The sequence below is a fragment of the Halosolutus sp. YCN4 genome, from assembly GCF_059736495.1.
Genome location: NZ_JCASSM010000004.1, coordinates 510,676 through 615,027 on the forward strand (window position 1 = coordinate 510,676; position 104,352 = coordinate 615,027).

95 protein-coding genes and 8 pseudogenes (1 of these 103 only partly in view) are annotated in these 104,352 nt (G+C 62.6%); 49 read left to right on the forward strand and 54 right to left on the reverse strand.

The genetic code is table 11. The features are described 5' to 3' along the window. Nucleotides 1-528, reverse strand: the 5' portion of a protein-coding gene (locus AC6I6X_RS17190; protein ID WP_497931749.1) for a 3-hydroxyacyl-CoA dehydrogenase family protein. Its footprint begins 327 nt before the window's first position; only the first 528 of its 855 coding nucleotides appear in the window; it begins with the start codon at nucleotides 526-528; its stop codon lies beyond the left edge, outside the window. Nucleotides 529-641: 113 nt separating this feature from the next. On the opposite strand from AC6I6X_RS17190, the gene AC6I6X_RS17195 reads away from it, so the two are divergent. Continuing rightward, complete coding sequence (locus AC6I6X_RS17195) at nucleotides 642-1,625, forward strand: ornithine cyclodeaminase family protein (RefSeq protein ID WP_497931750.1); 984 nt, start codon at nucleotides 642-644, stop codon at nucleotides 1,623-1,625. A gap of 21 nt (nucleotides 1,626-1,646) precedes the next feature. On the opposite strand, the gene AC6I6X_RS17200 is transcribed toward AC6I6X_RS17195, so the two are convergent. Next, nucleotides 1,647-2,369, reverse strand: a complete 723-nt coding sequence (locus tag AC6I6X_RS17200; protein WP_497931751.1) for a helix-turn-helix domain-containing protein — start codon at nucleotides 2,367-2,369, stop codon at nucleotides 1,647-1,649. 181 nt (nucleotides 2,370-2,550) lie between these two features. Between AC6I6X_RS17200 and AC6I6X_RS17205 the strand changes: the two genes are divergently transcribed. From AC6I6X_RS17205 to AC6I6X_RS17225, 5 genes are all read left to right on the forward strand, one after another. Continuing rightward, the gene (locus tag AC6I6X_RS17205; protein WP_497931752.1) at nucleotides 2,551-2,688 is read left to right on the forward strand and encodes a hypothetical protein; all 138 of its coding nucleotides are present in this window, start codon (nucleotides 2,551-2,553) and stop codon (nucleotides 2,686-2,688) included. Beyond that, entirely contained in the window at nucleotides 2,688-4,133 is a 1,446-nt protein-coding gene (locus AC6I6X_RS17210) for a sodium/proline symporter (RefSeq protein ID WP_497931753.1), read from the forward strand. The genes AC6I6X_RS17205 and AC6I6X_RS17210 overlap by 1 nt, the downstream gene beginning before the upstream one ends. Nucleotides 4,134-4,242: 109 nt before the next feature. Beyond that, entirely contained in the window at nucleotides 4,243-4,974 is a 732-nt protein-coding gene (locus tag AC6I6X_RS17215; protein WP_497931754.1) for a DUF7409 domain-containing protein, read from the forward strand. Nucleotides 4,975-5,113: 139 nt separating this feature from the next. Beyond that, nucleotides 5,114-5,908, forward strand: coding sequence for a class I fructose-bisphosphate aldolase (locus tag AC6I6X_RS17220; RefSeq protein WP_497931755.1), 795 nt, complete (start codon nucleotides 5,114-5,116; stop codon nucleotides 5,906-5,908). Between the two features lie 2 nt (nucleotides 5,909-5,910). Then, a complete protein-coding gene (locus tag AC6I6X_RS17225; RefSeq protein WP_497931756.1) occupies nucleotides 5,911-6,768 on the forward strand; it encodes a class 1 fructose-bisphosphatase in 858 nt (285 codons plus the stop codon). Between the two features lie 22 nt (nucleotides 6,769-6,790). On the opposite strand, the gene AC6I6X_RS17230 is transcribed toward AC6I6X_RS17225, so the two are convergent. Together AC6I6X_RS17230 and AC6I6X_RS17235 are read right to left on the reverse strand one after the other, a co-directional pair. Beyond that, the gene (locus AC6I6X_RS17230) at nucleotides 6,791-7,006 is read right to left on the reverse strand and encodes a DUF8119 family protein (RefSeq protein WP_497931757.1); all 216 of its coding nucleotides are present in this window, start codon (nucleotides 7,004-7,006) and stop codon (nucleotides 6,791-6,793) included. A gap of 60 nt (nucleotides 7,007-7,066) precedes the next feature. Further along, on the reverse strand, nucleotides 7,067-8,233 hold the full coding sequence (locus tag AC6I6X_RS17235; RefSeq protein WP_497931758.1) for a hypothetical protein: 1,167 nt from the start codon (nucleotides 8,231-8,233) through the stop codon (nucleotides 7,067-7,069). Nucleotides 8,234-8,855: 622 nt separating this feature from the next. Between AC6I6X_RS17235 and AC6I6X_RS17240 the strand changes: the two genes are divergently transcribed. After that, the gene (locus AC6I6X_RS17240; RefSeq protein WP_497931759.1) at nucleotides 8,856-10,658 is read left to right on the forward strand and encodes an acyl-CoA carboxylase subunit beta; all 1,803 of its coding nucleotides are present in this window, start codon (nucleotides 8,856-8,858) and stop codon (nucleotides 10,656-10,658) included. A 298-nt stretch (nucleotides 10,659-10,956) separates the two neighbouring features. After that, nucleotides 10,957-11,307, forward strand: a complete 351-nt coding sequence (locus AC6I6X_RS17245) for a DUF5658 family protein (RefSeq protein ID WP_497931760.1) — start codon at nucleotides 10,957-10,959, stop codon at nucleotides 11,305-11,307. 98 nt (nucleotides 11,308-11,405) lie between these two features. Here the strand turns inward: AC6I6X_RS17245 and AC6I6X_RS17250 are convergent. The 5 genes and pseudogenes from AC6I6X_RS17250 to AC6I6X_RS17270 all read right to left on the reverse strand — a co-directional run. After that, a pseudogene (locus AC6I6X_RS17250) lies at nucleotides 11,406-11,597 on the reverse strand (GNAT family N-acetyltransferase); the annotation flags it as partial. Between the two features lie 144 nt (nucleotides 11,598-11,741). Next, nucleotides 11,742-12,356: a PH domain-containing protein gene (locus tag AC6I6X_RS17255; RefSeq protein ID WP_497931761.1), complete on the reverse strand. Its 615-nt coding sequence runs from the start codon at nucleotides 12,354-12,356 to the stop codon at nucleotides 11,742-11,744. Beyond that, complete coding sequence (locus AC6I6X_RS17260; RefSeq protein ID WP_497931762.1) at nucleotides 12,353-12,946, reverse strand: PH domain-containing protein; 594 nt, start codon at nucleotides 12,944-12,946, stop codon at nucleotides 12,353-12,355. The genes AC6I6X_RS17255 and AC6I6X_RS17260 overlap by 4 nt, the downstream gene beginning before the upstream one ends. Then, a complete protein-coding gene (locus tag AC6I6X_RS17265; protein WP_497931763.1) occupies nucleotides 12,946-13,425 on the reverse strand; it encodes a MaoC family dehydratase in 480 nt (159 codons plus the stop codon). The genes AC6I6X_RS17260 and AC6I6X_RS17265 overlap by 1 nt, the downstream gene beginning before the upstream one ends. A 230-nt stretch (nucleotides 13,426-13,655) precedes the next feature. Beyond that, a complete protein-coding gene (locus AC6I6X_RS17270) occupies nucleotides 13,656-15,056 on the reverse strand; it encodes an NAD-dependent succinate-semialdehyde dehydrogenase (RefSeq protein ID WP_497931764.1) in 1,401 nt (466 codons plus the stop codon). A gap of 225 nt (nucleotides 15,057-15,281) precedes the next feature. On the opposite strand from AC6I6X_RS17270, the gene gdhB reads away from it, so the two are divergent. The 4 genes from gdhB to AC6I6X_RS17290 all read left to right on the forward strand — a co-directional run bounded on the left by gdhB (nucleotide 15,282) and on the right by AC6I6X_RS17290 (nucleotide 19,790). Beyond that, entirely contained in the window at nucleotides 15,282-16,556 is a 1,275-nt protein-coding gene (gene gdhB, locus AC6I6X_RS17275; RefSeq protein ID WP_497931765.1) for a glutamate dehydrogenase GdhB, read from the forward strand. A gap of 301 nt (nucleotides 16,557-16,857) precedes the next feature. Then, nucleotides 16,858-17,718, forward strand: a complete 861-nt coding sequence (locus AC6I6X_RS17280; RefSeq protein ID WP_497931766.1) for an HpcH/HpaI aldolase/citrate lyase family protein — start codon at nucleotides 16,858-16,860, stop codon at nucleotides 17,716-17,718. 220 nt (nucleotides 17,719-17,938) lie between these two features. Continuing rightward, nucleotides 17,939-19,195: a Glu/Leu/Phe/Val family dehydrogenase gene (locus AC6I6X_RS17285; protein WP_497931767.1), complete on the forward strand. Its 1,257-nt coding sequence runs from the start codon at nucleotides 17,939-17,941 to the stop codon at nucleotides 19,193-19,195. Between the two features lie 94 nt (nucleotides 19,196-19,289). Continuing rightward, the gene (locus AC6I6X_RS17290) at nucleotides 19,290-19,790 is read left to right on the forward strand and encodes a DUF2062 domain-containing protein (protein WP_497931768.1); all 501 of its coding nucleotides are present in this window, start codon (nucleotides 19,290-19,292) and stop codon (nucleotides 19,788-19,790) included. Between the two features lie 40 nt (nucleotides 19,791-19,830). Here AC6I6X_RS17290 and AC6I6X_RS17295 read toward each other — a convergent pair whose 3' ends face one another. Together AC6I6X_RS17295 and AC6I6X_RS17300 are read right to left on the reverse strand one after the other, a co-directional pair. After that, on the reverse strand, nucleotides 19,831-20,973 hold the full coding sequence (locus AC6I6X_RS17295) for an acyl-CoA dehydrogenase family protein (protein ID WP_497931769.1): 1,143 nt from the start codon (nucleotides 20,971-20,973) through the stop codon (nucleotides 19,831-19,833). A 200-nt stretch (nucleotides 20,974-21,173) separates the two neighbouring features. Then, nucleotides 21,174-22,379 carry a DUF7544 domain-containing protein gene (locus tag AC6I6X_RS17300; protein ID WP_497931770.1) on the reverse strand — a complete coding sequence of 402 codons (1,206 nt, stop codon included), beginning with the start codon at nucleotides 22,377-22,379 and terminating at the stop codon, nucleotides 21,174-21,176. A gap of 178 nt (nucleotides 22,380-22,557) precedes the next feature. Here AC6I6X_RS17300 and AC6I6X_RS17305 point away from each other — a divergent pair, with 178 nt between their 5' ends. Next, on the forward strand, nucleotides 22,558-23,367 hold the full coding sequence (locus tag AC6I6X_RS17305; protein WP_497931771.1) for an RIO1 family regulatory kinase/ATPase domain-containing protein: 810 nt from the start codon (nucleotides 22,558-22,560) through the stop codon (nucleotides 23,365-23,367). 285 nt (nucleotides 23,368-23,652) lie between these two features. Next, nucleotides 23,653-25,188: an aldehyde dehydrogenase family protein gene (locus AC6I6X_RS17310; protein ID WP_497931772.1), complete on the forward strand. Its 1,536-nt coding sequence runs from the start codon at nucleotides 23,653-23,655 to the stop codon at nucleotides 25,186-25,188. Nucleotides 25,189-25,278: 90 nt separating this feature from the next. Here AC6I6X_RS17310 and AC6I6X_RS17315 read toward each other — a convergent pair whose 3' ends face one another. The 4 genes from AC6I6X_RS17315 to AC6I6X_RS17330 all read right to left on the reverse strand — a co-directional run bounded on the left by AC6I6X_RS17315 (nucleotide 25,279) and on the right by AC6I6X_RS17330 (nucleotide 27,999). Further along, a complete protein-coding gene (locus AC6I6X_RS17315; RefSeq protein WP_497931773.1) occupies nucleotides 25,279-26,280 on the reverse strand; it encodes a patatin-like phospholipase family protein in 1,002 nt (333 codons plus the stop codon). Between the two features lie 314 nt (nucleotides 26,281-26,594). Next, nucleotides 26,595-27,104, reverse strand: a complete 510-nt coding sequence (locus AC6I6X_RS17320; RefSeq protein ID WP_497931774.1) for a hypothetical protein — start codon at nucleotides 27,102-27,104, stop codon at nucleotides 26,595-26,597. A 198-nt stretch (nucleotides 27,105-27,302) separates the two neighbouring features. Next, nucleotides 27,303-27,719 carry a hypothetical protein gene (locus AC6I6X_RS17325; RefSeq protein WP_497931775.1) on the reverse strand — a complete coding sequence of 139 codons (417 nt, stop codon included), beginning with the start codon at nucleotides 27,717-27,719 and terminating at the stop codon, nucleotides 27,303-27,305. 97 nt (nucleotides 27,720-27,816) lie between these two features. Further along, nucleotides 27,817-27,999 (reverse strand): HVO_0649 family zinc finger protein, encoded by a 183-nt coding sequence (locus tag AC6I6X_RS17330; protein ID WP_497931776.1) that lies wholly within the window; start codon nucleotides 27,997-27,999, stop codon nucleotides 27,817-27,819. Between the two features lie 458 nt (nucleotides 28,000-28,457). Between AC6I6X_RS17330 and AC6I6X_RS17335 the strand changes: the two genes are divergently transcribed. The 5 genes and pseudogenes from AC6I6X_RS17335 to AC6I6X_RS17355 all read left to right on the forward strand — a co-directional run bounded on the left by AC6I6X_RS17335 (nucleotide 28,458) and on the right by AC6I6X_RS17355 (nucleotide 34,243). Then, nucleotides 28,458-28,730, forward strand: a complete 273-nt coding sequence (locus tag AC6I6X_RS17335) for a DUF8103 family protein (RefSeq protein ID WP_497931777.1) — start codon at nucleotides 28,458-28,460, stop codon at nucleotides 28,728-28,730. A 105-nt stretch (nucleotides 28,731-28,835) separates the two neighbouring features. Further along, nucleotides 28,836-29,123: an ArsR family transcriptional regulator gene (locus AC6I6X_RS17340; protein ID WP_497931778.1), complete on the forward strand. Its 288-nt coding sequence runs from the start codon at nucleotides 28,836-28,838 to the stop codon at nucleotides 29,121-29,123. Between the two features lie 343 nt (nucleotides 29,124-29,466). Continuing rightward, a pseudogene (locus tag AC6I6X_RS17345) lies at nucleotides 29,467-29,559 on the forward strand (surface glycoprotein); the annotation flags it as partial. 225 nt (nucleotides 29,560-29,784) lie between these two features. Then, nucleotides 29,785-33,303: a midas domain-containing protein gene (locus AC6I6X_RS17350; RefSeq protein WP_497931878.1), complete on the forward strand. Its 3,519-nt coding sequence runs from the start codon at nucleotides 29,785-29,787 to the stop codon at nucleotides 33,301-33,303. A 31-nt stretch (nucleotides 33,304-33,334) separates the two neighbouring features. Continuing rightward, nucleotides 33,335-34,243, forward strand: coding sequence for a PKD domain-containing protein (locus AC6I6X_RS17355; protein ID WP_497931779.1), 909 nt, complete (start codon nucleotides 33,335-33,337; stop codon nucleotides 34,241-34,243). A gap of 266 nt (nucleotides 34,244-34,509) precedes the next feature. Here the strand turns inward: AC6I6X_RS17355 and AC6I6X_RS17360 are convergent, their stop codons facing one another. Genes AC6I6X_RS17360 through AC6I6X_RS17370 form a run of 3 tightly spaced genes read right to left on the reverse strand, consistent with a single transcriptional unit; the run spans nucleotide 34,510 to nucleotide 37,762 of the window. Continuing rightward, nucleotides 34,510-35,772 (reverse strand): ABC transporter permease, encoded by a 1,263-nt coding sequence (locus tag AC6I6X_RS17360; protein ID WP_497931780.1) that lies wholly within the window; start codon nucleotides 35,770-35,772, stop codon nucleotides 34,510-34,512. Further along, nucleotides 35,769-36,944, reverse strand: coding sequence for an FtsX-like permease family protein (locus AC6I6X_RS17365; protein WP_497931781.1), 1,176 nt, complete (start codon nucleotides 36,942-36,944; stop codon nucleotides 35,769-35,771). Before AC6I6X_RS17365 ends, AC6I6X_RS17360 begins: the two co-directional genes overlap by 4 nt. 35 nt (nucleotides 36,945-36,979) lie before the next feature. After that, nucleotides 36,980-37,762 carry an ABC transporter ATP-binding protein gene (locus tag AC6I6X_RS17370; RefSeq protein WP_497931782.1) on the reverse strand — a complete coding sequence of 261 codons (783 nt, stop codon included), beginning with the start codon at nucleotides 37,760-37,762 and terminating at the stop codon, nucleotides 36,980-36,982. 137 nt (nucleotides 37,763-37,899) lie between these two features. Between AC6I6X_RS17370 and glmU the strand changes: the two genes are divergently transcribed. From glmU to AC6I6X_RS17400, 6 genes are all read left to right on the forward strand, one after another. After that, nucleotides 37,900-39,087 (forward strand): bifunctional sugar-1-phosphate nucleotidylyltransferase/acetyltransferase, encoded by a 1,188-nt coding sequence (gene glmU, locus AC6I6X_RS17375; protein ID WP_497931783.1) that lies wholly within the window; start codon nucleotides 37,900-37,902, stop codon nucleotides 39,085-39,087. Between the two features lie 82 nt (nucleotides 39,088-39,169). Further along, complete coding sequence (gene glmM, locus AC6I6X_RS17380; RefSeq protein WP_497931784.1) at nucleotides 39,170-40,486, forward strand: phosphoglucosamine mutase; 1,317 nt, start codon at nucleotides 39,170-39,172, stop codon at nucleotides 40,484-40,486. A gap of 199 nt (nucleotides 40,487-40,685) precedes the next feature. Beyond that, nucleotides 40,686-41,405 carry a histidine kinase N-terminal 7TM domain-containing protein gene (locus AC6I6X_RS17385; protein WP_497931785.1) on the forward strand — a complete coding sequence of 240 codons (720 nt, stop codon included), beginning with the start codon at nucleotides 40,686-40,688 and terminating at the stop codon, nucleotides 41,403-41,405. 198 nt (nucleotides 41,406-41,603) lie between these two features. Next, nucleotides 41,604-41,837 (forward strand): hypothetical protein, encoded by a 234-nt coding sequence (locus AC6I6X_RS17390; RefSeq protein WP_497931786.1) that lies wholly within the window; start codon nucleotides 41,604-41,606, stop codon nucleotides 41,835-41,837. Nucleotides 41,838-42,154: 317 nt separating this feature from the next. Beyond that, nucleotides 42,155-43,339 carry a hypothetical protein gene (locus AC6I6X_RS17395; protein WP_497931787.1) on the forward strand — a complete coding sequence of 395 codons (1,185 nt, stop codon included), beginning with the start codon at nucleotides 42,155-42,157 and terminating at the stop codon, nucleotides 43,337-43,339. A gap of 101 nt (nucleotides 43,340-43,440) precedes the next feature. After that, nucleotides 43,441-43,590, forward strand: a complete 150-nt coding sequence (locus tag AC6I6X_RS17400) for a zinc-ribbon domain-containing protein (protein ID WP_497931788.1) — start codon at nucleotides 43,441-43,443, stop codon at nucleotides 43,588-43,590. A gap of 256 nt (nucleotides 43,591-43,846) precedes the next feature. On the opposite strand, the gene AC6I6X_RS17405 is transcribed toward AC6I6X_RS17400, so the two are convergent. The 4 genes from AC6I6X_RS17405 to AC6I6X_RS17420 all read right to left on the reverse strand — a co-directional run bounded on the left by AC6I6X_RS17405 (nucleotide 43,847) and on the right by AC6I6X_RS17420 (nucleotide 49,583). After that, nucleotides 43,847-44,362: a hypothetical protein gene (locus AC6I6X_RS17405; protein WP_497931789.1), complete on the reverse strand. Its 516-nt coding sequence runs from the start codon at nucleotides 44,360-44,362 to the stop codon at nucleotides 43,847-43,849. A gap of 601 nt (nucleotides 44,363-44,963) precedes the next feature. Continuing rightward, the gene (locus AC6I6X_RS17410) at nucleotides 44,964-46,160 is read right to left on the reverse strand and encodes an MFS transporter (RefSeq protein WP_497931791.1); all 1,197 of its coding nucleotides are present in this window, start codon (nucleotides 46,158-46,160) and stop codon (nucleotides 44,964-44,966) included. 148 nt (nucleotides 46,161-46,308) lie between these two features. Further along, nucleotides 46,309-47,409: a DUF8471 domain-containing protein gene (locus AC6I6X_RS17415; RefSeq protein ID WP_497931793.1), complete on the reverse strand. Its 1,101-nt coding sequence runs from the start codon at nucleotides 47,407-47,409 to the stop codon at nucleotides 46,309-46,311. 74 nt (nucleotides 47,410-47,483) lie between these two features. Then, nucleotides 47,484-49,583 (reverse strand): DUF4129 domain-containing protein, encoded by a 2,100-nt coding sequence (locus tag AC6I6X_RS17420; RefSeq protein WP_497931794.1) that lies wholly within the window; start codon nucleotides 49,581-49,583, stop codon nucleotides 47,484-47,486. A gap of 114 nt (nucleotides 49,584-49,697) precedes the next feature. Here AC6I6X_RS17420 and AC6I6X_RS17425 point away from each other — a divergent pair, with 114 nt between their 5' ends. From AC6I6X_RS17425 to AC6I6X_RS17440, 4 genes are all read left to right on the forward strand, one after another. Continuing rightward, nucleotides 49,698-51,176 (forward strand): DUF58 domain-containing protein, encoded by a 1,479-nt coding sequence (locus AC6I6X_RS17425; protein ID WP_497931795.1) that lies wholly within the window; start codon nucleotides 49,698-49,700, stop codon nucleotides 51,174-51,176. Next, nucleotides 51,173-51,715: a DUF8163 family membrane protein gene (locus AC6I6X_RS17430; RefSeq protein WP_497931796.1), complete on the forward strand. Its 543-nt coding sequence runs from the start codon at nucleotides 51,173-51,175 to the stop codon at nucleotides 51,713-51,715. Before AC6I6X_RS17425 ends, AC6I6X_RS17430 begins: the two co-directional genes overlap by 4 nt. Further along, nucleotides 51,712-52,602: a DUF7982 domain-containing protein gene (locus AC6I6X_RS17435; protein ID WP_497931798.1), complete on the forward strand. Its 891-nt coding sequence runs from the start codon at nucleotides 51,712-51,714 to the stop codon at nucleotides 52,600-52,602. The genes AC6I6X_RS17430 and AC6I6X_RS17435 overlap by 4 nt, the downstream gene beginning before the upstream one ends. A gap of 176 nt (nucleotides 52,603-52,778) precedes the next feature. Further along, complete coding sequence (locus tag AC6I6X_RS17440) at nucleotides 52,779-53,189, forward strand: Ig-like domain-containing protein (RefSeq protein ID WP_497931799.1); 411 nt, start codon at nucleotides 52,779-52,781, stop codon at nucleotides 53,187-53,189. A gap of 173 nt (nucleotides 53,190-53,362) precedes the next feature. Here AC6I6X_RS17440 and AC6I6X_RS17445 read toward each other — a convergent pair whose 3' ends face one another. The 3 genes from AC6I6X_RS17445 to AC6I6X_RS17455 are packed head-to-tail and all read right to left on the reverse strand — an operon-like array spanning nucleotide 53,363 to nucleotide 55,745. Continuing rightward, nucleotides 53,363-54,361: an AAA family ATPase gene (locus AC6I6X_RS17445; protein ID WP_497931801.1), complete on the reverse strand. Its 999-nt coding sequence runs from the start codon at nucleotides 54,359-54,361 to the stop codon at nucleotides 53,363-53,365. Then, nucleotides 54,358-55,467, reverse strand: coding sequence for a DUF4350 domain-containing protein (locus AC6I6X_RS17450; RefSeq protein ID WP_497931803.1), 1,110 nt, complete (start codon nucleotides 55,465-55,467; stop codon nucleotides 54,358-54,360). Before AC6I6X_RS17450 ends, AC6I6X_RS17445 begins: the two co-directional genes overlap by 4 nt. Then, on the reverse strand, nucleotides 55,464-55,745 hold the full coding sequence (locus tag AC6I6X_RS17455) for a DUF8044 family membrane protein (RefSeq protein WP_497931804.1): 282 nt from the start codon (nucleotides 55,743-55,745) through the stop codon (nucleotides 55,464-55,466). The genes AC6I6X_RS17450 and AC6I6X_RS17455 overlap by 4 nt, the downstream gene beginning before the upstream one ends. 105 nt (nucleotides 55,746-55,850) lie before the next feature. Between AC6I6X_RS17455 and AC6I6X_RS17460 the strand changes: the two genes are divergently transcribed. The 3 genes from AC6I6X_RS17460 to AC6I6X_RS17470 all read left to right on the forward strand — a co-directional run bounded on the left by AC6I6X_RS17460 (nucleotide 55,851) and on the right by AC6I6X_RS17470 (nucleotide 57,683). Further along, complete coding sequence (locus AC6I6X_RS17460; protein ID WP_497931805.1) at nucleotides 55,851-56,486, forward strand: IS6 family transposase; 636 nt, start codon at nucleotides 55,851-55,853, stop codon at nucleotides 56,484-56,486. A 90-nt stretch (nucleotides 56,487-56,576) separates the two neighbouring features. After that, entirely contained in the window at nucleotides 56,577-57,125 is a 549-nt protein-coding gene (locus AC6I6X_RS17465; protein WP_497931806.1) for an HVO_A0114 family putative DNA-binding protein, read from the forward strand. A gap of 324 nt (nucleotides 57,126-57,449) precedes the next feature. Next, nucleotides 57,450-57,683, forward strand: coding sequence for a hypothetical protein (locus AC6I6X_RS17470; RefSeq protein WP_497931807.1), 234 nt, complete (start codon nucleotides 57,450-57,452; stop codon nucleotides 57,681-57,683). A 117-nt stretch (nucleotides 57,684-57,800) separates the two neighbouring features. Here the strand turns inward: AC6I6X_RS17470 and aglM are convergent, their stop codons facing one another. The 8 genes and pseudogenes from aglM to AC6I6X_RS17510 form a co-directional block, all read right to left on the reverse strand. Next, nucleotides 57,801-59,087, reverse strand: coding sequence for a UDP-glucose 6-dehydrogenase AglM (gene aglM, locus AC6I6X_RS17475; RefSeq protein ID WP_497931808.1), 1,287 nt, complete (start codon nucleotides 59,085-59,087; stop codon nucleotides 57,801-57,803). A gap of 759 nt (nucleotides 59,088-59,846) precedes the next feature. Further along, nucleotides 59,847-60,263 carry a DUF8036 family membrane protein gene (locus AC6I6X_RS17480; protein WP_497931810.1) on the reverse strand — a complete coding sequence of 139 codons (417 nt, stop codon included), beginning with the start codon at nucleotides 60,261-60,263 and terminating at the stop codon, nucleotides 59,847-59,849. Further along, nucleotides 60,256-60,555 (reverse strand): ArsR/SmtB family transcription factor, encoded by a 300-nt coding sequence (locus AC6I6X_RS17485; protein ID WP_497931811.1) that lies wholly within the window; start codon nucleotides 60,553-60,555, stop codon nucleotides 60,256-60,258. Before AC6I6X_RS17485 ends, AC6I6X_RS17480 begins: the two co-directional genes overlap by 8 nt. A 116-nt stretch (nucleotides 60,556-60,671) precedes the next feature. After that, a complete protein-coding gene (locus AC6I6X_RS17490; RefSeq protein WP_497931813.1) occupies nucleotides 60,672-60,953 on the reverse strand; it encodes an SHOCT domain-containing protein in 282 nt (93 codons plus the stop codon). A 135-nt stretch (nucleotides 60,954-61,088) separates the two neighbouring features. Then, a complete protein-coding gene (locus AC6I6X_RS17495; protein ID WP_497931814.1) occupies nucleotides 61,089-61,817 on the reverse strand; it encodes an ABC transporter permease in 729 nt (242 codons plus the stop codon). After that, nucleotides 61,814-62,722 (reverse strand): ABC transporter ATP-binding protein, encoded by a 909-nt coding sequence (locus AC6I6X_RS17500; RefSeq protein WP_497931815.1) that lies wholly within the window; start codon nucleotides 62,720-62,722, stop codon nucleotides 61,814-61,816. Before AC6I6X_RS17500 ends, AC6I6X_RS17495 begins: the two co-directional genes overlap by 4 nt. Before the next feature lie 106 nt (nucleotides 62,723-62,828). After that, nucleotides 62,829-63,086: pseudogene (locus AC6I6X_RS17505) on the reverse strand (cupin domain-containing protein); the annotation flags it as partial. Next, nucleotides 63,083-63,430, reverse strand: coding sequence for a DUF7475 family protein (locus AC6I6X_RS17510; RefSeq protein ID WP_497931816.1), 348 nt, complete (start codon nucleotides 63,428-63,430; stop codon nucleotides 63,083-63,085). The pseudogene AC6I6X_RS17505 and the gene AC6I6X_RS17510, both read right to left, overlap by 4 nt. 424 nt (nucleotides 63,431-63,854) lie before the next feature. Here AC6I6X_RS17510 and AC6I6X_RS17515 point away from each other — a divergent pair, with 424 nt between their 5' ends. Beyond that, nucleotides 63,855-64,148, forward strand: a complete 294-nt coding sequence (locus AC6I6X_RS17515) for a putative sulfate/molybdate transporter (protein ID WP_497931817.1) — start codon at nucleotides 63,855-63,857, stop codon at nucleotides 64,146-64,148. Between the two features lie 113 nt (nucleotides 64,149-64,261). Here AC6I6X_RS17515 and AC6I6X_RS17520 read toward each other — a convergent pair whose 3' ends face one another. Beyond that, entirely contained in the window at nucleotides 64,262-64,918 is a 657-nt protein-coding gene (locus AC6I6X_RS17520) for a lactate utilization protein (protein WP_497931818.1), read from the reverse strand. 446 nt (nucleotides 64,919-65,364) lie between these two features. Between AC6I6X_RS17520 and AC6I6X_RS17525 the strand changes: the two genes are divergently transcribed. The 3 genes from AC6I6X_RS17525 to AC6I6X_RS17535 all read left to right on the forward strand — a co-directional run bounded on the left by AC6I6X_RS17525 (nucleotide 65,365) and on the right by AC6I6X_RS17535 (nucleotide 66,757). Further along, a complete protein-coding gene (locus AC6I6X_RS17525; RefSeq protein ID WP_497931819.1) occupies nucleotides 65,365-66,042 on the forward strand; it encodes a helix-turn-helix domain-containing protein in 678 nt (225 codons plus the stop codon). Between the two features lie 104 nt (nucleotides 66,043-66,146). Beyond that, the gene (locus tag AC6I6X_RS17530) at nucleotides 66,147-66,434 is read left to right on the forward strand and encodes a HalOD1 output domain-containing protein (RefSeq protein WP_497931820.1); all 288 of its coding nucleotides are present in this window, start codon (nucleotides 66,147-66,149) and stop codon (nucleotides 66,432-66,434) included. A gap of 74 nt (nucleotides 66,435-66,508) precedes the next feature. Beyond that, entirely contained in the window at nucleotides 66,509-66,757 is a 249-nt protein-coding gene (locus tag AC6I6X_RS17535; protein ID WP_497931821.1) for a hypothetical protein, read from the forward strand. A 379-nt stretch (nucleotides 66,758-67,136) separates the two neighbouring features. Here AC6I6X_RS17535 and AC6I6X_RS17540 read toward each other — a convergent pair whose 3' ends face one another. Continuing rightward, nucleotides 67,137-67,550, reverse strand: coding sequence for an EamA family transporter (locus AC6I6X_RS17540; protein WP_497931823.1), 414 nt, complete (start codon nucleotides 67,548-67,550; stop codon nucleotides 67,137-67,139). Nucleotides 67,551-67,943: 393 nt separating this feature from the next. Here AC6I6X_RS17540 and AC6I6X_RS17545 point away from each other — a divergent pair, with 393 nt between their 5' ends. Further along, nucleotides 67,944-68,381, forward strand: coding sequence for a hypothetical protein (locus tag AC6I6X_RS17545; protein WP_497931824.1), 438 nt, complete (start codon nucleotides 67,944-67,946; stop codon nucleotides 68,379-68,381). Nucleotides 68,382-68,720: 339 nt separating this feature from the next. On the opposite strand, the gene AC6I6X_RS17550 is transcribed toward AC6I6X_RS17545, so the two are convergent. From AC6I6X_RS17550 to AC6I6X_RS17560, 3 genes are all read right to left on the reverse strand, one after another. Then, nucleotides 68,721-69,659, reverse strand: coding sequence for a hypothetical protein (locus tag AC6I6X_RS17550; protein ID WP_497931826.1), 939 nt, complete (start codon nucleotides 69,657-69,659; stop codon nucleotides 68,721-68,723). A 203-nt stretch (nucleotides 69,660-69,862) separates the two neighbouring features. Then, nucleotides 69,863-70,693 carry an IS5 family transposase gene (locus AC6I6X_RS17555; RefSeq protein ID WP_497931876.1) on the reverse strand — a complete coding sequence of 277 codons (831 nt, stop codon included), beginning with the start codon at nucleotides 70,691-70,693 and terminating at the stop codon, nucleotides 69,863-69,865. 293 nt (nucleotides 70,694-70,986) lie between these two features. Next, nucleotides 70,987-71,397, reverse strand: a complete 411-nt coding sequence (locus AC6I6X_RS17560; RefSeq protein WP_497931827.1) for a hypothetical protein — start codon at nucleotides 71,395-71,397, stop codon at nucleotides 70,987-70,989. A gap of 305 nt (nucleotides 71,398-71,702) precedes the next feature. On the opposite strand from AC6I6X_RS17560, the pseudogene AC6I6X_RS17565 reads away from it, so the two are divergent. Then, a pseudogene (locus AC6I6X_RS17565) lies at nucleotides 71,703-71,990 on the forward strand (PIN domain-containing protein); the annotation flags it as partial. Between the two features lie 177 nt (nucleotides 71,991-72,167). Here AC6I6X_RS17565 and AC6I6X_RS17570 read toward each other — a convergent pair. Continuing rightward, entirely contained in the window at nucleotides 72,168-73,385 is a 1,218-nt protein-coding gene (locus tag AC6I6X_RS17570; protein WP_497931829.1) for an MFS transporter, read from the reverse strand. A 934-nt stretch (nucleotides 73,386-74,319) separates the two neighbouring features. Further along, nucleotides 74,320-74,985: pseudogene (locus AC6I6X_RS17575) on the reverse strand (IS6 family transposase); the annotation flags it as partial. 183 nt (nucleotides 74,986-75,168) lie between these two features. Here AC6I6X_RS17575 and AC6I6X_RS17580 point away from each other — a divergent pair. Both AC6I6X_RS17580 and AC6I6X_RS17585 read left to right on the forward strand, forming a co-directional pair. Beyond that, nucleotides 75,169-75,993, forward strand: a complete 825-nt coding sequence (locus tag AC6I6X_RS17580; RefSeq protein ID WP_497931830.1) for an IS5 family transposase — start codon at nucleotides 75,169-75,171, stop codon at nucleotides 75,991-75,993. Between the two features lie 145 nt (nucleotides 75,994-76,138). Further along, nucleotides 76,139-77,335: an MFS transporter gene (locus AC6I6X_RS17585; protein ID WP_497931831.1), complete on the forward strand. Its 1,197-nt coding sequence runs from the start codon at nucleotides 76,139-76,141 to the stop codon at nucleotides 77,333-77,335. Nucleotides 77,336-77,817: 482 nt separating this feature from the next. Here the strand turns inward: AC6I6X_RS17585 and AC6I6X_RS17590 are convergent, their stop codons facing one another. The 6 genes from AC6I6X_RS17590 to AC6I6X_RS17615 all read right to left on the reverse strand — a co-directional run bounded on the left by AC6I6X_RS17590 (nucleotide 77,818) and on the right by AC6I6X_RS17615 (nucleotide 88,442). Beyond that, nucleotides 77,818-78,786 (reverse strand): C-terminal binding protein, encoded by a 969-nt coding sequence (locus AC6I6X_RS17590; protein WP_497931832.1) that lies wholly within the window; start codon nucleotides 78,784-78,786, stop codon nucleotides 77,818-77,820. Between the two features lie 206 nt (nucleotides 78,787-78,992). Further along, on the reverse strand, nucleotides 78,993-80,198 hold the full coding sequence (locus AC6I6X_RS17595) for an inorganic phosphate transporter (protein WP_497931833.1): 1,206 nt from the start codon (nucleotides 80,196-80,198) through the stop codon (nucleotides 78,993-78,995). 686 nt (nucleotides 80,199-80,884) lie between these two features. Further along, nucleotides 80,885-81,655: a TSUP family transporter gene (locus tag AC6I6X_RS17600; RefSeq protein WP_497931834.1), complete on the reverse strand. Its 771-nt coding sequence runs from the start codon at nucleotides 81,653-81,655 to the stop codon at nucleotides 80,885-80,887. Nucleotides 81,656-82,459: 804 nt separating this feature from the next. Continuing rightward, on the reverse strand, nucleotides 82,460-83,650 hold the full coding sequence (locus tag AC6I6X_RS17605; RefSeq protein ID WP_497931835.1) for an Mrp/NBP35 family ATP-binding protein: 1,191 nt from the start codon (nucleotides 83,648-83,650) through the stop codon (nucleotides 82,460-82,462). Continuing rightward, the gene (locus tag AC6I6X_RS17610; protein ID WP_497931836.1) at nucleotides 83,643-86,660 is read right to left on the reverse strand and encodes a molybdopterin-dependent oxidoreductase; all 3,018 of its coding nucleotides are present in this window, start codon (nucleotides 86,658-86,660) and stop codon (nucleotides 83,643-83,645) included. The genes AC6I6X_RS17605 and AC6I6X_RS17610 overlap by 8 nt, the downstream gene beginning before the upstream one ends. A gap of 3 nt (nucleotides 86,661-86,663) precedes the next feature. Beyond that, the gene (locus tag AC6I6X_RS17615; protein WP_497931837.1) at nucleotides 86,664-88,442 is read right to left on the reverse strand and encodes a 4Fe-4S dicluster domain-containing protein; all 1,779 of its coding nucleotides are present in this window, start codon (nucleotides 88,440-88,442) and stop codon (nucleotides 86,664-86,666) included. 333 nt (nucleotides 88,443-88,775) lie between these two features. On the opposite strand from AC6I6X_RS17615, the gene AC6I6X_RS17620 reads away from it, so the two are divergent. From AC6I6X_RS17620 to AC6I6X_RS17630, 3 genes are read left to right on the forward strand one after another with little or no spacing between them, the layout of a single operon-like run. Then, a complete protein-coding gene (locus AC6I6X_RS17620) occupies nucleotides 88,776-90,008 on the forward strand; it encodes a Re/Si-specific NAD(P)(+) transhydrogenase subunit alpha (protein WP_497931877.1) in 1,233 nt (410 codons plus the stop codon). Continuing rightward, on the forward strand, nucleotides 90,001-90,285 hold the full coding sequence (locus AC6I6X_RS17625; protein WP_497919169.1) for an NAD(P) transhydrogenase subunit alpha part 2: 285 nt from the start codon (nucleotides 90,001-90,003) through the stop codon (nucleotides 90,283-90,285). Before AC6I6X_RS17620 ends, AC6I6X_RS17625 begins: the two co-directional genes overlap by 8 nt. Nucleotides 90,286-90,287: 2 nt before the next feature. Further along, entirely contained in the window at nucleotides 90,288-91,724 is a 1,437-nt protein-coding gene (locus AC6I6X_RS17630) for an NAD(P)(+) transhydrogenase (Re/Si-specific) subunit beta (RefSeq protein WP_497931838.1), read from the forward strand. Nucleotides 91,725-91,968: 244 nt separating this feature from the next. On the opposite strand, the gene AC6I6X_RS17635 is transcribed toward AC6I6X_RS17630, so the two are convergent. Beyond that, on the reverse strand, nucleotides 91,969-93,201 hold the full coding sequence (locus AC6I6X_RS17635) for a sulfite oxidase (protein ID WP_497931839.1): 1,233 nt from the start codon (nucleotides 93,199-93,201) through the stop codon (nucleotides 91,969-91,971). Nucleotides 93,202-93,410: 209 nt separating this feature from the next. Here AC6I6X_RS17635 and AC6I6X_RS17640 point away from each other — a divergent pair, with 209 nt between their 5' ends. Next, nucleotides 93,411-93,836 carry a universal stress protein gene (locus AC6I6X_RS17640; protein WP_497931840.1) on the forward strand — a complete coding sequence of 142 codons (426 nt, stop codon included), beginning with the start codon at nucleotides 93,411-93,413 and terminating at the stop codon, nucleotides 93,834-93,836. A gap of 145 nt (nucleotides 93,837-93,981) precedes the next feature. On the opposite strand, the gene AC6I6X_RS17645 is transcribed toward AC6I6X_RS17640, so the two are convergent. From AC6I6X_RS17645 to AC6I6X_RS17665, 5 genes and pseudogenes are all read right to left on the reverse strand, one after another. Continuing rightward, the gene (locus AC6I6X_RS17645) at nucleotides 93,982-94,179 is read right to left on the reverse strand and encodes a SymE family type I addiction module toxin (protein ID WP_497919173.1); all 198 of its coding nucleotides are present in this window, start codon (nucleotides 94,177-94,179) and stop codon (nucleotides 93,982-93,984) included. Between the two features lie 93 nt (nucleotides 94,180-94,272). Then, the gene (locus AC6I6X_RS17650; RefSeq protein ID WP_497931842.1) at nucleotides 94,273-95,412 is read right to left on the reverse strand and encodes an MFS transporter; all 1,140 of its coding nucleotides are present in this window, start codon (nucleotides 95,410-95,412) and stop codon (nucleotides 94,273-94,275) included. A gap of 194 nt (nucleotides 95,413-95,606) precedes the next feature. Beyond that, nucleotides 95,607-95,831 carry a hypothetical protein gene (locus AC6I6X_RS17655; RefSeq protein WP_497931843.1) on the reverse strand — a complete coding sequence of 75 codons (225 nt, stop codon included), beginning with the start codon at nucleotides 95,829-95,831 and terminating at the stop codon, nucleotides 95,607-95,609. A 46-nt stretch (nucleotides 95,832-95,877) separates the two neighbouring features. Continuing rightward, the gene (locus AC6I6X_RS17660; RefSeq protein WP_497931845.1) at nucleotides 95,878-97,800 is read right to left on the reverse strand and encodes a TRAP transporter permease; all 1,923 of its coding nucleotides are present in this window, start codon (nucleotides 97,798-97,800) and stop codon (nucleotides 95,878-95,880) included. Nucleotides 97,801-97,941: 141 nt separating this feature from the next. Further along, nucleotides 97,942-98,462: pseudogene (locus AC6I6X_RS17665) on the reverse strand (IS5 family transposase); the annotation flags it as partial. A 111-nt stretch (nucleotides 98,463-98,573) separates the two neighbouring features. On the opposite strand from AC6I6X_RS17665, the pseudogene AC6I6X_RS17670 reads away from it, so the two are divergent. From AC6I6X_RS17670 to AC6I6X_RS17680, 3 genes and pseudogenes are all read left to right on the forward strand, one after another. Next, nucleotides 98,574-99,395 (forward strand): annotated as a pseudogene (locus AC6I6X_RS17670) (IS5 family transposase). Nucleotides 99,396-99,870: 475 nt separating this feature from the next. Next, nucleotides 99,871-100,950 (forward strand): TAXI family TRAP transporter solute-binding subunit, encoded by a 1,080-nt coding sequence (locus AC6I6X_RS17675; protein ID WP_497931847.1) that lies wholly within the window; start codon nucleotides 99,871-99,873, stop codon nucleotides 100,948-100,950. 63 nt (nucleotides 100,951-101,013) lie between these two features. Next, nucleotides 101,014-101,250 (forward strand): hypothetical protein, encoded by a 237-nt coding sequence (locus AC6I6X_RS17680; RefSeq protein WP_497931848.1) that lies wholly within the window; start codon nucleotides 101,014-101,016, stop codon nucleotides 101,248-101,250. A 148-nt stretch (nucleotides 101,251-101,398) separates the two neighbouring features. On the opposite strand, the gene AC6I6X_RS17685 is transcribed toward AC6I6X_RS17680, so the two are convergent. Beyond that, nucleotides 101,399-102,415 (reverse strand): Ldh family oxidoreductase, encoded by a 1,017-nt coding sequence (locus AC6I6X_RS17685; protein WP_497931850.1) that lies wholly within the window; start codon nucleotides 102,413-102,415, stop codon nucleotides 101,399-101,401. 408 nt (nucleotides 102,416-102,823) lie between these two features. On the opposite strand from AC6I6X_RS17685, the gene AC6I6X_RS17690 reads away from it, so the two are divergent. Further along, a complete protein-coding gene (locus AC6I6X_RS17690; protein ID WP_497931852.1) occupies nucleotides 102,824-103,081 on the forward strand; it encodes a hypothetical protein in 258 nt (85 codons plus the stop codon). A 122-nt stretch (nucleotides 103,082-103,203) separates the two neighbouring features. After that, the gene (locus AC6I6X_RS17695; protein WP_497931854.1) at nucleotides 103,204-103,719 is read left to right on the forward strand and encodes a hypothetical protein; all 516 of its coding nucleotides are present in this window, start codon (nucleotides 103,204-103,206) and stop codon (nucleotides 103,717-103,719) included. Nucleotides 103,720-103,951: 232 nt separating this feature from the next. On the opposite strand, the pseudogene AC6I6X_RS17700 reads toward AC6I6X_RS17695, so the two are convergent. Continuing rightward, nucleotides 103,952-104,352 (reverse strand): annotated as a pseudogene (locus AC6I6X_RS17700) (UxaA family hydrolase); the annotation flags it as partial.

The following is a 104,352-nucleotide window of genomic DNA, read 5'->3' on the forward strand; positions in this document are numbered from 1 at the left end:
GAGATCCTCGGCGATCTCGTGGGCCAACTCGACGGCCGCGTCGGTCGTCTTCTCGCCGACGACGACCTCGACGCCCTCCATCACCGGGACCGGGTTCATGAAGTGCAGGCCGACGACGCGTTCGGGTCGGTCGATCGCCGACGCGATCGAGGTGATCGAGATCGTGCTGGTGTTCGTCGCGAGCACCACGTCGTCGTCACACACCCGCTCGAGGTCCTCGAAGACGTCCTGTTTGACCTCGAGCTCCTCGAGGGCAGCTTCGACTACGAGGTCGCAGTCGGCGAACGCCTCGATGCTGGTCGTCCCCTCGATCCGATCGCGGATCGTCTCGGGGTCGTCCTCGAGTGCGTCGCGGTCGGCCAGTCGGCCGAGGCTGTCGTCGATCGTGTCGAAACCGTTCTCGACGAACTCGGGTTCGATGTCTCGCATCACGACGTCGTAGCCGTGCGTGGCGGCCACCTGTGCGATTCCGCTGCCCATCGTTCCGGCACCGACGACGCCGATTCGATCGATCCCTTCGCGTACCATACTCGGCAGTAGTTCGAAGGGTGGCGTAAGTGTGCTGGTTCTGTCACCGCAGCGACGCGCCGACGGGCCCATTAGGGGGTACCGATATGATGCTGGCGGCAGACCACCCGCCTATGGTCACGGTGCTCACTGCAGGGGAGGTCGAGTCGCTGTGTGACGTGGAAACGATCCTCCCGGCCGTCGAAACCGCGCTGGAGGAACAGGCCGCGGGGACGGTCGAGCGACCCGATCGACCGCACTTCTCGGTCGGGGCGGGTCTCGAGGGGGACGACCCGCTCGGGACCGGGCTGACGATGCCGGCGGCCGTCCACGGCGAACCCTACTACGTGACGAAACTCGCGAGCGTCCACGAAGGCAACGAGTCGCGGGGCCTCCCGACGATCCAGGCCCAGATCGCGCTCACCGACGCCCGGACCGGGACGCCCGTCGCGTACATGCCTGGAACGCGCGTAACGAACGTCCGAACCGGCTGCGTGGGCGGCCTCTCGGCCAGGGCACTCGCGTCCGAGCCGATTCGACTCGCGGTCATCGGCGCCGGCGCACAGGCACGCTGGCAGACGCGGGCGATCGCCGCGACGTCGGCACTCGACTCGGTGGCGGTCTACTCGCCGAGCGACTCGAAGTACGCCTGCGCCGACGACCTTCGGGCGGACGAGATTTCGGCCGACGCTGCGGAGACGGCGGCCGCGGCCGTCTCGGACGCGTCCGTCGTCGTGACGACGACGACCAGTTCGGAACCCGTCTTCCCGGCCGACGCGACCGACGCGGAACTCGTCGTCGCGATCGGCGCGTACGAGCCCTCGATGCAGGAACTCGAGGCCGACCTCGTCGAGCGCGCCGATCAAGTGTTCGCCGACGTGCCGGAAGAGGCGATCGAGACGGGCGACCTCCGCGGGACGTCGCTGGTGGCGGGGGATCTCCAGCCGCTGGCGGCGGCGTTCACCGGCGATCGGCCGAGCGAGCGCGGGCATGAACTCACAGTGGTAAAAAGCGTCGGGAGCGCGGTCATGGACCTGACGGCGGCGACGACGGTGTACGAGCGCGCCGTCGACGAGGGTATCGGGGTCGAGGTCCCGTTCGGAAGCGACGGGGAGTGACCGCGTCGAGGATCGGCGGTGCTATCGGGTCGACTCGAGTTCCGCGTTGAGGATCTTCGCCTCGGCCTTGCGAAGATGTTCGAGGACGGTCGGTTTCGCGATCTCGAGTTCGTCGGCGAGGTCGTCGAGCGACACCGCTCTCGGCCAGCCGTAGTAGCCCCGGTCGCAAGCGAGTTCGAGGACCTCCCGCTGGCGGACGGACAGCAGATCGGCGTTCGACTGCGCCGCCGACCCCGATCGGGTGATCTTCTCGATCGAGACGTCCGCGTCCTCCTCCTCGCGTAGCGACGTGAGGTTCTCGTGGAGATCCTCGCGGTTCGGATCGGCGAGAAACAGCGGCCAGTGTTCCTCGCCGTCGTGGATGTGGATCGGCGCGTTGTGGATGAACCCCCGTGAGACGAGCGATTCCGTGATGCTGTTGTCCGGATCGTACTCGACGAAGACGTCCTGGGTCGCGTTCCCGGGCGCGGCGATCGCGTGCGTGAAGTCGTGGCGCCGGTGCATAGCCGTGACCTCGCCCGTCAGCGGCGAATCCTCGATCTCCGCGATGCAGCCTTCGACGGCGTCGGTCGTGTCCGCGTAAACGGTGAAGTGGCCGTTCACGGAGCCGTCGACGGACGTGTACACCGTGTGGCCGAGCAACCCCGCATCGACGTCTGCGGTGACCGATGTCGTCCAGCAGTTCGGGTGCCAGATGTCGAGCGTGAGACAAACGCCGTCGGTGTCCTGCGGTTCGATACTCATCTACCGCGGCATCTCTCCACGATCGGTATAACGGTTGCTATGCGTTTCTATCGATCCAGTGATGAAAACGACCGATTTTTCGTCTAACGGGCAACCGACGGCCGGTTGTGCTGACGAAGTTACACTCCCGGTCGCGCATTAGGGGGTGTTTTTATACCCCACAACTGAGAGTGACGACGTGATGTCGATACTCGGGTTACCACCTCTCACGGCACTCGTCCTCGCACTGATGATTCTGATCCCGCTCGTCGCCTACAGCCTGTCGGTCGTCGACGACCAGCGCGGAGATGGCAGCGTTACCGTCTGGGGGCGTCGATAATGTCGATCGGACTCCAGGCGACGTTCGGGCTCTACCTGCTCGTCCTCGTCGCCATCGGGCTCTACTTCTTCCTGACCGAGGAGACGAAGCAGCTCTCGGATTACATGCTGGCCGGCCGTGACGTCGGGACGTGGCCGATCGCCATCTCGGAAGTGTCGTCGGTCGCCAGCGGATGGACGTTCTTCGCGTGGGTCGGCGTCGGTTTCGCCGTAGGTCTGAGCGGGCTCTGGTTCTCGCTGACGATGATTCTCCTGGTCGTCTTCATGTACCGGTACGTCGCCTCGCCGCTGCGCCGCCACTCCGAAGAACTCGGCACGATCACCGTCACCGACCACATCGCAGCGTACTTCGAAGACGACGCGATCGGGCCGATAATCCGGCTCGTGGTGACGTTCGCGGTCGTGACGTTCATGGTGTCGTACATCGGCGCACAGATCATCGCCGTCGGACAGGCGATGGATACCGGCCTCGGCATCGACTACACTGCGGCGATTCTGGTGGGCGGCGTCGCCGTCGGCGCATACACGATGCTCGGCGGCTTCAACGCGTCCGTCTGGACGGACGTCTTCCAGGGCGTGTTGATCTTCGTCGCCGTCCTCGCGCTTCCGATCCTGATGCTCGCCGAAATCGGCGGCTGGAGCGCGTTCGTCTCCGAAGCGAACGCGGCGAATCCGGACCTCCTGTCGATGACCGCCGGTGACGCGGGAACGGCGCTCACGATCGGCGTTCTCGCCTGGATCACGTTCGCGTTCGGGACCATCGGCCAGCCCCACTCCCTGATGCGCTTCCAGGCGATCCGTTCCGAATCGATCGTCAGCAAGGCGTCGGTGATCGCCGTCTCCTTCCAGTCGCTTCGGCTGACCGTTCCGCTGTTCATCGGCGTCGCCGGCCGCGTCCTCTACAGCGACATCGGCAACCCGGAGAACGTCGCGATGACCGCGATCGTCGACCTCTTCCCGCCCGTCGTGGCCGGGATTCTGCTCGCGGCGATCGTGAGCGCCATCCTCTCGACGTCGGACTCGATGTTGCTGGTCACCTCCTCGGACATCACCCGGTTCTACGAGGAACGGATCAACCCCGACGCCAGCGAGGCGACGCTGATCTTCCTGGGACGGGCGACCGTCGCCGCGGTCGCGGCGCTCGGCATCGCCCTGGCGTGGGTCCGTCCCGGGACGATCTTCGATATCATCGAGTTCGCCTACGTCGGACTCGGCGTCACCGTCGGATTCCCGCTGCTGTTCATTCTCTTCTGGAAGCGGACGACTGCCGAGGCCGTTCTCGCAGCCGTGATCATCGGAATGGGCGTTTCGATCGGCAACCTCTGGTACCTGCCCGAGTACTTCCCGCTGCTGCCGTGGCCGGTGACGGCGGCCACGCTCGTCGGCGTGAGTCTCGCTACAGCCGGGTCGAGCACCGACGCGGAGCGGACGGCACTCGACCAATAACCGGCGGTCGTCCGCCTCGAACTGCCGACTGGGATGGGGTTCTTTCGATCGGTTTCGTGGGTAACTTTCAAGACGAGAGAGTGTGAGCTACGGACAACCGGTGAATCGCGTGAGCAAGGAATTCCTACACGGCGATCGAGACGCGGACGGCCACGCCGACCGGGAGGGCGACGACGGCGTCGATCCAGGCGGCGATTTCCAGCTGGAGGCTCCGATCGGTCGGGACGTCGAACCACGGCGGGACGCGGGAACCGATCGAGACCGTGACGCCTTTTCGGCGACCAGGGTGGTGTTCGGCATGGGATCGATGCCGGACGACGTCGATCCGCGACTCGATCCGGCCGAGCGGAAGTCGCTCGAAGCGGCCGACATCGACCCCGACGCAGTGACGAGCAAGGAGTACTCCTACCGAATGTTGCTCGATCGGGGCGTCGACGAACCGCTGGCGGCCGACCTCCGGCGGCGGTTCTCGCTCCCGTGGTCGTTCGAGAACGACGGCGACCTCGAACGCCGATCGAACGAGGTCCGGGGGCTGGGCGACGCCGAGCGCGAGTGGATCGCCGTCAGCGGGGACGAGAACTGGCAGTCGTTCGAGTACACCGAATCCCGCGAGCTCGACGTCGAACGAGACGCACCCGCCGAGCGCCCCTACCCCAGACCGACGCCGGTCACCGCCGTCACGGGCGTCGGCCCGGACGACGCCGATCGGCTGGCCGAGGCCGGGGTCGTCTCGGCGGAACGGCTGGCGACGGTCGACGCGTTCGCGATCGCGAACGCCCTCGACTTCGACGTCCTGCACGTCCGCACCTGGCGCCACAACGCGCGCGAACTGATCGCGTGACGATCGCACACTCGCTCCGGTACTCCCGCTGTAACCGGATCCGGAGACGGGAACCGGTCACACCTTTACTACTCGAATGAGTAATTCGAATAATCCGGACCATCAGAGATATATAGCGGCCTAGTGGACCATCTACCAGATGATTCCGATCGACGACTCTCCGATCGTTCGCGACGGCAAGTCACTGATTCTCGCGATGGACCACGGACTCGAACACGGCCCCGTCGACTTCGAGGAGGTCCCGGAGAAGCTGGATCCGTCGACGGTCTTCGAGACGGCGACCCACGACGCCGTCACCTGTCTGGCCGTCCAGAAGGGGATCGCGGAGGGGTACTACCCCAGCTACGAGGACGACGTCAACCTGTTGCTGAAGGTCAACGGGACCTCGAACCTCTGGATGGGCGAGTACGACTCGGCGGTGAACTGTTCGGTCGACTACGCGGCCGAACTCGGCGCCGACGCCGTCGGGTTTACCCTCTACGGCGGCTCGAACCACGAGGTCGAGATGGCCGAGGAGTTCCGCGACGTCCAGGAAGACGCCCGCGAGCACGACCTGCCGGTCGTCATGTGGTCGTACCCGCGCGGCCAGGGGCTCAAAAACGACACCAAGCCGGAAGTCATCTCCTACGCGACCCGCCTCGGCCTCGAACTGGGTGCCGACATCGCGAAGGTCAAGTACCCCGGGAGCCCCGAGGCGATGGAGCACGCCTGCCGGTGCGCAGGTGAGATGAAGGTCGTCATGAGTGGCGGCTCCAAGACCTCCGACTACGAATTCCTCTCGACCGTCGAGGCCGCCGTCACCGCCGGGGCGAAGGGTCTGGCCGTCGGCCGCAACGTCTGGCAGCGCGACAACCCCACCCGCATCCTCGACGCGCTCGAGCAGGTCATCTTCGAGGAGGAGACCGCCGACGCCGCACTCGAGGCGACCGAATAGGAATGTCGGACGCCGATCCCGTCGACGACGTCGTCGGTACGATCGCCCGCTCGGCGACCGAGATCCGCCAGGGACTGGTCGGTCGCCGGGGGAAAGCCGACGCGGAGAACCCCAGCGGCGAGATCCAGGCCGAGGCGGACGTGTGGGCCGACGAACTGCTCGCCGATCGGCTCTCGTCGATCGACGGCGTCGCCCAGTACGCGAGCGAGGAGCGGCCCGACATCGTCGACTGCGAGGACGACCGGATCTGCGTCGCGGTCGACCCCCTCGACGGCTCCTCGAACCTCAAGTCGAACAACACGATGGGGACGGTCTTCGGCATCTACGACGAACCGCTTCCCGCGCCGGGCTCCGCGCTGGTCGCGTCCGGGTGGATCCTGTACGGGCCGATCACGACGATGGCGTACGCCCGCGACGGAACCGTCACGAAGTACGAACTCACCGGCGGCGAACGAACCGTCGTCGAGGAAGACGTGACCCTCCCCGAGGACCCGCTCGTCTACGGCTTCGGCGGGCGCGTCCCCCACTGGCCCGACGACTTCCGGGCGTACGCCCGCGAGATCGAATCGAACCCCGACCACAAACTCCGCTACGGCGGGGCGATGATCGGCGACGTCAACCAGGTGCTGACCTACGGGGGAGTCTTCGCGTACCCGGGTCTGGAGGGCAGTCCTCGCGGAAAGCTCCGCCTGCAGTTCGAGGGGAACCCGATCGCGTACCTCATCAAAGCGGCCGGTGGCCGATCCTCCGACGGGAGTCAATCGATCCTCGAGGTCGATCCGACCGACCTTCACGACAGGGTTCCCCTCCACGTCGGCAACGCCGAATTGATCGAGCGTCTCGAGTCGGCGCTCGAGTGACGCCCTCGTCGTCCCTCCGTCGTCACCACCACCCGGCGGTAAACTGGACGTAGCCGCCGACGCCGAGGATGAGCGCGGCGTAGAACGCCCACTGAGGCCAGCCGGTCGTGAGGAAGACCAGCGTCACGAAGACCACCCAGAGGGTGACGACCACCGCGTCGAGGAACAGCCGGGTCCCGAAGCTCACGATTCTCCGCCCCGCTCCGCCGCGACTCGATCGCCGCCGATCGTTGCTCATCGTATCGCTCCTCGCTCGAATCGGGTGTGCTCGTGGACGTGTGTGGGTGCCATGCGGGATTCAGAAGTGATAGCCGTACCGCTCGGTCAGTTTGTAGGCGGCGACGCCCCAGACGTAGCTCTGGCCCGGCCACCAAGTCCGGGCGTTGTTGAACCCCGCGATGAGGACGTCACCGTCCTCGCCGCCGGGATCGGGGTGGTAGCTCACCGACCCGCTGTCCCCGTCGGTCAGGTCCATTTCGCCGCCCCAGCGGATCTGCCCGGTCCGGCAGAACTCGTCGGTGAAACAGGTCACGGCGTCGAGTCCCTGGATTCGACCCTCCGTGTGACCCGTCAGGGCGCCGACCTTCTCGAGCGTCTCCCCGCGTGCGACGAGGTCGGCGAGCCCCCAGCGGGTGAGTTGACCTCGAACCCGGGCTTCCGCCGGCGCGTCGATGTCGTTCGACGGGGCGAGCTGTCCCGTCGGCTCGACCGCGACGACGTCCTCGACCGGGTGGGCGTGTTCGACGGCCCCGAGGTCGAGTTCTTCCGCCCCCTCGATCGGAAGCGTCAACTGTGCGTCCGCCTTCTCGCCGTCGAACGCGTGTTGGGCCGTCACGAAGAACTCCCGTTCCCCGTCGGGGTGGTACATCGCCGGTCCGAGCGTCGCCAGGCTCGAGGCGGTTTCACAGGCGACACCGCTCGGGATCGCCTGGTCCGAGACGGTCTCGACGATTCGCGGTTCGAGCGCGTCGGGTCCGTCCTCGTGTGTCTCGACGTCGACGATCGTCTCGACGTCGATCGAGACGCCGTCCGCGAACTCGTCCAGTTGCTCTGCGATCGAGTCGGCGTCGCTGGAGACGCCGACCGAAACCGTGGCGGTGGCGCTGTCGTAGTCCCCCGGAACGACCGCGCTGCCGAGATAGCCGGTGAATCCGAACCGGGCCAGCAGTTCGTTCAGTTCGATCGCCTTTTCGACGGCCGCGTACCACGCCGCGGGGACGTCCCGCGTTCGTTCCTCGATCGACCACGGGTCGTCGGGGTCGGACCGGGAGAGTGCCGTCACGATCGGCACCTCGTCGTTGCCGGCCCCGAGGAAGTCGTCGACCCCGAGCAGGTGTGCCAGCCCGACCGCGAAGCCGCCGCTGGCGAGGGTACGGAGAAACTCGCGGCGGTCCATTCCCGCGTCCAGTCGATCGCGAATCGTCGCCAGTTGCTGTTCTCTGCGTCCGGACTGAGTGTCAGACATATCGTCGATACGGATTCGTGAACTCGTATACCGAATGAGCTCACACGTCAAAGCTACCCTTCGCCTACACGTCGGTAGTGGTCGAATACTCGTTGAATTCGAGATTAGTGATTGTGCCTGCACCTGCCGATCGTTCGTGTCGAATCGATGCGTCAGGACGCCGATCGAACCCGACAGTCCCATTTTAATGTGTGCACGACGACAGGCGAGCGTTCGTGTGTGAGGCCCCCACACTGAGAGACGTCTCCGTGCTGGTGACCACGGAGACATCCTGCCGACCAGCACGATTCGAACTCGATCGCGATCGTCGCGACCGAGTTCGCATCGAGTACTGTTCGGCAGTCGAACTCACTCCCGATCGGTTCGCGCCCTCCACCGCGATCCTCCTCATCTCTTCCGGCGTGCTCCGACCGATCAGCGGTGGACGACTTCGCGCGATCCGGTCGCTCTCCAGTTCCCGCCGCCGGCGTCTCCGTACCGTCCCCGGCCAGGTCGTCTGCTCGCGATCGCCGCGGTGGTCGATCGAAACGTTCGTTGGACTTTCGGGGCCGAACGGTCGTGGACCCGGTTCGACGACCGCCGAGGGAAAACGACTTGTAGCGGGGCGGTCACAAATTTTGCCATGAAAGTCAGAATCGCGGCAGGGGCGTCGGACGAGGAAGCGTCGGCGATCGCGGCCGCGCTGGCCGAGCACGTCGGGAGCACGGTCGAGGTGTACGTCGGGAGCGACGACGAGCCGCTGGCCGTCCACGAGCAGGACGCGACGCCGTCGGCGGGCGCGGACGCGAGCGGACAGCAGGTCGCGTCGACGCCGCCAGCCGACGCCGGAGCGGACGGCGACGACCTGGGCCCGACCGAACGCGAGGCGCTGCTCCGGGAGGAGATCGCGGACATCCTCGAAGGCGGCCCCGAAAAGTACCGCGAGGGACTGGCCGACGAGGGGAAACTGTTCGTCCGCGATCGCCTCGAGCACTGGTTCGGCGGCGAGGACGCGGAGTTCCTCTTCGAGGACGGCAAGTTCGCGGCGTTCGACGACTGGCATCCGAGCGGCGCGGACCCGGACACGGACGATCGGCTCCCGGCGGACGGCCTCATCACGGGCGGGGCGACGTTCGAGGGGCGGGACGTCCACTTCATGGCCAACGACTACACCGTCAAACGCGGGAGCATGGCCGAGAAGGGCGTCGAGAAGTTCCTCCGGATGCAACAGCGCGCGCTCAAGACGGGCCGACCGGTGTTCTACCTGATGGACTCTTCGGGCGGCCGGATCGACCAGCAGAGCGGCTTCTTCGCCAACCGCGAGGGGATCGGGAAGTACTACTACAACCACTCGATGCTCTCCGGGCGGGTGCCCCAGATCTGCGTCCTCTACGGCCCCTGTATCGCCGGGGCGGCCTACACCCCCGTCTTCGCGGACTTCACGATCATGGTCGAGGAGATGTCCGCGATGGCGATCGCCTCCCCCCGGATGGTCCAGATGGTTACCGGCGAGGACATCGACCTGCAGGGACTGGGCGGTCCCGACGTACACGCGCGCGAATCCGGCTCCGCCGACCTGGTCGCGCGGGACGAGGAACACGCCCGCGACCTGGTGGCCCAGTTGATCACCTACCTGCCGGACAACGCCGACGAGAAGCCGCCCCGCCAGGAGCCGATCGAACCGGCGAAATCGCCCGCGGGGATCGACGGCGTCGTCCCACAGCACCCGAACAGGGGGTACGACATGACCGACGTCATCGATCGGGTCGTCGACGCCGGGTCGTACTTCGAACTCAAACCCGACTACGGCGAGGAGATCATCACCGCCTACGCCCGCATCGACGGCCGGCCGGTCGGCATCGTCGCGAACCAGCCCGCCCACCGCGCGGGGGCGATCTTCCCCGACGCCGCGGAGAAGGCCGCCGAGTTCATCTGGAAGTCGGACGCGTTCAACATCCCCATCCTCTATCTCTGTGACACCCCGGGCTTCATGGCCGGTTCGCAGGTCGAGAAGGACGCCATCCTGGAGAAGGGCAAGAAGTTCATCTACGCCACCTCCTCGGCTACGGTGCCCCAGCAGACGGTCGTCGTCCGCAAGGCCTACGGCGCGGGTATCTACGCGATGGGCGGCCCGGCCTACGACCCCGAGAGCGTCATCGGCCTGCCGTCCGGCGAGATCGCCATCATGGGCCCCGAGGCAGCGATCAACGCCGTCTACGCCCGCAAGCTCTCCGAGATCGACGACCCCGAAGAACGCGAGCGCAAAGAGCAGGACCTCCGGGAAGCCTACCGCGAGGACATCGACGTCCACCGGATGGCCAGCGACGTGGTCATCGACGAGATCGTCCCGCCGAGTACGCTGCGCGATGAACTGAGCGCCCGCTTCGCGTTCTACGAGGACGTCGAGAAGGACCTGCCGAGCAAGAAACACGGGACGATCCTCTAAGGCGGGGCCCCGACACCGGGCTCGATCGCGAACCAACGGCCAGTCCGGAGCCGGTATTCTCGCTGTGGTGCGATCCCGACGATTCCATCCTCCCGACGAGCGACGCTGACGAGATCACTTTCGGCGTCGAAATCACCCGATACCGATCGTTTGGATGCAGTTATCGCGGATTACTGGTCGGACCGATCGCGCTACGGCTCCCATAACAATACCGCGAGTAGTGGAACCGCCGCGTGCGACACCCCCGCACGCTCTCCGGTGGTTCGATCGCGATCGGTTCGACTCCGATCGAGAGTCTATGAGTTACGACGGCGCGTTCCTGCGCCGCCGACTGCCCGCTGACGTCACGCCCGCCGAACTGGAGCGGGCCCTCTGGGTCCTCGTCGGGGTCTCGCTCGTCGGCGACGTCGTAACGACGTTCGTCGGCCTGCACCTCGGGCTGAGCGAGTCGAACCCGATCGCCCGCGGGGCGATCTACAACCACGGACTGACGGGTATGCTGGCGCTGAAGGGCGTCGCGATCGGGATCGGGCTTCTCTGTCGTCCCCTCCTTCCGGCGGCCTACCGGGTGATCGTCCCCGCCGGACTCGCGCTCCCGTGGACGGTGGCCGTCCTCGTCAACGTCTACATGATCGCGACGGTAGGCTGAGTGGCCGCCCTCGCGCGTGAGACTGCCCCGGACGTCGTCGTCCCCCGCCGTCAGTCGTGACTCTCGACGCTGACGTCGGTCGAACTGGCCTCCCACTCCGATCGCTCGACGTGTTCGACGGTCTCCTTCGGCGTTCGATGGGGATCCCACGTCACGTACTCCGTCGCCTCCTTGATCCCCGGATCGGACGAGCAGATATCGCACAACTCGAAGACGTCGACGGTCCCGGGTCGGAGCGCCTCGAGGCGCAACCGATCGGTCTCGATCGTCTCGGGGAAAAGGTCCGACATGATCGTGTCGTCGGAGTGAGAGGTGAAAGCCTTGCTGGTGGTGTGGGGGTCGGTAACGGGTGTCGTGAGCGAGCCGACGGAAGCGAGGATCGGGCCGACAGGTACGCCGACCGGGCCAATCGCCGCGACCGCACCGGCGACGGGTTATCGGGACCGATCGAGGGCGCGGCGCCACTCGCGAACCGCTTCGAGGACGGCAATCCACTGGTCGTAGCTCCCCGGGACCGCGTTCGACGCCCCGCCCTCGCGCTGCGCGTCGAGGCGAGCCCTGACGCCCGCCGGATCGTCCACGTTCCAGACCGTCAGCGCTGAACCGCCCGCCGGCTCGATTTCGACGGAGCCGTAGTCGAACAGCCGGCCGGTCACGCCCTGCTCGAACGTCGTGTTCTGGATCCGATCGAGTCCGAGGACCCGGACCGAGAGACCGAGAACGCCGGATTTCACGACGATCCGGCGGTTCGTGACCAGAAAGACCGTTCGCGACACGCGGACGTACTGCCACCCCGCCGGCGCGACGACGACGGGGAGGGCGCCGAGCACGAGCGGCGAGACGAGGTCGGCCGCGACGGCGGCGAGGATCGCGACCGTTCCCGCGATCGCGAGGGCGAGCCAGGGGTAGACGGTCTGGACCCGCGGCCCGCCGCGCCAGCGGATCTCCTCGTCGGTGTCGAGCGCGAGCCACTCGGGGACGCGATCGGTCGCGGTCGCCTCGGCGGCGGTCGAACCGCTTTCGCCGGCCGATCGTCGATCGGCGGTCATCGTCGCGGCGATCGGGACTCGTCGGCGTTCGAACGGGTATCGGGTTCCGCGGCCGAACGCCGGTCCGACTCCTCGACGGCCTCGCGGATCGCACGGAGTTCGGTGAGGATTTCGGCGAGGACGTCGTCGACCGGTTCCTCGTCGCTCGATCCGCGCCCGCCGCGATCGACCAGGTCGCTGATCCGGCCTTGGACCGACCGCGGGTCGGGAACCGATTTGAACGACAGTTCGACGCCGGAGCCGCCCGCCGTGCTGACGTCGACGGTCCCGTAGCCGAAGTAGTTCCCCACGGCGCTCTGGGAGTAGGAGATGTCCTGCACTTTCCCGTGTTCGATCCGCTTGACGTCCCGGGAGACCACGCCCGTCTTCTCGTAGAGGGCCTGGGTCGTGACGACGTAGTGGGTGTTGGTCACGCGGAGGTACTCGCTCGCGATGATGACGATCCCGATCAGGACGATCGAGAGCGGAATCCCGACGGCGAACGCGGGAACCAGCGTCCGTCGATCGGGGCCGCTGGCCCAGACGATCTCCTCGCCGTCCTCCAGCGAGAGCCACCCCAGGTCCGCGGGATCGAGGTTCGCGTCCGACATCACGCCTCCGCTCCGGCGTCCGCGTGCTCGCGTTTCAGCGACAGGACGGTCCGATCGAACTCGCAGACGAGCGGTTCGTCCGGATCGTTCGCTTTGAAGACCTCGACGTGCATGGTGACGATCCCGCGCTCGCCGTCGCTGGTTTCGCGCTTGTCCGTGACCGTCGACTGGACGCGGATCGTGTCGCCGTGAAAGACCGGGTTCGGGTGCTCGACGTCGTCGTAGGAGAGGTTCGCGACGATCGTTCCGTCGGTCGTCTCGGGGATGGAGACGCCGACGGCGAGGCTCATCGTGTAGAGGCCGTTGACCAGTCGGTCGCCGAACTGGGTGTCGGCGGCGAACTCGGCGTCAAGGTGGAGCGGCTGCTGGTTCATCGTCATGTCGCAAAAGCGCTGGTTGTCGCTCTCGGAGATCGTCCGCCGACGCTCGTGTTCGATCGTCTCACCGACGGTAAACTCCTCGTAGTACAGTCCGGGCATAGGTGCGCACTCACGAAGAGTACACAAAAACGTGTCCATCGCTCGAGGTGTCCGGCCGTCGATCCCGATCGACGGCGGGGACGGCGAGGAGTGTGGGGCAACAACGCCGAGAAGAATGCGCCTGAACGGGGATGCCAGAGACAGCTGAACGGAACGGGGACTAGAACGTCTGAACGGGCTGGAAAACGCGCGGGCGTGGCTCACTCGACCATGTCCGTCTCCTCGCCGGCCTACTCGACCATGTCCGTCTCCTCGCCGGCCTCGTGCTGGATCCAGATCGTCTTCGTGTTCACGAACTCGCGGATGCCGTCGCGGGCGAGTTCCCGCCCGTAGCCGGAGTCTTTCACGCCGCCGAAGGGGAGTCGCGGATCGGACTTGACGAGTTCGTTCACGAACGCCAGCCCGGACTCGAACTGACGAGCGACCCGCTCCCCTCGCTCGAGGTCTGCGGTCCAGACGCTCGCGCCCAGTCCGAACCGGGTGTCGTTGGCCTTCTCGATCGCGTGCTCCTCGTCGGGCACTTCGAACACGGTGGCGACGGGCCCGAAGACTTCTTCCTGGTCTGCAGGGGAGTCCTCGGGCGGGTCCGTGATCACCGTCGGCGGGTAGTACGCGCCGTCGCGGTCGATCGGCTCGCCGCCGAGTTCGAGCTGGCCGCCCCGGTCGATCGTCTCCTCGACCTGCGCGTGGAGGTCGTCCATCAGGTCTTCGCGGGCCTGCGGGCCGATGTCGGTCTCCTCGTCCATCGGATCGCCGACGACCTGCGCGTCCATCTCGTCGACGAACCGATCGAGGAACTCGTCGTAGACGTCGGTGTGGACGATGAACCGCTTGGCGGCGATGCAGGACTGCCCGTTGTTGATGAGTCGGGCCCGGATGGCCGTCTCCACCGTCTTCTCCATCGGGGCGTCGTCGAGGACGACGAACGGGTCGCTGCCGCCGAGTTCGAGGACGGATTTTGTGAGTTCACTGCCGGCCGTCTCGGCGACGGCACGGCCCGCGCCGTCGCTCCCCGTGAGCGTGACGCCCGCGATGCGATCGTCCTCGAGTACCGCGTCGATCTCGTCGGCGTCGATCAGCAGGGACGTGAAGACGCCGTCGGGGTAGCCAGCCTCCCGGAAGACGTCCTCGATCGCCCGCGCGCAGCCGGGGACGTTCGAGGCGTGTTTCAGCACGCCGACGTTCCCCGCGGTGAGGTTCGGCGCGGCGAAGCGGAACACCTGCCAGAAGGGGAAGTTCCACGGCATGATCGCGAGGATCGGCCCCAGGGGCTGGGAGACCACTTTCGTCTCCGCGTCCGGTTCTCCAGCCACGGGTTCGTCGGCGAGGAACTCGGCGGCGTGCTCGGCGTAGTAGTCACAGACCCAGGCGCACTTCTCGACCTCGGATCGGGACTGATCGATCGGCTTGCCCATCTCCTCGGTCATCAAGGTGGCGTACTCTTCGGCGTTGTCGCGGAGGACCTCCCCCGCCGCGGCGAGCAGTTGCTGGCGTCGCTCGATCGGCGTCGCCCGCCACTCGGGGAACGTCTCGGTCGCGCGCTCGATGCGTGCGTCTCGATCGGTTCCGGAGTCGTCTTCGAAGGTGTCGACGACCGCGCCGGTCGCCGGATTGGTGCTCTCGATCGTCATGGACCGATCGTCCACGCGAACGGGCTTGAATCGAGGCCCGGCGAGTACGTGTCGAGCGACTTCGATCGGGTGTGCAAATATTGCACGAACCGGTGCGAAGTAGCAAGGGTTATCGGGGGCGTGGCGGAAGTTCTCCTATCGGAACCCGGAGCCGATCGCTGCGGAGGCGGCCATCCGCTGGTCGTCCGCGACTCGCACTTCGGGACGAGACACAACGGCGCTACCATGACAACAGCTAAACCCACTCCGGAAGTCGAAGAAGAGAGTGCCGTCGAGACAGCCCGTCGCCAGCTCGAGCGGGCAGCCACCCACCTCGACGTCGACGAAGGGATCGTCGAGCGACTGCGACACCCGCGGGACGTCTATCGGGTGACCATCCCGCTCGAACGCGACGACGGCAGCCGCGAGATGTTCACCGGCTATCGCGCCCACCACGACAGCGTTCGCGGCCCCTACAAGGGCGGGTTGCGCTTTCACCCCGGCGTGAGCGAGGACGAGTGCGTCGGCCTCTCGATGTGGATGACCTGGAAGTGTGCCGTGATGGACCTCCCCTTCGGCGGCGCGAAAGGTGGCGTCGTCGTCGATCCGAAGGACCTCAGCGAGGCGGAGACCGAACGGCTCACTCGCCGGTTCGCCGAGGAACTCCGTCCCGTCATCGGACCGATGAAAGACATCCCCGCGCCCGACATGGGAACCGGACCCCAGACGATGGCGTGGTTCATGGACGCCTACTCGATGCAGGAAGGCGAGACCACGCCCGGCGTCGTCACCGGGAAACCGCCCGTCATCGGGGGCTCGCACGGCCGCGAGAAGGCGCCCGGACGGAGCGTCGGCATCATCACCCGCGAGGCGATCGACTACTACGACTGGAACCCCGAAGAGACGACCGTCGCCGTCCAGGGGTTCGGGAGCGTCGGGGCCAACGCGGCCCGCTACCTCGACGACCTCGGGGCGTCGATCGTCGCCGTCTCGGACGTCGACGGCGCGATCTACGACCCCGACGGCCTCGACACGACCGACGTCGAGGACCACGACGAGACGCCGGGGATGGTCTCCGGGTACGACGCCCCCCGATCGCTCACGAACGAGGAACTGCTCGAACTCGACGTCGACGTGTTGATCCCGGCCGCGATCGGCAACGTCCTGTCCGGTGAGAACGCCCGCGACGTCCGGGCCGACCTGATCGTCGAGGGCGCGAACGGGCCCACGACCTCGACGGCCGATCGGATCTTCGAGGAACGGGGGATCCCCGTCGTTCCCGACATCCTCGCGAACGCCGGCGGCGTCACGGTGAGCTACTTCGAGTGGCTCCAGGACATCAACCGTCGCGCGTGGCGACTGGAGCGGGTGCACGAGGAACTCGAAACGGAGATGCTCCGGGCGTGGGAGGCCGTTCGCGACGAGTACGACGCCCGCGACGTCACGTGGCGCGACGCGGCGTACATCGTCGCGCTCTCCCGGGTCGCCGAGGCCCACGAGAGCCGCGGGCTGTGGCCCTAGGGCGGCGAGCCGGCGGGAACCGGCCGTCTTCGATACCAGTCACCCACACCCCTCGTTCAGAGTGAAACCCCACCCCGTCGTCGGGGGTTCCGGTCCTGCATTCTTTTCACTCTGAACGAGGGGTGTCCGTCGTCCTCTCGCCAGCAAGTCGCCCTCCCGAGACCACTCTCCTGCCGACCCCCTCTACCGCCGGGGGCTCCCCCCTGCCGAGGCTCCCCTCCCGCCGAAACTCGCCCCGCTCGTTGATCGCGGGGCCACCCGAGACGCGTATTTCTTTGGTCGTGGATTGCGGAGACCACGTATGGTCCGCAGAAGTGTCATGTTCACGCCCGGCGATCGGTCCGAGATGCTCCGGAAGGCACCCGAGGCGGGGGCCGACGCGATCGTGTTCGACCTGGAGGACGCCGTCGCCCCGGCGCGCAAGGACGAGGCTCGCGAGGCCGTCCGAGAGGTGCTGGCCGATCCCGACTTCGATCCCGACCCCGAGGTCTGCGTGCGCGTCAACGCGACCCCGGACGCGATCGCGGCCGATCTCGACGCCGTACTCGCGGGGTCCGACGCCGTCAGTCTCGACAGCGTGATGCTCCCGAAAGTCGGGTGCGCCGACGACGTTCGACACCTCGCCGACGAACTCGAGGATCGCGGCACCGTCGTCCCGATACTGGCCCTGATCGAGAGCGCCCGCGGCGTCCTCGACGCGCCGGCGATCGCGGCCCAGTCCGCGACGGACGCGCTGGTCTTCGGTGCGGAGGACCTCTCGGCGGACGTCGGCGCGACGCGAACCCCCGACGGGACGGAAGTCCTCTACGCACGCGAGCGCGTCGTCGTCGCGGCCGCAGCACACGACTGCGACGCGATCGACACGCTCGTCACCGATTTCGGCGACGACGAACAGTTGCGCGAGGACACCGAGCGATCGATCCAGCTGGGGTACGACGGCAAACTGGCGATCCATCCCGCCCAGGTCGGTCCGATCAACGCGGCCTACACCCCCGACGAGGACGCGATCGAGTGGGCCGACGCCGTCCTCGCGGCGAAGCGAGCGGCCGACGCCGAGGGCCGGGGCGTCTTCGAGGTCGACGGCGAGATGATCGACGCCCCGCTGATCGCCCAGGCCGAACGGATCCGCGATCGCGCCGCGGCGGCGGGCGAGTGGGAGTGACGTGCCGACGGACGAGCAGGAACGCCGCTCCGGCGAACGAGACCGGCCGATCCACGATTCCCGTCAGTCGATATGACGGGCCGATTCTCCATTCCCGCCAGTCGATGCGAGCGTGACAGCCCCACAATATATAATGGGATCAGAATACCTTATATTGGGACTTATGCCCTATGAGGGGCATTCGTCACGTTTATTTTGGTTTCCTCGGAAGCTACAGCCAATGGCAGGAGAAGCAAACCCGTTCGAAAGTCTGCAGTCACAGATCGACGAGGCTGCGGACTACCTCGACATCGGCGACGACGTGATCGAGCGGCTCAAACACCCCGAGCGCGTGCTCGAGACCAACCTCACCGTCGAGCGCGACGACGGCGACCTCGAGCGATTCACGGCGTTTCGCTCGCAGTTCAACGGCGATCGCGGGCCGTACAAGGGCGGCATCCGCTACCACCCGCAGGTCTCGCGCGACGAGGTCAAGGCGCTGTCGGGCTGGATGACCTACAAGACCGCGATCGTCGACATCCCGCTCGGCGGTGGCAAAGGGGGCATCATCATCGACCCCGCCGAGTACTCCGACGACGAGATCGAGCGCGTCACGCGCGCCTTCGCGAAGGAACTGCGCCCGCTGATCGGCGAAGACCGCGACATCCCCGCCCCCGACGTGAACACGGGCCAGCGGGAGATGAACTGGATCAAGGACACCTACGAGGCCCTGGAGAACACCACCGAGCCCGGCGTCATCACGGGCAAGAACCTCGCCAGCGGCGGGAGCGAGGGTCGCGTCGAAGCGACCGGCCGATCGACAGTCATCGCCGCCCGCGAGGCGTTCGACTACCTGGACAAGGACCTCGAGGGCGCGACCGTCGCCGTGCAGGGCTACGGGAACGCCGGCTGGATCGCCGCGAAGCTGATCGACGAGATGGGGGCGACCGTCGTCGCCGCCAGCGACTCCAGCGGCGGCATCTACAACCCCGACGGCTTCGACCCCGTCGCCGCGAAAGAGCACAAGAACGAGACGGGCAGCGTCGTCGGCTTCCACGACGCCGACGAGGAGGTCACCAACGAGGACGTCCTCACGATGGACGTCGATCTGTTGATCCCCGCCGCGCTCGAGAACGCGATCGACGGCGACCTCGCCGAAGACGTGTCGGCTGACGTCATCTCGGAGGCCGCGAACGGACCGCTGACGCCCGAGGCCGACGCCGTCCTCGAGGACGAGGACGTCTTCGTGATCCCGGACATCCTCGCCAACGCCGGCGGCGTCACCGTGAGCTACTTCGAGTGGGTCCAGAACCGCCAGCGCTTCTACTGGTCCGAGGAGAAGGTCAACGAGGAACTCGAGAGCCACATCGTCGACGCCTTCGACGCGCTCGTCGAAACGATCGAGGAACACGACATCGCCAACCCACGGACCGCCGCCTACGTCGTCGCCATCCAGCGCGTCGCCGACGCCTACGCCGAAGCCGGTAGCTTCCCGTAGTCGGGTGCGCTTCCCGTAGTCGGGGATCGGTACGCGGGGCGTGTTGGGCCGAGGACGATATCTTTTTACTGGTCGGCGGATATCAAACGACCGAGTGATCCGCGAGCGGCTAGCCCGGTATCGTGATCGAGCCCGCCGAGCGCTGATGAATGCGTTCCGGGAGGAACACACCCCGCATCAGATCGGCGTGAGCTTCGGGATCGGGGTCTTCATCACGTCGCTTCCCACGGGCGGACTGGGCGTCGCCCTCTTTTTCATCTTCGCCGCGCTGTGGTCGTGGATCAGCAAACCAGCGATCTTCGCCAGTGTCGCCGTCCTCAATCCGTTCGTCAAACCGGCCGTCTACGTCGCGAGCTTCCAGGTCGGCGGCTTCGTGCTCGGCTCGCGATCGATCCGATCGGGCGAGACCGCCGCAGAAACGGCCGGCATCGCCGTCCAGCAGTTGCTTCTCGGAAACGTCCTGGTCGCCGTCTGTCTCTCCGTCCTGGGGTACGTCCTCGTCGTTCACCTGACCCGTGCGTACCGACGACGGCGGCGACGTCAACAGTTCCCGTCGCTGCTGTCGGTCCTGTTCGGTCCGTTCCGACCCGACTAATCCGGTCTCCTCGACCCGTACCGATGACGAGAACCTGCCGCTAGAGGCCGAGTTCGCGGCCGATGACGAGGTGCTGGATCTCGCTGGTTCCCTCGCCGATCTCCATCAGTTTGGCGTCGCGATAGAACCGCTGTGGGGCGAAGTCGGTGGTGTAACCGTAGCCGCCGAGCACCTGGACGGCGTCCTCGGCGACCTCGCGAGCCGCCTCGCTGGCGTCGAGTTTCGCCAGCGCCGACTCCTGGGTGACCGACTGGCCCTCGTCGTACCGTTTCGCCGCCTTGTGCGTGAGCAGACGCGCCCGCTCGGTCTTGCGGTGCATGTCGACGATCTTGTCGCGGATCGCGTCGAACTCCGCGATCGGCTGGCCGAACTGCTCGCGCTCTTTGCTGTAGGCTTTCGCGTGTTCGTACGCGCCCTGGGCCAGGCCCGTCGAGAGCGCGGCGATCGAGATTCGCCCGCCGTCGAGGGTCTTTTTCGTCTGGTCCCAGCCGTCGCCCTCCTCGCCGAGCAGGCGATCCGCCGGCACCCGGACGTCGTCGAGCTGGATCTCGCAGGTTGGCGAGGCGTTCAGGCCCATCTTGTCCCAGATCGTCGTCACCTCGAAGCCGTCGTCCTCTCGGGGGTCGACGATGAACGTCGAGATGCCGTCGTACCCCGCGTCGGGGTCGGTGACGGCCTTGACGAGGACGGAGCCGGCCTCCGAAGCGTTCGTGATGAACTGCTTCGTCCCGTTTATGACCCACTCGTCGCCCTCCTTGCGCGCCATCGTGTCCATGTCGGAGGCGTCGGAGCCGCTACTCGGTTCGGTCAGCGCCCAGCCGCCGAGGTACTCGCCCTCCGCGAGCGGGCGGAGCCAGCGGTCTTTCTGTTCCGGCGTGCCGAAGAGTTCGATCGGCTTCGACGCGAGCGACGTGTGCGCGACGTAGGAGAGGCCGATCGAACCGGAGACGCGGCCGATCTCTTCGGCCACGAGCGCGTACATGAGGGTGTCGCCGCCGAGGCCGCCGTACTCCTCGTCGATCGGCACGCCCATCATGTCCAGGTCGGCGAGCTGGTCGAAAATCTCCGCGGGGAACCGGTGCTCGTCCTCGATCTCCTGGGCGATCGGTTCGATCTCCTCCTCGCAGAAGTCCCTGACTGTCTCGCGGACCATCCGATGCTCGTCGGGCAGGTCGAAGTCCATACGCAATACTTGCCGGGGTAGGGGTTAAACGCACCGACGTGTGTCCGTGACGAAACGAACGTCGCTCCCGCCGACGATCGCACGATCCCCTCGCCCGCCGGCGATCGGACGAGTTAGTGGCCCCGCCGACGATCGGACGGGCTAGCGGCCCCGCCGACGATCGATCGCGCGATCTCCCTTTACGCGGGCGATTGGACGAGTCACCAGCCGCGATCGTCGTCTCGGTCGTCCGGGTCGTCGTCCCACGGGTCGCTGTCGTCCCGATCGCCCCACGGCTCGTCGGCCTCGTCGGACCACGAGTCGTCGGTCGAGTCCTCGCGACCGTCGGCGTCGGTCTCGCGGTCCCACGCGCCCGACTCGTCCCCGTCGTCGGTCCCCCAGCGCCCGTCGGGGCGGTCCTCGTCGTCGGGGGTGGGGCCGGCGAGTTCGCCGCCGTCCGATCGGATCGCGGCGCGCTGGTCGGGAATCAGGTCGAGTTCGGGGTTCGTGTCGCCGAGCAAGAGCAGTGCGTAGTACTGGAAGTACGAGCGGACGGGCATCCAGACGAGCCCGTAGAACAGGGCGTAGACGACGAGGGCGACGAGGCCGACGGGGATCGCGAGGAAGACGCCGATCTCCCCCAGCGCGAGCGTCAGGAGGGCGATGACGACGAAGGGGATCGCGAGCAACAGGCCGCCAAAGAGCAACGCGAAGCCGATGGCGATCTGGGCCACGGCGAGGATGATCCAGGCGAGAAGCAGGTAGACGACGTACTCGGTCCAGTTCGCCGCGAACGTCCCCCAGAACCGTCGCCAGCCGCCGAGGACGCCGCGGTCCTCGTGGAGCATGATCGGGGCGACGAACTCGGAGGTAAAGCGCATCACGATCGCGTAGAGGCCGTAGACGAGGAACGCGAGCAGGACGATCGCGATGATCCAGCCGGCGAGGAGGGCGTCCGGCCCTTGCACCAAGACCACGTACAGGATCGGACCGCCCACGATCACTGCCGCGAGGAGGGAGAGGACCGCACGGAAGGCGAACAAGCGGGCGCCACGGCCGACGTTCCGGCGCGCGTACCGCCGGACGTGGACCTCCGTCGACCGGAGCGACTCGATGAAGGCGAACTCCATGACTGCGCCGACGAACGCGAACAGCAACCAGAGCGTTAGCAAGATCCCGGCCCCGATCGCCAGGATGAGGACGAAGTCCGCCGGAAGGTCGTCGACGGTGGGTTGGGGTCCGGGCCCGGTACCGGGGCTCTCGGCGAACGATCCGGCGTCGCCGCCCGGAACCGTCGGCCCGCCCGCACTGAACCCGACGACGAACAGCACGATGATCGAGAGCTTGAGCCACGTTCCCGCATCGATCGGCGTCAGCAGGTTCCGCGTCGCGTCGATCGCGTCGCTGAGGTCGTCGACAGCGTCCATGTTAGATCGACAATAGTTTTCGGGGGTGAAAATAATACTGTTCTGCGAGGCGATCGGTTCCGGAGCGACGTCGCCGATCGCTCCCGGCGGCAGGCGAGCGACCAGTCCGGGCGGCCACCGTTCTATCCTCGACGCGACACTTCGGGAGGCATTTAACCTCGAACACTCTGTCTCTGGTATGGACATCCGCCAGCTCGCTCGAGGGAACGTCGAGTGGGACCGCATCGAGCGCGTCGTCCGGACGCTGGCGGACCGTCACGACCGTGAAACCGTCCGCGTCGAGTTCCTCGACGCCGACAACTGGCTCTCGACGCCGTGTGTCATCGACGACGAGTGGTTCGTCAAGATCGTCTCCCGGCAGAACGCGCTCGTCCACGCCGTCCTGACGACCGGCCGGAACGTCGGTGCGTTCACGTCAGGGACGGGCGGCTTCTTCGGCCGGTTCGACACGCCGCGCCAGATGGTCGAACACGAGTACGTGGCGACCGAACGGATGCGCGAAATCGGCGTCAACGCACCCCGTCCGATCGAGGCGTTCGAAGTCAACGGGCTCGGCGTCCTCGTCCTGGAGTACCTCCCGAAGTTCGAGTCGCTCGACGACGTCCCGGACAGCGTCGTCGAGACCCGGGCGCCGGACCTGTTCGCCATGCTCGCCCAGCTCCACGATCACGGGCTGGCCCACGGCGACCTCCGGGCCGAGAACATCCTCCTCTGTGACGACGGCCTCTACTTCATCGACGCGACCAACGTCCACGAGGACCGGGTCGCCGAGACGACCGCCTACGACCTCGCGTCCGCGCTCGCCGTACTCGAACCCCGCATCGGCGCTCGTGCGGCCGTCGACGCGGCGACGACGGCCTACGACCCGGCGACCCTGCTCCGGGCACGTCGGTTCATCGACTTCGTCCGGTTGCGCCCCGACCACGAGTTCGATTCGACGACGCTCCGCAGCGAAATCGAGAAGGCCGCGGATCTCGGCGCGAAGTGAGTCGACGGCCGGCCCGATCGGCGTCTCCAGTCCGTCGCGGCCGGCACGGCACTCGTCGATCGGACAGCCGGTGATCGATACGATCGCGACCGAAACCGGATCCGGGCTCCCGGTGAGACAAGCGTTCGGCAAGGCCCCCTCGTGTACACGAGCGAAAGGTGCTGTCCGAGGGAGTGAGTACATGTTCACTATCGCAAGTAATTCGGTCATAGTGATCGGTTTCGAGCGTGGGAACGGCGGATATCCACCATCAATATTTTCACGTCGCTCGTTGGTAATTCGAGTATGAGCCAGCACGCTACCGAGCAGGTGCACGGCCACTACATCGGCGGGAACTGGACCGACGGCGACGGCGTCGACACGTTCGACAGCGAGAACCCGGCTACGGGCGAGACGCTGGCGACGTTCCGGCGCGGGACGCCCGACGACGTCGACGCGGCGCTCGCGGCCGCGGAGGACGCCTTCGAGGAGTGGCGCGACCTCTCCTACATCGATCGGGCGGAGTACCTCTGGGACATCTACCACGAACTGCGCGATCGCCACGAGGAACTGGGCGCGATCGTCACGAAGGAGTGTGGCAAGGAGATCTCGGAGGGGAAAGCCGACGTGACGGAGGCCTGGCACATGGTCGAGTGGGCGGCGGGCAACGCCCGTCACCCCCACGGCGACGTCGTGCCGAGCGAGGTCGGCGCCAAGGACGCCTACATGCGCCGGAAACCCCGCGGGGTCGTCGGCTGTATCACGCCGTGGAACTTCCCGGTCGCGATTCCGTTCTGGCACATGGCGATCGCGCTGGTCGAGGGGAACACGGTCGTCTGGAAGCCGGCGGAGCAGACGCCGTGGTGCGGCCAGATCATCGCCGAGATGTTCGAGGACGCCGGCATCCCCGACGGCGTGTTCAACATGGTCCAGGGCTTCGGCGACGCCGGCGCGGCCATCACCGACGACGGGCGCGTGGATACGGTCCTCTTCACCGGTTCGGCCGAAGTGGGCCACGAGATCGCGAGCAAGGTCGGCGGCGAACCCGGCAAACTGGCCGCCTGCGAGATGGGCGGCAAGAACGGCATCGTCATCACCGAAGAAGCGGACCTCGACATCGCGGTCCACTCGGCAATCATGTCGAGTTTCAAGACGACCGGCCAGCGCTGCGTCTCTAGCGAACGGCTGATCGTCCACACCGACGTCTACGACGAGTTCAAAGACCGGTACGTCGACGTCGCCGAGAAGATCGCCGTCGGCGACCCTCTCGAGGAGGACACGTTCATGGGGCCCGCGATCGAGACCGACCACCTCGAGAAGATCCGCCGGCACAACGAGTTGGCCCAGCAGGAAGGCGGGGAGGTGCTCGTCGATCGGTTCGAACTCGACGACGCGGAGATTCCCGACGGCCACAGCGAGGGCCACTGGGTCGGCCCGTTCGTCTACGAGATCGATTACGATCCCGACCTGCGATGCCTGAAAGAGGAGTGTTTCGGCCCCCACGTCGCCCTGATCGAGTACGAGGGCGACGTCGATCGGGCGATCGAGATCCACAACGACACCCCCTACGGGCTGGCCGGCGCGATCGTCTCGGAGGACTACCGCCAGATCAACCGGTTCCGCGATCACGCCGACCTCGGCCTGGCGTACGCGAACCTGCCCTGTATCGGCGCCGAGGTCCAGTTGCCCTTCGGCGGCGTCAAGAAGTCCGGCAACGGCTACCCGAGCGCCCGCGAAGCGATCGAAGCGGTCACCGAGCGCACCGCCTGGACGATGAACAACTCGAAGGAGATCGAGATGGCGCAGGGGCTGTCGGCAGACATCATCACGCGCGACGACTGATCCGGTCCCGATCGCGTCCGTTCCGGCCCCGTACCCGCGTGTGGACGTGGAGGGTGGGTGCGGATTCGCGGGTCGACCAGGATTGTGGAGTTAGGGCGCGCCGCGGAACGCGTCCACCTGTGATTCGCCCATCGCCATCAGGTCGCGGACGAACCCCGACCTTCGGTCGACCTTCGTCGAGGTCTCTACCGCTTCCGGGAGCGTGATGCGCCGGATTTCGGTCTTCGAAAACTCGTCGGTAGGAAGGTGACCGGCGTCGATCCACCCGTTGACTCGCTCGACGAACTGCAGTTCCTGGTTGAGCGAGATGTTCCCCGAGAGTTCGTTGCGCCGTTCGGAGATCTCCGCCATCGAGTTCGGCTCGCCCTCGTGCTTCTGCGGGTTGACCTGGACGATCCAGAGTTCGTCCGGTTTCCGGGCCGCGTCGACCGACATGAGGTCCATGATCGGCGGATTCTGTGAGAACAGCCCGTCCCAGTGGTACTGGCCGTCGATCTCGACCGGCTCGAACAGGTCCGGGACGGCCGCCGACGCGACGATCGCTCTGGCCGTCACGTCCTCGTTCGTGAACGTCCGGAATTCGCCAGTGTTGACGTTCACCGTCCCGACGATCAGGTCCGGGGAATCGGTTTCGAATCGGTCGTCCATCGTCACGAAGTCGACGGTACTCTCGAGCAGTTCCAGAAGTTGCGTTTGGTTCTCCGAGACTGGTGGGAACACGGACGGGCTAATCTGTGGCATAGGCCCGCCTCGCGACTCGATTCGCGTTCGGATGGTCTGGAGTACGTTCATCCAGTAGTCCATCGGCGACGACGGGGTGATGTCGTCCCAGACCTCGTCGAGTTGCCGGATCGCACGGTCCGGCCCCGCCGACGTCAGGCCGTCCCACGCGGTCACCGCGCAGATCGCTCCGCCGGACGTCCCGGAGATGCCGACGAGTTCGTGGTCGTCGTTCCAGGTTCGGAACAGTTCCTGTAGCGCGCCCGCGGTGAACGCGGTGTGACTGCCGCCACCCTGACAGGCGATCGCGACGTTCGTCTCCCCAGGTTCGAGCGGATCCCCGGCGTCGGCCGTAGATGGCGAGTCGTTCACGGCATCACTTCCAGACCAGCGACGCATAAGCAGGCGGCAAGCGATGGCACGTCGAACCGGCTGTCGCCGGATTCCGGCGCTCGAAACGGGTTCCGAGACCGACTGGCGGGACCATCCGCCGGAACGGCCTCGATAGCGACGCCGACATCGCCGCGCTTGCAACGAACTGTGTCGATAACTGCCGACGCGCTGGAGGTCGAGCGGCACTGCCGGCGTGGACGTGGCCGTCCCAGCGGCCCATGCATCATAGAGTTTCCGAGAACCGACTCGGAGACGTCTCTCGAAGACGGAACTCGACGATCCGGTCGCGAGCGTCACCGCCAGCGACGCGATCGGTTCCCGTCGATGGCTGTGCGAACCAGCGGATACCACGTCCCGAGGACGGCCCCGTAGGCGATGAGGGCCATCAGGCTCGCCCCGTGTTGGCACGGCAGCGACAGGGTTCCGCCGGTCAGTTCGATCCAGAGCGGCACGCCGTACGCGACGCCGACGAGCCAGCAGATAGTGCCGTAAGCGACGCCGAAACAGCCGCCGAGGAACGGCGAGCGAAGCGCGGCCGCGAGCGGCGCCGGCGCCCAGCGGTGGGTCGCCGCGCGCGTGAGCCCCGCGACGAACGCGACCGCAGCGACGAAGCCGTGGCCGACGACGAATCCCCAGTTGTTGACGCTGTCCTCGAGCCCGTACAGTGCGGGGATAGCCTCGAGGTGGCCGGTCGCTGCGACCAGTTCGGCGAACGTCAGGCTGGCGAGCAGGGCCGCGACGAGCGCGCCGGAAATCGTTCCGTCCGAGGGAATGTCGTATCGACCGGAACGTCCGTATGACATGAATGTTCGATGCATCGCACGGGCATAAATAAGTAGTTGAATGCCGGCTCCCCGTTCGGAAGCACTGTCCGTTCCGCATTCACATCTCGCGCACACGTCCTGGACCGACCGATCCGAGCGACGCACCTGGATCGGCGACTGGTGCGTTGCTTTCCCTGAACGGCCAGCGAGCGGTCTCGCGACCCGACCGGACCCGGTTCACCGATCGGCAGCCGCGACCGGGACGTCGAGGTGGGCGGCGAGGATCGCGGTCTGGACCGTCCGCAGGTCGGTATCCTGAACCATCGCGGCGGCCTGGAACAGTTCGCGAGCGCGTGCGACGCGCTCCGGCCTGGCGGCGAGGTGAACGAGATCGAACGCGTCGGGATCGACGCGGGTCGCCGCCGCGAAGTCCGCGGCGTCGTACAGCGCGGCGAACGCCTCGACGACGGCCCCGAGAAGTGCGTCGGTCGCCTCGGCACCCGGATCGCCGGCCGGAACCGAGCCCGTCGCCTCGTCGAAGTAGTCGTCGAGGTTGACGACGCCGGCCGCCTCGTACACCGACTCGGCGAGCGCGTCGTGGACCGGCCCCGTGACGTAGACGCCGAACACTTTGTACCGGTTACCGCCAGTCATTACCCCGTGTTTCGGTATCGTGCCATAAATACGTGCGAGCGAGCGAATCCGGTCGGTCGATGATCGCGTCCCGGACGTCGCGATCGCAGTTGCGGCGTCATCCGAGCGTGAAGGTGTGTTCTCGGCTCGCATCACAACTGGGACAGACGTGCCGGTAGACGATCCGTCGGCCGTCCGTTCGGCTCGTCCAGTTTCCCTCCTCGTCGACGTATCCGCACTCCGGACACTTCTTCTCGGTGGTCTCGTAACGTCGGCGGAGTCGATCGAGCGGTGTTGGCATACCACATAGTAGGATTCCCGAACGTAAAAATCGATCCGACAAACCGGTGCTCCCTTCCGACGACCGCGCGCGTAATCGAGCAGGTTTCGGTAGTCGATCGGATCGAAACGATGCGCATACCGACGGTCCATCCGGGCGAACCATCACTGTCCGCTGGCGTCGGCGATGGTACTACGCGAGATCGATACCTCGGTCGACGACTCTCGGCCGAATATTTTACCATCTGATTGAAGTTATTCCCGAGCACACGGTCGGATGCTTCCCTAACCGGAGCGACTGGCAACTGATACGTTTACGATCCTGTTTTGCCAGTCCCCGGCCCCACGGATTCTATCGTGCAAATATTACCAGAAATATTGTTGGCGAGATATAACAGATAGGGAACAAACCGATGGAATATACTGTTGGTATGAGATATGGCCGATAGTGTAATGTGTAATGGGTGTAGCATTTCTTCTATGACCAGGGAGGAAGGGAACACCCGAAGTCGGCAGAATGCCGGATCAGGCATCGAGGAACCGACGATGGCCTGGGAGGTCGCGAAATTGCTGTTGACGGCTCACTCGCGTTCCGGACGGGCACTGGAACAGTACCTGTTACTGCACCACTTCGAAGACCATGGAGACGTCGACGAACTTCGAACGACGATCGAACGGGCGATCGAGGATCACGAACGCATCATCGAGGAACTCGAGGCTGCCGGCGAACGGATCGACCCGTCGTCCGAGTGACTCGAAGGCCGTCGATGGGCCGTAGATACCGGACCGTTTTACCGCTAGTATTAGGATTTCAACATTTACCACAATAATAATAGGGCTCCTATCTGATTTTGCTGTATGAAACTAACCTATCCGACGGACTTTGCTATTCTGGAGGCCCTCTCCGACGGAAAACGGAACAACGCGGTGAATATTGCACACGAAATCGACAAAAACCGATCGTACATCAACACCCGACTCCCACTGTTGGCCGACTACGAACTGGTCGAATCCGTCGGTCCGGCGCCGAACAGTGGACTGTACGAGATCACCGAGCGGGGTCGCGCCGTCCTGGAACTCGAGGACGCGTATCGACGGGACGATGTCGACTTCGAGGCGTTGCTCGACCAGGAACTCTCGAACTGATCGGATAGGGGTCACCGCGATCTCGCTCGAGGGGCGCAGGTTTTCGTTCAGAGTATCGCTCGTTTGTTCGTCCTGATATCCCGTTGGTGTTTACTGGATGGTGGTACGATAGAAGATATACCGTTGACACGTATCAGAATGCGGCCAATAAGTCTTTAACCACGCATTCTCACGAGGTATGGCGGAATCGTTCGCGTAACTGATTATCACTTAGTCAGAACATTTAAGTCAAACTAGTAGTTACCAACGGCATGTACCGGCAGTAGATAGGCATGCGATATCCCATCGCGACTCGCCTGGTGTGCCGGTGCAGAACCAACCCAACGCGATACTCACGACAACAATGACAGACAACAGAACGCAGATTCGTGCTGTACTCCTGACCCTCGTCATGGTCGTCTCCGTTTTCGGAGGGACCGTGGCGTTTGCTGGAGGTGCAGCAGCAGATGCAACGACCGTCACTGGTGACGTATCACCAAGTGCGGTCCAGGCACAGGCAACCGAAGATCTGACAGTTACTGTTACTGCAGACGACGTAAATACGGATAACACGTCGACAGAAGGCCAGATTGAACTTGAGCTGGCGAGCGTCGATCTGACCGATGCTGAGGTCTCGGCAAATTCGAGCAGCGACAACGTTACGAACGTTACCGCAGCCGTTGTGAACGGCACCGTTGCCGTCACGTTCAACGATGCTGCTAGCGGTGACACTGCAGAAAACGTTAGTTTCACCGTCAACGTCAATAACGCCACCACCCCGGAAGAGGGCGAATACGACGTTACCGCCTCCGTTGACAGTGAAGGCGACGGCGAGTTCGAAGTGCAAGACGAATCGATCGCAAGCCTCACGGTCGACGGTACGGCCCCAACCATCGACGCCCAGATCAGCGATACCACGGACGAAAACGGACTCGTCGCGGGTGGAGAAGAAGTCCTGATCGAAGCGAACGTTACCGATAACCAGGGGATCGATACCGTCGAGGCCGATGCCGAGGCGTTCGGCGTCTTCGAACCCGTGGAACTCACCCACGATAGCGGTGATACCTACAGTGCGACGATCACTGTAGACGGTGAAAACGCCACCAACGGCGATCAATCCGTTGCCATCACCGCAACTGATGGGGTCGGGAACACTGGCGAAGCACTCACCAACGATGTGGAAGTGGACGTGGCTGCTCCGGAGAACAAGGTCATCGACCTCCGTGACGAGGAGGAGGTGCTGGTCCACTCGTACGAGAACCTCGACATCGTCTACGAGTACATCGAGGAGAACACGGCCAGTGCGACCATCACGCTTGAAGGCCAGACCTTCAACGCCGAGGGACAGACGTACACCTACGAACTCGACGACGAGGCGTATATCAACGGCTCGACCAAGTCGGTGACGCTCGACCTCGACGACCAACTCGAAGAGGACCTCGGCTGGAACGATCTCGCCGACGGTGCCTACTCGATCGCCATCGAAGTCGAGGACGAAGCGGGCAACGTCAACAGTACGTCGACCGAGGGCGAACCGGTCGTCGTCGACGACGAGCATCCCGTCGTGACTGCAACCGAACTGAACGAGACGTCCGATGTCGCTCCTGATGCCACCGTCGATGTCACGTACGAGTACACGGACGCCACCAACGCGACGGAACTGGCTCTCGTTCTCGATGCCAGTGATAGTGAATCTGATGGGGAAATCGTCGAACCAGTCGATCACGCACCAGGTGACGACCTGACGAAGACGTTCGATCTAAGCGACGCCAAGATCGACGACAACACCGAATACGATGTTTTCCTCGTTGCTTCGGATGAACAGCGTAGGTCCACCGGTGATTACGTCGATACGATCGACGTGAACGCCGAGGCACCGGCGATCGAGGCCGCTGAGGCGAACGCCGGCGACGACACGGTCACCGTCACGTTTAGCGAAGCCATCGGAGTCTCACTTGATCGGACTGACTTCGCCTATCAGGACGTCAGCGGCGATGGTGCGAGCGCCATCGACTCCGTGTCTCACTATCGTGGTTCCGACGAGGCAACCCTTTACCTCGACGCGGACGTCTCGGCCAACGACCTCGAAACGGACGTCGTGAGCGCACGTGCGGGTGAGATCCCGGACACGGCGGATCACGACCCACGCTACGTCGACAGTGGTGAGGCGGTCGCGCTGCAGGACACCACTGCCCCGACGATCGACGAATCTGACATCACTGCCCCGACGATCAATCAGGATAACGAGGAACAGTACTCCGTCGACGTCTCCCTCGATCGAGAGATCGTCGACGTCAGGGTGACCGTCGGCAACGACGTCGAAGCGACCACAGAGGACGCTCAGTACTCCGCGGAGGTCGGCAATCTGAACGTCTCCGAACTCGAGGATGACGACGCGGTCACCGTCACTGCCCTGGTAACCGACAAGGGCGGGAACACTGACACCGCGACGACGACGGTCGAGAAGGACACCGGTTCCCCATCGATCGACTCCGTGCAGGCTAACGCCGGCACGGACGTCGTCGACGTCGAATTCGACGAAGAGATGTCGCATCTCGATGCCGACGACTTCGCACTCGAGGGTGTCGACGCAGACGTAAGTTGGGTGTCTCAGTCGGACGATACTTTCGAAGTTCACCTCACTGAGCCGGTCCCGTTCGAAGCGATCAACGACAGTGAGGCTGCAACCATCACGGCCACCGAAAGCGCCACCGACGCAGCTGGTAACCCCGCCGTGGGTGAACCAGTAGCGCTGAACGACACCGAAGAGCCGTCCCTGTGGGGGCTGGAGGCTTCGGCGAACGACGAGAACGTCACCGTAACGTTCTCTGAAGGCGTCGTGAACGCCTCCGGTGACGCCCTGGACGCCGACGACTTCGTCTACAGCGACGAGAGTGAGGACGGTGCGAGCGCGATCGAGAGCGTCGACCACGACGCCGGGTCGAATACGGCGATCGTGACCCTCGACGCCGAAGTGGCCGCAAGCGATCTCGACACCGACACACTCGGGATTGCTGAGGAAGCGGTCTACGACGCAAACGGAAGCGCCGCCGACGCAACGGGGTACTCCCTCTCCGACTGGATGGCTCCGGACGTCGACCTGAGCGCTGACGTCGATGGCGAGACCATCACGTACACCATCGAGTCCGACGAAGAACTCGACGAGATCGAAGTCGACGTCGATACTCAGAACGAACTTGTCACGGAACACTTCCAGGGTAGCCCGGTCGGCGAGACGCTGACTGCGGAGGACTTCGAACTGGAGTCCACCGAGGACGGCTACGTCTACACGGCCACCTACACGGCACCGCGAGACGGTCGGTACGACGCCGAGCTCGCAACCGCAGAGGATCTCGCTGGAAACGACGGTGCGTGGTACGAGGCCGCCTCTGCAGACGTTGATACGGCAGCTCCGTCTGCGGTTGACGCGATCGTCGACCCGCAGGGCAACGATCGTGTTGCCCTCTACTTCGATGAGCCGATCGATGCGAGCGCGATCGATAGTGACGCAGTCACCGTCGAAGGTGCCACTGTCGATTCCGTTGACCAACGACAAAGCGACGGCGACTGGGGGATCGTCGTTGTGAACCTCGACGACCCGCTCCAGACGGGTGACGAACCGAACGTCACTGTCGACGGTGACTCCTTCCACGAGATCACCAACGATTCGAGTGACGGCCAGACGACATCCGAGACGGTCCACACGACCAAACTCGCGCTAAACGAGGGCACGAACTTCGTGTCCGTCCCGGCGATCTCCGGTGGCCAGGATCTCGATGACGTCGACACCAGCAACATCGACGTCATCTGGTCCTACACGGGCGACAGTTGGGAGAAGTACGACCCTGACGACCCCGAAAGCGACTTCGACTCGCTTGAAGGTGGCCAGGGGTACATAGTCGAGATGGAGAACGCTGATGTCCTGGACATCAACGTCCACAACCTGCCGGCGAGCAGCACGGGTGACGTCGACGGTGCGCTCATGAACGAGCAGCACCTCGACGAGGGCTGGAACCTGGTTGGCCACTACCAGACCGAATACCAGTCCGCGGACCACGCGCTGAGTTCGATGGGCGATGATGTCCACGTCGTCTACGGTCAGGCCGATGGCTACGAGTACGAACTCGCCGACGGGCTCGCTATCGGTGAATCGTACTGGGTCTTCGTGAAGGACGACACGGTCTACACCCACGCCCCGTAGGGTCACCTGACCAAAACCATCATTTATTGATATGAATATCAAGAGAATCTCATACCACCCGGCACGACTGCTCGTGGCCGCCGTAGCTGTGCTACTGGTCACGAGCGTGCTCGTAGCCGGTGGCGCCGTCGCACAAGACGACGGTCCACCGGCGCCGCCACACGGAGTCTACGGCGATGTCGTGGACAGTAGCGGTGACCCCGTCGAGAGCGCTCTCGTCGAGGTCGTCGACGACAACGGTGACGTGATCGTCAACGACACTACCGACGAAAATGGCGCCTACAGCGTCAACGTCGACGGTCTCGACGAAGGGGACGAGTTCACCGTCTCCGTGGCCAACGTCGCAGACACCGACGAAGAGACGCTCACCTGGTCGTCCGGCGCTTCGGAGCGCGTCGACCTCTCCGTCGAGGTCGGCGACTCCGGTGGCGGTGGCGGCGGTGGCGGTGCACCCGGCGGCGGTGGGGGCAGTGCCCCCGAACCCGACCACCCCGAGCCGAACGCCGCGATCGCCATCGATCCCGATCCGGCGACGATCGGCGAGGAGATCACCTTCTCGGGGGCGAAGTCGACCGACGAGGAACGGCCGATCATCTCCTACGCCTGGGAGATCGACGGCGAGACGGTCGACGGCGAGACCGTCACCGCCTCGTTCGACGAGGCCGGCGAGTACGACGTCTCCCTCACCGTCCGGAACGACCTCGGCGAAGAAGACACCGCCACGGCTACCGTAACCGTGGAAGAAACGGACGAGAAAGATCCGTCCGATGGCGACTCGTCCGACGGCGACCCGTCCGATGGCGGAGCGTCTGACGGAGATCCGGACGACGAAGGTCCTGACGACGAAGACGATGACGACGGGCTCCCCGGCTTCGGACCCGTCGTCGCGATCGTCGCACTGCTCTCGGTCGCGCTCCTCGCGATCCGCCAGCAGGACTGACGCTCACCAAACACGCACACTTTTTTCGAAGCGATCGCCGGCCGCTCACAGTCAGCAGGTCTGCAGCGCATGCTGTCTCGCGATTGGCTAATAAGCGCCCGTTCGACTACGACCCGAGTTCGGCATCGCCCGACAAGCATCACCCTGACGGAAAGATCGGACAGACGCTCTCACTCACGAATCGAACCGAGGGGGCCTCGCGTTCGTGTGTCCGGACTCGTCGGCTTGTGCGGCCGAGCAAGCGACGGCATCCAAGCGACGCGGAGTCAAAGATCGTCGAGTACCGGCCGATTGGTGAGGCGCCAGCCGGCTACTGTTGCGGCGATCGTCCCGATACCGACTGCGATCGCGATCCCCCCGGTGTAAATGAGAGCAGTCGTTTGGACGAGGCCCTCGAAGCCGACGACGGAGGCGGCGAACTGATTGAGCAACCAGACGCCGAGGGGTGTGAGCGCGAGTCCGAGCATCCCGCCGAGGAGTCCGATTACGAGACCCTGGCCGATCACGGACGTGACTATCAGGGGCGCTGAAAGCCCCTGTGCCCGCAGTGCGGCGAACGCCTGGCGTTGTTGGAACACCACCAGCGACAGCAGCGACACGGTCAAGGCGATGCCAGCGCCGACGGCGAGCACGACGAGGGTGGCGCCGGCGGCGAGGACGAGCACCTGTTCCTGCAGGACCGCTTCGAGCTGTTCCTGGTTCGATCGGATCTCGTACTCCGGATAGTCGTCCTCGAGGTCCTGTTGCACCGTCTCAATATCGGCGCCCTCCGTGACGGTGATCGTGATGAACGTGGCGGGTTCGGTCTGGGTCGTTCCGGTTATCCGGTGGAGTTCGCTCAGCGGCATCGTCACGGTTGGTGTCCCGAGCATCTGCTCGAAGGTGGGCGAAATTCCGACGACGGTAAACTCGGTGTTCCTGGCGGCCGCGAGTGAGCCCCCAACGTGGACCGTATCACCGACCGACACGTCGAGCGATCGCGCCGTTTGCTCGTCGAGCAGGAGTTCGTTCGTTTCGGGGCCGTCGTAGGACCCGTTCGCGTAGTGTGGATCGCCGCTGAGTCCCTCACCCGACGTTACCTGGACGGCCGAGCCCCCGCCCGGGACGCCAGTGCCGACGAACGTCCGGAACTCGCCGTCACCGGTACCGACGTAGACCGTGTCGAACGCGAGCGGCGCCGCGTTGGCGACGCCGTCGTGGGTTTCCATCTCGTGGGCGACGGTCCGCGACTCGTAGAGCGTGTTCTCGAAGCCGCCGCCCCCGGCGGACGTCAACCGCGTTTCACCCGCTGTCACCCAGAGATCGCGATCGGCGGCCTCGAACTGCCGTTCGCCCGTCTCGAGGACGCCGATGCCCGTCCCGGCGAGCAGCGTCATCGCCAGGACGGCGAGTGCGACGCCAACGATCGCCAAGCCCAACCGCGACCGGTGCTGGCGGAGTTGGGCAAGAGCCAGGCCGCCGGCAGTTCGGACACGTTCGCGGAGCCGTCCCAGACGCGTCGCAGTGGTGCCGTCAGCGCCGCCGGTCATGGCACACCACCCGACAAGCGACGGGTCGCGACGAGCAACCACGGCAGCGACAGCAGTCCAATTGCGAGCCCGACAGCGAGTCCGTACGGCACGAACGCGAGCGACGACGTTGCGATCGGTTCCGTCGTCAGCATCCGCATGGCGAGTTCGTTGACGAGACGGATCACACCGAGGCCGCCAATTCCGCCCAGGAGGCCCCCGAGTGCCGTCGTCGCCAGGGTCTGGACGCCGACCAGTCCGAGCTGGCTTCGTACTGACATGCCGAGCGCCCCCAGTGTCGTCAACTGTTGTCGATCCGCTACGAGCTCGAGGCCGGACGTCGTCACGACGAACAGCGTGCCGATCGTCACGGCGACGACGACGGCGACGAGCCCGAGCGCCAGCGCCAGATCCGACTCGACCGTCTGACTGGCAGTCAGTTCGCTCCGCGTGAGTACTGCGGATTGCTCGTAGAGGCCAGCGAGTTCGTCTTTGACGGCCGGCGACCCCGTCGCGACCACGAACTGATCGGCCTGATCGTGGCGGTCCGCCCCCGTCAGCGTCTGGAGTTCACTCAACTGGACGAGCGCCGTCGGCACGTCGCCGACGCGCTCGGACGAGTCGTCGACGCCAGCGACGGTGAACGAGTCGTTGCCACCGATCGTGACCGTCTCGTTCGGCGACGCCTCGAGGACGGACGCGGCGCTTTCGGAGAGGACGACGTCTCCAGTCCACTCCCCGTCGTACTCGCCGTCGCCGTAGTACGGATCACCCACCGTCAGGGGTGCCGTAGACACGCCGGCGACTCGATCGAGGCCCGGCCGGTCGATGATACCGACGACCAACACGTACTCCGTCGTGGACCCGGTTTCGACCTGCATGACCTGTGTCAGGACCGGTGTCGCCGACTCGACGTCGTCGATCGCGGCGATGCGCTCGGTCGTCGGGTGGACCGAGCCGAACTGCGGGCCGTCGGTCGCCACCAGCGGTGACGTGGTGCCCTCTTGCTCCGGAACGAGCCAGTAATCGACGTCGTCGTCGTAGACGGTCGTCCCGGTCGCAAGGCCAACGCCGATCCCCGTGACGGTCACCAGCAGGGCGATCGCAACCGCGACACCGAAGACGCTGAACCGGACGCGCTGCTGGGCAGTGTGGGTCGTCCGTGAGATGGTCCGCCGGACCCCCACCCCCACAAGTCCGATCCATCGACGGAGTACCGATCGGCGTGTCATGGATTGGGCTGGACGGCGCGATCGTGATCGAGTCGCTTGCCGTCTTGCAACCGGACGAGGCGATCGCAGACCGCGAGTGTCTCTCGATCGTGCGAGGCAAGGACGACGGCACGGTCCTCGGCGACGCGTTCGAACTCGCGCAGGATCCGCTCGCCGGTCTCCGTGTCGAGTTCGCCCGTCGGTTCGTCGGCGACGACGAGCGTCGGATCGGTGACCAGGGCACGGGCGATCGCCACGCGTTGCTGTTCGCCCCCGCTCAGCTCCCGGGGGCGGTGCGTCACTCGATCTTCGAGGCCGACCCGAGCGAGCAGTTCCGTCGCCCGGCGGCGCCGTTCCGGTTTCGGAACCCCGAGTTCGACGAGTGGCAGGGCGACGTTCGCACGGGCCGACAGCGAGTCGAGCAAGTGGAAGTGCTGAAAGACGATCCCGACGTGCTCGAGTCGATGGCGCGTCCGCTCGCGTTCCGACAGGGCGGTGAGATCGGTCCCGCGAAACGAAATCGTGCCCGCGGTCGGGCGGACGAGGCCGGCGAGCAGATGCAGAAGCGTCGACTTGCCGCTCCCGCTCGGGCCGGCCAGACCGACGATTTCTTCGTCGCGAACCGTGAGCGACACCGAATCGAGGGCCCGGACGGTCGGCGGCTCCGAGCGGCCGAGCGCCCGTCCCACCCGGCCCGGTGTCGCGCCCCTGGTGTAGATTTGCGTCACGTCCTCTACGGCGACGATCGGCGATGGAGCACTCGAGCGATCGGCATGCGACGCACCAGAATCGGTCGCCATTACCAGTGGGCTAGCCTGCGCCCAATTAATTCTCTCGGTTCGACTGGTCACTACGCAGATGAGTCCGGCGACGGAGACGTCCTGGCGCGTTGCGAGCGAACCGCTTATTTGCCACATCGCGAAACAGACCGCTATCGATGCAAGCTATCGTGCTCGCCGCCGGCGAGGGAACGCGCATCCGACCGCTGTCGGACTCGCTCCCGAAACCGATGTTACCCGTCGCTGACCGGCCGCTCGTCGCCCACACCGTCGATACCGCGATCGACGCTGGCGCCACGGAGGTCGTGCTCGTCGTCGGGTACGAGGCCGAGACCGTTCGCGAGTACTTCGGACGCGAGTATCGGGACGTCCCCGTCTCGTATGCCGTCCAGACCGACCAGCGCGGGACCGCGGATGCGGTCAACGCGGCCAGCGAGCATCTCGATGGCGCGTTTGCCGTCCTCAACGGCGACAACCTGTACGATCCCGCCGCGATCGAGCGGTTGTTCGCGGCGGCGCCGGCCGTCTGTGCCGTCGAGGTCGCGGACCCGCGCAACTACGGCGTGTTGAGTACGGACGCCAGCGGCGAGGTCGTCACCGGTATCGTCGAGAAGCCGGCCGAGCCGCCGTCGTCCCTCGCAAACGCCGGTGCCTATGCGTTTCCCGACGCGGCGGCGACGTGGCTCGACGTCCCGGCGAGCGACCGGGGCGAACACGAGATTACGGACGTCCTCGCGCGGGTGATCGAACAGTACGACGTGACGCCGGTGGCGGTCGACCGATGGCTCGACGTGGGCCGCCCGTGGGAACTGCTCGAGGCGAACGAGTGGCAACTCGCCACGCTCGATCGACGGGTCGACGGCGACGTCAGCGACGACGCGACACTGCATGGCGACGTCGTCGTCGAGGCCGGGGCGACGGTGAAAGCCGGCGTCGTGATCGAGGGCCCAGTGTTGGTTCGACCGGGGGCGACGATCGGCCCGAACGCGTACGTCCGCGGCGCGACGCTGGTCGGGGAGAACGCGAAAGTCGGCCACGCGGCGGAGGTGAAAAACACCGTCCTCTCGCCCGGCGCGTCGGTGAGCCACCTCTCGTACGTCGGCGATAGCGTGCTGGGGCGTGACGTCAACTTCGGCGCCGGAACGAACGTCGCGAACCTCCGCCACGACGAGGCCGACGTCCGACTGACGGTCAAGGGCGATCGGATCTCGACCGGACGCCGCAAGTTCGGCGTCGTCGCCGGCGACGGTGTCAAGACCGGTATCAATACGAGTCTCACGCCCGGGCTGAAACTCTCCAGCGGGGCGACGACCCGGCCCGGCGAGACGGTCGATCGCGATCGCTAGCTCCCGCGCTGCGACCCGAGCGTACGGGCCCCGGCCACTCACGACCGGTAGTACTAACAGTCGCTCGCGTCGAGCGGTTGCTATGTTCGGGACGAGCGGTATCCGGGGAACCGTCGGGGAAGACGTCACCGCGTCGCTCGCGCTCTCCGTCGGGCGTGCCGTCGCGTCGGAGGGCCACGAGCGCGTCGTCGTCGGCCGCGACCCGCGTGACAGCGGCGCACTCCTGCTCGATGCCCTGGCGGCGGGCCTCAGGGAGTGTGGCTCCGACGTCATCGACGTCGGCGTCGAGGCAACGCCGACGATCGCCCGTGCCGTCGGGACGTACGACGCCGACGCGGGCGTCGTTATCACGGCCTCGCACAATCCCGCGTCGGACAACGGGATCAAACTCTGGACGCCCGCGGGCAAGGCGTTCGGCCCCGCGAAGCGAGCGGCGATCGAGAAGCGCCTCGAGACCGGGACGTACGACCTGCAGCCGTGGGACGGGGTCGGCACGCGGCGACACCGGACGGACGCTGCCGACCACCACGCCGCGGCGGTGCGCGAGGCTGTCTCGCTCGAGGCGACTCCCCACGTCGTCGTCGACGTCGGCAACGGGGCTGGCGGGATTACCGCCCGCGTGCTGGCCGAACTCGGCTGTCACGTCGAGACGCTGAACGGCCAGCCCGACGGCGCGTTCCCCGGCCGGCCGAGCGAGCCGACCCGCGATACGCTGGGCACGCTCATGCGCACCCTCGAGACCACCGACGCGACGGTGGGCATCGCGCACGACGGCGACGCCGATCGGCTGATCGCCGTCGACGACACCGGCTCGTTCGTCCCGAAGGACGTCCTCCTGGCGCTGTTCGCCCGGGACGCCGCCAGCACGGGCGATCGGGTCGCCGCGCCGGTCGATACGAGTCTGGCGGTCGAGGACGCGCTGGCCGAGATCGGGGCGTCGGTGTCCCGGACGCGGGTCGGCGACGTCTTCGTGGCCGAACGGACGACCGACGCCGACGTCGTCTTCGGCGGCGAACCCAGCGGGGCGTGGATCTGGCCGGACGAAACCCTGTGTCCCGACGCCCCGCTGGCCGCGTGCAAACTCGTCGAACTCGTCGCCGCCCGTGGCCCGCTATCCGCCCTCGTCGAGTCGATCCCGACGTATCCGATCGAACGGACGTCGATCGAGGTCGAGGACAAAGCCGAGGTGATGGACCGGATCGAGCATCGCGTCGGCGATCGGTACGACGACGTCGCGACGCTGGACGGCGTGCGCGTCGACTCGCGCGACGGCTGGTTCCTGATCCGGGCGAGCGGAACCGAGCCCGTCGTCCGGGTGACCGCCGAGGCGCGCGACGACGCCCGGGCCGGCGAACTGGCCGACGAAGCGATCGGGATCGTTACTGCGGCGACCTCGTGACCGGTTGCAGCGGGGCGGCCGTCGCGACGGCCGTGGCTCGTCCTCTCGCCCGGGAGAGCACGGCGTCGTCACCGCCGCCACGGGTGCTGGGCGGGCACCGTGGTCCGCTCTCGCCCCCGAACCCGATTGCCGTCGGCTATCGAAACATTCCGATCGGTCGAAGGGGAAAATACAAGTTAGAATACTTCCCAGTCCAGTCATGGACTCGGTGCACTGGCTGTCCTGGGCCCTCGCTGGCGGTGCCGTTACTGCCGCGCTCACGCTCTATCCCTATCTCGCCACCGCCATCAGCTATCGCGGGAGCGATAACGGGCTGGCGTACATCCTGCTCGTCATGGGCGTCGCCCTCTGGAACGCCATGTTCGCCGCACAACTTCTGGATCCAGACGCTCTCGTGAAAGGCTTCTTTCTCTCGCTGAGTCTCGTGGGGGCCTCGCTGGCGGGACTCGGGTGGTTCCTGTTCGCCGGCACTGCCAGTAGCACGCGAACCGTCCCGAGACGGCGGGCGGCCTACGGCCTCGCCGCGATCGGCGTCGGCGTCAACATCTCGCTGGTGATCACGAATCCGATTCACGACCTCTACTGGGTGTTGCCGGTCGACCAGTCGACATCGGCGGTGTTCGTCGACATCGCACCGAACCTCCTGTATTGGCTCCAGACGGCGCACCTGGTCGTCCTCTTCGGCGCGGGGACCGCCCTCTTCGCCGAGGCCTGGCGCAGCGGGATCGCGCCGCGCTATTCGCGCCTCTACACCATCGCCGGTACCGGAACCGTGCTCGCGATCGTCGCCAGTAACGTCCTGGTCCCCGGCGGCCTGTCGATCGCCCCGCTCACCGCGGCGTCGCTCACGACGGTGGGCTGGGTTCAGGCGTCGCGTGGCCACCCCTTCCAGCGATACCGATCGTATCTGCCCTCCTAGCTCGCCGTGACAGTCGGTCCGGGGCGCACGCACTCCCCCTCGAGCGGCCGCGACGCGAGCGTCGGCGATCGTACCACCAGGGGATGTGCTGTGCGAGTCGCCGACTGCGGTGGACGGCCCCAGTATCCGTGGGTGGTGGCCCGCGAGTGACGCCGAGCAATCTGAACGTTTATAGGATTCCTATCAAAAGCCACAGCTGTGCAACTGTATCGACCGCCGCCGACGCCGCCGGGCCAGCCGAACGACTGTCTGGGCTGTGACACCGAAATCGACGGCGACGACGTCGAGGGATTCTGGCTCGAACGGGAAAACTGGCAGGCACCGAACACACATGAACTCTACTGTCTGTCGTGTTGCGTCGAGAAGATGACCGCGTGGCCGAACCAGCCGGACGTCGCCGACGAAGCCGACGTGAAAGCACGACTCTCCTGACGGCGCTCTCGTCCCGTGCAGTACCACGTCCGACGAGGTTGCGGCGGCGGACCCAGACCGGTTCGCCGGGGACCGTCGGCCCGTCGCCGTGCGGACCGACATGGGCACGACATGCAGGCCGATGCCGACGTGAGACCACCGCAGGCCGGGTCGTGAGAACGCTCGCCGCGATTGGATTCGCCGGTTTTGCACACGATACGCCCTTCTATTTAATTAATAACGTTTGGTGATACCCTTGCCGCACCGGTCCCGAAAATATAGGAAACCCGAACAGTTTTGTTTCCTGATACCAATGTGTAGGTGGGAGGGGAGCACGGATGCCAGACCTATTCACCACCGACGAAGCCGGCGTCGCGGTAACGAAACACGTCGATGTGAGCGACGACGAGGTCCAGATCGGATTCCGACTCGACTCATCGCGGGACCGTCCGCTGACGGTCCGCGTGCTGGACGCGGTCCCGACGGAGACGAGCGTGGAGGTTCCGACGACGGATCCCTCACACTGGTCGGTCGCCGACGACGCGATCGAGTACGAACGAACGCTCGACCCGGAGGGAGCGATCACGACGGGGTATGTATACGCGTGTGACGGGGAGGGGGCCGACAGCGTGAGTCACCAGCCGCCGACGGTCGCCGTCGACGGCGACGCCGCGCAGGCCGACGGGGAGACGGTCCGGGGGGATACCGGAGCCGCCGCTGAACGGACGGCGACCGCCGGGCCGGAGGCGCCCGACGCGTCGCGACCGACCGGGAGCGAACCGGCGACACGATCTCAGGCGGCCGCCGAGGAGGACGAGTTCGAGATGCCCGAGGACGAGGTCACCGTCGGGGATATCGTGGCTGCCTCTACGGCTGCATCGGAGACAGCGGAGACGCACACGACAGCGCCGGAGGACGTCACGGCGCCCGCCACCCGGACGGTCGAGGCACCGGCCAGCGCTGCTGACACGGCAGTCGGCGACGGCGAGGGGACAGCCGCCGAAGACTCGATCGACGACCGCGTCGAGACGGTGCTTCGGCTACTGGACGCGGACGCGACGCCGGCACAACGCGATCGCCTGGCGCGGGAACTCGGCGCGCTCGACGGTTCGCGGTCGAGCCTCGACCTGCGCGTGACGCACCTGCAGTCACAGTTCCAGGATCTCGCCGCCTATCTCGACGCTATGGAGGAGTTCCTCGACGACCACGGGGCCGGAGAGGACGTTCTCACCGAGGTGCTGGACGAACTGCACGCGGTTCGCGGCCACCTCGAGTGTGTGCAGGACGAACAGGCCGCCCTGGACGAGCGCCTCGCCGCCGTCGAGGATCGGACCGACCGGCTCGAGTCGTCGGTCGAGAACCGGCACGACGCCGTCGAGAGCGACCTTCGTGACCTCGAAACGTCGGTCGAAGACGTCGACGCGACACAACGGACGATCCAGGAGGAGATGGCGCAGTTCGCCGCGTTTCGGGATGCGATTCGGGGCGCCTTTCAGTCGGAAGCGGTCTCGAGTGACGACTAATGCAGCGACCGCATCGCGACGATTTACACGACAGTCGGCGGCTGTCGATCGTCGAGCACACGCGACGCCATGACTGACACACGCCCGGTTCAGCATCGACGATGAACGGCCTCATCACGTCGCTCCTCTCTCGGGGGCGCGATACGACCGTCGTCCGGGAGTGTCGACAGTGTGGAACGGAGGTGTCGCCGTCAGTCAGGACCTGTCCGACGTGTGGGGCCGATCAGATCGTCGAATACGTCATCGAGTGACTCCGGTAGAGACCGACGGGGCGCGCTCGCATCCCGGACCGTAGTCGGTGGCACACGAGGCGTCACCCGTCGATCGCGCGTCGAGGTTCGGACTGCTTCGGTCGAACCGACGTGTAGGTGCCTCGAGCGGCACGTGCGCAACTCTTCGCAGCGCACCTCGGGTCGTCTCGTGGGCCGCATCCATCCCTTCGACGAGAGCGATCGCGCCTCACCCGCACCCGGTCGGAAGCGCAGTACGGCTCTCGGCTCACCCACGTTACGGACGCGAGCGGCGCCGTCGGCCCCGATCGTCGACGGCCGTGCGAACCAGCGGATACCACGCGCCGAGGACGGCCCCGTAGCCGATGAGCGCCACCAGACTCGCCCCGTGATGGTACGGCAGCGGCAGGCTCCCGCCGGTCAGTTCGACCCAGAGCGGCACGCCGTACGCGACGCCGACGAGCCAGCAGACGGTGCCGTAAGCGACGCCGAAACAGCCGCCGAGGAACGGCGAGCGGGGTGCGGCCGCGAGCGGCGCCGGCGCCCAGCGGTGGGTCGCCGCGCGCGTGAGTCCCGCGACGAACGGCACGGCACCGAGGATCCCGTGCGCGGCGACGATAACCCAGTCGCTCGTGACGCCCGTGAGGCCATACAGCGCAGCCACGCTCTCGAGGTGTCCCGTCGACGAGAGCAGGCCGACGAACGAGAGACTGGCGATCAGGGCCGCGACGAGGGCGCCGAAGATCGTCCCGTTCGACGGACTATCATGTCTTCGAGACCGTCCGTACGACATAGGTATTCGATGCGACCGATCGTATAAATAAGTAGTTGAATATCACCCAAGTGTCTAGAAATAAAACACGAATCGATGCGAGCGTCCATCACGACGCGTTCGGTGTGGTGACGGACCGAACGCACGGACCGGAGCCGATCGGGTCGTCGGGAATGGACGCACTCTGCCTACTGCTCGACCCGCATCTTCAGGCACGGGGATGCACTCACACGATGTATCATTGTGGCTGGAAATACGGGTATCTGAAAACTTATGTGAGCGGTCTCGGATACCACGGCCATGCAACAGTATCGTCCGCCACCGACGCCGCCGGGCCAGCCGAACGACTGTCTGGGCTGTGACACCGAAATCGACGGCGACGACGTCGAGGGGGTGTGGGTCGAACGGACCACTGGCAGGCACCGACTACGTACGAACTCTACTGTCTCTCCTGCTGTCTCGAGAAGCTCGAAGAGTAGGCGATCGGAAGCGGCGACGGCGATCTGAGCGGGTTCACGTGACCCCGGGGAGGAACCATCGTGGCCATGCTGACTACACGCGGTCCAGCGGCTGGCACCGCCTTGGCGGAGTCGACCCGCACACGTCCGCGCTGCGTGTCGGCTTAGTACTCGATCGAACCGGCCACGATGAGGACGACCACCCCTGTAAGCCCGGCGATGGCGAGGAACGCCTCGTCGAAGTACCCGCGGTCAGCGATCGCGCCGAAGACGACCGGACTCATCGCCCCCAGTGCGATGTAGACCGTCCGGAGGGCGCCCAGATTCGTCCCCTGGGTCCCGTCCGGCAGGCGTCGGGTGAGATCGGCGATCACGATCGTTTCGAACCCCAGAAGACAACTCGCACCGACGGTCAGGAGGACGAACAGCCACACCGGTTCGGCGAACGGCAGCGCGAAGAGCGCGATCCCGGCCGTACTCATAAGCGCTAACAGCGGGACCCGGACGCCCATTCGGTCGTAGGCCCGGCCCGCGATCGGCTTCAGCAGGATGCCGAGGGCGAAGAAGAAGCCGAACAGCACGGTCGCGACCCGCCCCGAGAGGTCCTTGACGTCGATCAGATACGTCGGATAAAATCCCATGAACGCCTGGATGATCACCCCCCAGAGCACGAGCAACAGGGTGCCGCGCAACACGATCGGTTGCGACAGCGTCGGGACGATCTCGTCGAGCGCAAGCGATTCGCGCAGTGGTGTCGCTGCCGTCGGCTGTCGCGGAAGCGTCGCCCAGAGCCCGCCCGCGGCGAGTAAGAAGAGCGGCACGGCGACCCCGAAGCCGTACTGCCAGGCCAGCGCCGCCGCGAGGAACCCGGCAGTGGGCGGCATCACCGCGTTCCCGAAGTCGCCGGCGGCCATCGTCACGCCCGTGGCCGTCCCGAGTTGCTCCGGGTAGATCTTCTCCAGGATCGTAAACCGCGAGACGCCGTACAGCGCCGTTCCCAGGCCGAACAGGGCCGTCGCCAGGAACAGGATGAGCGGCGAATCCGCGACGACGACGAGTGTGAGCATCGTTGCCGCCAGGAGGGAACTGGCGAACAGTAGCCGGCGCTCCCCGGCCCAGTCAGCGAGGATGCCACCGGGGAGCTGGCCGCTCGCGTACGCGATCCAGAGCACCGTCAACAGCAAGCCGGCCGCCGTGAGCGAGAGGTCGTACGTCCCGCGGATCTGCGGTAGCACCGCCGGATAGATCATCCGCACGCTGATCGACAGAAACCAGCCGAACGCGACGGCGAGCAGGATCTTCCCGCGGCCCTCGCTTCGGAGGTCCCCGATCGCGTGTTTTACCGCCGCAATGGAGCGCACAGTCGGTGAGCGTCACCCTACCGATGGCTTCTCGGTTGGACTCTTCAGTCTTGGTATCGCGGGTGCGAAGCGGGACCGCCGCCTGTCGCATCTCTTTTGGCGTCCGTCGGTCGAGCGATCGGCCCGGCCACGCCCTCGATACAGCCGATCACGAGTCCGCCTGCTCTTCGGCAACCGAGACCCACAGGTGGACGGAGTACTCCGTATCGTCCATCGACGGTTCGGCCGGCACGTCTCCGCCGGGGAACAGGAGCCAGACGATGCGGACGTTCTCGCCCGTCATCGTCGGCTCGATCTCGTGGGGATGGTGCCAGGATTCGTTATGCGCGAGTCGCGTCTCGAACCGATCGAGTTCGCGTTGCTCGGTGACGACCGTCTCGTTGACGACCGAGTCGTTGGCCCCGGCCTCGGCTGTCGCTGTCTCGTTGGGCACCCGGTCGGTGCGCTGTTCGAGGACGACCACGGTGTAGTCCGTCGGTTCGTGTTCGTGGTTGTCGACGCCGACGACGATCTCGGCGCTTTCGCCCCGGACGAACTCCGTCGGATAGCCGTCGGCGACGAGGTCGCCGTCGTCGTCTTCGGTGAGGATGTACACGGCCGAGAACTGCTCGCCCTCCGGCGGGACGACGATCGCGAACGTCACGGTCCCGAGGGCGAGCACGATCGACGCCACCAGCAGGACGTTCAGGGCGGCGTCGAGACGGGAGTCCGGCTCGAGCAGTTCCGTCCGCCCCGCACGATACCACGCGCGGTAGGGCACGCGAAAGCGTTCGTCGGCGGGGAGTTGCCACCGCCGGTGGGCCGCGATCGCCGTCGCGCCGAGCGTAAAGGCGGTCATCGCGACCATGATCGGCGCCAGCCGGATCCCCCACGGCGTGAAATTCAACACGAGGCCGATCAGCGGCGTGATCGCAATGCTCAGTCCGAACGCGAGCGCGACCCGCTCGATCCCGTCGATTCCCGTTCGCTGAACGGCGGCGAAGATCCCCGCCTCCGAGTCGGGTTCTGCGTCTCCGAACTCGGTGGGGGCGTCGCCGGCTTCGGGAAACAGCGCGGCGATGAAGACATAGCCCGGAACGAAGAGGACGAACGCGAGCCCGAGTGGGACCCGAAGCGGGGTCTCGCGGAGCAGAGGGGCGAAGACGGCGACGTTCACCAGCGCCGTCACGACGAGGACGGCGGCGAGATCCGCCGGCAGTGCGCGCAGTGGACGCGGGAAGAGCAACCAGAGCGACCGTCGGTCGACCATTCACGCAGCTATCTGCAAGACGGCGATAAAAGTTGGTCGGTCGATGCCGAGAGTGCGGCTCCGGTCTCAGGCAGTCACTCGGCCCGCGCTGGAGCGGCGGCTGTCGATCGGGCGGTCGAGGGACACAGTTGGCGGGTGGACTCGAGGACCTCCCGCGCGGTCGCCGGCGTAACGCCTTCGGGGGCGAACGCGGCCCGTTCGTACGCCGTGACGAGTTCGCGGAGCTGAGCGGCGTCGTCGCCGTCGAGCTCCCCGTCGAGCCGGCGGTAAAACTCCCAGTGCGTGAGGGTGGGCGGGAGCTCGGCGTTCCGCGCGAAGGCGTACCGAACGGCCGCGTAGGACGAGCGCACAGCGGCCTCCGGCTGGCCGCTCGCCAACTGCTCGTCTGCCGCCGCCAGCAACGGATCGACCGGATCGGGTGCGGTGGGGGCGTCGGCTACCGGCGCGTCTACGGCCGGCCCCGGGTCGCGGCCCGCGCTGTCGTCCGCAGCCGCAGGGTCGCGGGTCCACCACCAGACGGCCCCGCCGGCTACGCCCAGCCCGACGATCGCGACGAGTAGCGCCAGGGCCCAGGTGGGAAGCGCCGAGCCGCCGTCCGCCTGCCCGACCGCGATCGTCGTCGCGGTCTCTGTCGTCGCGAGATTCGTGTCGGTGCCGTCGTACGTCGCGGCGACGGTCATCTCGTCGCCCGCCGACGCCGGGACCGAAACCGTCGTGGCGAACTCACCGGCGGAATCCGTGGTCACCGTCGCGACCGGGTCCCCGTCGCGGGAGATGACGATGGGCTGATCGCCGACGCCCTCCCCGGCCGCCGTCGCCAGCGTTCCCGTTACAGTGAGATTGGCCCCGTCGGTCCGCGTCTCATCGATCGAGAGGGTGGTGTCCGTCTCCGCGACCGTCACGGCGGTCTCGGCCGTCGTGCTCGCGAGCGCCCGGTCCTCGAACGGCAGGGAGAGCCGGAGTGTACGGGACCCGTCACGGACGTCGGCGGGCACCGACAGCGAGCCGTCGATCGTCCCGTTCGTGACCGACAGCGTGCCGAGGCGGTCGCCGTCCAGCGTCGCCTCGAGCGCTACGCCGTCTATCGGGACGTCCCCGGCCGTGAGTGTGCCGGTGACCGCGAGCGCCTCGCCGTAGGCGGTCGTCTCGGTGGGTTCGCGGACCGTGAGCGTCGGCTCGACCTGCGCGAGGGAGACGTTCAGCGTCGTGGCGCTCCCGAGATACGGCGACTGCGACGCTGGTACGTACTCGACCGTCATCGTCTCCGTCGCGAGCGGCTGCGTCGTCGGCCGGTACGAGAGGTCGATCCCGCCGTTCGCACCCGGTTCGACGGTGACCGGCTCGCCGTCGACCGCGAGCCGTACCTCGTCGGCGTCGATCGTCGTCCCGTCGGCGGTCCGGAGCTCGCCGCTCGCGACGAGCGGGTCGAGAAACGAGACGCGTTCGTCGTCGGCCTCGAGACGCAGCTCCGTCGCGACGAACTGCTCTTCGCGGACGATCGCCTGTTCCTCCCGGATCTCCGACCGGGTGTCGTTGACCGTCGCGGCGGTCTCCGAGAGGTCCTCGTCGGTCTCGAACGTGAGTACCTCGTAGGTCACGGCGAGGTCCTCGCCGACGGCGTCGAGGTCCGTCGCGAGCGTCTCGAGCTCGCGCGCGAGCTCCCGGGCCCGTTCGTCGTCGCCTGCCTCGCGGGCGGCTTCGTACTCCGCTTTCGTCGTCCGATACGCCTCCGTCTGGTTGACGAAGGTCGCCTGTTGCTCGGCGGCGTCCGCGTAGGCCTCGGCGGGCTCCGTAGCGTTGTCGTCGGCGTCGCCGTCACTCGTGTCGTCGGTCGTCTCGCCGGCGACCTCCGCGTACTGGCCGAGTCGGTCCCGGTACTCCGCGTCGACGAGTTGGCGGGCGCGGTCGTACTCCCCCTCGCTGAGGGCGATCGTACTCTCCCCTAACTGGTTCGAGAGACGTCCCGCCAGCCAGGACTCCAGCCGCTCGAGATCGCCGTCGGCGGCGTACTCGTCGGGGTGTTGGTGCCGAACGGTCTCGTTCCCGGTGGACGTTTCGTTGGCGGCGACCGCCGGCGTCGTGGCGCCGGTCGCGCCCGCCACAGCGGGCGCTAGTATCGACGCACACAGGAGGACCAGCGCAAGCCCGAGCGCACGGTCGGCGACGTCGTTCACGACCAGGACTTTCTCGCTCGGCACAAAAAACTGTCTGCTCGACGGTTCGGCCGCCGTGGGGAGGCCAGCGGTAGAACCAGTAAGTTCAACACGCCGCCGGCATGTGACTGGGGTATGCGTCCGACGCGCCATCTGTGGGCAGCCGGCGTGCTCGCCGTGTTCCTCGCTGTGCTCGCCGTGCTCTTCGCTCGCCCGTCGTTGCTCGGGGCGACGGCACTGCTCGGCGCGTGGATCGTGAGCCGACAGTATCTGTTTCTCACGGCGGCGACCGACACGCTCGCCGCCCTCGACGTAACCCAGGCCCCTGCGACGACGGGCGTCCAGACCGACGGTACGACGCCGGTCACGCTCGCGGCGACGGTCGACACACCGGCCCCGCTCTCGCTGACGCTCGCCGCGGGTATCCCCCCCGGCGGGACCGCCGCGGAACCGCTGACCCTCTCGCTGGCGCCGGGAGCGACGCGTGCCCACCAGACCGTGCCCGTCGAGTGGCCGATCGCGGGGCGCCACGAGTTCGCCCAGCCGACGCTGACGCTGACCGACGGCCTGTTCGAGACGCGCGTGCCCGTCGGCCCGAGGCCGACGGTGACCGTCGAACCGCGTCGCCCGCGAGCGGTCCACGTCGGGGCCGGCGGCGACCGCGTCGCCACCGCCCAGGGCGACCACGAAAGCGGCCGATACGGGCCCGGGATCGAAGCCGCTGGCCTTCGCGAGTACGTCCCCGGCGACCGGACCGACCGGATCGACTGGAAAGCGACGGCCCGCCTCGATACGCTCTACGTCCGCGAACGCGAGATGGAGACGGATCGCCCGACCGTACTCTGTCTCGATCGGCGCGCGGCCCTCTCGACTGGGCCGCCCGGCGAGACGAAACTCGACCATCTCCGCGAGGTTGCGCTGGCGCTGGCCGCGCGCGCGGAGACCGCCGGCGATCCGCTCGGACTGGTGACCGTCGCCGACGAGGGGCTGGCGACGCACATCACACCCGCGCTCGGGCCGACGCACTACCAGGCCGTCCGGCGCCATCTCTTCGACCTCGAGGCGCGCCCCGCTCCGTCACGGCACCGGTCCTCCGCGCCTCCGACTGCCGCTGCGGGCCGCGGGGGGGCCGCCGGTGCCCCCGGCGGACTCGGCACCGCCGCGGCGACCCAGCCTCGGCCCGCCCGTGTACAGCTCACCGGTGACGACGCGTTCGCCCGGGCGCTCGAGCCGTTTTATACGGCACAACAGCCCGACCGCCCCCTCGACGGGAACTCGCTCGAGGGGGCGGTCCGGGCGGCAACGACGCACCACCGCAATCGGGGCTGGCTGATCCTGTGTACGGACGACTCCACGCCGGCGTCCCTGCGCGCGGCGGTTCGCCACGCGCGCAAGCGCGGCCAGAACGTCCTGGTGGTCCTCACTCCGACGGTACTGTTCGAGCCGGGCGGGTTGGCGGACCTCGACCGCGCGTACGAGCGCTACGTCGCTTTCGAGGAGTTCCGGCGCGATCTGGATCGTCTGGAGCGGGTCACCGCGCTGGAAGTCGCCCCCGAAGATCGCCTCGCGAGCGTCCTTGCCGGGCAGGCCCGCCATCGAGGTGAGCGCCGATGAGTGACTCGTCCCCGTCCGACGGCTCGCCCCCGCGGCTCGAGTCGTGGCTTACGGTCGCCGCTCGCCCGCGCGATCGCTGGCCCGAGGCCGGGGCGCTGATGGGGCTGGTGGTCGCGTTCGGGCTGGCTGGCGGCCCGCTGGGCCTCCTCGTGGGCCTCGGGACTGCCGTCGTCTGGGCCGGGCTCGGCACGCCGTACGCGATCGCCGTCGGCGCTCTGTTGTTCGGCGGGCTGGTCCCGGCGGGCACCGATGCGGGGACCCTGGCGCTCGTCACGGTCGGCTTCCTCGCGCTCGTGGTCGCGCCGGCCGTTCGGACCGACAGGGCAGTGGGGGTGGCGACTGTCAGCGGCGCCACTCTCCTCGGAGCCGGCGGGGTAGCGTGGCTGGCGCTGCGCTGGCACTCGCTCTGGGTGGCCGCGGCGCTTACCGTCGGCTGTCTCGGGCTCGCCAGCTACGGGCTGTATCGGTACAGTCTGGTCAGCCTCGGCCTCGTCGACGACTCGGCGGCGACCACCCCACGAGACGGTGATGCGACATGAGCAACGACACAGCGACGACGACCGATCCCGACGACACCCCGCCCGCCGCGGAGCCGACGGCCCGCGAGCGAGCGGCCCAGATCGAACTGCTCGAAGAAGAGAACCGCCGGCTGCGAGCCGAGTACGCCCGCGCCCGGCAATCCCGATACCGCCGGACGGCGATCGGACTGGCCGCGATCGGGCTGGTCGCCCTGGCCGGCGGGCTGGTGTTTCCCGCGACGCGGGCGGTGTTCGTCGCCCTCGGCGCGACGGGCCTGTTCGGCGCCCTGCTCACGTACTCCCTCACCCCGGAGCAGTTCGTCGCGGCGTCGGTCGGCGACCGCGTCTACGCCGCGGGCGCCGCCAACGGGGCGTCGCTCGTCGCCGCACTCGGGCTCAGCGACGTGCGCGTCTACCTCCCGGATACGGGCGCGACGCCCGCCCAGCTGTACGTCCCCCAGCACCGCGCCTACGAGGTGCCGACCGGCCGCGACGGTCCCTTCCTCCACGAGCCGTCCGAGCGGGGCCTGCTCCTCGAACCGACCGGCGCTCGCCTCTTCGCGGCGTTCGAACGCGCGCTGCCGGGCGAGCTCGCGTCGGCGCCCGAGCCCCTCGTCCACCAGCTCTGTGACGGGCTCGTCGAGCAGTTCGAACTCGCAGCGGGCGCCGAGCCCGACGTCGATTCGGACGACGGCCGGGTGACGGTGGCGATCTCGGAGAGCACGTTCGGCGCGGTCGATCGGTTCGATCACCCGATCGCCTCGTTTCTGGCCGTCGGACTGGCTCACGGACTCGACGAACCGGTCGAACTCGACGTCGACGCCGGCGACGATCGCGCTCCGTGGCTGGTCACGTGTCGGTACGACCTCGACGACGAACCGGCGACCGAGTTCGAGTGGGTGGGCTAACATGCAGGGGCTATCGACACCGGTGTGGACTCGGCGCAGCGGGAGTGCCGGGTGCCACTACCAACCCTTACGTCCGCGACACCCAGTGAGAGATCGTCCCCCGAGCGACCGCGAAGGAATGTCTCGAGAACGCGCTTGATGCCTAGGGTTGTCAGTCGATAATAAGTCAATGTATGATGGACCGTCGTGGCTTCGTTGCGACCATCTGTTGTGCGGCCTGTGGAGTGAGTGCAGGCTGCCTCGTTGAGGACGAATCCGAGTCGGAACCGGTGATCGACTCCCTGGAACTCGAAAATCACCGACGGGAGGAGGGTCACGAGTTTACGGTGCAAATCGAGGACGAGGAAGAGGTGGTTTTCGAAGAAACGCATCATCTCGGTTCTGCCGGTTCGGGAGACGATGCTACGGCGTTTGAAAATCCGGTTGAGCCGGGAGCGTACACCGTCCGAGTTACCGCTGGTGAGTACTCTACGACCGCAGAGACACAGACCCTAGTTGAGGACGAGAACCCGTGTCTTCGACTCAAATTCTATCTCAGTCCTGAGACACTCCACATGGAATATCAATCGTACGATCGTTGCGAGTAATGTTTTCGTTAGAGCGTGACAGCTGGTGTCTACACTTCCTTCAGAATCGAACTGACCAACGGAACCGTCTACTCGCCTTCTCTGTGGGGTGAATACTGCCCTTCAGGGCGGGGGCGGTGACACGGAGCCAGACCGCGCGACAGTGCTCACGTGGTGGCGATCGTCGACGGGAGTTATGCCGCGTCGGGGACGTCCAGATCGGGAACTTCGACGGAGTCGACGATCTCGGCAACGATCTCGGCCGGGGCCACGTCGCTCAGATCGGCGTCGGTCGTCAGTACGAGCCGGTGTAGGAGGATCGGCTGGGCCAGGGCCTTGACGTCGTCCGGGATGGCGTACTCGCGGCCGTGGATCGCGGCGCGTGCCTTGGCGCCGTCGAGGAAGGCGAGACTGGCGCGGGGCGACGCCCCATAGTTCACGTCCGGATGGTCGCGCGTCGCGGTGACGAGATCGAGCACGTACTCCTTGACGGGATCGGCGACGTGGACGGCCATCGCCGACCGGCGAGCCGCGTGGATGGCGTCGGGGCCGATCGATTGATCGATCGCCTCGGGGCCGAGCGCCGGGTCGTCGTCGAAGCGATCGAGGATGGTACGCTCGTGATCGCGGGTCGGCAGGTCGATCGTGAGCTTGAACATGAAGCGATCGCGCTGGGCCTCCGGCAGTTCGAAGACGCCCTCCATCTCGATCGGGTTCTGCGTCGCGACGACCATGAACGGCTCCGGGAGCGCCAGCGTCTCCCCTTCGATCGTGACGTTCTGCTCTTCCATCGCCTCGAGCAGCGCGCTCTGGGTTTTCGGCGTCGCGCGGTTGATCTCGTCGGCGACGACGAGGTTCGCGAAGACCGGCCCCCGCTGGAGCTGGAACTCACCGGCGTTCTCGCGGTAGATGTGCGTGCCGGTGATGTCCGCCGGAAGGATGTCCGGCGTCATCTGGATGCGGCGGTAGTCCAGCCCGGTCGCCTGTGCGAACAGGTTGGCGAGCGTCGTCTTGGCGACCCCGGGGACGCCTTCGAGCAGGATGTGTCCGCGGGTCAGGAGGGCGATCGTGAGGTGTTCGATCGCGTCTTCGTTGCCGACCAGGACGCGATCGGCCGCGGACCGGATCGTCGTATACACGGCCTGCGGGTCCGCGGCCACGGGCTCCCGATTCGACGGCTCCGTCTCAGTCATTGCTCCTCGGATTTTAGCCGGGTGCGGTTAAGCGCTTTGACTACCCGCTCGATGCGGTCGTCGTCCCACTCGGGATGGCGCGCTCGCAGGTACGCGACGCGTTCGGCGTCGGAGAGTCGGCTCGGCTCCGCGTCGGCCGGTGGCGAGCGCGTTCGGGCTGGCCCGATGCGGGTGCGGACGGCACGGAGCGCGGGCCGGGTGCGGCCGGCGGCCACGCTCACGAGCGCGACGCCGAGCAGGCCCAGCCCCAGCTGGATCAGCGGCCGCGCGCGCACCGTCAGGAGCGCTCCCCGGAGCGGCGGGACACCCCCGGCGTGGCTCACGTCGATAACGGCCCGATCGGCGTCGGCGTACTGCGCCCGGAGGAACGCCGCGTTGTCGGGGTCGTCATACATCGCATTGATCGCGATGCTGGGATCGCCGACCACGACGACCTCGCCGTCGCCGACGGCTTCGACCGTCGCGACCGGATAGCTCGCGAGCGTGTCCTCGTCGTCGAGGTCGGCCTCGGGCTCCTCGCTGAGGTAGGCGTACTCGCTGGTCGCCACGAGCACCGTCGCGCCGTTTGGCTCGATCGCCGTCGCGTGATTGAGCGTGAGCTGCTCGACATCCGCGGTCCGCGGGTGGGTCGCGACGCCGGTCGCGATCGGCATCGCCGGCCCCCGATCGTAGCGGCGCTCGTCGAGAACGACCCGGCCGTCCGTCCGTGCGTCGGCGCCGACGGCCGTCAACAAGTCGTTGCCGTGGGGCGCGACGTTCTCGAGGACGACCACCGTCCCACCGCGCTCGACGAACCGGCGGACGGGCGCCGCATCGGCGGCGTACGGCTCGTCGGGAGCGATAACGAACGCGACCGTCTCGTTGGCTGGCAGCTCGTCGTAGCGACTCGACTCCCGGAGCAGGTCGCTCTCGACGTCGGGGTCCTCGTCGACCGCGGCCCGGAACGCGCTGGTCCCGTCCCAGTCGGGCGTGTAGGGGCCGAACGCCGCAGTCGAGGTCGCGCCCGCGACGATCAGGGCGACGAGAACGGCCACCGTCAGCGCGCCGAGCAGGACGGTCGGCCAGTCGAGACCGTCTCGACCCACAAACCAGTTATGCGGGGTCATACCGGGAGCACCTCCGGTGGCAAGATGGCGAGGATCCGGCGGACCACGACCAAGGCGAAGCCGACCAGGCCGAGTGCGATGAGCCAGCGGAGGCGCCGTCGCCAGGCGGGCGTGAGCGTCTGCGGCGCCGTGAGTTCGGTCACGATCAGCAGGCCGATCAGAGAGAGCACGAAAAACAGCTCGTACGACAGCGACCCGAGCAGCGTCAACACGAGTACGGTCGCCACCATCCAGGCGAGTTGACCGTGGACGAACCGCATCCGGCGTCGTGTCGGCATCTACTCGAGTGAGTGGCTGGCGGGACCGTAAATGTCTCGGCTCCCCGGCGCGGCGCTGTTCAGATTAGAGTTTGAAGGAGCGAGACGGTGGAATTCGTGGTGCCTATGCCCGAATTCAGCAGCCTCACGCACCCTAGCAGCGACATTCAGTTAGATTTTGTGGAGCGCGAGCAGACACCGCGGGAACTGATGCGACTCAGTATCCACCTCCATCTCGGCGGCCTCTCGCTTTCGGATACTGTTCGCATTCTGGAGAGATTCGGTGTCGACCGTGCTCGTTCCACTGTCCACAACTGGGTGCAAAAAGCAGAGCTACAGCCCGAGGACGGTAAATCGCCGGATCACGTCGCAGTCGACGAGACGGTGATCCAGCTCACTGACGAACGGTACTGGCTGTTCGCTGCTGTCGATCCAGCCACGAACGAATTCCTCCACGTACGGCTGTTTCCGACGCGAAACACCGGACTTACAGGAATCTTCCTCGACGAGTTGAGCGAGAAACACGACGTCGACGACGTCGTGTTTCTCGTCGATTCCGCTGACTGGCTACGAGCTGCACTCCACCGCCGAGGCTACGAGTTTCGGTACGAACGCCACGGCCATCGTAACAGTGTCGAACGTGTCTTCCAGGAAATAAAACGGCGAACGTACCAGTTTAGAATTTACTTCCGAAACGCCGATCCAAAAACGGCCGAAAAGTGGTTACAGAGCTTCGCGTACTACTGGAATCGGCTAATCTGAACAATGCCCCGGCGCGGGCCAAAAACATCAAATAAAACCACTTTCACCGGTGTTTATAGGATATGGAGTTGACATCCTTCCTGGGAACAAATGGGATCGACGGGGGACTCGCGAGGATACTGTCCGAGCTGTGACGCCGAGCAGCGTATCCAGAAGACGGTGCCGTGGCAGGCAGATTTCTGTGCGATATGTGGGACCGATTCCGAACCACCGGACGACGCGATGGCGACCGGTGGGACACCCGACGGCGATCACACGATGTACATCCGCTTCCGGCCCGGCGGTGCGGACAGCTATCGGGACGTGCGCCGCATACGTAACCGCGGCGACGCGCTGGTCCCCCAGTTCAAGGTAGTCATCGACGACCTCGACGATCTCGATCGGGTGACCCGGCCCGAGACCCTCGACCTCCTCCGGACGCTCGTCCAGCACGATCCCGATCACGTCCGGGACGTAGCGGGGCTCGTCGATTGTGACGTCCAACACGTCCAGACCACTCTCGAAGAGCTCGCGGCGCTACAGCTGATCGAGTTCGACACGGACGGTCGGCGAAAACGGCCGACCGTCTGGTACGACTCGATCGAGATCGAGCTCCCCCTGGACATGTCGGCCGTGACGCGAGACAGTGCGAACCCGTGATACGGTCTCTTGCTCGGGACCGGTCCTGACGCGGACAGCGCTTGATCGACGAGGCTGGGTGGTGCCACGGACTGCCAGCGAGAGATCCCGATCAGGGGTGTGATTCGGATCCGGGCGAGGCCCGCGAGCTAACGCCGAGATCGTCGCTCAGCTTTCGGGTCGCGCAACGGCCTGTGGTGTCGCTTGCGGACGCAAGGGCCAGCCAATCGCGGCGAGGTTCGCGATCGCTGGCGCAACTCCGCAGTCGTGGTCAGCAGGCGCGGGCTGCGTGTGCCTTACCGGACCCGAGAACGGGACGTCCGGTCACAGTATCTGTACTCTCGCGTGGCCGACACGGCGTGCGACCCGCCCCAGCCGGCGATCGAGGATGTCGTCACTTCTATCGAGGCGACTGATCTGCTGATCCCCTCAGGCCGAGCGATCGACGCGATCGGCCGCGTCCACTGGCGGATCGACGTCGGCTATCCCGAGGTTCGCGAGGAGGCTGAACGACGGCTCCAGGGGATCGACACGGACGAAGACGAAGCCGACGTCACACTCGAGTACGCGTCCGGTTGAGGCCTGTCGCTCACCGATTCCGTTCTGGTGGCGGTCTAGGCTGTCAGCGGGAGCAACGACGGCTTGCGCCGGCGGCATCCTCGCGCAGGGGTGGCCGATAGGTAGCGGGATATCCGGTTACCAGGTCAGCCCCTCGTAGATGAGCTCCTCGGTGGGCTCGACGATGCGCCGCCCATCGACGACGAGCGGTCGGTTCATCCGCTGGAACTCGTCATCCAGGGTCGCGAACTCGTCCCAGTCGGTGACGACGACCGCGCCGTCAGCCCCCTCGAGGGCGGCGGCCGCGCTGTCGGCGTACTCGATGCCGGGGAAGTGCTCGCGCATCGGTTCGGTGGCGACCGGGTCGTAGGCGACGACGTCAGCTCCGTTCTTTTGGAGGCTCTCGATCACTGGGATGGCTCGCGAGTTGCGGATATCGTCGGTTTGCGGTTTGAACGCCAACCCGAGGACGGCGATGCGAGCCCCATCGGGATCGACGTGGTCGGCGAGCAGGTCCAGAAGGCGTGCGGGCTGGCGATCGTTGACCTCCGCAGCGGCCTCGAGCATCGCCGGCTCGTAGTCTGCGTCGCGGGCCGCAGCGGCGATCGCGGCGACGTCCTTCGGGAAGCAGGAGCCACCCCAGCCGACGCCGCTCCGGAGGAACTGTTCCGAAATGCGCTCGTCGAGGCCGATCGCGTCCATCACCTCGTAGGCGTCGAGGCCGAACTCCTTGCAGATGTTCCCGAGGTCGTTGACGAGGCTGATCTTCGCGGCGAGGAAGGCGTTGTTGGCGTACTTGATCATCGCGGCCGTCTCGGGGTCGGTCTCGACGATCGGCGGGTCCTGCTCGTCGATGAGGGGCTCGAAGACCGCGCGGAGCCGATCGGTGGCCCACGCCGAGTCGGTGCCGAAGACGAGTTTGTCCGGGTGCTGGAAGTCGGCGACGGCGCTCCCTTCGCGGAGGAACTCCGGGTTCATCCCGACTTCGACGCGGTCGCTGTCGTCGGCACCCTCACGGATCGCCGGTTCGAGCACCTCGCGGATGCTCGGCGGCGTCACGGTACTCTTGATCACGACGAGATGGCGCTCGTCTGTGTCAGCGAGCGCGTCGCCGGTGGCCTCGGCGGCCGCTGCGAGCGCGCCGAGATCGATGCTGCCGTCGGCGTTCGACGGGGTGCCGACCGCCAGGAACGTCACGTCGGATTCGGGGACCGCATCGTACGAGGTCGTCGCCGTCAGGCGCTCCCCGGTGTGGGTGGCGAGCAACTCCTCGAGGCCGGGTTCGTCGATCGGCGCGCGGCCGTCGGTGATCGTGTCGACGATCGTCTGGTCGATGTCGATCGCGGTGACCTCGTGGCCGAAGTCCGCGAAACAGGCCGCGATCGTCGTCCCCACGTAGCCGCTCCCGATGACGCTGATCTGCATATAGGGACGGGCTTGCCCGACCGGAATGAACGTTGTGGTACTGCGAGACGGCGCTGTTCGGATCGCGAGAGCGACGTCGTCGCGTGGCACCTCGATGGGGAGTCGTGCGCCGCAACTTCGCCTGCGCGAACGACCGCGTACCCCCGGCGTTCGGCGAACTGGCGAGTCAACCGCTCGGGAGCGCGGATCGCACGGAAACCCGCAATCACCGCTTCGACAGCGATGAGGAGGGCGAGACCGAGGCTCAAGACGATGCGAAAGCGGATGGCATAGAACCCGCTGTTGAGACTGAGCCCGATGATGGCGGGTTCCGTCTAGCGGAGAGGGGCGATGCTGGCGCTGAGCTTGCAGGCTTGGAGGGGCGTGGCCCGGAAGAACTGGGGGAACTGGCAGTGTAACACCCATTCCAATCAGATAAGTACTGTTAGCCCTGTTGAACCCCTCAATCGATGATCGATCGTAGCGACCGTGCTGCATACAGCGCGCGAATGATGCACGACATTTGGCTCGATCTGCGAAGACGGTGATCGCTCAGTACAGGCGATGGAGTGAACGATGAGGTGTACTTCACATCAGAAATTCATCAAAACTGCCGTGCAAGACTTAGAGCGTGAATGCGGTACGACCGCCACATGGATCGGGGTCCTCACGTCAAAAATAACCCGCCTTCCGCACGGAACTCTCGGGCAGACCTGGTCGTATACCCCGGAAATTGAACGCCGAGGCAGTTCACCGACGCGTACAGACACGATGGCGTGCTTACGAGTAGCTCTGATAGAGGAGGACGATGACAGCGATGCTGGCGAACACATCGGGAATGAACACGAATGGGCCGAGCGTTGTTCCGTGGCGGAATCCCAATAGGATCGGGAGCAGAGGGTTCGATGAGACGGCGTACAGAAGCAGCGCGACGGTGATCAACAGGAGGCTCAACGTGAACCGATTGGGGAGGTCCCGGTAGACCGCAATGTAGTTCCACAGGAGAGCGAGCAATACGACGACGTTGAGCGTCGTCACGAAGAGCTTGATCCGAACGACGCTCTCGACGCCGACTGGCGGTGCATGGGGAGGAAGTCCCAGATTCGGCAGGCCGACACCGAGTGCGATTCCACCACTAATTATCGCTGCTATCCCAACGACGGCTCCCGTTTTCAACAGACCAGTGTTGTTACGCATCGTTACCCTCCTCGTCGAGGTCAGCTTGTGCCGCGATCTCGTTCAGGACATCGAGGTTCTGTTCCATCCGTTCTGTTAGAAAGTACGTCTTCCCGTACTCGTCCCCCATCGACGTCACGACATCGTTTTCTTCCAGTTTGGCAAGGTGGTGTCTGATGGTTTTGTAATCGAGGTCGAGCGAGGTCGCCAGTTGATTCGCGTTCATCGGTTTGTCATTCAGCGCTCGGATGATTCGGACACGATTACGTCCTCCACGGCTTCCGCCGATCAACCACCACAATACCTTGCGCATCGGTCACTGTGTGCAGGGTACACGACGTTGTTATAAATAGACAGGTCATCTCAGGCTTCTCGATGCGTTAGCTGTCCAGTGACCACTTCCTCCCGACTGAAGCAGGTACGAACCGGTTACTGGACCAGTCGTTCCTTCCGCGTCTGGAACTCTTCGTCGTCGATCTCGCCGTTCGCATACCGCCGACGAAGCGTCTCAAGTGCTTGATCGGCCTTCGTTTCGGAGGCATCGGTTCCGCTCCGAGTCGATTTGAGTACGAAGTACCCGACAGTACCCACGAGCAGGAGGACCAGAAGGAATCCGAACGGGGCAAACATGAACGGACCGCCGAAGGCCCCCGCTCCGTGGCTGCCTGCTGTCAACGGTACGAGGGACGCAAGTCCCGTGATTAGTGCCATTGCAACTACTGATAGCGCCTATGGCAACATGTAATTTCTCCGAATTATTGCCGGAATAGCGCCGGGTTCGACCCAAATTCATTCCTACTACACCCGACTGGCTCTGTGGAAACCCATCAGTGACGAAAAACCGCGCTACAGGCGTCTGGGAAGCGTTCTACGATGTAATCCTACCGCGAGGCCAAAGGCCGCAATAAAAAAGAGCAGTAGCCCCAGGAGCCAAATGAGTACACTCTCACCGGTTCCCAGTCCGTATCTCGTCGTTTTGACGAGGTAGGTCAACGGGGATGCGTAGGCCACCAATCGACCCCATCCGGGGAGATTCTCGACCGGAATGAAAATACCACTGACGAAGATCACGGGAAATTTGACTAACGTGGCCAGCATCATTACGTCCGACGTCTGGTCTGTGGGTATGGCGGCCATCAGAACGCCCAGCGCCGAAAACCCGAACGCTGCGAGAACGAGACCGATTCCGAGGCTGCCAGGATGGGGAACTGAGAATCCAAGGACGAGGGACAGGCCACCGATGGCGACACCGGTGATGGCGACGCCGACAGTCGCGGACGCCAGGACGTCGCCAAGCAGTATCTCGGTGACGGTAATCGGGGCAGAGGCGAGCCGCTCCAGCGTGCCGTCTCGGGTTTCCCACGGGCCAATGACTGGCGAGATCGACGTGGCCGTGAACCAGAGCGCCATCCCCACGAGACCAGCGACGAGTTGCGTCTCGGCCATGTCTCGCCCCATCGTAAACGCGAGAAAGAAAAACGCCGGGATGAGGATACCGAAGATGAGGACCGGTCCCTTGGCGTAGTATATCCGGATGTCCTTTTTCGCCACGGCCAACACTCGCTGCAACCTCATGAGCTCTCCTCCGTGAGGGAGATAAACGCATCTTCAAGGCTCGGCCCACTCGTTTGCAACGAACGTAGCGTTAGGTTCGTCTTCTCCGCGTAGGCGACGACCGCTTTGACGACAGCATCCGGATCAGGGGTCATGAGGCGAAACGTATTACCACGCGTTTCTACCCGTTCGACCGCATTGAGCCCACCCAAAACGTCTCTCTCGACGTCCGAGGCGAAACTTACCTCGACAGCTCGTGTACGATCGATTGCATGTTTCAGTTCGTCGGGGGTATCGATAGCCGCAATCTTGCCTCGGACGATAATAGCGACTCTATCGCACAGCCGGTCTGCTTCGTCAATATCGTGGGTCGTCAGAAACACTGTTCGGCCCTCCCGATTCAACTCCGCTATCTGCTTCCGGATGAGCCGCTGACTCTCGACGTCGAGGCCCGTGATCGGCTCGTCCAAAAAGAGGATGGAAGGGTCGTGGATGAGCGCCATCGTCAGCATGAGGCGTTGCTTCATCCCTTTGCTGTACTCGCTCGTCGAAGAGTGACGTCGTTCGAACAACCCGAAAGAACGCAGTAGCTCCGTTCCGTTGGTTTGTCGCGTCTCTCGTGGGACCCCGTACAACTCGCCGGCAAGCATTAGATTCTTCCAGGCCGTCAGGTCCGGATACGCGTTGAACTGCTCCGGAACGATGCCGATCTCGGACTTCGCCGCCTCGGTGTCGGTCCGGATGTCGTTCCCGACAATTTGGGCAGCTCCCGAGTCCGGTCGTAAGACGCCGGTCAGCATCCGGATCGTGGTTGACTTCCCAGCGCCGTTCGGACCGAGGAAGCCGAACACTTCGCCCTCCTCGACCTGAAAGGAGATCCCATCGACAGCGGTGAGATCGGCGAAGTGTTTTGTCAGGTTCTCCACATCGACTGCCGCTGAGTGCTTCGTTTTCGACGAATTCATTGTCGTACCAGCCAGTATAGTGGGTTTCTTGCACGCCACGGATAGTGAGCGGTTCGTTGCACTGGATTCCTCTCCGCTCACCGGATTCAAGATAGAGGGCATCGCCGTCCGTGAGCTCGACAGTTCCTTCGCTCGTGGTGAACTCACCGGTACCTTCGAGAACGAAGAAGAACACCTCGTATGGTTCGGGGTGGGGCTCGATTTTTTGCCCCGTATCCAAACTGACAAGACCGATAGTGAAGGCCTCGGCTGTGAGGAGGTCCTCCTTTGTCGGTCCATCCGTCGGCGAAACGCGGTTATCGACGAGAGTTTGATACGCCATCATTCGTTCCTCCAATAGAGGTATGCAAGCAACACGATGATGACGACCTGGACGACCTTGTCAACATACCCGAGGAGGGTGAACTCGCCAACGTTCGCCACGTACCAGAGGGGAATCTGGATACCAGTGTAGAGAATTCCGATCAAGTAGAGCACTCGCCGGCGGTAATCGAGGAGGAACAGGCCGACACCGGCGAGAAATCCAACGCCGGCGAGTGAGACGGGTATGCGTCCTTCGACAAAACCCGCGTACAGGTGGATGACGCCGGTACTGATGATCAACCCCACTGCAAGCCAGTGTATCGGTTTGAGCGATTCCGTTGTGATTGATTCTGCAGTCAAAGCCATTCTGTACATGGTGATTTGGAAAGCGGTCTAATAGGGATTGTCCAGACTCCAGCACGAATACGACCAGATTAGACCCAATTTCCGCTCTCTGATGAATGGGTGCCCACCAATGCGGCTGTACGTACTGATTGTAGGGAGCGACCCATTCCCTCGTGCATCTATACCGTCGGGATGACATGACAAGCGTTTCGTCTGCGAACTGGAGTCTGGTGACAGCCGTGAGCGGTGGGCTGAACTCAGCCGTTAGGTTGAGCCGTGCGTCATAAATCTCGAACGACAGGAACGAGGACCGTAGCACGTGTACCGTTCCGTTTTGATGCGTCACAGCGCAGGCTCATGAAACTGAAATCCATTGCAGATCGCGGAGATAACCAGATCCCGTTGCTGGACAGGTTAATGCTCTTTGAGGACTTGACCGCGGATAGTGGCGCTGTCAAGCGATTATTGGCGCACGCCGCAAGTCGAATTCTCCGGCGGTGGATTCACCGGCGCGATAGGGGATTCAGTTACGGTGTTTCCGGTGGTCGTCGCCATCGCTGCCCTCACGGAGCTCTCGCAGACCCATCTCCTTCTCGGGGTTGCCGTGTTCCAGATCGTCAGGGGGCTCTATTACGGCCTGCCGGTATCGGTCGGTACGATCCGCCTGCGAAGTGTGGCTGCTGCGGGGCAACGGAACTGGTCACTGAAGTGGGCTGGCCCCACTTCAAACAATAAGTAGTTTCAAAAATTACATAACAGTACTTCAGGACCGCTACCGGGGAACTCCTCCGCTGAACGCCCTCGAAAACGGTCGAAAAACGCCGGGAGAGTAACTGCTGCCCGGACTCGGCCTCAGTAGCCCAGTTGGTCGCGAATCAGGACGACGGTCGTGCGCCCGTCTTCGAGTTCTTGGCGGAAGATGAGTTGCTTGGCAATCGCCGAGTCAACACCATAGGCGTCGTTCGCACGTTCGTTTTCCAGGGGGTACGCAACGGACTCGAGTCGGTCGAGCGCCGCACCGAGCGTCGGCACGATCTTGTTCACGCCGCTGACGATGACGACATTGCTGGCGGCAAACGGATAGGCACCGATGCGACTCCCGGAGCGATCAGCCGCAACAAGTTCGCCCGTCTGGGCGATCGCGTTGATGCCGCCAAGGAAGTAGTCGGCCGTCTGGGATTCACGGCGGGCGGACTGGCGCTCGGCATCGTCGTCGATGCGCCAGATCTCGTTTGGCAGGGCCTCCCAGTCGTGCTCGCCCTCGGTCAGGTAGTCGATGAATCCGATTTCTTCGAGGGTCGTTGAGTGCCCGTTCATCACGGTGACGTCGGCGGGGATGTGTGACTGGAGCGTCTCCAGGGCTTCCTCAGCGGAGTCAACGACGACGACATCGAACCCGTTGGCCTCGAGATTCGCAACGGTCTCGTCCAGTGTCTCTTCGTCCGGTCGTTCGTCGAGCGTTGCGTCAATTGCGGTGTCGTCTACGTAGTCAGATTTCTGTTGGGACATCGGTGGTGGAACGGTATCCGCTCAGCAACACTCGATAGTGGTGACGGGGACATAAGCGCTCGCGGACACCGGTGCCAGGGGGTTACACCGAAGCCACCATCCACTCGAAGGGGCCGGTCCACCTGCCGGACCGCGTCCTGCGAAGTGATGTGATTCAGCACGCCTGCTGAATACAGGGCGCGAATGTGGCACGGACTGAGAGCCGATCTGCGAGGGGAGTGATCGGTCAGTACAGGGTAAGCCGATACCGGGGCGACGATCGATCTATCTGGGAGACAGCAGAAACTGCGTGCTGAATATCGAGGATGACTGCAACGCGAACATTCCGATGGTCTGTCTGACCCAGATGGATGGGAACTCAGTGTCTTGACTGGACGCTTCTTTCGCAGACCGACGCATCTTGGAGGGATATTTTTACGACCATTCCTGTAGAAATCGTACTGTCAATGAGTATTCTCACGGAATTCGTCGTCCCCGCAGATGAATTCGTCTTAGCAGACACATTAACGTCAACACCAGAGATTCGTATCGAAATCAAGCGTGTCGTCGGAGGCGAATCGCACGTCACTCCATACTTTTGGGCTTTTGGAGAAGAAATCGATCGGTTCGAGCAAGCCTTACGTGATGACGATATGGTTCGAGAAGTTCTCACTTTACAAGAGCAAGAAGAGCTAGCAAATCATGATGAAGAGGAGGAAGAGCGGTTCTATCGAGTGATGTGGGAAATGAACGTGCCAAATCTAATTTCCGCCGTCTCCGACGCAAAGGCAACCGTCTTAGAAGCCGCGAGTGTCGACGGCGATGACTGGGAAGTGAAAATTCTGTTTCCGAATGAGGAATCGCTCTCTGGATTCCGGGACTACTGCCTCGAACACGAATTCTCCTTTCAGCCACTACGTGTGTATCGACCAGAAAACCCTGAAGAACAGGCCGAATATGGCGTCACCCCAGACCAACAAGAAGCACTGGAAGCAGCATACCACGCTGGGTACTTTGAGGTTCCTCGAGACCGTACACTTACCGAACTCGCTGACGATCTCGATATTTCTCGTAACGCACTGTCTGCCCGCCTTCGTAGAGGGCATCGGAATCTTCTTTCCAATACGCTCATTCACGAGGAGTAATCACCTTAGGAAGAAATGCCCCCGGATATAAAGAGTGGTAGTACGACTACAACGAGGCTATGATGAACGGTTCCATAGGTGGGGATGGCGACAAATGTGGTATCATGACTTCAGAAGAGATCCTTGCATCCGGTCAGAACGAGAAGGATAGTTCGAGAAAAACCGAAATCACTCCTGTCAGCCACCATGTGATCAAGGCAGTCGCTGCGAAGAGTAACAAATCCGTATCTGAATTAGAGCCGTTGTACTACTCGATCGATCCAGATGCTCTCAATTCGGTTTTTTCGAGTCCGGGTGGCCAAACGATCGACCAGCTCAGATTCACATTTTCTGGGTATCAGATAGCCGTCAGCGGAGACGGTTCTGTGAACGTAGTGGCTACTGAGAATTGAGCATCTACGTAGTGATTCAGTGACTGCACACAGACAGACAGTGGGAGAAAAACAGTTTCAAAATACGGATTTGAATGGATGATTCAGAAGACCTCCCCAGTTCGGAGGCTGACAGGGTAATCGAACGCGAGGAAACGTACGAGCACGAGACGTACGGGTCGGTCGAGGTCACAGCGATTTGGAGGGGAGTCGACGGAGTCGATACAACCCGTGAAGCAAACGAGAGAGATGTCTACATCGTCCGGTACTCCACCGATGAGAACGGAGAGGAAGTCGATGAACTCACAGACACGTTAGACGAGTTTCTCGAATCCATCGAGTAGAGCGAACGACGAATTGACTCACTCCAATAGAACATTCGCGCCTTATCTCTCGCAACCCTACAACGAACTACTGCACTGCTGTCAGAAACGGTCTGCTGACTACAGAGCATAGGCCTTGTTTAGACGCGACCGAGATCGGCGTTAACACTTCGTTCTCAAAGTATGGAACCGCACTGCGAGGTGCTTACCACCGGATTCTGTTCAGTCAAAATGACTCCTGACCCGCTCATCCGGGAGCGTCTAAACAAGACTCAGAGCATGAGTTCAGTACGACGACTTCGTTTGTGTCACGCCGAAATCGGTGAACCCCAGCTCACTACACATGCGTATTGTGCAGTTTCGTAGAACACACGGATCACGCGTGCCCAGACTCGGGGCATCACGTGGCAATGAGGAAAACCGCAACAGCACCAAACGCGACGCCGAGGGCCTTCTTCGCCGTGACTCCCTCGCCCAACACGACGATTCCGAGGAGTGCTCCACCGACGAGGAACATCCCGAAGATCGGCACGACGACGCTAACAGGGCCAGTCGAGAGTGCGCGAAAATACCCGATGACAGCACCAGCGAGACAGATTCCTGCTGCGAGTGCGAACCCGACGGGTCGGCTCGTCACCGACGGAACTGACCACTCACCGAACAGGGCCGCCACAGTCGTCGCTCCCACGGCCAGTGTGCCGACCGCAATCGGCATGACCGTGAATGTCGGCAGATCTTGGAGAGCAATTTTCATAAACAGGAATGCGAACGAATAACAGCCCATCGCTAGCAGTGCCCATAACACGTAGTTCACAGAACCTTCCCCTCCAGATCAGCTATTACTCGCCCTTGGCGGTGTGTCATATACTCACATCTGTGTCTGGAAACCGTAGGGAAAAACCTTACTGACCGAGCGATAACTAAATTCGGTGTCAGCGTTCGGTTAGTCTACTGCACCGAGCGATCACTACCTTCGCAAATTGGACCCAATCTCATGCGATATTCACGCCCTGTATTCAGCAAAACCTGAACGTACTCCCGGATCACTGTCAAGAACGGCGTGCTGAATACAGAGTGTGCACCTCTCACGGAGACCACGTTTATTTCGCCCCGTCGGTGTTGAACTAACCGCTCAGTAGGAGTGCATATTGACTGGATAGATAGAGTGAGCAAAGCTATTTACTTTTGCGTTGACAATTGATGGAGCATGGTTGAGTTTCCCTCAGCATCCCTTGCTCTTGTCAAGGGCGTTTCTCGGAGAGAAGTGCTTTCTTTGACGGGAGTAATCGCTTCGATCCTCGTTTCGGGATGTAGTGACTCCGTCTTATCCAATGACTCGGAAGGAGAAGGTGACACTATTGAGATTATGGTCGAAAATCGGTTAGATGAAATCGCAACGGTAGGTGTCCGGGTAGAGGATAAGGAGGGAGAACTGTTGTTTAGTCGGGTGTACGAGATCGAACCCGGTCACCTTGATTCGTCTGCTGGTATCCAAGCGACCCCGTCAACGGTGACTGTTTTCACTCCAGAAGGCAACTCCGCTACGTGGAAGTATGCCCCCGATTTAGACACCGACTGTGACGGCGAAGATATCGGAATTACAATAAAAGAAGACGGTTCGATCGATTCGTGGTACGCCTGTTAAGTACACAACCTGTACTGAAAGATTTGGCTGATCAAGTGGGCTGGCAGACTGTGCCGCATTCGCGCTATGGATTCAGCAGCGGCTGAACTTTCTACCAGAATCTTGTCAGGAACTGCGTGCGAGATACAGAGGATGGGCCTTGTTTAGACGCGGTGCAGATCGTCCTCTACGGCTGTTGTCCAAACAACAAACCGAGTCGAGAGACGCTCACGGACTGGTTCTGTTTACCCGTCGTAACTACTAACCGGTGCCTTCTGGAGCGTCTAAACAAGGCTCAGAGGATGTGTATACAGCAGAACGGAATTCACCGGAGACGTTGCTACTGATAGTTACGTGCCGTTAGTTGTCCCCGTGGTACTGCTCGAAGTTCTCGATGGTGATGGCGACGCCGTCTCTATTCGGTACGTCACGGACCGCGTACGCCGTCGGATAGACACCGTCTCTGGCGTACGTCTTGGGCTGAGCGATCGCTCGCCGATCAGTATCGGAGTGCTCTCGAAGGTACGCTTGGGTGATCATCGGCTCGACGAACGTCAGTTCCGCAATATCATCGCCGTCCGGGTCGTAGGCTCCCCAGATGAGTGTGTTCGTGAACGTCCCTCCGTTCATCTCAGGTACGGTGGGGTCGACCATGTGTTCGCCCATGTCGGTGATAACTCGCTCATCTACGACCGGACCGCGAACATATCCCTCGGGAATGTATCTGGCCGGGAGGTCGTAGGTCGGCGCGGCCGGCCCGGTGATGGCGTCGACGACGCCGGTCGGCAGCATGTGGAAGTGGATGTCAAAGTGCGGCTCGGTCCAGACGCTGTCTGGCGGGTGGCCACCGGGGTTCCAGTTCAGTCCGAGGAACGTAAACGGCGTCGGGGTCGTCTCCGGGAACGGGACGAAAAATTCCTGAGACCACTTGTGGTGGATGATCACCGACTCGCCGTTCGGTCCGTACTTGTCCGTATAGTCGTCCTCGCCGGAACTCGCGAGTTCGTCGGCCGACGGGAGCCCCTCGAGTGCGGCCCGCTCAATAAAGAGACCGTAATATTTTGGGGTCCCTGATGGCGTCACTGTCGTGAACGTCTTCGCCTCGCCATCCCCGAGGGTGACAGGATCTCCCCATTCGGTTATGCCGGCCGGGGGGAATTCATCGTCCGTGTCCGCACTCGCCAGTCCACTCATTCCAATGGCTGCTCCAGTAGTAGCCGTGGTCCCGATAAATCGTCGTCTCCCCATGTGGAATCGGTCGTCAGCAGGCTTTCGCTCTCCGGTATTCTCTGGCGTCATTGTTGAATGGATTTTGTCGGAATAACCATATCCCTCTCAAATCCCTACGCTATACATGTCGATCAAGGTTATAATACTATCGAACAGGTTTAGTAATTGAATTGTTCTACTCCTCTGTTCGTCGTTTGAGAAGTGTGATTCCGTAGTGAACCTCTGCTGCATACGCGCGATCGGGCTTGTTTAGACGCGTGATATCAGTGGTATCAGAGCTTCACGGCTTGTTCGATGTTTCTGACGGCGGCCTTTAGGACGAGCTCTCTGAACTGGCCAAACCACGTTCTGGCCCGCAACGTCTCGCCGAACCGATGCTTCAGCGCGAAGAAGATCGCTTCGACGATCGAGCGGCGGTGATAGACGTTCTCGTTGTGGCGAGCGTTGTGCGCTTTGTCAAGTGCGTAGAACTCTCGATGTTTGATTACCGGGCGGATGCCAGCATCCCTGAGTTCGTGCCGCAGCGCGTCCCAGTCGTAGCTTTTGTCAGCAGTGATCGTGGCTAGCTGTGCCAGATTTCTGGTCAGTACCTGTCGTCCAACTTGTGTATCGTGCGGCTGTTTCATCGAACAATGGATATCGAGAATGACGCTGGTATCGCAATCGACGAGCGCTGTCGTCTTGATATCGTCAAAGTTGTAGCCGACGCGGAAGACGTAGTGACGGCTGGCTTGATGGCGTTTGAACCCAGTTGCATCGATCGCCTGAACGTCGCCGAGGTCGTGCAGTGAGACAGACAGCCGCAGTAACACCCGCCAGATCCGCATTTTGAGATCTGGTTTCCGCGTACAGATGGTGGTGAAATCCGGTAGCTGATCCACAGAAAGTCCGAGTTTAGCGGCGATTCCGGCCATCTCGTACAAGATATCGAGTAATCGGCGGTAGAGCTGGTTCAGATACTCTCTGAGACAGTGGATCGAGACAATTACCCAGTCAGCGTAGCCGCCGTCACCCTTCCTGATCGCCGGCGCTGGCTTGCCGATGACAGCGTTCTGGGACAAATCGACGCATCGGTCAGTGAAGCGGGCGAGTTGAGACGGCATACTCGCCGCTTCCTCGCTCAACTCCACATAATCCCGGTCGAGACGTCAACTGAGTTGCGTCTAAACACGGCCCGCGCTGTGTATTCAGCAGGGATAGTCCAAACTACTCAACTCGTGTCAGGAATAGCGTGACCGACTCAGAGAATGAGTTCAGCACGACGGCTTCGTTTGTTTCTCGACGAAACGAGTGAACCACCCGCTCAGTGGACCTGCACATTCAGTACTGTCGGTGCGTTCTAAAGAGAGGGCGGTAAAACGGTGTGTCCAGGTCGGAATCCTCTTCACCGAAAACATTACTCACAACGATCGTACGATTGATGTTCCATGTGGAGTGTCTCAGGACTGAGGTAGAATTTGAGCCGGAGACACGGGTTCTCATCTTCAATTAGGGTCTGTGTCTCTGCAGTTACAGAGTACTCACCAGCGGTAACTCGGACGGTGTACGCTCCCGGCTCAACCGGATTTTCAAACGCCGTAGCATCGTCTCCCGAACCGGCAGAACCGAGATGATGCGTTTCTTCGAAAACCACCTCTTCCTCGTCCTCGATTTGCACCGTAAACTCGTGACCCTCCTCCCGTCGGTGATTTTCGAGTTCCAGGGAGTCGATCACCGGTTCCGACTCGGATTCGTTCTCAACGAGGCAGCCTGCACTCACTCCACAGGCCGCACAACAGACAGCCGCAACGAAGCCACGACGTTCCATATGGACGGCACCTGAACGCCCGAGTATAATCCTTCCGCACAGTGTGTACGCCGAATGTGGCAGGAGGTGGTGACCGATCAGGTGGATGTGAGTGATTGATCAGTACCAACACTCGAGGTAGTGAGTCGAATAACAACTTTCTCAGTCCCTGTCAAAACCCGTGCGTGGACGACAGTGCGCGTATGCGCCAGGACTCAGCCCACGTGCAACGTGTAGAACGCGATCTACCCGGGGCCATCCCGAGTTGACTACTTTGGATAACTCAGATCCTGCCTTGAATTTCATAACGTTCTTCACAGCGACTCGATGGAGATGCCGTTACAGCAAGCGATATCGCCAGGAGAACGATCGCGAACGAAACCGGCAAGCCTGAACACGACGTCGAAAAAACGGATGCAATCTTCGCGGGACTGGCCATCCAGTACGTCAGAGATCGCTCGACACAGAGCGTGGTCGTCCGCACCGATGATAAGCCCGCTCGGAAAGGGCTCGAAAATACAGTCACCGCACGAGGCTAGACTGACGCGAGCTCCGTCTACGGACTGGTAGACCGCATTGGAGACGATTCCGGTGACTCACTGCGGTTGATCTGATAGGCATTAGCGTCCAGTCTCAGACGTCCCAGCGTGGCAGATCACGGGTGGTTGGCACAGCCGGCCGTCCACCTCTCTGACCTCTCCTGCGGATTTCAACCGCAGCGAGAGGTGGTGGACTGCAACCCGTAAGATCTCAACGCTCGGGACTCCTCGCCCTTCAGGGCGGGGAGGATGTCACCCGCGCCCACCGGCCAGTCGGTCAGCCTCGGGGAGCGTTCGCAGCCACAGCATCGCGCCCGTACCCACGAGCGGGCCGACGACGAGCGGTACGAAGGCCCACTGCCACCCAACCACGTTTTGGACCAGGGGAAGCAACTGGATGGAGGCGATGGTGATGAGAAAGCCGATGGCAGTCTGCAGCGTCAGTGCAGAGCCGACGTAACTCTCTTCGGCGAGTTCCGAGACGGCCGCGGAGAACTGTGCGGAGTCCGCGACGATGAAAAAGCCCCAGACGAGGACGAACGGGACGATGACGGCCAGTGACGAACCGAAGACGACGCCAGCGAGGAGACAGGCGGTGCCGGAGATGACCATCGAGACGCTCGTCACCAGCGAGCGGCCCCAGCGATCGGCAGCCGAGCCCGCAAGCCAGGCCCCCCCGCCGCCGATGGCGATGGTACCGAACGCCAGGAGCGCGGCGAGTTGTTCCGCGTTGGCCGTCCCGCTGGCCTCGAAGCTGGCAGCGAGATAGATCGGTATCCAGGTCCAGACCGCGTACAGCTCCCACATGTGACCGAAGTAGCCGGTGTTCGCCAGGACGACGCTCCGGTCGGTGACGATCCGGCGAATCGCGCCGGGGTCGAACGGGGACGCCTCAGGCTGGTGTGGGCCGTCCTCATACGCGAGGACGAGAAGCCCACCGAGGGCGGCAAGCCCGGCCGTCCCGTAGAGCACGCGGTCCGGGTGATCGATGCCGCCGATGGCCCGGAGGAGGTGCGGCGACGCCGACCCGACGGTGAGTGCGCCGACGAGGACGCCGATTGCGAGCCCACGCCCCTTGTCGAACCAGGCGGCCATCATCTTCATCCCCGTCGGATAGACGCCTGCCAGGGTGACGCCGGTGGCGAATCGGAGGCCGATGGCCGGGAGGCCACTCGAGACGACGCCGGCGATGAGCGCCGTCGCACCGGCGCCAGCGAGTGCAGAGCCAGCAAAGAGATACCGCGGGCGGATGACGTCAGCGATGGTGAGCGTCGCCGACAGCAGTGCCCCGACGACGAAGCCCAGTTGGACCGCGTTGGTCAGCCACGCCGTCTCGGCGTCGGAGAGGTGCCACATCTCGGCCAGTTCCGGGCCGACTGCCGTCCCGCTGAACCACAGCGTCATGGCGAACAGCTCCGCGACGCCGACCAGGACGAGTGCTCGCCACTTCCCGTTAGCAAGTGCTGCCATTTTCACATCGACGAGACCACAGGGACAACAACATTTCGGCCACCTGGGCGACACGGCGGCTCAGCGGCCGTCCCTGGAGCGTCGATCGCCGTCACCCCGTGGCCGAGCGCTGCGACACAGGCCGCGATCGGCGTCCCCACGGAACTGCTCCCGATAACGCTGATTTTGCGTGTAGGGAAGGGCTTGTCCAACCGGAATGACCGTTGTGGTACTGCGAGACAGCACGACGTCGCTCTCGTACTCAGCTGTCAACCCAGTGACGTCGAGTTTTGCGAACCGGGACGCTCGGACGATCAGCCTTTGCACCTACGATCGTAGGTCGAACACAGCCTCGCATCGGCGAACTGGGTGATCACGTCGACGTACTCAGCCTCGTGTTCCTCGGCGCCGCTGGAAGCATTGTTCAGAGTGTCTAGTTCTAAGTGTACGTGGCGCTCTGGAACCGGCTTCAACGGTTGCTGAATCACCGTCTCTGAAATAGTGTTATACCTGATAGATATGGATTCATATCACTAACAGCATATGTTGGTTGCGTTTCAATTTCTGTGTCTTGCATATCGAAATCGGAGACCATGGCGATGAAACGCGGCTTTGAGTACTGGTGCTAACCGACGAGAAACACACTGTCTTCGTCGGTGTGTTTCTCTTTGATTTCATGTAGAAACCGACGCCAGGGCAGTATATCGTGTCGAATGGCGCCGTGCCTGAAAGACTTCGTTTGTTATGAAATCGAGTGCCGCGTATAGCCAGTGGCGTTGTTCGACAAGAGTAACTACAGGTCTGTGGATCGCGACGTTACCCGGTTGATCGCCGTCTACTGGCGATATCTAACTCATATACACACATTATAAATAGTTTATTATATTAACTTGATGAAAAGCCTAAATAATATAAAATTGATACTATGGCCTGATCGGCACTGTCTAGTTAGCACCTTCGCTGGTATCTGTCCGTTGAGTGACTGATGTGGTCGTTGTGTGTTGTAGTAGTGTACAAACTGTTCAAACCATTCTCTGACGCTCGCCCGACTGCCCACCCACGAGTTATGGAAGCGGTCAACCCGCATTTTGAGGGTGTGAAACCACTTTTCGATTAGGTTTCGCTCGACATAGTCGAGCTGACCGCACAATCCTAATCGAAAGAGGGCAGTCAGATACCCGTAGCCATCAACAAGAAACACTGTGTCGTCGAGATCGTGTTTCTCGGTCAAACGATGCAGGAACGCAGCGGCTGGATCGGTGCTTCGTCGTCCGAACACTGCGACGTCAAGAATCAATCGTGAGTCTAGGTCTATTGCAGCGTATACCCAATACCAATCTCCGTTGATCTTGACAGCAGTCTCATCAACCGCGACCCGCGACGGCTTCGCCGTCGGCGGATCTGGCACGCTATCAGCCAGTCGATGTACCCAGTGCCAGATCGCTTGATGAGTGCGTTCTACGCCGACCAAGCGAAGAATTGCTTGTGTCTCTCGGAGCGAACAACCGGTCGCGTGGAGCCGGACGGCGAACACCCTGACGGGCGTCGCCGTCCGCTCACACTCCCAACATTCATCAAATTCAGCCGCGTAGCACTCGCTGAGCAGGTCTGCGAGCATCATTCCAAACCAACTCTACGACCTGCTCGCTTCTCAAACCGCCCTAACTAGACGGTGCCAGGAAAACAATAATATCGGTGTGCAGAGAGTTATATGATACCTCTTAGGGGCTCTGGTGAATCGCCAGACAGCACCGACTTGATCCGTTACAACTAGGGAAGTGAAGTGGGAAACGGCGGATGGTTCATGTCCAAAATCTTCCGCTTCACTGGGAAAGTAGTGACATTGGCTAAAAGTGCTGTTGGTGGCCAAGGCGAATCCGCCGCCACCCTGCGGGGCGGCGGATTCGCCGACTACGCCGTCGTTTCGCTGCATTGTCTGCGGATTTACTTGGAGAAATCCTACCGTGAGGCGCTCGATCTCTTGAGCGAGATGCCACAAATACTGGCGGAGATCGGCCTTGAGAAGGCCGATCTCCCTGATCACTCGACGCTAGTAAAGGCGTTTGACAGGATCAAGATAGCTGTCTGGCGAGTGCTGCTGCGCCTGTCGGCGCAGTTGCACGAGCCATCTGGTCACGCTGCGATGGACGCGACGTTTTTCGAACGCGAAAACGCGAGCAAACACTACTGCCGACGGACGAATTATCGTGTTCAGACGCCCAAAACCACCGCACTCGTCGATACTGAGTCACAAGCTATCCTCGGCGTTCACTGTACAACCGAGAAACGCCACGACACGCAGATCGGCTGGCAACTCGCCCGCCGCAACGCGGGCGAGTTGCACAGCCTCGCCGCCGACAAAGGCTACGACTGGCAACGGTTACGTGATAAACTCCGGGAAGAGGACGTAAGACCGCTGATCAAGCATCGAGAGTTCCGTCCCATCGATCCGCACGTTATGCGCGTGATCGATGGGACTCTCTACGGCCAGAGAGCACTAGCTGAGACCGTTTTCTCGGTAATCAAGCGCACGCTCGGCGACGTCGTGCGTGCGCGAAGCTGGTATCGTGAGTTCCGTGAAAACGTTTTGATGTGTGTCGTCTACAACATCAAGCGTGCTGTGAGCTAGGTAAATCCAACGCCGTATGGCGATTCACCACGGCCCTCTTAGGGAAAGACGGATTGACGAAGCGGTTTCCCTCCGGAACGTGTCCGGAACGTGTCTCCGCCTCCGAGACAATAAAGAGCACACTAGAGAAAAGTCGTGGTAGTCGATGGATCAGTCACATTGGCGGACAGTCCTGTTCGTCTCACTTTGGCAAGTCTCCGCAAGCATCTGTTACTACACAGTATTCGCAGCGACGCCGTTCTTTCGCGACGCGTTCGGACTCTCGCGGTTGAGGGTCGGGTTCGTTGTGACCGCGCTCACGTTCGGCTACGCGGTTTGGTTGCTCCCCGTCGGCGCGTTGACCGACCGATTCGGCGAGCGATACACGCTTGTGATAGGCCTCGTCGGACTCTCCGCCGGGGCCACGATAGTCGCGAGTGCTCCTACGTACGCCATCCTGCTTGCAGCGACCTTTTTTCTCGGTTCAACGTATGCGACAGCAATGCCGGGGACGAATAAGGCCGTCTACGATAATATCGCTGCGGGTCGCCAGAACCTCGCGATGGGGATCAAACAGGTCGGTGTTACCACCGGAAGCGGTATCGGTGCGTTGCTCGTGACTGGTCTCGCGCCCATCTTGTTCTGGCAGGCCGGCTTCTTTGTCGCTGCCGGCGTCGGTCTCATCGTTACTGTCGTCTTCGGACTCTCTTATCGCAGTGCTGGAGATGGCGGAGCGACAGAGTACCCAGATTTCCGAGCGCTATCACAAAACCGTCCGTATCGCACACTCGTCGTGGCTGGCTTCTTTCTCGGTGCGGCACTGTTCACGACGACTGGATACGTAATTCTCTATATCGACGAATCGATCGGTGCTTCGGTCGCCTTCGGGGGCGTCGTGCTCGCACTCGTGCAACTATTCGGCAGCATCGGCCGCCTTGTCGGAGGGTGGTTGAGCGACAATCTGCCCGGTGACCCACAGGTCAGAATCGGCATAATTCTAATCGTACAGGCCGCTATGGCCGCTTTGCTGTTCGTCGTCGTTGCTGCGACCGACAGCGCGTGGAGCGCCGCCATCGCCTTCTCCGTGCTCGGATTCTTTGTACTCGGGAATACCGGGGTCTATTACTCCTATATGGCGACACTGGTCACAGCCAACGAGGTCGGCGGGGCGACCGCCGGCAGCCAACTCGCGCTCGTCGTCGGTTCTGTCGTCGCCCCACCTGCATTCGGCTACCTCGCGGACACCGTCGGCTACCAGGGGTCGTGGTGGCTACTTGCCGCCAGTGCTATGATCGCATCCGGGCTCATAGCTTATGGAATTCGACTCGAACCACCGATCGTCGAGCCCGCAATGCGCGAGTGACGACGATTGAATCTTGTTAGCAAATTAAGTTCGCTGGATTCGTCGAGTATAACCAGAAGATGCCTGCCGATGGTGCGCTCGAGAGCCGATTGAGCGCGGGAAACGATGAAAGAGTTCATTAGAAAGTCCCAGAATATGATTGTTATAGATTTTTGAATTCTAGACTCAATGAATTCTCAAAAAAAGGAATACAAGCGATTTGACTCAATAAACGGAAAAAGCTGACAGAGCGGCTCTCGATACCAATTTCGAATGCAGACGATAGTTACAGAACAATTTTCCAAATGAAACATAGACTGCGATAAATAATCACCTGCAGCACGGACAACATCACATATAAATAATATATTGTCGAAATAGTAGTCAAAATATAATGGTAATGTATAAAATATGAAGGGGAAATTAGATGCCTTCTCGGAGAAGTCGGATTTTTCAAAAACCTATCCAAACAGTGCCGATAACACGACTTTCCGGAGAGATTGCTATATCGGATTGTTCACTATCTCTTGTGGGCGATCGCCAGATAACACTGTACGAACGTTCGTCGCAGCCGCACGTCGCCGTTGATCGTTCGCCTCCGCAGAATACCATGCGACGTGAGGAGTCGTGAGGACGCGATCGTGAGACCGGATTGGATCGTCGTGTGCTGGGGGTTCCTCAGGGAGAACATCCAGGCCCGCACCAGCAATCTCGCCGGCATCCAATGCTGAACACAGATCGTTCGTATCGACGATCGGTCCTCGAGAGACGTTGATCAAAACGGCCGTGGATTTCATCCGACAAAATGCGCTTCCGTCGATCATACCGCGAGTCTCAGGGGTCAACGGCGAGTGGATCGAGATGTAATCTGCGCGGTCGAGGAGTTCCTCGAACTCGACGAGCGTCCCACCGTGGCTCTCAACGGTCTCCGAATCAACGTACGGATCGCTGACGAGTATCTCGGGTCCGAAGGGTGCTAGCCGATCGCAGACGGCCTTGCCGATCGCACCGAGTCCAACGAGACCAACGGTCTGCGTTGACAGTCGGTGAAGCGGCGACCCAACCTCCCTCTCCCACGTCCCCTCGGCCACTGAGTCGTTGTACGTGTGAACCTCGCGCGCGAACGAGAGCAAGAGGGCAATCGCGTGCGTCGCGACCTCCTCGAGACAGTAGTCAGGGACGTTCGTAACCGAGATCCCCAGTTCGTTCGCAGCCTCGATGTCGACGTTGTCGACGCCGATACCGTACCGGGAAATGATGCGGCAGTTCGATAACTCCTCGATCGTCGAGCCGTCCAGCTGTGCGCGAAGATTCAATACGGCGTCCGCCTCGTTCAAAATCTCTGTATCGAGGTCGGGAGTAACGACGGCGTCGTTGAGTTCGACGACCGTCGCAGTATCTTCGAGTATGGACCGTTCGATCGACAGGTCCTCGAAATCGTGATCGGTAACGACAACCGTGCGTTCGGACATGATAGTCGCTTAGAACAGATAAATATAAAAACTATCCCTTAAGACCCAAGCGGGGCCGCCGACGGTCAGCGCACCGATCGTCCGCACGGATCGAAGGGAACGAAAGACGGAGCGAGCGAAGGTCGGAGCGTGAGGATTAGAGCGCAGAAGTCGAAGTTGGCGTGGACGGAAGCGTAAGGCCTGATGAGACGTCTGGGGCGCGATCGTCAGCTACCGATCGTCCGAAGCAGATCGATCGAGAGGACGAGTCCGCACCCGATAGAGAACGAGAGAACCAGCGAGACGGCCCAGATAAGCGCGGTTCGAAGCATCTTCGTGCGGCTGACCGAACTGCTCCCGCCCGCATAGCCGCTTCCGATTATCGTACTCACCATGATTTCGTTAAACGAGACCGGAATTCCGAAGAGAATCGCGGTCTGGGCGATACCGAATGCCGGGATGAGTGCGGCGATCGAACGACGCGGGCCGAGCGCGGAGTAATCTTGCGAGAGCGCTTTTATCATTCGCGGTGCGCCCATCCACGATCCCGCCAGTAAGCCGAGGCCCCCGCCGATCAACACCGCAACGATCGGTATCGAGAAGGGGTCCAAAAGCGGTAACAACGGTCCGATCGCGAGACCGACCTGGCTTCCACCGGCCGAAAACGCGACGAGAGCGCCGAGTGCGAGCAAAAAGTGACGTTGAGCGAGTAGCGAGTTCCGTCTCATATCTACTGAAATTATAAGTGCACAGACGGCTGCGACGACGAGGGAAACGCTCCCAGTCAGCAACGGAACTCCGGAGACCGACACGGTGGAGAGCGCCTGGTCCGCAGATCCGGCGAGCGACGCGCTCTCTCCCGGTTCTCCAAGGACGACGAACTCCATGTTAGCCACGATGAGTCCGATACCACCCGCAAGCAGTGGAATCGCGTACCGTATCGGTATCGATTCCGTACTCAGCAGACGCGCAGTCGCGTACGCAATGCCGGCACCCACGAACGGTGTTACGACCCAGAGGGAAAGAATTTCCAGATACTTGGCCCACGCCGGCCCGCCGCCGGCCGCCAATCCTACCCCGACTATTCCCCCCGTTACGGTGAACGCGGTTGCAATCGGATACCCGGTAAAGACGCCGATGGAGACGAGCGTCGCCGCCGTCAGTAGTCCGATCGTGGCCGCCGTCGGGGAAAGCGTAGCCCCCTGAATGAGATCGCGTCCGATCGCTTCGGAAACCGAGGCCCCTTGCGTTATCGCACCGGCGAACCCGAAAATGCCGACGATAAACCCGGCACGCATTATCGAGATCGCGTTGGCCCCGACAGCGGGGGCAAACGGGGTCGATCCGGAGGAGCCCGCACCGATCGTCCATGCCATGAAGAGGCTTGCAGTTGCAGCACCGACCAGCGTCAGCAGCGTTGAGATATCGATCATCGGTATGCGTCTTTCGGGGAATGGTCACGGAACCGGTGTCCCGGTAGCCGTACTGGAACGCCGGACGGTAAGGGATCGAATGGCGATTCTGCGAGCGAGCGCGAGCGAGCGCGGACGGACCGCTTTCCGGTCGGACCCATCGTCGGTACCGAGGGGCCGGCGGAGGCCGCCATTCGAGGGAGAACCCATCGGACCGGGGGCAAACGATGTGACTGCGTTATTCGGGCCAGCGGTTCCGTGATCGGTTACCAGTGGACGAACCACGCGCGAGGTACAAATTGCTTGCAAGTCAGACGTACAGTCTGTCCGTAGGGGTGTTAGTAGTTACTGTTGTGATCGTCGTGGCGTCGTCACTATCGACGCCGGCGGTTCCGTGCACGACCACCGTTTGCCGAACTCGATAGGGAGAGTCCGTCAGTCTCGTGGTGGCCGTTTCGGTTCCGTCGGATTCGATCCTCTCGAACGCTCTGTTCCGGGCGCACAGACGATGTCGTAACTCTGGAAGAACAGAACAGACGATGTTGTGACAGCTGAAATCGATTTCCTGCAGACCACCGCGACCGTGTCGGTGTGAACGAAACGAGCGAAACCGTGCGGCCGGTCGGCCCCGCAGTGACGGTCGGAGCCCCTGCAATACCCAGTGTCGGATCGGTTGCACGGACGCGACGACAAGAGGTTCCGGGACGCTACCAACCAATGCCGTTCAGAAAGAGGCGAATTCCGATAAGAGCCAGCAACACCTTAATAAAGAGCGTAAAGAGTCGCTCGTTGACATACGGTCGAAAGACGGTGCCGGCGTACGCACCAATAAAGACGGGAACGGTAAATGCGATTCCTAGGACGAGTTCTCTGGTGTGAAGCAGATCGGCGTTTGCGAGAAAGAGGACCCGTATGGAGTGTGCCACCAGAAACAGCGCCGAGGTGCCCGTCACGAACAGCGCACGGTTTTCGTAGATCGTATTGAGATACGAGTGAATCACGAGCGGCGGGCCGGGCGCACCGATTGCACCGCCGAGCAACCCGCTCAACGTTCCGCTGAACACACTCGCAGTCGAATTGTCTGCGTACTCGTAGATTTGCTCTTCGACTCGCTGGAACACGAGAAAGAGGCCCACATACGCGGCGATAGCGAGGTAGAGAACTTGTGGAGGCAGAATTTCGAGCAACCAGACGCCAACGAACAGTCCGACCGTGAGCATGATCAGGAACCCGATCTGGTCACGAAGAAAGTGAATCGGGAATCCATCCCTGTACAGGATGACCAGGTTCGATACGAGAAATGGAATGGAAAGGGCGACGAGGGCGAGTTGCGGAGGAAACACCTGAACGATACCCGCGATCGTAATCAGACCCACGGCGAACCCAACCGTCCCCTTGACAAACCCGCCGAGTAACAGGATTGCGATAGCAAGGATGACACCGGCAAGAGTCATTTCGACACCAGCAAGTACGTACATAGCAAAAGCCTACTGCGTAGTCGAAGTGGTTCTAATATATATCTTTCGGACTGGAACAAATATGCCGGATTCGTTGCGTTCTGGTCGAACCGCGGCGCGAATCGATCGAGGACCCCCATCGGTTTGTATTGATACAGGCGAATACGGCTATTCGAACGAACCGAACCCGCTCAAAGTGGCTATCCGCCGGCCGAGTATGTTCGATGACATCAAACAGCGGTTTTCGATCGACTCGAATGTCCCCTACGGAATTCGTGGCCACAGTGCGCTCGTGTGTCCTGTGGGCGGACCCCAGTAACAACCGTGACACATATATTACAATCGTACACCTGTAACAAGAACCTCCTATGACAGACAATCTCATTTATAATTGACAGAATATTGAGACGGTGCTTCGAGAGAGGGCTTTGCGGCCCGCCAAGTTACGTTCGATGGTATCGAACAGAATTGTGTCTCACTCGTGACATACAGCTCGAACGAGAGGGAACGGGCGTGATCCAGAACAGTAATCCATGCCGATCGTCGTACCTGTCACCGGCAATCGCCGCTCGTCCGGGTGACCACCGACACTGAATGACAGCGGACCGCGTCAGGACCCAACGATGTAGCGTGAACAATCGCTGATACACCGTCCGCTAGCAGTCGTTGACGGTCGCAGACGCAACGGCCTGCGCTACGATTACCGACCGATCACGGAAGCGATAGTTGCGGCTACGATCGTACCAACGACGGATAGAATCATCGAATCGTGTCGACACCGCCAATCGACACCGTTCCGACCGTTCTGCCGATATCGAGGGATGTCTATTCCATCGAGAGTGAGTGTTGGGATGCGGCCGCCCTGGCGCTTATCCGGCTCGCAACCTCCCGCGTCGCCGTGACTGAGGCGCGTTCTGCCTCCCGAACCGCGATCGGCGGCTGTGCCGTCGTCGCTTCGCGTTCTCGCTCCGCTCTGGTTCGCGGCAACTGGATGCGGCCGATCAGCGGAACCGAAAGTCCGGCCGGCTCGTCATCGTCCTCAGCATCACCCTCGAGTGTACCGATCTGGGGGTCCAGCGGGAGTCGGCCAAGTACGGGAACGTCGAATTTTTTGGCCAGGTCGGACGCGCCCCCAGCACCGAACACGTCGTGGGTCGAGTCGCAATCTGGACAGGTAAATCCGGCCATATTTTCGACGACTCCGAGAATCGGGACCCCGTAGCGGACGAACGCTTCGAGTCCGCGTGCCGCGTCGTCGATCGCAACGTCCTGGGGCGTCGTGACGATAACGGCCCCGGCGAGCGGTAAATGCTGTGCGACGGTCACCTGAGCATCTCCGGTTCCGGGCGGAAGGTCGATGATTAAATAATCGAGTTCCCCCCAGTCGACGTCGCTGACGAGCTGTTTGATGAACTCGTCGACGAGCGGGCCGCGCCAAATCACCGGATCGGATTCGCTCACCAGAAAGTCCATACTCATCACCCGCACGCCGTACGATTCGCGAGGGACGATGCTATCAGACAGCGTTGCCGACGGCGTCCGGTCCGAGAGACCGAGCATGGACGGTGCGTTCGGTCCGTAGATGTCCGCGTCGAGCAAGCCCACTGACGCGCCTGCATCAGCTAGTGCGACCGCCAGGTTTACCGAAACCGTACTTTTACCCACGCCGCCTTTCCCGCTCGTGACCGCGATCACGTTTTTGACGTCGGGAATGAGATCGACTCGCTCGCCAGCGTCTGACGCCTCGGGCTGCCAGTGACAGCGTGCGTTGGTTACCCCCTCGACGGAAACCGCTGCAACCCTGATCTCCCGCTCGACGACGCTGCGGATACGCTCGCACGAAACCGGGAGCGTGAGTTCGATATCGGCCACTCCGTCGGAGATATCGATCGATCCAACCCCGCCAAGGGCGGTGATCCCCTCGTAGAGTTCCGACATCCCGGCGTCGGCCGCCGCGATCGATCGGCGAATCTCGTCGACCACGCGCTCTCGCCCGTCGGCCGTCTGGTTAGTCATCGGTGCTCGTCGAGTGCGTCTCCGGATTCCACCGTTCGGATCGCCCGACGGGGCCGTCGGTATACCAGGCGTCGTCGGCCTCCGCAGTCGGAGGCGCGATCGGCCGCTTGAGCCACTTCGGTCGACGAAGCCCTTCCGGCCCCGGCGCGGGATCGGTCTTTTCGACCCACTCCCGGTAGATCTCGAAGGCCCGATCGGTATCGACGTAGATGTCGCCGTAGTAATCGTCCTCTTCGGCGGGTCGGACCGTTACTTTCTGATGCCAGCAGTGCATTCCCGAGATCGGGTCTGGATGGGGTGCGTGGGTGAGGTTTTGTGCGACGCCACCGTCGTTCCACCATACGCGCTCGCTGTCGGGGTCGTCGCTTTCGAAGGGGCCGATCCCTTCGGCCTGGCGCATTCCCCACTGACCCTGTTCGGAATCCAGGTCGACGGTCACTTTGCCGTATGGATCACCGCCCTCGTCGATCTCGCGCTCGTCGTCCCGGTTGATCTTCCACTGCCCCATGTGGTGGGACATCGCAACGATCCCCGGTTTGATGCTCTCGGTCACCCAGACTTCGTTGACGAAGTAGCCGATCTCGGTCACGACTCGAATGAGATCGCCCGTCTCGACGCCCATCCGCTTGGCGTCTTTCGTGTGGACCCACACCGGATTGTTGTGGGAAATCTCTTCCAGCCACTTCGAGTTCGAAGAGCGAGAGTGGATCTGCGTGGGCAACCGGAACGTCGGAACGAGCACTCGTTCCCCGTTTTCGTAGTCGATTTCTTCCGGATGGACGTGCGATTCGATGTAGTGGGGAAGCGTATACTCCGGATCGTCCCACCCCCACTCTGCCATCGTCTTCGAGTAGAACTGTTGTTTGCCCGTCGGCGTCGGGAACCCGCGTTTCGGCTCGCCGTCGACCATCACGCCGAGGACCTCCGAGCCGTCGTGCTCGGAGTACAGGTCGGGCGAACTCTCCCGCCGAATCGTTCCGTACTCATCGACGAACACGTCGTCCTCTTGGAGGACATCTTCGGGGATGGAGTCGGTGTGTAGCTCGTAGTCGTTCGACGACGCCTCGAACGCCCCGTGGTGTTTCATATACTCGAGCGGTTCCATCCCCTTTTCCGCCGCGGCTTCGATCAGATTCTCCTCGTGTTCGAAGATGTACCGATAGTACTCGTCGATCGTCATCTGGACTGGGTCGCCGTCTTCACCCTCCCGATACGGGCTCTCGAAGTACTGCCGGATGCCGAGTTCGCCGTCCTCATCGACTCGCCACGAGAGGTCCATCCAAAACTCATCTTCTTCCCAGACCTCGCCGGGGTTTGCCTCGTAGGTTCTGTCGACATCTTCGCCCTCGCGTTCGGCAAACTCTCGGAGGACGGGCTGGCGGTAGGTTACCCACGTGCCGGCGTGTGTCTCCTGACTCTGGATATCGTGGCGTTCGGGGCTGTGGCCCATCGGCAACACGTAATCCGCGAAATACGCCGTTTCGTTCCACGTCGGCGTCATCGCGACGTGCATACCGATTTTGTCCTCGTCGGTCAGCGCCTCGATCCACGAGAAGCCATCGGGGTACGTATACACCGGGTTGAATACCCGCGTAAAGTACACCGAAATCTTCCCACGGTTCTCCTTCAGGAAGTACGGCAGCAACTGGCTCATCTCGTAGTGGGCGAACGGCCACTCGCGTGGTAACTGCAACTCGTCCCATAGCTTCTGTCGCGGTGGTTCTTTCGGCAGTTCCGGGTCGAACTGGTGCCAGGCGTTTGGCGATGTTCCACCTTTCGTACCGACGCTGCCGGTCAGCACCTGCAGGAAGTGAAGCGTTCGCGAGACCTGCCAGCCGCCCTCGTTGCCCGACGCGGCCGACCGCCAGATGTGACTCGCAAACCGATCGCCGGCGCGCCCGATTTTTCGGGCGACCGAGGTGATCTGTTCGGCGTCGACCCCGCTCTCTGCTTCGGCGTACGCCGGCGTGAATTCCGCGTAAATCTCGTTTCGCAGCAGGTCGATGTACGACTGGAACGTCGACTCGCGGTCTGGATACTCCTCGTCGAGGAACTGCTCCCAGTTCACCCAGTTTCGGACGAACTCCGCGTCGTAGAGCTCCTCGTCCAGAATGATCTTCGCCATCGCCAGCAACACCGCCGCTTCGCTGCCAGGCTGGGTCGGCAACCAGCAGTCGGACATCGCCGCCGTATTCGAAAGACGCGGGTCCATGACCGCCAGCTGGCCCCCGTCTTGCATTCCCTCCATAATCCGCTGTGCGTGCGGGTTGAAGTAGTGGCCCGATTCGAGATGCGCCGACAGCAACAGGATGAACTCCGCGTTCGCGAAGTCCGCACTCGGCCGATCGTATTTGTGCCAGAGCGCGTACCCCGCTCGTGCGCCCGAACTGCAGATATTCGTATGCGAGTTGTGACCGTCGAGTCCCCAGGCGTCGAGTACCCGGTCCATGAACTCCTCGTGGCCGGGACGGCCGACGTGGTAGGTAATTTCGTTCTCGCGATCGTCCTCGATCGTTTCGCGCATTTCGCCGGCGATATCGGAAAGCGCCTTCTCCCAGCTCACGCGCGTCCACTGCCCGCTTCCTCGCGGTCCGTCGCGTTTGAGTGGGTAGCGGATGCGTCCGGTGTCGTTCAACTGGTTGATCGTCGCCGGGCCTTTCGCGCAGTTTCGGCCGCGACTCCCCGGGTGTTCGGGATTCCCCTCAATTTTACGGATGTCCCCGGTTTCTTTGTCGATGTACGTCAGTAAGCCACAGCCGGCCTCGCAGTTGAAGCAAGCGGTCGGCACCAGCGAGTAGTCCCTTGGTTCACCCTCGGGATTGTACTCGGTCCACTCGTCCCACTGGCTGGGGTCGGGATACCCGCCAAGAAGTCCCTCGTCGACCAGTCGGTCGACGCCGTCGACGCCACGGCGTTGTCGCTGCTTCGTGGTCTCGGTCGTCCTGTTCGACAGGACCCCGACCTTCTGTGCAAATTTCTCGATCGTACTCGGGTCGAATTCTGATCCCATATGTTATGCGAGTGAAATCGTTTGTGGGGCGATGATCCAGCAGTACTCGAAGGCGAAGAGGCCCGCCAGCGCAACTGCGCCGGCGCCAGCGACGACGGGTGCGCTGGCGCCGATCGCGAGTGCGATCAGCGGGACGACGATTCCCGCGCCGATCGCACCGAACCAAAACGCGTTTTTGAATCGCCCGCGCGTGATCCGCGCGGCCGCCTCCTCTGCGTCCTCGGTCTGGTGTGGCGTGAAGATTTCCGAGCCGACCAGCGCGACGTGAGCCAGCAGACCGCCGATCAGCGCGATTCGCGACGGCCCGACCAGTTGATCGAAACCGACCGCGCCCAGTATCGCCGTCGCAGCAGCGCCGGCAATCAAGGCCTGAACGAACATGTGAAGCGGCATCGCGGGACTTTGCCAGAGGTCACGGCCCTTCGATTGGCTAAACAGGAAGGCCGTGTACACTGCCGTCGCCGTCGCGAGGATAGCCGTTATTAGCAACGCGATCGGGTGGACGATCGCGGTGACGTCGAACAGCCAGCCGGCGACCAGAACGCCGAGCCAGGCGCCGAACGCGGTGATAATGTACGCTCCTTTTACCAACCACGAGGTCCAGTTCGGCCGTAACAACACCCAGTGAAACCGCATCGGCTGGTCGAGATCCGCGATGAGTAACAGTCCGGTCAATCCCAGGAACGTACCGCTAACAAGCGCGCTAACCCCGAGAACGGTCGTGCTCGGTTCGATTATCCCTCCCAGCATGAGCAACGCGGGAAGGAGCAACACGCCGGCGGAGATAGACTTCGTCCACGTGTAGGAGTACACCTCCCAACCCCAGGAGGTGTAGTGGCTCTCGCCGATGTCGTAGACGCGATTTGCTTCCTCGTGGAGCAGTTCGTACGCCTGTTCCATGCGTCCGGATTGGGAACCGGAGGAGTTGGTAGCAGCATCGCTCGGATCGGCAGCAACGCCGCCGTCGGAGGCGAACCGTTCAGTGTCGGTTTTGCAGCCGCAGTTTCCACCGCAGCCGCCGTCCGTTTGAACGGGAGTCTCGGGATCGGAACCGGCCTCCGCTTCCGCAGTACCACTCGAGAACGTGACGTCGGATTCGGCGAGCGAGCGTGCAGCCTTCTCGATGTCGAAGTCTTCGCGTTCACCGCCCTGGACTTCCATGGTCGAGGGTGCATCGCTCCACATGTAGTGATCTTCTCGGGCCGTCGTTCCCGGAGTGATGCTCCCTTCGTCACCGTTTACGTAGAACAGCTTCGGCTCGGTTCCCTTCTGGGGTTTGCGGGCCTGTACTTCCTGCGTCGAAATCGTTTTCGCGATGTCCGTCTCGGCGTTTTCCATGTCGCCAGCGATGATCGCATCCTCGGGACAGACCGTAACGCAGGCGGGTTCGCGTCCGGAATCGACGCGGTGAGAGCAGTAGTTACACTTCGCCGCGGTGGACGTTTCCGGGTCGATGTACAGGGCGTCGTACGGGCACCCCTGCATACAGGCTTTGCAGCCGATACACCGATCGGTATCGAAGTCGACGATGCCGTCTTCGCGTTCCCAGAGTGCGGTAACGGGACAGACGTCGGTACACGGGGAGTCGTCACAGTGGTTACACCGCATTACCGAAAAATTGCGGTTCGTGTTCGGGAACTCCCCTTTCTCGATGTATTTGACCCACGTCTTGTTGACGCCGATTGGATCGTCGTGTTCTGCCTTGCACGCGACCGTACAGGCGTGGCAACCGATACACCTCCGATTGTCGATAACGAAGCCATAATTGGTAATGGGTCTCACTCCCGTTCTATGTCAATTCACCACATGAAAGGCAAGGCCTTAAATCTTGAGGATTGTACCGACCGATATTAGAGATCATCACATATGATTTTGAACCTTCTAGATATATTTTGAAAATAACCGCTGTACTCAGTACCTTCGAATGATGCGAGACGATAGACAGTCTCCACTCGGCGGAAGACGGGAGATTCCTCATCCCAGCGGGTTTCGAGTAGGTGACATGAGTTGATACGATAAACAGAACGTCTATAATGATAATCGCTGAGAGAACAGTCGGTCAGTAAGATATAAATCCCTCGTTTGGTATGTCAACGTATCACCGAGTGTGTGAGAATGATTATCGGGATTCCAACCGAGACGGTCGAAACTGAGACGCGGGTCGCGCTCGTCCCCTCGCTCGCCGCAGAGTTAATGGACGACGGGTTCGACGTGTGTGTGGCTGCCGGTGCGGGCGAACGTGCTGGCTGGTCCGACGCGCAGTACCGTGAGGCAGGATGTAACGTCGTCGATGATCGCCAGGCGGTGTTCGAGCGGGCAGACGTGATCTTTCAGGTCCGCGGGCTAGGTGCGACACCGGGGACAGAAATCGACCCGTACCAGGATAGCCAACTGGTCATCGGCCAGCTCGGTCCGTACTCGATCGAGGACGAACTGTCGACGCTCGCCGACCGTCGGGTGACCGCGTTCGCGCTCGAGCTCGTCCCGCGGATCAGCCGCGCACAGAGCATGGACGCACAGTCCTCTATGGCGAGTATCGGAGGGTACAAAGCCGCGCTAGTAGCCGCGGAGGCGTTGCCGAAGCTGTTCCCAATGCAGATGACCGCAGCCGGAACCGTCCGTCCCGCCGACGTCTTCGTCGTCGGAGCGGGCGTCGCCGGATTGCAAGCGATCGCGACTGCCGAACGGCTGGGTGCGAACGTTCGCGCCTACGATATCCGCCCGGAAGTAAAAGAGGAAGTCGAAAGCCTCGGTGCCGAGTTCGTCGAACTCGATCTGGAAACCGACGACGCCTCCGACGAGGAAGGCCACGCTCGCGAGCAAGACGAAGAGTTCTACCGCAAGCAACGCGAGATGATGATCGACGTCGTGGGCGACTCGGACGTCGTAATCACCACTGCAGCGGTTCCCGGTCGACCGTCACCGGAACTCGTCACCAACGAGATGATCGACGGGATGGACCCCGGCTCGGTCATCGTCGATCTTGCTGCTGGCGGTGGCGGCAACTGTGAACCGACGATCGCGGACGAGACGGTCACCTACGAGGGCGTGACGGTCTTCGGGCCGACGAACCTCCCGGAGTCGGTTGCCCGGACCGCGAGCCGACTCTACGCGAACAACGTGACGAACTTCTTCAGGGCCATGCTCGACGACGACAATTCGATTACGATCGATACGACGGACGAAGTCGTGGATGCGACCATGCTCATCCAGGACGGAACGATCCGCAACCCGCACGAACAGGACGCCGAAACCGACGACGGCAAGTCCGACGAGGGCGAGGGCGACGCTGCCGACGACGGTGCCGACTCGACTGAGGTAGCCGGCGGAGGTGATGACGATGAGTGAGATTATTACCTACTTGACCTTCTTCGTGCTCGCTGCCTTTCTTGGCTACTCGATCATCACCAAGATTCCAGCAACGCTCCACACGCCGTTGATGTCCGGTGCCAACGCAATTACCGGCATCACGCTCGTGGGTGCCGTCGTCGTCGCCGGGTCCGGATCGACGAGCCTCGCGACGGCGCTTGGCTTTCTCGCGGTCGTGATGGCGACGGTGAACGTCGTCGGCGGCTACCTTGTGAGCCACTTCATGCTCGCGGATTTCCACGGAGGAGGTGACTGATCGTGGTCGAACTCATTGGCGAGACGGTGCTGTCGGTAGCGTATCTTGTCGCCGCCATCCTGTTTATCCAGGGGCTCAGAGACATGACCCACCCGCGAACGGCCGTTCGAGGGAACTTCACGTCCGCCGGCGGGATGTTCGTCGCCGTCGCCGCGACCGTACTGTGGTTCGAGATTATTCAGCCGTGGGTGCTGATCGCCGGCCTGATCGTCGGTACGTTGATCGGTGTCGGTCTTTCGTTCACCGTCGAGATGACCGAAATGCCCCAACTCGTCGGGCTATTTAACGGCCTGGGCGGCGGTGCTTCCGCCCTCGTCGCTGGCTCCGAAGTGCTGGAACTGGGCACGGCGAACGGCGGCGTCGTGGCGACCGACGTCGGTATCGCGGCGGCCGTGTCGGGTATCGTCGGCGCGGTCACCTTCACCGGAAGTATCGTGGCCGCCGGGAAGCTCCACGGCCTGATCACGGGCTCTGCGATCCGGTACAGCGGGGAGCACGCCGTCAAGGCGCTGCTATTGCTCCTCGCGGTGCTGGCCGGGGCGTACACGATCGTCCAGCCGGAGTTACTCGCCGACACACTGCAGGGATCGGCGGTGCCATCCTACTGGGTCCTGATAGTGGCGGCGGCAGTACTCGGAGTCATGCTGGTCATTCCGATCGGCGGGGCGGACATGCCTGTCGTTATCGCCCTGTTAAATTCGTACTCCGGGCTGGCCGCAGCCGGCACCGGATTCGTACTGGGCAACAGCGTGCTGATCATCGCCGGAACCCTCGTCGGCGCGGCCGGGATGATCCTTACGGTGATCATGTGCGAGTCCATGAACCGATCGCTGACGAACGTTCTCTTTGGCGGCTTCGGCCAGGAAGCGGCGTCTTCCCAGGAGATGGACGAAATCTACGAAGGCAACATCACCGAGACCTCTCCCGAAGAGGTCAACATGTTGCTCAATACGGCCCGTCGTGTCGTGATCGTGCCGGGATACGGGATGGCGGTCGCCCAGGCCCAGCACGCGGTCGCCGAACTCGCCGAGTTACTCGACGAGAACGACGTCGAGGTCGAGTTCGGTATCCACCCGGTTGCGGGACGGATGCCCGGACACATGAACGTGCTACTGGCGGAGGCGGACGTTCCTTACGACAAAATGAAAGAACTGGAGGAGATCAACCCCACGTTCGCACAGACCGACGTCGTGATCGTTATCGGGTCGAACGACGTGGTGAACCCGCTGGCCAACACCGACGATTCGAGCCCGATCGCCGGGATGCCGGTGCTCGACGTCGGAGAGGCGAGAACGGTCGTGGTTAACAAGCGCAGTCTCAGCCCCGGTTTCTCGGGGATTCCCAATCCGCTGTTTGCCGAGGACAACTGCCTCATGCTCTTCGGAGACGGCCAGGAGATGACGCAAGAGTGCGTCAACCAATATAAAGGGAGCCACTAACGTCGACCGCTCCGACGATCGACGGCCGTCGGAACGCGAGGTCGTCAGCGAACCGACCGCCCCGTTTTGTCGGTGGGAAACGTGCGTCGACGAGTTCGACCGCTCTCTACGGGATGTCGGCTGGAAATTTCCGGTACCACCGGCCGAAACCGTCAGTCCCGACCGAAACGACAATCCGCGATCGGAGCACAGTCGCGCGATCGGGGCGTGATTCTGTGTCCGTCAGTAGTGTTGCTCTTGACCGTCAGTCGCTGCGATCGCGTGGCGACGCTGGATTGACCGTCACCGTTACCCCGTAGGGTTCGTACACGTTGTTTCCGTATCCGCGTCGGTTCCAGGGGAACTCGTCGTTGTCGAATGCACCAGCCGCGTCTTTCGGAGACGATGGACGTGACGGCTGCGTTCGCCCGCGATCGTCCGTCGCCCGCGAGAGCAGTCGATGCTCTCCGGGGACGGCCTCCCACTCGATGGAAAACTGTCGCCATGCTGCGTCGCCGCGAACCGGATCGACGAACGACGCCTCTTCCCACGTCTCGCCGCCATCGACCGAGACGCTAACCGCGTCGACGGCGTCGTCACCTGCCCACGCCATGCCTCGAATGTCGGTCGTTCCGGCCGGAATCGCCCCGTCACCATCCGGGGACGCGATCACCGACATAACGGTCTGGTCGCAGGCGTACGGGTGTTCGATTTCGTCGGATTCGAGTTGCGCCTGCGTGTCGAACGTCTCGATCGACGCGCGGTGGGTCGGGTTCGCCTCCTCGTCACGAACGAGATGATAAGCGTGCTGTTGCCAGTGGGTGTCTCGCGCCCACTCGTCGCCGTGGATCATCTCGTCCATCACCCGGAGTTCGGAGACCCACTTGACGCTATTGACGCCGTACCAGCCGGGGACGATCAGCCTGACCGGGTATCCGTGGTCGGGTGGCAACGGGGCACCGTTCATTTCGTACGCGAGGATGCAATCGTCGCGCACTTTCTCCATGGGAATCGAACGGGCGAATCGATCCGCCCCGTCGGGGGCATCTCCGCCGACGGCCGTGAGCCACTCCCCGTCGAGTCCGTAGTCATCGAGTATCGATCCCACCGACGCCCCGACCCAGATCGCGTTGCCGACGCCGTCGAACTCCCACTGGATCGTCTCTCCGGACGGCTCCAGATACGCCCGGCCGTTTCCGGCACATTCGATCGTGTGTGCCACCGTCTGGGGCGGATAGGACCGCAGATCGGCCATCGAGAGCGTCCGTTCCGTCTCGTCTGCAGCTAGCAGCGAGATTTCCCACGCGTCCCCATCGAGTTGCGGTGTCGGGTAGTGGTTCAAAACGAAAAAGTGGTCGATCGGCGTGAGCCACTTTTCGTAGACGTCGCGGCGACCGACGCCGGCGGCGTACGCTTTCTCTCCGTCGACCGGGTCGAGTTCGGGGTAGCGGTCATCGATTGTTTCTCGAAACAGACGGGCGTGTTCGTCGTTGCTCATTGGGGCGTCACTCCGTACCGGCCTAGATGCACCCTTCCAGTGGCATATTCCTTGTCATCAGCGGGACGAGTGGGATGATCCGTTGTATTCGGAAACGACTGATACGGATCGTCCTACCGTGCGACCGTGACGATCGCTCTCAGACAATACGTTCGCGGTAACGGTACCCGACGGAAGATTAATAGGGGTTCTTGCACAAATTCGGAGTTATGGTAATTGTTGCAGCTATCGATCCGGAAGAGCACGCGTCGGTCGTCGTCGAAGAGGCGCTGGAACTATCGTCCGCGTTCGACGATTCGGTTCACGTTCTTCACGTAATGTCCGAATCGGAGGCAAACGAGAGACGACGGGCGACGGCGGGCGAAAAGGGCGGACCGATCGACGAGGACGACGAACGAACCATCGCTGCCAGCGTGGCTCAAAACGCAACCGGCGACCTCCCCGGCGACGTGGAATTCGTCGGTCGAGTCGGGGAAGCGAGCAAAGAGATCACCGCGTACGCAGAAGAAGTCGACGCAAGATACGTCGTCATCGGTCCCCGGAAGCGATCGCCCGCGGGCAAAGCGCTCTTTGGCAGCGTCGCACAGCAGGTGTTACTAAACTCGTCAATCCCCGTCGTCGCCGTCGTCGCATAACGCGATCCAGCCGAGGTTTGAAGACCGGCGCGTCTCACACACTACCCGGTCTGCCGTATCGACATCCCAGCGGAACCCCGACTTGTTTGTGACTCCATTACACTAGCGGACTATTGCTCGCCTCCGTAGCTCCGATCGGCGAACATCAGAACTCGTGCTCGATCGCCTCCTTGTCGGCCTGTTGGATGATGATTTTCCCGTCTCTGACGCGAACGAACACCTCGGAGCCGATGTCCATACCCGCGACCGTGAGCTCGTCTCTGTGCAGGTTGAGGTGGACGTTGTGATAGTTCCCGTCTTCGTCTCTCGCACCGCTTGGACTTAGCTTCTTTTTCCGTACCATTGCGGTATCGTACGGCAAGTGTCGGTCTAGAACACACTTAAGTGTTTTCTAGCCGCGAGTCGAACCGTCAGTATCCGACTATTGTTTCGCCCCCTACGGCGACTCAACCGTCTTTATGAGCGTACGAGCAAGCACCACGATGAGCACGACGACACCTCCGAGGAGGAAAAACGAAGTGCGAAACGAACGCCAGTCCGTGATCGCTCCGACCGCGACCGGTCCGAGCGCTCCACAGCCGATATAAAACGTACGGATCAGCCCGTATCCAGTCCCCTCGACCCCCGACGGGACGGCGGCAATCGTATAGGTATGTGCTGGCGGAAAGCAACCGAGCAAACAACTCGAGAGAACGATACCGAGACCGATCGACTCGAGCCCGTTTCCGAGAAGAAGCAGGGCGATCCCGGGCACACTAGCCGAGGCGAACAGGCCGATGGCCACCTCGGTTCCATACCGATCTGCGAGGAGTCCTGAGACGAACTGCATGAGAACGGCGGATGCAAAAAAGAAGCCAAAGAGCGCTGTCGCAGTCGCGTTCGTCACACCTTTTTCATCGATGAGAAACGTCGGCAGAAAGCCGGTAAGACTCTGGTAGACCAGCATGATACAGAGCAACACGCCAGCCCCGTACAGCACTGGTTCCAATCGCAACGCCCGAGTGGTCTCCGTGTACATCTCGCGGAGCGAAAGCGCTGAAGCGACTCCCGACGATTCGGAGAGCGCGATCCAGAGGCCGACGGAAACACCGACGAACAGGGGAAGCAGGTAACTGAATCCGAGACGCCAGCCGAAGTACGCAGTCACGGTTCCAGCGACGACCGGCAGTAACGCGTTACCGACGTTTCCCGCCGCTTGACTGATACCGATCGCCGTCGTCCGATAATCGGAAAACGTGTGCGAGAGGACGGTTACTCGACTCGGCCCGTATACGCCCGCCCCGGCACCCATAATGATACTTCCGAGAACGAACAATCCGAACGCCGGCGCGGTTGCCACTGCCGCGATGCCTATCATCGTTCCGGCCAGTCCTAGAATCAACGCAGTTCGTTCTGTCGTCACGTCTGCGAGCACGCCACCGGGAAACTGCATAACCCCGTAGGCAGCCCAGATCAATCCGACGAGGAGCCCGGCAGTCGTATACTCGAATGCGAATTCGATACGCATCTCGGGAAGCAACGCAGGGTACACGATCCGTGTTCCGATCGTGAGCATCCATCCCAGTGAGACGGTCAATAAAACCCATCCGCGACCATTGTCTTGGAGAACCCCCCACCCGGTTTGTAGGCGTCTTCGCATAAATTGTACAAGCACGTGTAATATTGTAAATAGGGAATATAACCTTACTGAATTCGGCGATCCAGTTCGCGATGGAGAAGGGGTACTCGGAGATCACTCGTCGGTCAGTTCGATCGCTGCCGGTGTTCGTCTCAGATGCGGTTGTGTAGTTGCTGAAACAGGAGCCCAATCGGAATCGCGGTGAGAACGATGATCCCATAGGTGATCGCCGCTCCGATGTCGTACGGTTCGAGCGAGTGGTACAGCGAACCGGCCCAGATGAAGGTGACGAAGGCGACGAACACGGAGGTTGGGATTACTCGAAGGAAATCTGCGATGGGATTCTCGCGGTTCGATGGTCGATTGCCGGATGCCATACCACGTTACTAGTGGGATGGCCTCAAAACCGTACCGATCGATTACTCAGGTCGTCGTTTGCGCGCGACGTTCGGTAGCGATGTGCGATGCGCCAGAGAGCGCGACCAGAACTAGCCCGCCTCCGGCCAACTCGAGGACCCCGATCGGAACCATTGGCGGCGGGATGATCAGGACCAGCGCGCCGAGCGTGGCGAGTCCGCGGGCCAATCGATTACTAACGGGCCACCCCCAAATGCCGGACTGAATCGCGATTACGGCGATTGTCAGAAGCACGAGATCGATCAGTGCGTACACAAGTCCCATTTCCAGGAGGATCGCTGGATGGAGTATGTACCGGGCTGGGATAATGAACGTCGGCAGGACGATCTTCATCGCGGTAAACGCGATTCGAATCGGATCGGAGTCAGCGATTTGGGCCGCGGCGAACGCCGCGAGGGCAACCGGCGGCGTGAGCGTCGAGTACACGGCGAAGGTGAAAATAAAGAAATGGCCTGGGAGTCCCCCGAGACCGACTGCCGTGAGACCGGGCGCAAGGAGGGATGCGGCTAGGATGTACGCGGCAGTCGTCGGCATCCCGAAGCCTAGGATGATCGAGAATGCTGCGACGAGAATCAACAATAGCGGGATAATCCCCTGCGAAAGCGAGACCACGATCTGTCCGAACACGACGCCGAGTCCGGAGATGTTGAGCGCACCGAGGACGATTGCGGCGGCCGCACAGGCCATTGCGATCTGCGTCGCGTTCCGGGCACCCTTGTCCAATGCTACGAGCAACTCTTTTACCCCGATGCGAGAATCGGGCTGGATAGAACTCACGATCATCATGACCGCGATCGAGAAGAAGATCGAGCGATAGATCGTATACCCCTGTATGAGCATGAAAAACAGGACGAAGATCGTCGAAACGAGCGTGATCGCCTGGCCGGGTTTCTCTCTCAGTACTTCGAGAGCCTGTTTCTGTTCTTCTTTCGGGACCGGTTCGATATCCAGTTTAACCGACTGAGCGTGGATCGAAAAGTACACCGAAAGGTAGTACAACGCCGCAGGAATTATTGCGGCCAACGCGATCACGGTGTATTGCGTTCCCAGAAACTGCGCCATGATGAACGCACCGGCACCCATAATCGGCGGCATCAACTGTCCGCCGTTCGATGCTGAAACCTCCGTCGCGCCCGCCATCCGCGAACTGAACCCGAATCTCTTCATCGCTGGAATGGTGAATATACCGGTTCCGTACACGTTTGCGGCTGCACTTCCCGAAAGGCTCCCGAAAATCGAACTCGCGACGACGGAGACTTTCGCTGCCCCGCCGGTCAAGTGGCCGACTAATGAGTTCGCCAGATCGAGCAAGAACCGTCCAGCTCCCGTCGCTTCGAGGAACGCTGCCAGAATAACAAACAGGAAGATAAACGACGCACTGACGCGAACCGGAACGCTCCAGAGGCCCTGTGTCGTGACAAATAGTCCGTCGATCCAATTTGACGGTGGAAGTCGTGGCGCCGTAAGCGGGGCCGGAAGGATGTCCGAATAGATGGTCGCGAGGAGCATAAAAACCGCCACCGCAGCCAGTAATCGACCGACGATTCGTCGGGTGGCTTCGAGTACGAGAATAACGCTAAGGACACCGACAACCCAGTCCATCGTCTCAGGACTACCGACGTAGGGGGTTGCATTTAGCAGTCTATTGTACTCGACGAGAACGTACACCATCGCACCTAACGAACAGGCGACGAGTACGAGGTCGACCAGCCGATATCGCAATTTTTCTTGGCCCAAGAAGGGAACGATCGCAAACGTCAGCGCCGCCAAAAGGTACACGTGAACGGGACGCTGGATAAGCGATCCAAAGACTCCGAACGCTCCGGTATAGAGGTGAAAAAGGGATGTGATAATTGCGAGCCCAGAAATTCCGTAGACACCGATCGTTCGAAGGGAAGATTCGTACCTCCCAGTGGTAGCATCGGACATAGAGAATCGTTCACAATGGCCTATCTTATAATTGACGGTTCTATTCAACAGCGTAGTTGACGTCATCTATCGAGTTACTTCTTGAGGGCACAATAGTAACAATTGGAAACGGCTTTGGTGAACCGCCATACAACGCTTGATTCACGGTATCACGCCTCGGTTGATGTTGCAGACCGCACACATCAGAACGGCCTCACGAAATTCGCGGTACCACGCTTGGGCACGCACCGCGTGGCCGATCGTCTGCTTGATAGTGGAGAAGACGGTTTCTGACAGCGCTCTTTGGCCATACGGAGACCTATCGATGCGTGCGTTATACTCGCAATTGATGGGGCGGAACTCGCGGTGCTTGATCAGCGGTCTTACTCGCTCTTCGCGTAGCTTCTTGCGTAATCGCATCCAGACATAGCCTTTATGAGCAGCGAGGCTGGCAATCTCGCCCGCGTTGCGGCGGGTGAGTTGCCAGCAAATCTGCGTGTCGTGCCGTTTACAGGTCGTACAGGGAACGTCGACCACCGTCTGCGTTTCTGTATCAACGGGGCTGTCATTTTTACCATTTAAACGCGGTAGTTTGTCTGGCGGCAGTAGTGCTTGCTGCCGGTTTCCCAATCGAAGAATGTCGCGTCCATCGCAGCGTGTATGGCGGTATCGTGCAGACGAGCGCAGTCGATTCCTGTCTATGAGATCTTTTTTGTTGATTTGGCTCTGTAGTTTCGCTAGACCCGAAGGCTACGACTGCGTTATCTCTGTAGAAAGCGAAGAGACAGATTGGTTTGACATCCGAAATCCGTCTCTTCACTCGTGTTACGGTCGCCAAAGCTAAATCAGTTGTCGAGAACGCAGACGAACCCGCCGACCCCGAAGGGGGTGGCGGGTTCGCTGAATGGGCAATGCTCACGCTTCATGCACTCCGCATCGAGCTGGGCAAATCCTACCGCGTCACGGTCGATTTGCTCAGTGAGATGCCCGGTGTCCTCGAAGAAATTGGCCTCACGCGGTTGCCTCACTACACCGTTCTTCGCACGTGATTTGCACGGATTCCGACCAAGACGTGGCGTGCGTTTCTCGGCGCGTCAGCCGAGAAACGCACTGGCCACGCCGCCATCGATTCGACTGGCTTCGATCGTGATCAGCCCAGTCGTCACTACGCCAACCGCACCCATTACCGCGTCCGGGCGCTGAAAGTCACTGCCCTCGTGGATGTCGAAACGCTGTACATCACCGACAACCACTCGACCACCTCGAAGAAGCACGATGCGAAGATCGGCCCGTAGGTCGCCCGACGCAACGTCGGCGACCTGCGGAGCCTCGCCGCCGACCGAGGTTATGACGCGAAAGCCTTCCGCGACGAACTCCGTGACAACGACATCAGACCGCTGATCAAACACAGGATCATGAATCCACTCGATCACGCTCACAACGCCTGCATGGATCGTGATCGGTACAACCGTCGCTCGATGAACGAAACCGTTTTCTCAAACATCAAGCGCACGCTCGGCGCTGCCGTGCGTGCGCGACACTGGTGGCTTGAGTTCCGAGAAATGCTACTCAAAGCGACCGTCTACAACCTCCGCCGGAGCGTCCGATATCCGTGAAATCAAGCCCCGTGTACCGAAACTACAGAGCCGTTGATTTATATAAGATCCATGGAAACAGAATCCAATGCGAACATTTATTTATAATCCCACATAATCGTCAGGTGCTCCATGTTAGGAATTGACATTGACGTCCTTGCACTCGTACCAATGGAGTTGTTGTTCGTATTCGTATTCGGAGTCTTGCCGATTCTGAACACACTACGAAACGAAGGAATACGAAGCAAATACGAGTGGCTACTTATGGGCATCATAGCCAGTGGGGCGATCCTAACATGGATCGTAGACACCACAATCGGTCGAAGCCAATTCAACATCTGGATCACGCTAGGAGTGATGGCCACCGGATTGCTGTTGTACCTGCGTCTGATGCGCAGTCGGGACCAACTCCACGAGGAGCCAGAAATGGGCGGTACGAGTTACGAGTAACGGTTGCAGTAGAAACCAACTTACCACAGTGGAACACGATTCAATGATGAACGATAAGACAGTCAACCGACGCAAAATGCTCGGCATGATCGGTGCTGCGGGCGTAGCCGGCATTGCAGGATGTACAGAGGAAGATATTAACAGCGGCGCGGGTTCGGAGAACGACAGTGAGAATGGTGACGAAAATGGCAACGAGATGGTTCAGGGAGACGTTATGCTTCAGACGGCCGCCGGATCACCCGGCGGTACAGGTTACGTCATCATGACCTCGATGCTCTCCGCAGCGTCTGCGGCGAACCCAGACCTCGGGTACAACGTCCTCCCCGGGGGATGGCTCGGAAACAACAACCGGCTGCAAAACCAGGAAATCGACATGGGTCACACGACAGTCGTCGCCGCGACACTGGCCGCAACCGGTCAGGACCCTTACGACGAGGAGGGATGGGATACGCCGCCATCGAACATCCGATCCGTGATGAACGACCAATCGGAGCAATTTTACTATGTGATTACACAACCGGACTTCGAGTATGACTCTCTTCAGGAGGCGGCTGACGACGAGTACCCGATTGAGGTGATGAACCAGGCAGATGGGACGTTCGGCGGCTTCGTGTGGGATACGGTACTCAACGAGGCCGACTACGGACAAGAACAGATCGAAGAGTACGGCGGCCGGTTCGTCCGAACGGAGTGGGACGACGCAGCGGAAATGTTCCTCGACGACGACCTCGATGCCATACTGGCGGTCAGTGGCCGATCAGTCGGTTGGCTCGAAAATATCGCAGCGACGCGCGAACCGAATTTCCTCGACTGGACCGAAGACGACCAAGAGTTCTTCCAGGAGAACTACGGTCTCACCCCGCACACGTTAGATTCGGGTGGACTGCCCGGCCTTGAGCGCGAACTGGACACGATGATCGACGGAGGGCACATCGCAACTCACGTCGACGCCTCCGAAGAGGCTATCGAAATGTTCGTTTCAGGAGTCATCGAAGAAGCGGAACAGGCGGCATCGTCCACCGACACCCTGCAAATGTTCGAGGCAACCGAAGCGATGCACGAGGACACGCCGTTTGAACTGCATCCGGGCGCAGTACAGGCATACGAAGACGCTGATCTGATGTAGACGAGGCGGTTGACCGCACATTCCCTCCGTGAAACTAAAGTAGTTATAACATAGAGAACACTCATGGTAAACTTAGAAGATTGGGACTTCCCCATTCCGGATCCGATTATTTTGGCATGGCTCTCGCTACTCGAGGCGTTCGTCTGGGGCGGGGCAATACTATTCGCAGTCGCAATATTTTATTCAGGAGGATTCATTTCGCTCCCGTTTTCACCGAACGGTGCGATCGTCGCAGGAGGACTGCTTCTCCTGTTCGTTGGAATCACAGCACTGCGACTGAAATATAACGACATATACTAGCTCCCTCCCACATTCGAGCGACCACTGACGACCAGTGGCGACGGAACTAACTCAATTTTGGCCCGAATCCGCTCAGTAATCAGACCGGCATCACTCAACAGCCAAGGCAGAAATCGATCAACAGTCCCGTTCAGTCCACTGTCGTCCGTTACTGGTGCCCATCCGACTCGTCCGCGATAGAGCACACTGTTTTCCAGAGTTCCTCGTCGACCGTGATCGCTTCGGCGTCGGCTTCGCGTTGTATCGCACGTTCTCCCGGCAAACGAACGGCATCGATACCGGAAGCGGTCTTCTCATTTTTGAGATCGAGAAGGAACTCGCTCGCCTGGTTGACAAACGCCTCGCCACCCAGCGAAGCGGGGTCGATTGTGATGAAGAGATCGCCTTTCGTACACGGGTCTTCAGTGTGATACGTCCCCGTAACATCTCTACCCATGGCTGCACCGACCAGTCCACCGGCGAGGATTTCAACGGCGATCGCCAGTCCAGAACCTTTCGGCCCGCCGAATGGGAGAATCGTTCCGTCGAGCGCCGCTTCTGGATCGGTCGTCGGTTCGCCGTTAGCATCGAGTGCGACGCCGTCCGGAATCGTCTCACCCGCTTCGCTCTTCTGTAACACTGTCCCGCGAGCGATGGCTGACGTACTCATATCCAGATTAAACGGCGGCTCAGTCGGGAGCCCGATCGCGATCGGGTTCGTTCCGAGAACGGGATTTGCTCCCCCGTACGGCGGCATCGCCGGTTCGGTGTTCGTCATGCCGACACCGATGTATCCGTCGGAACGAGCCTGTCCAGTGTAGTACCCGAGCATTCCGAGGTGGGTGCTGTTGTGGACGCCGACGGCACCGATTCCGTACGTATCGGCTCGATCCATCGCTATCCCCATCGCCGTCACTGCGGTGACCGGTCCCGGTCGTGAACCCCCGTCGATCGTCGCCGTCGCACCCGTCTCGCGGACCAGTTCGATCGTCCCATCGGGATCGACGTTTCCGTGTTCGATCCCGCGAACGTACCGCGGTAATCGAAGCAATCCGTGCGATCCCTTTCCGGACGCGTCCGCAGTAATGAGGACCTTAGCCACTAACGCCGCGTCCTCCTCGCGGAGTCCACTCGCCCGAAACGCTTCCGCAGCGATTCGTTCCGCACGACCGCGATCGATTTCCATCAGACGACCCCCCCGGTACCCAAGCTGACCTTTGGACGTTCGATCCACCACCTGCGTACTCGAAGATGATGTCTCGAAAGAAAAATGTGATCGATTCCTCGGAAAAACGGACTACTGGGCGAGCGCTGTACTGACAGTCGATTAGTCATAACTCGCATTGTCTCTTCATTCCATATAAATCATTGGTCGAAGAGGAAGTGATTCATAGACGGAGATATTTCATCGTGAAATACTCCGTCCCGCGACCAAGTTGATTCCAGGGGGTTCTTGGAATCAATTACCACCGATCGACCGAACCGGATCAGCGATCGGCGGTACCTGGGTACAAGAGTCCCTATTTCCATCCACCAGAAACCTACTCATATATACCAGATTACTATTTTTCTGAGTCGAGTCCCTTTGCGAGCGTTGGAGTCGATCGTCGGCAATGACGGTGTTGTTCTGTACGAGTCGAATTTCCAACTGCTCTTACTTTCAACCGTGTTTCCAATTCTGGGGACGGCGTTGGTCTCACCCGTGCTGGACTCGATGATCGACCCGTTCGGAACCTCCCCTGGGAACATCGGGTTGGTGATCTCGTTCGTTACGGCGCCGGCGATCGTCTCCGTGCGGTTCAGCGAGTCGGCTGGTGACGCCGACGAGACGGAGACAGACGGGACCGCTTAACGCCGTGCACTGGGTAGCCTCGCCCGACGACCACGCGTATCCTCGCTACTCGTCGCGCGATCGTTGCCGCTGTCCGTCTGGTTGGGTTCTTGACGTACAATTCGCTCGTCGTCGTTCGGGTGATGGACGGAACGCCGTTTCAGGCCGGAATCTTGGTCGCTGTGGAAAGTCTCGTCTTCGCCGTCGGAGCCAGCCAGGTCGGACGGATACTCCGATGGTTCGGGACCAAATTCTACCCGCCCGTTATTGCGAACCTCTCGTCGACTGTCGGATGTATCGACTTTCACTTCACGCCGTGGACGGCTCTTGCGGTGGTTTGGGTCGCACTGATCGGCGCTGGGTTCGGTATCTCTATCTCGCTGTATCGAAGCTATATCACGGAATGTGCACCCGATTCACTCCGCGCGGGGGTCGTAAGTCTCGGGGCCGCAGGTGCCCGTATAACGGCGACGGTAACGCCGATCGCGATGGGGCTCGTTATCGACGTTTCGACGCCGGCACTCGGCGAGACGTTCGCCCTTCAATTGGCGGGCACCGGCGCCGCATTCGTCGGCGGGGGCGGTAGCATCCTCTGTCTCCTCGTCGCGTCCGTCTCGGACCCCGGCCCGGACAATTACGAGGGATTCGAGACCGACTAACGGTTTTCAGATCAAATAAAACGGCCTGCAGTACCGATGTATTGGATCATCGCAGATGCAGATGTACACCGGAATCGACGGACAATCGATCGTACAAACGGATCGGCGTGATACCTCGTCGCGCATCGTTTTCCGGTTGGTAAAATAGGGCGTCTCGGGCAGTAAATCATCCCGAGACGAACGGAGAGGTAAGTTCAGTTACGACTGAATGCCAGAGGCCGTCAGCGAGGTATTACGTCGAGGGGCCGATGCGGTGGATCGCGAACTGACTCTCGCCGAGGACCTCGCTCAGGGTGAGTTTGCCGTTGACGACGTCGAGGATTTCGTCCCAGAGTTCGTCGGTGGCCCACTCGATCGACTGGTCGCCGACCAGCGCCTCGCTGACGTCGACGTCGGTTTCTTCGGGAACGCGTTCGGCGCTGCCGGGGTTCCCGGTGATCTTGATCGTCGGCATGATCGCGTTCGAGAGGGTGTGGCCCTGGCCCGTCGAGATGATCATGAAGTGCGCGCCGCCGGCACCGATCCCGGTGACGGATTCGGCGCCGTGACCGGGCGTGTCCATGATGTACATCCCGCTTTCGTCGGGAATCTTCTCGCTGTAGTCGACCAGATCCTGGATGGGGCCGTCGCCGG

Excerpts from the sequence above, each read along its gene's own strand:
- AC6I6X_RS17600 (WP_497931834.1), bottom strand. The coding sequence starts at position 81,655 with ATGTACGTACTTGCTGGTGTCGAAATGACTCTTGCCGGTGTCATCCTT.
- AC6I6X_RS17445 (WP_497931801.1), bottom strand. The coding sequence starts at position 54,361 with ATGACTGAGACGGAGCCGTCGAATCGGGAGCCCGTGGCCGCGGACCCG.
- AC6I6X_RS17265 (WP_497931763.1), bottom strand. The coding sequence starts at position 13,425 with ATGCCCGGACTGTACTACGAGGAGTTTACCGTCGGTGAGACGATCGAA.
- AC6I6X_RS17655 (WP_497931843.1), bottom strand. The coding sequence starts at position 95,831 with ATGGCATCCGGCAATCGACCATCGAACCGCGAGAATCCCATCGCAGAT.
- AC6I6X_RS17195 (WP_497931750.1), top strand. The coding sequence starts at position 642 with ATGGTCACGGTGCTCACTGCAGGGGAGGTCGAGTCGCTGTGTGACGTG.
- AC6I6X_RS17305 (WP_497931771.1), top strand. The coding sequence starts at position 22,558 with ATGGACATCCGCCAGCTCGCTCGAGGGAACGTCGAGTGGGACCGCATC.
- AC6I6X_RS17405 (WP_497931789.1), bottom strand. The coding sequence starts at position 44,362 with ATGTCGTACGGACGGTCTCGAAGACATGATAGTCCGTCGAACGGGACG.
- AC6I6X_RS17535 (WP_497931821.1), top strand. The coding sequence starts at position 66,509 with ATGGATGATTCAGAAGACCTCCCCAGTTCGGAGGCTGACAGGGTAATC.
- AC6I6X_RS17555 (WP_497931876.1), bottom strand. The coding sequence starts at position 70,693 with ATGCCGTCTCAACTCGCCCGCTTCACTGACCGATGCGTCGATTTGTCC.
- AC6I6X_RS17590 (WP_497931832.1), bottom strand. The coding sequence starts at position 78,786 with ATGTCCGAACGCACGGTTGTCGTTACCGATCACGATTTCGAGGACCTG.
- AC6I6X_RS17325 (WP_497931775.1), bottom strand. The coding sequence starts at position 27,719 with ATGACTGGCGGTAACCGGTACAAAGTGTTCGGCGTCTACGTCACGGGG.
- AC6I6X_RS17340 (WP_497931778.1), top strand. The coding sequence starts at position 28,836 with ATGAAACTAACCTATCCGACGGACTTTGCTATTCTGGAGGCCCTCTCC.
- glmU (WP_497931783.1), top strand. The coding sequence starts at position 37,900 with ATGCAAGCTATCGTGCTCGCCGCCGGCGAGGGAACGCGCATCCGACCG.
- AC6I6X_RS17620 (WP_497931877.1), top strand. The coding sequence starts at position 88,776 with ATGATTATCGGGATTCCAACCGAGACGGTCGAAACTGAGACGCGGGTC.
- AC6I6X_RS17530 (WP_497931820.1), top strand. The coding sequence starts at position 66,147 with ATGACTTCAGAAGAGATCCTTGCATCCGGTCAGAACGAGAAGGATAGT.
- AC6I6X_RS17425 (WP_497931795.1), top strand. The coding sequence starts at position 49,698 with ATGCGTCCGACGCGCCATCTGTGGGCAGCCGGCGTGCTCGCCGTGTTC.
- AC6I6X_RS17680 (WP_497931848.1), top strand. The coding sequence starts at position 101,014 with ATGGTAAACTTAGAAGATTGGGACTTCCCCATTCCGGATCCGATTATT.
- AC6I6X_RS17465 (WP_497931806.1), top strand. The coding sequence starts at position 56,577 with ATGGGATCGACGGGGGACTCGCGAGGATACTGTCCGAGCTGTGACGCC.
- AC6I6X_RS17480 (WP_497931810.1), bottom strand. The coding sequence starts at position 60,263 with ATGCGTAACAACACTGGTCTGTTGAAAACGGGAGCCGTCGTTGGGATA.
- AC6I6X_RS17495 (WP_497931814.1), bottom strand. The coding sequence starts at position 61,817 with ATGAGGTTGCAGCGAGTGTTGGCCGTGGCGAAAAAGGACATCCGGATA.
- AC6I6X_RS17520 (WP_497931818.1), bottom strand. The coding sequence starts at position 64,918 with ATGTCCCAACAGAAATCTGACTACGTAGACGACACCGCAATTGACGCA.
- AC6I6X_RS17435 (WP_497931798.1), top strand. The coding sequence starts at position 51,712 with ATGAGCAACGACACAGCGACGACGACCGATCCCGACGACACCCCGCCC.
- AC6I6X_RS17240 (WP_497931759.1), top strand. The coding sequence starts at position 8,856 with ATGAAAGTCAGAATCGCGGCAGGGGCGTCGGACGAGGAAGCGTCGGCG.
- AC6I6X_RS17595 (WP_497931833.1), bottom strand. The coding sequence starts at position 80,198 with ATGATCGATATCTCAACGCTGCTGACGCTGGTCGGTGCTGCAACTGCA.
- AC6I6X_RS17645 (WP_497919173.1), bottom strand. The coding sequence starts at position 94,179 with ATGGTACGGAAAAAGAAGCTAAGTCCAAGCGGTGCGAGAGACGAAGAC.
- AC6I6X_RS17220 (WP_497931755.1), top strand. The coding sequence starts at position 5,114 with ATGATTCCGATCGACGACTCTCCGATCGTTCGCGACGGCAAGTCACTG.
- AC6I6X_RS17695 (WP_497931854.1), top strand. The coding sequence starts at position 103,204 with ATGGACGGAACGCCGTTTCAGGCCGGAATCTTGGTCGCTGTGGAAAGT.
- AC6I6X_RS17385 (WP_497931785.1), top strand. The coding sequence starts at position 40,686 with ATGGACTCGGTGCACTGGCTGTCCTGGGCCCTCGCTGGCGGTGCCGTT.
- AC6I6X_RS17660 (WP_497931845.1), bottom strand. The coding sequence starts at position 97,800 with ATGTCCGATGCTACCACTGGGAGGTACGAATCTTCCCTTCGAACGATC.
- AC6I6X_RS17395 (WP_497931787.1), top strand. The coding sequence starts at position 42,155 with ATGCCAGACCTATTCACCACCGACGAAGCCGGCGTCGCGGTAACGAAA.
- AC6I6X_RS17610 (WP_497931836.1), bottom strand. The coding sequence starts at position 86,660 with ATGGGATCAGAATTCGACCCGAGTACGATCGAGAAATTTGCACAGAAG.
- AC6I6X_RS17490 (WP_497931813.1), bottom strand. The coding sequence starts at position 60,953 with ATGGCACTAATCACGGGACTTGCGTCCCTCGTACCGTTGACAGCAGGC.
- AC6I6X_RS17280 (WP_497931766.1), top strand. The coding sequence starts at position 16,858 with ATGGTCCGCAGAAGTGTCATGTTCACGCCCGGCGATCGGTCCGAGATG.
- AC6I6X_RS17415 (WP_497931793.1), bottom strand. The coding sequence starts at position 47,409 with ATGGTCGACCGACGGTCGCTCTGGTTGCTCTTCCCGCGTCCACTGCGC.
- AC6I6X_RS17330 (WP_497931776.1), bottom strand. The coding sequence starts at position 27,999 with ATGCCAACACCGCTCGATCGACTCCGCCGACGTTACGAGACCACCGAG.
- AC6I6X_RS17255 (WP_497931761.1), bottom strand. The coding sequence starts at position 12,356 with ATGACCGCCGATCGACGATCGGCCGGCGAAAGCGGTTCGACCGCCGCC.
- AC6I6X_RS17545 (WP_497931824.1), top strand. The coding sequence starts at position 67,944 with ATGGTTGAGTTTCCCTCAGCATCCCTTGCTCTTGTCAAGGGCGTTTCT.
- AC6I6X_RS17355 (WP_497931779.1), top strand. The coding sequence starts at position 33,335 with ATGAATATCAAGAGAATCTCATACCACCCGGCACGACTGCTCGTGGCC.
- aglM (WP_497931808.1), bottom strand. The coding sequence starts at position 59,087 with ATGCAGATCAGCGTCATCGGGAGCGGCTACGTGGGGACGACGATCGCG.
- AC6I6X_RS17335 (WP_497931777.1), top strand. The coding sequence starts at position 28,458 with ATGACCAGGGAGGAAGGGAACACCCGAAGTCGGCAGAATGCCGGATCA.
- AC6I6X_RS17640 (WP_497931840.1), top strand. The coding sequence starts at position 93,411 with ATGGTAATTGTTGCAGCTATCGATCCGGAAGAGCACGCGTCGGTCGTC.
- AC6I6X_RS17510 (WP_497931816.1), bottom strand. The coding sequence starts at position 63,430 with ATGGCTTTGACTGCAGAATCAATCACAACGGAATCGCTCAAACCGATA.
- AC6I6X_RS17260 (WP_497931762.1), bottom strand. The coding sequence starts at position 12,946 with ATGTCGGACGCGAACCTCGATCCCGCGGACCTGGGGTGGCTCTCGCTG.
- AC6I6X_RS17560 (WP_497931827.1), bottom strand. The coding sequence starts at position 71,397 with ATGGAACGTCGTGGCTTCGTTGCGGCTGTCTGTTGTGCGGCCTGTGGA.
- AC6I6X_RS17245 (WP_497931760.1), top strand. The coding sequence starts at position 10,957 with ATGAGTTACGACGGCGCGTTCCTGCGCCGCCGACTGCCCGCTGACGTC.
- AC6I6X_RS17285 (WP_497931767.1), top strand. The coding sequence starts at position 17,939 with ATGGCAGGAGAAGCAAACCCGTTCGAAAGTCTGCAGTCACAGATCGAC.
- AC6I6X_RS17205 (WP_497931752.1), top strand. The coding sequence starts at position 2,551 with ATGTCGATACTCGGGTTACCACCTCTCACGGCACTCGTCCTCGCACTG.
- AC6I6X_RS17360 (WP_497931780.1), bottom strand. The coding sequence starts at position 35,772 with ATGACCGGCGGCGCTGACGGCACCACTGCGACGCGTCTGGGACGGCTC.
- AC6I6X_RS17450 (WP_497931803.1), bottom strand. The coding sequence starts at position 55,467 with ATGACCCCGCATAACTGGTTTGTGGGTCGAGACGGTCTCGACTGGCCG.
- AC6I6X_RS17635 (WP_497931839.1), bottom strand. The coding sequence starts at position 93,201 with ATGAGCAACGACGAACACGCCCGTCTGTTTCGAGAAACAATCGATGAC.
- AC6I6X_RS17300 (WP_497931770.1), bottom strand. The coding sequence starts at position 22,379 with ATGGACGCTGTCGACGACCTCAGCGACGCGATCGACGCGACGCGGAAC.
- AC6I6X_RS17225 (WP_497931756.1), top strand. The coding sequence starts at position 5,911 with ATGTCGGACGCCGATCCCGTCGACGACGTCGTCGGTACGATCGCCCGC.
- AC6I6X_RS17525 (WP_497931819.1), top strand. The coding sequence starts at position 65,365 with ATGAGTATTCTCACGGAATTCGTCGTCCCCGCAGATGAATTCGTCTTA.
- AC6I6X_RS17295 (WP_497931769.1), bottom strand. The coding sequence starts at position 20,973 with ATGGACTTCGACCTGCCCGACGAGCATCGGATGGTCCGCGAGACAGTC.
- glmM (WP_497931784.1), top strand. The coding sequence starts at position 39,170 with ATGTTCGGGACGAGCGGTATCCGGGGAACCGTCGGGGAAGACGTCACC.
- AC6I6X_RS17585 (WP_497931831.1), top strand. The coding sequence starts at position 76,139 with ATGGATCAGTCACATTGGCGGACAGTCCTGTTCGTCTCACTTTGGCAA.
- AC6I6X_RS17485 (WP_497931811.1), bottom strand. The coding sequence starts at position 60,555 with ATGCGCAAGGTATTGTGGTGGTTGATCGGCGGAAGCCGTGGAGGACGT.
- AC6I6X_RS17605 (WP_497931835.1), bottom strand. The coding sequence starts at position 83,650 with ATGACTAACCAGACGGCCGACGGGCGAGAGCGCGTGGTCGACGAGATT.
- AC6I6X_RS17580 (WP_497931830.1), top strand. The coding sequence starts at position 75,169 with ATGTCCAAAATCTTCCGCTTCACTGGGAAAGTAGTGACATTGGCTAAA.
- AC6I6X_RS17230 (WP_497931757.1), bottom strand. The coding sequence starts at position 7,006 with ATGAGCAACGATCGGCGGCGATCGAGTCGCGGCGGAGCGGGGCGGAGA.
- AC6I6X_RS17320 (WP_497931774.1), bottom strand. The coding sequence starts at position 27,104 with ATGTCATACGGACGTTCCGGTCGATACGACATTCCCTCGGACGGAACG.
- AC6I6X_RS17625 (WP_497919169.1), top strand. The coding sequence starts at position 90,001 with ATGAGTGAGATTATTACCTACTTGACCTTCTTCGTGCTCGCTGCCTTT.
- AC6I6X_RS17270 (WP_497931764.1), bottom strand. The coding sequence starts at position 15,056 with ATGACGATCGAGAGCACCAATCCGGCGACCGGCGCGGTCGTCGACACC.
- AC6I6X_RS17675 (WP_497931847.1), top strand. The coding sequence starts at position 99,871 with ATGAACGATAAGACAGTCAACCGACGCAAAATGCTCGGCATGATCGGT.
- AC6I6X_RS17210 (WP_497931753.1), top strand. The coding sequence starts at position 2,688 with ATGTCGATCGGACTCCAGGCGACGTTCGGGCTCTACCTGCTCGTCCTC.
- AC6I6X_RS17235 (WP_497931758.1), bottom strand. The coding sequence starts at position 8,233 with ATGTCTGACACTCAGTCCGGACGCAGAGAACAGCAACTGGCGACGATT.
- AC6I6X_RS17570 (WP_497931829.1), bottom strand. The coding sequence starts at position 73,385 with ATGGCAGCACTTGCTAACGGGAAGTGGCGAGCACTCGTCCTGGTCGGC.
- AC6I6X_RS17460 (WP_497931805.1), top strand. The coding sequence starts at position 55,851 with ATGCCCGAATTCAGCAGCCTCACGCACCCTAGCAGCGACATTCAGTTA.
- AC6I6X_RS17310 (WP_497931772.1), top strand. The coding sequence starts at position 23,653 with ATGAGCCAGCACGCTACCGAGCAGGTGCACGGCCACTACATCGGCGGG.
- AC6I6X_RS17440 (WP_497931799.1), top strand. The coding sequence starts at position 52,779 with ATGGACCGTCGTGGCTTCGTTGCGACCATCTGTTGTGCGGCCTGTGGA.
- AC6I6X_RS17400 (WP_497931788.1), top strand. The coding sequence starts at position 43,441 with ATGAACGGCCTCATCACGTCGCTCCTCTCTCGGGGGCGCGATACGACC.
- gdhB (WP_497931765.1), top strand. The coding sequence starts at position 15,282 with ATGACAACAGCTAAACCCACTCCGGAAGTCGAAGAAGAGAGTGCCGTC.
- AC6I6X_RS17550 (WP_497931826.1), bottom strand. The coding sequence starts at position 69,659 with ATGACGCCAGAGAATACCGGAGAGCGAAAGCCTGCTGACGACCGATTC.
- AC6I6X_RS17200 (WP_497931751.1), bottom strand. The coding sequence starts at position 2,369 with ATGAGTATCGAACCGCAGGACACCGACGGCGTTTGTCTCACGCTCGAC.
- AC6I6X_RS17430 (WP_497931796.1), top strand. The coding sequence starts at position 51,173 with ATGAGTGACTCGTCCCCGTCCGACGGCTCGCCCCCGCGGCTCGAGTCG.
- AC6I6X_RS17685 (WP_497931850.1), bottom strand. The coding sequence starts at position 102,415 with ATGGAAATCGATCGCGGTCGTGCGGAACGAATCGCTGCGGAAGCGTTT.
- AC6I6X_RS17455 (WP_497931804.1), bottom strand. The coding sequence starts at position 55,745 with ATGCCGACACGACGCCGGATGCGGTTCGTCCACGGTCAACTCGCCTGG.
- AC6I6X_RS17370 (WP_497931782.1), bottom strand. The coding sequence starts at position 37,762 with ATGGCGACCGATTCTGGTGCGTCGCATGCCGATCGCTCGAGTGCTCCA.